91 protein-coding genes, 2 tRNA genes and 1 riboswitch are annotated in these 94838 nt (G+C 73.4%); of the genes, 42 read left to right on the top strand and 51 right to left on the bottom strand.

Annotated elements, in window-relative coordinates:
- Positions 1-32: 32 nt before the first annotated feature.
- The gene (locus QC029_RS08495) at positions 33-242 is read right to left on the bottom strand and encodes a DUF397 domain-containing protein (protein ID WP_279554865.1); all 210 of its coding nucleotides are present in this window, start codon (positions 240-242) and stop codon (positions 33-35) included.
- Positions 239-1237 carry a helix-turn-helix transcriptional regulator gene (locus tag QC029_RS08490; RefSeq protein ID WP_279554864.1) on the bottom strand — a complete coding sequence of 333 codons (999 nt, stop codon included), beginning with the start codon at positions 1235-1237 and terminating at the stop codon, positions 239-241. Before QC029_RS08490 ends, QC029_RS08495 begins: the two co-directional genes overlap by 4 nt.
- Positions 1238-1751: 514 nt before the next feature.
- Between QC029_RS08490 and QC029_RS08485 the strand changes: the two genes are divergently transcribed.
- From QC029_RS08485 to QC029_RS08455, 7 genes are all read left to right on the top strand, one after another.
- The gene (locus QC029_RS08485; protein ID WP_279554863.1) at positions 1752-2204 is read left to right on the top strand and encodes an SH3 domain-containing protein; all 453 of its coding nucleotides are present in this window, start codon (positions 1752-1754) and stop codon (positions 2202-2204) included.
- Positions 2205-2413: 209 nt separating this feature from the next.
- Positions 2414-3343, top strand: coding sequence for a diiron oxygenase (locus tag QC029_RS08480; protein ID WP_279554862.1), 930 nt, complete (start codon positions 2414-2416; stop codon positions 3341-3343).
- Between the two features lie 47 nt (positions 3344-3390).
- Positions 3391-4113, top strand: coding sequence for a TetR/AcrR family transcriptional regulator (locus QC029_RS08475; protein WP_279554861.1), 723 nt, complete (start codon positions 3391-3393; stop codon positions 4111-4113).
- A gap of 10 nt (positions 4114-4123) precedes the next feature.
- Positions 4124-4423, top strand: coding sequence for a hypothetical protein (locus QC029_RS08470; RefSeq protein ID WP_279554860.1), 300 nt, complete (start codon positions 4124-4126; stop codon positions 4421-4423).
- Positions 4424-4516: 93 nt separating this feature from the next.
- Positions 4517-5422: a hypothetical protein gene (locus QC029_RS08465; protein ID WP_279554859.1), complete on the top strand. Its 906-nt coding sequence runs from the start codon at positions 4517-4519 to the stop codon at positions 5420-5422.
- Positions 5423-5685: 263 nt separating this feature from the next.
- Positions 5686-6963, top strand: coding sequence for a beta-1,3-glucanase family protein (locus QC029_RS08460; protein WP_279554858.1), 1278 nt, complete (start codon positions 5686-5688; stop codon positions 6961-6963).
- Positions 6964-7114: 151 nt separating this feature from the next.
- Positions 7115-7813 carry a hypothetical protein gene (locus QC029_RS08455; protein WP_279554857.1) on the top strand — a complete coding sequence of 233 codons (699 nt, stop codon included), beginning with the start codon at positions 7115-7117 and terminating at the stop codon, positions 7811-7813.
- Between the two features lie 52 nt (positions 7814-7865).
- Here the strand turns inward: QC029_RS08455 and QC029_RS08450 are convergent, their stop codons facing one another.
- The 5 genes from QC029_RS08450 to QC029_RS08430 all read right to left on the bottom strand — a co-directional run bounded on the left by QC029_RS08450 (position 7866) and on the right by QC029_RS08430 (position 13713).
- Positions 7866-9119 carry a styrene monooxygenase/indole monooxygenase family protein gene (locus QC029_RS08450; RefSeq protein WP_279554856.1) on the bottom strand — a complete coding sequence of 418 codons (1254 nt, stop codon included), beginning with the start codon at positions 9117-9119 and terminating at the stop codon, positions 7866-7868.
- Positions 9120-9199: 80 nt separating this feature from the next.
- Positions 9200-9817, bottom strand: coding sequence for an ATP/GTP-binding protein (locus QC029_RS08445; protein WP_279554855.1), 618 nt, complete (start codon positions 9815-9817; stop codon positions 9200-9202).
- Positions 9818-9887: 70 nt separating this feature from the next.
- Positions 9888-10277, bottom strand: a complete 390-nt coding sequence (locus QC029_RS08440) for a DUF742 domain-containing protein (RefSeq protein WP_093662003.1) — start codon at positions 10275-10277, stop codon at positions 9888-9890.
- A complete protein-coding gene (locus QC029_RS08435) occupies positions 10274-10828 on the bottom strand; it encodes a roadblock/LC7 domain-containing protein (RefSeq protein WP_279554854.1) in 555 nt (184 codons plus the stop codon). Before QC029_RS08435 ends, QC029_RS08440 begins: the two co-directional genes overlap by 4 nt.
- Complete coding sequence (locus tag QC029_RS08430; protein ID WP_279554853.1) at positions 10825-13713, bottom strand: nitrate- and nitrite sensing domain-containing protein; 2889 nt, start codon at positions 13711-13713, stop codon at positions 10825-10827. Before QC029_RS08430 ends, QC029_RS08435 begins: the two co-directional genes overlap by 4 nt.
- A gap of 408 nt (positions 13714-14121) precedes the next feature.
- Between QC029_RS08430 and QC029_RS08425 the strand changes: the two genes are divergently transcribed.
- Positions 14122-14919 (top strand): hypothetical protein, encoded by a 798-nt coding sequence (locus QC029_RS08425; RefSeq protein ID WP_279554852.1) that lies wholly within the window; start codon positions 14122-14124, stop codon positions 14917-14919.
- Here the strand turns inward: QC029_RS08425 and QC029_RS08420 are convergent.
- Both QC029_RS08420 and lon read right to left on the bottom strand, forming a co-directional pair.
- A complete protein-coding gene (locus QC029_RS08420; protein ID WP_279554851.1) occupies positions 14916-15407 on the bottom strand; it encodes a MarR family winged helix-turn-helix transcriptional regulator in 492 nt (163 codons plus the stop codon). The two genes, QC029_RS08425 and QC029_RS08420, sit on opposite strands and share 4 nt — an antisense overlap.
- Positions 15408-15533: 126 nt before the next feature.
- Positions 15534-18014 (bottom strand): endopeptidase La, encoded by a 2481-nt coding sequence (gene lon, locus QC029_RS08415; RefSeq protein ID WP_279554850.1) that lies wholly within the window; start codon positions 18012-18014, stop codon positions 15534-15536.
- A gap of 157 nt (positions 18015-18171) precedes the next feature.
- Here lon and QC029_RS08410 point away from each other — a divergent pair, with 157 nt between their 5' ends.
- From QC029_RS08410 to QC029_RS08380, 7 genes are all read left to right on the top strand, one after another.
- Positions 18172-18939 carry a spermidine synthase gene (locus QC029_RS08410; protein ID WP_279554849.1) on the top strand — a complete coding sequence of 256 codons (768 nt, stop codon included), beginning with the start codon at positions 18172-18174 and terminating at the stop codon, positions 18937-18939.
- Positions 18940-18998: 59 nt separating this feature from the next.
- Complete coding sequence (locus tag QC029_RS08405; protein WP_279554848.1) at positions 18999-19766, top strand: response regulator transcription factor; 768 nt, start codon at positions 18999-19001, stop codon at positions 19764-19766.
- Positions 19763-20854: an ATP-binding protein gene (locus QC029_RS08400; RefSeq protein WP_279554847.1), complete on the top strand. Its 1092-nt coding sequence runs from the start codon at positions 19763-19765 to the stop codon at positions 20852-20854. The genes QC029_RS08405 and QC029_RS08400 overlap by 4 nt, the downstream gene beginning before the upstream one ends.
- Positions 20855-21087: 233 nt before the next feature.
- Entirely contained in the window at positions 21088-24912 is a 3825-nt protein-coding gene (locus QC029_RS08395; protein WP_279554846.1) for a multifunctional oxoglutarate decarboxylase/oxoglutarate dehydrogenase thiamine pyrophosphate-binding subunit/dihydrolipoyllysine-residue succinyltransferase subunit, read from the top strand.
- Between the two features lie 116 nt (positions 24913-25028).
- Positions 25029-25208 (top strand): DUF6104 family protein, encoded by a 180-nt coding sequence (locus tag QC029_RS08390; protein ID WP_279554845.1) that lies wholly within the window; start codon positions 25029-25031, stop codon positions 25206-25208.
- Between the two features lie 168 nt (positions 25209-25376).
- On the top strand, positions 25377-26282 hold the full coding sequence (locus tag QC029_RS08385) for a DUF4097 domain-containing protein (protein ID WP_279554844.1): 906 nt from the start codon (positions 25377-25379) through the stop codon (positions 26280-26282).
- 1 nt (position 26283) lies between these two features.
- Positions 26284-27423: a PadR family transcriptional regulator gene (locus tag QC029_RS08380; RefSeq protein ID WP_279554843.1), complete on the top strand. Its 1140-nt coding sequence runs from the start codon at positions 26284-26286 to the stop codon at positions 27421-27423.
- Between the two features lie 79 nt (positions 27424-27502).
- Here the strand turns inward: QC029_RS08380 and QC029_RS08375 are convergent, their stop codons facing one another.
- The 4 genes from QC029_RS08375 to QC029_RS08360 form a co-directional block, all read right to left on the bottom strand.
- Positions 27503-28465, bottom strand: a complete 963-nt coding sequence (locus QC029_RS08375) for a zinc-binding dehydrogenase (protein WP_279554842.1) — start codon at positions 28463-28465, stop codon at positions 27503-27505.
- Between the two features lie 156 nt (positions 28466-28621).
- Entirely contained in the window at positions 28622-29395 is a 774-nt protein-coding gene (locus QC029_RS08370) for an amino acid ABC transporter ATP-binding protein (RefSeq protein ID WP_279554841.1), read from the bottom strand.
- Positions 29392-30348 carry an amino acid ABC transporter permease gene (locus QC029_RS08365; RefSeq protein WP_279554879.1) on the bottom strand — a complete coding sequence of 319 codons (957 nt, stop codon included), beginning with the start codon at positions 30346-30348 and terminating at the stop codon, positions 29392-29394. Before QC029_RS08365 ends, QC029_RS08370 begins: the two co-directional genes overlap by 4 nt.
- 81 nt (positions 30349-30429) lie before the next feature.
- Positions 30430-31410, bottom strand: a complete 981-nt coding sequence (locus tag QC029_RS08360) for an ABC transporter substrate-binding protein (RefSeq protein WP_279554840.1) — start codon at positions 31408-31410, stop codon at positions 30430-30432.
- A 556-nt stretch (positions 31411-31966) separates the two neighbouring features.
- On the opposite strand from QC029_RS08360, the gene QC029_RS08355 reads away from it, so the two are divergent.
- The gene (locus QC029_RS08355; RefSeq protein ID WP_279554839.1) at positions 31967-33172 is read left to right on the top strand and encodes an NADP-dependent malic enzyme; all 1206 of its coding nucleotides are present in this window, start codon (positions 31967-31969) and stop codon (positions 33170-33172) included.
- Positions 33173-33252: 80 nt separating this feature from the next.
- On the opposite strand, the gene QC029_RS08350 is transcribed toward QC029_RS08355, so the two are convergent.
- The gene (locus QC029_RS08350; RefSeq protein WP_279554838.1) at positions 33253-34053 is read right to left on the bottom strand and encodes a trans-aconitate 2-methyltransferase; all 801 of its coding nucleotides are present in this window, start codon (positions 34051-34053) and stop codon (positions 33253-33255) included.
- Positions 34054-34151: 98 nt separating this feature from the next.
- On the opposite strand from QC029_RS08350, the gene QC029_RS08345 reads away from it, so the two are divergent.
- A complete protein-coding gene (locus QC029_RS08345) occupies positions 34152-34766 on the top strand; it encodes a CGNR zinc finger domain-containing protein (RefSeq protein WP_279554837.1) in 615 nt (204 codons plus the stop codon).
- On the opposite strand, the gene sodX is transcribed toward QC029_RS08345, so the two are convergent.
- The gene (gene sodX, locus QC029_RS08340) at positions 34685-35101 is read right to left on the bottom strand and encodes a nickel-type superoxide dismutase maturation protease (RefSeq protein ID WP_279554836.1); all 417 of its coding nucleotides are present in this window, start codon (positions 35099-35101) and stop codon (positions 34685-34687) included. The genes QC029_RS08345 and sodX overlap by 82 nt on opposite strands.
- Positions 35102-35267: 166 nt before the next feature.
- On the opposite strand from sodX, the gene sodN reads away from it, so the two are divergent.
- A complete protein-coding gene (sodN, locus tag QC029_RS08335; protein ID WP_279554835.1) occupies positions 35268-35663 on the top strand; it encodes a superoxide dismutase, Ni in 396 nt (131 codons plus the stop codon).
- 156 nt (positions 35664-35819) lie between these two features.
- Here the strand turns inward: sodN and QC029_RS08330 are convergent, their stop codons facing one another.
- The 3 genes from QC029_RS08330 to QC029_RS08320 form a co-directional block, all read right to left on the bottom strand.
- The gene (locus tag QC029_RS08330) at positions 35820-36779 is read right to left on the bottom strand and encodes an ADP-ribosylglycohydrolase family protein (protein WP_279554834.1); all 960 of its coding nucleotides are present in this window, start codon (positions 36777-36779) and stop codon (positions 35820-35822) included.
- A 63-nt stretch (positions 36780-36842) separates the two neighbouring features.
- Positions 36843-37193, bottom strand: a complete 351-nt coding sequence (locus tag QC029_RS08325; protein ID WP_279554833.1) for a hypothetical protein — start codon at positions 37191-37193, stop codon at positions 36843-36845.
- A 147-nt stretch (positions 37194-37340) separates the two neighbouring features.
- Positions 37341-37751, bottom strand: coding sequence for a DUF2267 domain-containing protein (locus QC029_RS08320; protein ID WP_279554832.1), 411 nt, complete (start codon positions 37749-37751; stop codon positions 37341-37343).
- 827 nt (positions 37752-38578) lie between these two features.
- On the opposite strand from QC029_RS08320, the gene QC029_RS08315 reads away from it, so the two are divergent.
- The 4 genes from QC029_RS08315 (at position 38579) to QC029_RS08300 (ending at position 41670) form a co-directional block, all read left to right on the top strand.
- Positions 38579-39466 carry a pyridoxal-phosphate dependent enzyme gene (locus QC029_RS08315; protein WP_279554878.1) on the top strand — a complete coding sequence of 296 codons (888 nt, stop codon included), beginning with the start codon at positions 38579-38581 and terminating at the stop codon, positions 39464-39466.
- 10 nt (positions 39467-39476) lie between these two features.
- Positions 39477-40007 carry a GNAT family N-acetyltransferase gene (locus QC029_RS08310; protein ID WP_279554831.1) on the top strand — a complete coding sequence of 177 codons (531 nt, stop codon included), beginning with the start codon at positions 39477-39479 and terminating at the stop codon, positions 40005-40007.
- Positions 40008-40249: 242 nt separating this feature from the next.
- Positions 40250-40663 carry an anti-sigma regulatory factor gene (locus tag QC029_RS08305; RefSeq protein ID WP_093661399.1) on the top strand — a complete coding sequence of 138 codons (414 nt, stop codon included), beginning with the start codon at positions 40250-40252 and terminating at the stop codon, positions 40661-40663.
- Positions 40552-41670 (top strand): RNA polymerase sigma factor SigF, encoded by a 1119-nt coding sequence (locus tag QC029_RS08300; protein WP_279554876.1) that lies wholly within the window; start codon positions 40552-40554, stop codon positions 41668-41670. The genes QC029_RS08305 and QC029_RS08300 overlap by 112 nt, the downstream gene beginning before the upstream one ends.
- Positions 41671-41686: 16 nt before the next feature.
- Here QC029_RS08300 and QC029_RS08295 read toward each other — a convergent pair whose 3' ends face one another.
- A complete protein-coding gene (locus tag QC029_RS08295) occupies positions 41687-42136 on the bottom strand; it encodes a hypothetical protein (RefSeq protein WP_279554830.1) in 450 nt (149 codons plus the stop codon).
- Between the two features lie 124 nt (positions 42137-42260).
- Between QC029_RS08295 and QC029_RS08290 the strand changes: the two genes are divergently transcribed.
- Both QC029_RS08290 and QC029_RS08285 read left to right on the top strand, forming a co-directional pair.
- Positions 42261-43229: a diacylglycerol kinase family protein gene (locus tag QC029_RS08290; protein ID WP_279554829.1), complete on the top strand. Its 969-nt coding sequence runs from the start codon at positions 42261-42263 to the stop codon at positions 43227-43229.
- 316 nt (positions 43230-43545) lie between these two features.
- Positions 43546-43803 (top strand): WhiB family transcriptional regulator, encoded by a 258-nt coding sequence (locus QC029_RS08285; protein ID WP_028427873.1) that lies wholly within the window; start codon positions 43546-43548, stop codon positions 43801-43803.
- Positions 43804-43939: 136 nt separating this feature from the next.
- On the opposite strand, the gene QC029_RS08280 is transcribed toward QC029_RS08285, so the two are convergent.
- Positions 43940-45424, bottom strand: a complete 1485-nt coding sequence (locus tag QC029_RS08280; RefSeq protein WP_279554826.1) for a PAS domain-containing sensor histidine kinase — start codon at positions 45422-45424, stop codon at positions 43940-43942.
- 305 nt (positions 45425-45729) lie between these two features.
- Positions 45730-46395, bottom strand: coding sequence for a TetR/AcrR family transcriptional regulator (locus tag QC029_RS08275; protein ID WP_279554825.1), 666 nt, complete (start codon positions 46393-46395; stop codon positions 45730-45732).
- A gap of 124 nt (positions 46396-46519) precedes the next feature.
- Between QC029_RS08275 and QC029_RS08270 the strand changes: the two genes are divergently transcribed.
- Entirely contained in the window at positions 46520-47281 is a 762-nt protein-coding gene (locus tag QC029_RS08270; protein WP_279554874.1) for an SDR family oxidoreductase, read from the top strand.
- Positions 47282-47365: 84 nt separating this feature from the next.
- Here the strand turns inward: QC029_RS08270 and QC029_RS08265 are convergent, their stop codons facing one another.
- The 5 genes from QC029_RS08265 to QC029_RS08245 all read right to left on the bottom strand — a co-directional run bounded on the left by QC029_RS08265 (position 47366) and on the right by QC029_RS08245 (position 53387).
- Positions 47366-48457 carry an SIS domain-containing protein gene (locus tag QC029_RS08265; protein WP_279554824.1) on the bottom strand — a complete coding sequence of 364 codons (1092 nt, stop codon included), beginning with the start codon at positions 48455-48457 and terminating at the stop codon, positions 47366-47368.
- Between the two features lie 44 nt (positions 48458-48501).
- The gene (locus QC029_RS08260) at positions 48502-50040 is read right to left on the bottom strand and encodes a glycoside hydrolase family 3 protein (protein ID WP_279554823.1); all 1539 of its coding nucleotides are present in this window, start codon (positions 50038-50040) and stop codon (positions 48502-48504) included.
- Positions 50041-50049: 9 nt separating this feature from the next.
- Positions 50050-50928 carry a carbohydrate ABC transporter permease gene (locus QC029_RS08255; protein WP_279554872.1) on the bottom strand — a complete coding sequence of 293 codons (879 nt, stop codon included), beginning with the start codon at positions 50926-50928 and terminating at the stop codon, positions 50050-50052.
- 29 nt (positions 50929-50957) lie between these two features.
- On the bottom strand, positions 50958-51962 hold the full coding sequence (locus QC029_RS08250) for a carbohydrate ABC transporter permease (protein ID WP_279554822.1): 1005 nt from the start codon (positions 51960-51962) through the stop codon (positions 50958-50960).
- A 126-nt stretch (positions 51963-52088) separates the two neighbouring features.
- Positions 52089-53387 (bottom strand): sugar ABC transporter substrate-binding protein, encoded by a 1299-nt coding sequence (locus QC029_RS08245; protein WP_279554821.1) that lies wholly within the window; start codon positions 53385-53387, stop codon positions 52089-52091.
- 356 nt (positions 53388-53743) lie between these two features.
- On the opposite strand from QC029_RS08245, the gene QC029_RS08240 reads away from it, so the two are divergent.
- The 6 genes from QC029_RS08240 to QC029_RS08215 all read left to right on the top strand — a co-directional run bounded on the left by QC029_RS08240 (position 53744) and on the right by QC029_RS08215 (position 60769).
- The gene (locus QC029_RS08240; protein WP_279554820.1) at positions 53744-54544 is read left to right on the top strand and encodes a GntR family transcriptional regulator; all 801 of its coding nucleotides are present in this window, start codon (positions 53744-53746) and stop codon (positions 54542-54544) included.
- A 147-nt stretch (positions 54545-54691) separates the two neighbouring features.
- Positions 54692-54994 (top strand): DUF3311 domain-containing protein, encoded by a 303-nt coding sequence (locus QC029_RS08235; protein WP_279554819.1) that lies wholly within the window; start codon positions 54692-54694, stop codon positions 54992-54994.
- Positions 54995-55267: 273 nt separating this feature from the next.
- Complete coding sequence (locus QC029_RS08230) at positions 55268-55795, top strand: GNAT family N-acetyltransferase (protein ID WP_279554818.1); 528 nt, start codon at positions 55268-55270, stop codon at positions 55793-55795.
- A gap of 261 nt (positions 55796-56056) precedes the next feature.
- Positions 56057-56842 (top strand): sulfotransferase, encoded by a 786-nt coding sequence (locus QC029_RS08225; RefSeq protein WP_279554817.1) that lies wholly within the window; start codon positions 56057-56059, stop codon positions 56840-56842.
- Positions 56843-57007: 165 nt separating this feature from the next.
- Positions 57008-57171: riboswitch (cobalamin riboswitch) on the top strand.
- Between the two features lie 119 nt (positions 57172-57290).
- Positions 57291-59720 carry a ribonucleoside-diphosphate reductase subunit alpha gene (locus QC029_RS08220; RefSeq protein ID WP_279554816.1) on the top strand — a complete coding sequence of 810 codons (2430 nt, stop codon included), beginning with the start codon at positions 57291-57293 and terminating at the stop codon, positions 59718-59720.
- Positions 59711-60769 (top strand): ribonucleotide-diphosphate reductase subunit beta, encoded by a 1059-nt coding sequence (locus QC029_RS08215; RefSeq protein ID WP_279554815.1) that lies wholly within the window; start codon positions 59711-59713, stop codon positions 60767-60769. Before QC029_RS08220 ends, QC029_RS08215 begins: the two co-directional genes overlap by 10 nt.
- A 92-nt stretch (positions 60770-60861) precedes the next feature.
- On the opposite strand, the gene QC029_RS08210 is transcribed toward QC029_RS08215, so the two are convergent.
- The 8 genes from QC029_RS08210 to QC029_RS08175 all read right to left on the bottom strand — a co-directional run bounded on the left by QC029_RS08210 (position 60862) and on the right by QC029_RS08175 (position 67324).
- A complete protein-coding gene (locus tag QC029_RS08210; RefSeq protein ID WP_279554814.1) occupies positions 60862-61398 on the bottom strand; it encodes a hypothetical protein in 537 nt (178 codons plus the stop codon).
- Between the two features lie 63 nt (positions 61399-61461).
- Positions 61462-62199 (bottom strand): D-Ala-D-Ala carboxypeptidase family metallohydrolase, encoded by a 738-nt coding sequence (locus QC029_RS08205; RefSeq protein ID WP_279554813.1) that lies wholly within the window; start codon positions 62197-62199, stop codon positions 61462-61464.
- A 148-nt stretch (positions 62200-62347) separates the two neighbouring features.
- Positions 62348-62980 carry a peptide deformylase gene (def, locus tag QC029_RS08200; protein WP_279554812.1) on the bottom strand — a complete coding sequence of 211 codons (633 nt, stop codon included), beginning with the start codon at positions 62978-62980 and terminating at the stop codon, positions 62348-62350.
- An 82-nt stretch (positions 62981-63062) separates the two neighbouring features.
- Complete coding sequence (locus QC029_RS08195; protein ID WP_279554811.1) at positions 63063-64073, bottom strand: c-type cytochrome biogenesis protein; 1011 nt, start codon at positions 64071-64073, stop codon at positions 63063-63065.
- 412 nt (positions 64074-64485) lie between these two features.
- A complete protein-coding gene (rsrA, locus tag QC029_RS08190) occupies positions 64486-64839 on the bottom strand; it encodes a mycothiol system anti-sigma-R factor (protein ID WP_279554810.1) in 354 nt (117 codons plus the stop codon).
- Positions 64836-65696, bottom strand: a complete 861-nt coding sequence (locus QC029_RS08185; RefSeq protein ID WP_279554809.1) for a sigma-70 family RNA polymerase sigma factor — start codon at positions 65694-65696, stop codon at positions 64836-64838. The genes rsrA and QC029_RS08185 overlap by 4 nt, the downstream gene beginning before the upstream one ends.
- 79 nt (positions 65697-65775) lie before the next feature.
- A complete protein-coding gene (locus QC029_RS08180) occupies positions 65776-66504 on the bottom strand; it encodes an alpha/beta family hydrolase (protein WP_279554808.1) in 729 nt (242 codons plus the stop codon).
- Between the two features lie 4 nt (positions 66505-66508).
- Positions 66509-67324 (bottom strand): SOS response-associated peptidase, encoded by an 816-nt coding sequence (locus tag QC029_RS08175; RefSeq protein ID WP_279554807.1) that lies wholly within the window; start codon positions 67322-67324, stop codon positions 66509-66511.
- A gap of 191 nt (positions 67325-67515) precedes the next feature.
- Between QC029_RS08175 and QC029_RS08170 the strand changes: the two genes are divergently transcribed.
- From QC029_RS08170 to rsgA, 3 genes are all read left to right on the top strand, one after another.
- Positions 67516-68229, top strand: a complete 714-nt coding sequence (locus tag QC029_RS08170) for a M50 family metallopeptidase (protein ID WP_279554806.1) — start codon at positions 67516-67518, stop codon at positions 68227-68229.
- Between the two features lie 225 nt (positions 68230-68454).
- Complete coding sequence (gene aroA, locus QC029_RS08165) at positions 68455-69813, top strand: 3-phosphoshikimate 1-carboxyvinyltransferase (protein ID WP_279554805.1); 1359 nt, start codon at positions 68455-68457, stop codon at positions 69811-69813.
- 14 nt (positions 69814-69827) lie between these two features.
- The gene (gene rsgA, locus QC029_RS08160) at positions 69828-70871 is read left to right on the top strand and encodes a ribosome small subunit-dependent GTPase A (protein WP_279554804.1); all 1044 of its coding nucleotides are present in this window, start codon (positions 69828-69830) and stop codon (positions 70869-70871) included.
- A gap of 22 nt (positions 70872-70893) precedes the next feature.
- Here rsgA and QC029_RS08155 read toward each other — a convergent pair whose 3' ends face one another.
- Positions 70894-71526, bottom strand: coding sequence for a TetR/AcrR family transcriptional regulator (locus QC029_RS08155; protein WP_279554803.1), 633 nt, complete (start codon positions 71524-71526; stop codon positions 70894-70896).
- Positions 71527-71711: 185 nt separating this feature from the next.
- On the opposite strand from QC029_RS08155, the gene hisN reads away from it, so the two are divergent.
- Together hisN and QC029_RS08145 are read left to right on the top strand one after the other, a co-directional pair.
- The gene (gene hisN / locus QC029_RS08150) at positions 71712-72506 is read left to right on the top strand and encodes a histidinol-phosphatase (RefSeq protein WP_279554802.1); all 795 of its coding nucleotides are present in this window, start codon (positions 71712-71714) and stop codon (positions 72504-72506) included.
- Positions 72507-72702: 196 nt separating this feature from the next.
- Positions 72703-73128 carry a CBS domain-containing protein gene (locus QC029_RS08145; RefSeq protein ID WP_279554800.1) on the top strand — a complete coding sequence of 142 codons (426 nt, stop codon included), beginning with the start codon at positions 72703-72705 and terminating at the stop codon, positions 73126-73128.
- Positions 73129-73216: 88 nt separating this feature from the next.
- On the opposite strand, the gene QC029_RS08140 is transcribed toward QC029_RS08145, so the two are convergent.
- The gene (locus tag QC029_RS08140) at positions 73217-74683 is read right to left on the bottom strand and encodes a catalase (protein ID WP_279554799.1); all 1467 of its coding nucleotides are present in this window, start codon (positions 74681-74683) and stop codon (positions 73217-73219) included.
- Positions 74684-74816: 133 nt separating this feature from the next.
- On the opposite strand from QC029_RS08140, the gene QC029_RS08135 reads away from it, so the two are divergent.
- The gene (locus tag QC029_RS08135; protein ID WP_279554797.1) at positions 74817-75233 is read left to right on the top strand and encodes a Fur family transcriptional regulator; all 417 of its coding nucleotides are present in this window, start codon (positions 74817-74819) and stop codon (positions 75231-75233) included.
- 147 nt (positions 75234-75380) lie between these two features.
- Here QC029_RS08135 and QC029_RS08130 read toward each other — a convergent pair.
- The 4 genes from QC029_RS08130 to QC029_RS08115 all read right to left on the bottom strand — a co-directional run bounded on the left by QC029_RS08130 (position 75381) and on the right by QC029_RS08115 (position 80501).
- Positions 75381-75454 (bottom strand) — tRNA-Met (locus QC029_RS08130).
- 68 nt (positions 75455-75522) lie between these two features.
- Positions 75523-77235, bottom strand: coding sequence for a tetratricopeptide repeat protein (locus QC029_RS08125; RefSeq protein ID WP_279554796.1), 1713 nt, complete (start codon positions 77233-77235; stop codon positions 75523-75525).
- Positions 77236-77420: 185 nt separating this feature from the next.
- A tRNA-Met gene (locus tag QC029_RS08120) sits at positions 77421-77494 on the bottom strand.
- Positions 77495-77546: 52 nt separating this feature from the next.
- Positions 77547-80501 carry a UPF0182 family protein gene (locus QC029_RS08115; protein WP_279554871.1) on the bottom strand — a complete coding sequence of 985 codons (2955 nt, stop codon included), beginning with the start codon at positions 80499-80501 and terminating at the stop codon, positions 77547-77549.
- A gap of 134 nt (positions 80502-80635) precedes the next feature.
- Here QC029_RS08115 and QC029_RS08110 point away from each other — a divergent pair, with 134 nt between their 5' ends.
- Complete coding sequence (locus QC029_RS08110) at positions 80636-81226, top strand: PPA1309 family protein (RefSeq protein WP_279554795.1); 591 nt, start codon at positions 80636-80638, stop codon at positions 81224-81226.
- 68 nt (positions 81227-81294) lie between these two features.
- Here QC029_RS08110 and QC029_RS08105 read toward each other — a convergent pair whose 3' ends face one another.
- The 4 genes from QC029_RS08105 to QC029_RS08090 all read right to left on the bottom strand — a co-directional run bounded on the left by QC029_RS08105 (position 81295) and on the right by QC029_RS08090 (position 84574).
- Positions 81295-82383 (bottom strand): PDZ domain-containing protein, encoded by a 1089-nt coding sequence (locus QC029_RS08105; RefSeq protein WP_279554793.1) that lies wholly within the window; start codon positions 82381-82383, stop codon positions 81295-81297.
- A 25-nt stretch (positions 82384-82408) separates the two neighbouring features.
- Positions 82409-82669: a hypothetical protein gene (locus tag QC029_RS08100; protein ID WP_279554791.1), complete on the bottom strand. Its 261-nt coding sequence runs from the start codon at positions 82667-82669 to the stop codon at positions 82409-82411.
- A gap of 258 nt (positions 82670-82927) precedes the next feature.
- Entirely contained in the window at positions 82928-83386 is a 459-nt protein-coding gene (locus tag QC029_RS08095) for a molybdenum cofactor biosynthesis protein MoaE (protein ID WP_279554790.1), read from the bottom strand.
- Positions 83387-83464: 78 nt separating this feature from the next.
- A complete protein-coding gene (locus QC029_RS08090) occupies positions 83465-84574 on the bottom strand; it encodes an SDR family oxidoreductase (RefSeq protein ID WP_279554789.1) in 1110 nt (369 codons plus the stop codon).
- Positions 84575-84783: 209 nt separating this feature from the next.
- On the opposite strand from QC029_RS08090, the gene QC029_RS08085 reads away from it, so the two are divergent.
- Both QC029_RS08085 and QC029_RS08080 read left to right on the top strand, forming a co-directional pair.
- Positions 84784-86262 carry a zinc-dependent metalloprotease gene (locus tag QC029_RS08085; protein WP_279554788.1) on the top strand — a complete coding sequence of 493 codons (1479 nt, stop codon included), beginning with the start codon at positions 84784-84786 and terminating at the stop codon, positions 86260-86262.
- Positions 86259-86786 carry an NUDIX hydrolase gene (locus QC029_RS08080; protein ID WP_279554787.1) on the top strand — a complete coding sequence of 176 codons (528 nt, stop codon included), beginning with the start codon at positions 86259-86261 and terminating at the stop codon, positions 86784-86786. Before QC029_RS08085 ends, QC029_RS08080 begins: the two co-directional genes overlap by 4 nt.
- Positions 86787-86845: 59 nt before the next feature.
- Here QC029_RS08080 and QC029_RS08075 read toward each other — a convergent pair whose 3' ends face one another.
- The 4 genes from QC029_RS08075 to QC029_RS08060 all read right to left on the bottom strand — a co-directional run bounded on the left by QC029_RS08075 (position 86846) and on the right by QC029_RS08060 (position 90641).
- The gene (locus QC029_RS08075; protein WP_279554786.1) at positions 86846-87604 is read right to left on the bottom strand and encodes an AIM24 family protein; all 759 of its coding nucleotides are present in this window, start codon (positions 87602-87604) and stop codon (positions 86846-86848) included.
- 17 nt (positions 87605-87621) lie between these two features.
- Complete coding sequence (locus QC029_RS08070; RefSeq protein ID WP_279554785.1) at positions 87622-88305, bottom strand: AIM24 family protein; 684 nt, start codon at positions 88303-88305, stop codon at positions 87622-87624.
- 11 nt (positions 88306-88316) lie between these two features.
- Positions 88317-89951 carry a TerD family protein gene (locus tag QC029_RS08065; protein WP_279554784.1) on the bottom strand — a complete coding sequence of 545 codons (1635 nt, stop codon included), beginning with the start codon at positions 89949-89951 and terminating at the stop codon, positions 88317-88319.
- A 69-nt stretch (positions 89952-90020) separates the two neighbouring features.
- Positions 90021-90641 carry a M48 family metallopeptidase gene (locus QC029_RS08060; protein ID WP_279554783.1) on the bottom strand — a complete coding sequence of 207 codons (621 nt, stop codon included), beginning with the start codon at positions 90639-90641 and terminating at the stop codon, positions 90021-90023.
- A 231-nt stretch (positions 90642-90872) separates the two neighbouring features.
- Between QC029_RS08060 and QC029_RS08055 the strand changes: the two genes are divergently transcribed.
- Positions 90873-91988, top strand: a complete 1116-nt coding sequence (locus tag QC029_RS08055; protein WP_279554781.1) for a ThiF family adenylyltransferase — start codon at positions 90873-90875, stop codon at positions 91986-91988.
- Between the two features lie 54 nt (positions 91989-92042).
- Complete coding sequence (locus QC029_RS08050; RefSeq protein WP_279554780.1) at positions 92043-93446, top strand: AarF/ABC1/UbiB kinase family protein; 1404 nt, start codon at positions 92043-92045, stop codon at positions 93444-93446.
- A gap of 210 nt (positions 93447-93656) precedes the next feature.
- Here the strand turns inward: QC029_RS08050 and QC029_RS08045 are convergent, their stop codons facing one another.
- From QC029_RS08045 to QC029_RS08035, 3 genes are all read right to left on the bottom strand, one after another.
- Positions 93657-93980 carry a hypothetical protein gene (locus tag QC029_RS08045; RefSeq protein WP_279554779.1) on the bottom strand — a complete coding sequence of 108 codons (324 nt, stop codon included), beginning with the start codon at positions 93978-93980 and terminating at the stop codon, positions 93657-93659.
- Positions 93977-94339, bottom strand: a complete 363-nt coding sequence (locus QC029_RS08040) for a WhiB family transcriptional regulator (protein WP_279554778.1) — start codon at positions 94337-94339, stop codon at positions 93977-93979. The genes QC029_RS08045 and QC029_RS08040 overlap by 4 nt, the downstream gene beginning before the upstream one ends.
- A gap of 132 nt (positions 94340-94471) precedes the next feature.
- Positions 94472-94780: a hypothetical protein gene (locus QC029_RS08035; protein WP_279554777.1), complete on the bottom strand. Its 309-nt coding sequence runs from the start codon at positions 94778-94780 to the stop codon at positions 94472-94474.
- Positions 94781-94838 lie beyond the last annotated feature (58 nt).

Here is a 94838-nt window from a genome sequence, read left to right as displayed (position 1 = left end):
CGTCGGCGACGCCCCGCGGCGGTCAGCGGCGGTCAGCGGCCGGCCGCGAAGTCCACGAACGCGGCCCACTGCGAGGCGCCGAAGGACAGGTGCGGCCCCCGTACGTTCTTGGAGTCCCGGACGTGGACGGCCGGGGCGGCGACGGCGACCTCGACGCACTCCCCGCCCTCGGCCCCGCTGTAACTGCTCTTGCGCCAGGCGAACCCTACTGCGGCATCCGACGCGGACACCTCTGCGTTCATCGCTCTCCCAGCATCTGCTCGATCAGGGCCATGGACCGGCGCGGTGTGAGCGCCTGACCCCGAATGCCTCCATATCGAGCCACCAGAGTACGCACCCGGCTCTGATCTGTAACCAGGCGACTGACGCCCTGGACCTCCACGTATGCCACCTGTTCCCTGCCCTTGGGCGTCAGCAGAACGAACGGCCCGTCGGCCCCCGCGTACTCGTCGCAGTCGAGCGGAAGCACCTGGAGGGTCGTGCTCCGCAGGCTCCCGAGGTCGAGCAGGTGCCTGAGCTGCTTTCGCTGGACCTCCGCTCCCCCGATCTGGCGGCGCAGCACGGATTCGTCGATGACCGCGGTCACCATGGGTGCGGGCCAGCACCTCAGGATCTCCTGCCGAGCCATCCTCGCCGCTGCCCGCTGCTGAATCACCTCCTCGGCCAGCGGTGGGATGCGCGCTTCGAGCATGCTCCGCGCGTACTCCTCCGTCTGCAGCAGCCCCGGCACGGTCAGGGTGCTGAAGAAGTTGACCTCGACCGCGTCGGCCTCCAGGCGGGCGTAGTCCTGGAACCACGCCGGGTGCCGGACCCTGGCCCGCGCCCTGGCGCGGATCACGTCGTCCCGTACCGCTCTGAGCAGGCCGCCCGCGTTCAGGACGGTGTCGGCCGCCTCCAGCAGCTCCGGCTGCGGCGTGCGGTGGGCGCGCTCGACCGCCGAGATCTGGTGCAGGCCGTAGCCCACCAGGGCCCCGAACTCCCGCTGGGTGAGCCCGGCGCGCTCGCGCAGGAGCTTGATCTGTCTGCCGATCGCGCGGTAGAGGTCCGTCGTCTCGTCCGTGCCGTCCAGCGCCTCGGCGCCCGGGCCGGTGTACGCGTCGGACGCGGTCGGTTCGGCATGTGCGGCGTGTTCGGCATGTGCGGCGTGTTCGGTGCATCCGGTGTGTTCGGTGTGCTCGGCGGCGGCTCCGGCGGTCGCGGAGCCCTCGGTGTCCCGCTGCGGTGACCGGTCGGTCATGGTGGATCACCCCCGCCCCGTCCAACTTGTGCGCCGTGCGTACGGTCACCGCCTCCTCCCGCACAGACGGCCGGACGCGTCCGTACACGGCGGCCGTGTACGGCCCCGCCCGGCGCCCGCGGCGGCTGCCGTCCGTGTCCGGCGGCGGCGCGGGGAGGCCGCCGATTCGGCCGGTCCAGCGTCCTGGGCCTCCGTACGGGGATCCGCGGCCTCCCCGCGGCGCGGCGCGGCGCCCGGGTGACGCGACGGGCCGCTGACCTGGGAGGACACGCGGCACGTTCACCCGTGCGGCACAGCGGGGCGGAAAGCGCTCCCACGAGGGCAAACGCGCTCTGAGCTGGGCTTTGACCGATCCGGTCACACATCGTGATGGATTGCGTGCACATATGTGCCGATTTAACGTGAATTGTGCGTGGTAGTGATCGGCTCACTACGGGCCGTGACGCAGTCCACGTGACCTTTCCCCGGGCCCGGTCCCGCACCGGGCCCTCCCCTCCCAGGAGGTTTCTCCACGATGGTGAAGTCCAAGCTCAGCAAGCTCGCCCTGGTCGCCGCCGGTGGTGCGGTCGCACTCGCCACCGCCGCCGGGCCGGCCCTCGCCGAGCCGCCCGCCCCCTCCGCCGAGATGGGCAAGAGCGCCGAGCAGGCCCCGCGCGCCGAGGCCGAGACCCGCAACCCGGAGATGGCCCCCGAGTCGATGGACGACTCGCGCCACCACACCTACAAGGGTCGCGTCATCGCGCGGAGCGGGCTGAACGTCCGCACCCACCCCAACACCCACAGCCGGGTCCTCGCCACGCTGCCCTACGGCAAGGTCATCCACATCGAGTGCAAGGTCCGCGGCCAGAACGTCGCCGGCAACAACCTCTGGTACAAGCTGGACCGCAAGCACCACCACCACGACGGCTGGGTCTCCGCCCGCTACGTCGTCAACATCGGCCCGGCCCCGCACTACTGCAAGCACTGACGGCACCGGCCGGCCGAACCCCTGACGCCCGCCCCCACCGCCGACCCGGCGGCGGGGGCGGGCGCCGCCGTGCGCGTTCGGCCCGCGCGGGGCCTTCGACCCGTACGGCCGGTCGCGCACGGGGGATTGACGGGCTTGCTGACAAGCGGTCTCATAAAAGGCGAACCAGGTGTGACCGCCAGTAACCCCGACAGTGAGGTGGCCCCGCGATGACGACCGCGACCGACGCCGGAGGGCCCCGGGACGCCCTCGGGCCGCTCAGGGACCGCGAGCAGGTGGCCGAACGGCTGCTCGCATCGTCGGCCAGGCACTCCTTCGACCCCGACCGGGAGCTGGACTGGGACGCGCCCTTCGAGGAGGGCAAGTGGTTCTGGCCGCCGGAGCTGGTCTCCCTCTACGGCACCCCGCTGTGGCGGCGGATGCCGGAGGAGCAGCGGATGGACCTCGCCCGCCACGAGGCCGCCTCGCTGGCCTCGCTCGGCGTCTGGTTCGAGATCATCCTCATCCAGCTGCTGGTGCGGCACGTCTACGACAAGCCCATGACCAGCTCGCACGTGCGCTACGCCCTCACCGAGATCGAGGACGAGTGCCGCCACTCCAAGATGTTCACCCGCTTCATCCAGCGGGCGGGGGTGCGGCCGTACCCGGTCTCGCGGCTCCACCACAACCTGGCGCGGGTGCTCAAGACGGTCTCCACCACGCCCGGTTCGTTCACCGCGACCCTGCTGGGCGAGGAGATCCTGGACTGGATGCAGCGGCTGACGTTCCCCGACGAGCGGATACAGCCGCTGGTGCGCGGGATCACCCGCATCCACGTCGTCGAGGAGGCCCGGCACGTGCGCTACGCGCGCGAGGAGCTGCGCCGCCAGATGGCGAGCTGCCCGCGCTGGGAGGCGGAGCTGACCCGCATCAGCTCGGGCCAGGCGGCCCGGGTGATGTCCGCGTCCTTCGTCAACCCGCGGGTCTACACCGACGTCGGGCTCGACCGCCGCGAGGCCGTCGCCCAGGTGAGGGCCAGCGGCCACCGCCGCGAGGTGATGCAGACGGGGGCGAAGCGGCTGACGGAGTTCCTGGACGAGATCGGGGTGCTGCGGGGAGCCGGCCGCCGGCTGTGGCGGAGCTCCGGGCTGCTGGCGTAGCGGGACGGAACGGGACGGGGCCGGCCGGCGGCGGTTACGCTTCCTGCATGACCGCCCCGGCGTACCGCAGGCTCAGCGTGGAGGAGCGGCGCGGCCAGCTCATCACCACCGCGCTCGTCCTCTTCGCGCACAGCGCTCCCGAGGACGTCTCGCTCGACGACGTCGCCGCCGCCGCGGGCGTCTCGCGCCCCCTGGTCTACCGCTACTTCCCCGGCGGCAAGCAGCAGTTGTACGAGGCGGCCCTCGGCAGCGCGGCCGACGAGCTGCGCCAGTGCTTCGCCGAGCCGCAGACCGGTCCGCTCAGCCGCAGGCTGTCGCGGGCGCTGGACCGCTACCTCGCCTTCGTCGACGGGCACGACGCGGGCTTCTCCGCACTGCTCCAGGGCGGCAGCGTCGCCGACACCTCCCGGACGGACGCGATCGTGGACGGGGTGCGGCGGGCCGCGGCCGAGCAGATCCTGCTGCATCTGACGCCGGCGCGGGGACCGCGGCCGGGCCCGCGGCTGCGGATGATGGTCCGCACCTGGATCGCGGCGGTGGAGGCCGCCTCGCTGATCTGGCTCGACGAGGGCAAGCGGCCGCCGCTGCCGGAGCTGCGCGACTGGTTGGTGGACCACTTCCTGGCCCTGCTCGCCGCCACCGCCGCCGGTGACCCGCGGACGGCCGAACTCACCCGCGCCGCCCTGGAACTGGAGCGGCCGGACGGGCCGGTGGGCCGACTGGCCCGGCGGGTGGCCCCGGTGGTCGGCGACGCGCTCCACCTGCTGTGAGACTGGAGCGGTGAGAAGCGAGGAGACGGCGTTCGCCGGCGGGCCGATGGACGGGCGGGTGCTGCCCGTGCTGGTGGGGCCCACGGGACGGCCGCCGAAGTACTACGAGATCCCCGTCCCCGATCCGTCGGGCGGCAGGCCCGTCGTCCACGTCTACCGGCTGGAGGCGGTGCCCGGCGGCGGGAGGTGGTCGGTGCTGCCGCGCGGCTGGCGGTACGTCCACCAGCCGGAGGGCCGGCCGCGGCGCGGGCCGAGGTGGCCGTGGAGCCGGCGGCCGGGCGGAGGGGCCGGGGAGTCCGGGGGCCGCTGAGCCCGGCCGGGTTTGCGGAGGGATGCGGCAGGTATCGCGTACCGCTCTCCTCATCCCGTCCGCCGTCCGCCCACCCCCTCTAGTCTGCCGCCCGTGAGCACAGGCATGGCCCGCCCCGCCACCGACGCCCCCCGTCGGCTCGGCCCCTACCGGCTGCTCGGGACGCTCGGCCACGGCGCGCTGGGGCCGGTCCACCTGGGCCGCGGCGCCGCGCGGCGGGGCGGCCGCAAGCGGCTCGCCGCCGTACGGGCGCTCCGTCCCGAACTGCTGCGCGACCGGCAGCTGAAGGCCCGGCTCCGGCGCGACCTGGACACCGTCCGGACGCGGGTGACCAGCCCGTACGCGGCGCTGCCGCTGGGCTGCGAGCTGGACGGCGAACGGCCCTGGGCCGCCGTGGAGTTCGTGCCCGGCCCCAGCCTCGCCCGGTTGCTCGTGCGGTACGGGCCGCCGCCCGAGGCCGCCGTACGGGCGCTCGGCGCCGCCCTGGCGCACGCCCTGGCCGACCTGCACGCGGCCGGGGTCGCCCACCGCGCCCTGCGGCCGGCCTCCGTGCTGGTCGCCGCCGACCGGCCCCGGGCCGTGGACTGCGCCCTCGGCGCCCTGGCCGGCGAGCCCCCCGCCGACGGGCACGGGGGGCCCGCCGAGGACGTCTTCGACCTCGGCGTCCTGCTCGCCCTCACCGCGAGCGGCCGCCACCCCTTCCGGGACGGCCCGCCGCCCGCCGGGGCGCCCCGGACATCCGAGACGCCCGGGGCGCCCGGCCGGGGGGAGCCCGCGCCGGCGGGCGTTCCCGCGGGCCTGCGCCCGGTGCTGCTGGCCTGCCTGGACCGCGAGCCCGGGCGCCGTCCGGCGGCGGACGCGCTCGCGGCGTCCCTGGATCCGGCGGGGAGGGCGTGGGGCCCGGCCGGCACGTGGCTGCCGGAGCTCTGGCTCCGCGCGATCGGCGCCCACGCGGCACTCGCCCGTGAGCTGGGCGGACGGCGCCGGTTCGGCCGGTGAGTTCCGGTCCGCACGCCCCGGGCAGGCCGGGTGGATCCCGGCGCACGGGACGCACCGGGCGGCCTCATCTCGCCCTGATCTTTCAGGAGTTGTAAGCGAACCTTAAATGAGAGCGCTCTCTGGCAGAAGTCTTGACCTTTGAACGCGGTCTCACCACAGTGGCCCCATCCGGCCTTCGCCCCACCCGCCTCGGGTGGCGGCCGGACGCACGGCCATGCATGTCGTGCACATGCCATTACCACGTCCGTCAGGAGATCCCCACCGTGGTGTCACGCAGAAGGTTCCTCGGTCTGTCCGCGGCCGCCGTCTCGGCCCCCGTCATCGGCTACGCCGCCACGTCCTCCGGCTTCGCCGCCGACTCCCCCGCGCGTACGGCGGCGGCCGCGCCGACCGTGCGCTTCGTCAACGAGACCGGCCGGTCCACCGCTTTCGCCTACGTGCACGCCGACGTCCCCGGCGGCGGGCAGGGCTTCCTCAACCCCTCCACCGGCCGCCTGGACCCGATCCCCAACCCGGCCGAGCGGATGCACGACCTGAGCGGTTTCCTGGCCTCGCGCCGGATCCCGTTCGACCGGGACATCCCCCTGAACGACCACCTCACCGGCGGGCGGGCGTACGTCTCGCTCGGGGAGAGCGTCTCCTTCTTCGCCAACCCCAACGCGGGCGGCGCCGCGGGCGCCCTCGTCCAGCCGTCGGCCGCCAACCCCGCCGACGCCTCGTACCGCACCGCGTGGGACTACTGCGAGTTCACCTACAACCCCAGCGGGATCTGGGGGAACATCACCTGCGTGGACGGCGTCGCCCTCCCGATCTCCCTCACCCTCACCCCCGGCAGCGGGGCGGTGCAGCACGTCGGCGGCATGCCCGCCGGCGGGACCGCCGCGCTGGCCGAGCGGCTGCGGCAGGCCGGCGGCGACTGGGGCAGGTGCGCGCTGTACGACGGGGACCGGCTGGTGCGGGTCTCCAGCCCCGCCAAGCTCCCGGGCCTGGGCACGGAGGTGTTCGCCGGGCACTACCGGTCCTACGTCGACGAGGTCTGGCACGCCTACCGCGCCGACGGCGGCAGGGACCTGCGGATCGCCCTGGGCGACGTGTGGCCGGGGAAGACCGTGGTCGGCCGGACCCACGGCGACCGGCTGGTCTTCGAGGGCATCACGGACGGCTCCCCGAACTCCTTCGCCAAGCCGGGGACGGCCGGCACGACCGCCGAGGCCGACATCTTCGGCTGCGACGGCACCCTCCACGGGATCAACGCCACCCAGCAGGGGCGCGTCGCCGCCGTGCTGGGCGCCGCGTTCTGCCGCACCACGCTGCTGAGCAACCCCTCGCAGCCCGACGCGACCTCCGCGCAGTTCTACACCCACGGCCCGCGGTACGAGTACGCGCGGCTGGTGCACGAGCTGGCGGCCGACGGACGCGGGTACGCCTTCCCCTACGACGACGTCACGCCCACCGAGGAGGGTGACCTGGCGGGCGCGGTGATGTACACCGAGCGGCCCTCCGACTGGGCGCTGACGGTCACGGTCAAGCGGCCCGTCTGACGGGTCCGGCCGCCCGCCCGGTTCACCCGGCCGGTGCCGCGGTTACGGCGATCGCCGCATCCGCGCACCGGCCCGGAGGCCGGCCGCGGCCCCGCGTGCCACGATCGCCGCAGGAGCCCTGTGGAACGGTGCGGAGCGCGGAGGTGGGCCGGTGTCGAGGGCGCGGGGTCGTCTGCCGTGGGGCCGCCTGCTGCGGGGCCGTCCGGTGCGGGCGGTGGTCGCGGCGGTGACCACCGCGGCGGTCGCCCTCGCACCGGGACCGGCCGCCGCCGCGGACGCGCCGCCGCTCCCGGGCGGGGCGGGGGGCGAGCCGGTCAGCGAACTCCTCACCCGGATGCGGGACCTGTACCGGCGGGCCGAGACGGCCGGCGCGGCGCACCGCGTCACCGAGCGGGAGCTGGCGGAGCGGCGCGGGAAGGTCGACCGGCTCCAGCGCGAACTGGCGGACACCCGCGTACGGCTGGCCCGGGCCCGCGACGAGGCCGGACGGCTCGCCCGGCAGCAGTACCGGGGCTCGTCCGGAGTGCTCCCGGTCTCCGTGCGGCTGCTGCTGGGCCGCGACGAGCGGGAGGTGCGGGAGGTGCTGGAGCACGGGCGGGTGCTGGACCGGATGTCCGCGCGCCGGGCCTCGGCCGCGGCGCGGCTGTCGGCCGAGGAGCGGCGGCTGGACCGGCTCGCGAGCCGTGCGCGCGACGCCCTGGACCGGCAGCACACGCTCGCCGCGGACAGCGGACGGCGGCGGGAGGAGGCCGGGCGGCTGCTGGCGGAGGTCGAGCGGCGGCTCGCCTCCCTGAGCGACGGGGAACTGGCCGCGCTGCGCCGCGCCGAGGCGGCGCAGCACGGCTGGTGAGGCGGGTGCGACGGGCCGGACGGCCGGGGAGGCGGGCCGGACGGCCGGGGTCTCAGGCGGAGGCCAGGCTCGCCAGGTACGCCCGGGCCTTCTCCGGGTCGAAGAACCAGTTCTCCAGGTCGGACGGGTCGCTGAAGGCGTTGGCGAAACGGTCCGCCAGCTCCTGGTGCTCCATGCCCGCGCCGATCAGCTGCAGCACGTGCTCCGGCGGCGGCGCCAGCAGGCCGTTCGACCACTTGGTGACGTGCCGGGCCGTGTCCTCCCAGAAGCGCTCGAACGTGGCCCGCATCCACTCCTCGTCGAACGGCTCGTCGCCGCGCTCCAGGATGGCGGCCAGGTAGGTGGCGGCGCACTTGGAGGCGGTGTTGGAGCCCTGGCCGGTGATCGGGTCGTTGGCCACCACCACGTCCGCCACGCCCAGCACCGCGCCGCCCGAGGGGAGGCGGCCGACCGGCTTGCGGACGGTCGGCGCGTAGCGGCCGGCGAGCGTGCCGCCCGCGTCGGTCAGCTCGACCTTGCGGGCCCGCTCGTACTCCCACGGGGTGAAGCGCCTCATCAGCTCCAGCGTGAGGTCCAGGTGCTCGGCCGGGTCCTTGACGCCCTGGAAGACGTCCAGCGGACCGCCGGGGACGCCCTCCCAGAACATGATGTCGCAGGGGCCGGAGACGGTGTAGCCGGGGATCATGAACAGCTCGCCGACGCCCGGCACCAGGTTGAAGCGCACCGCCAGCATCTCCGGGTGCTCCGGACGCCGCTCCAGGCCGTGCACGTAGGACACCGCCAGGGCGCGCTGCGGCTTGTCGTACGGGGAGCGCGAGGCGTCGCGCTCGAACATCGTCACCAGCTCGCCCTTGCCCGCCGCGACGAGCACCAGGTCGTAGGTGCGGGCGAAGAAGTCCAGGTCGGAGACGGTCGCGCCGTGGATGACGAGCTGGCCGCCGCGCTGGGCGAAGGTCTCCAGCCAGCCGGCCATCTTCACGCGCTGGTCGATCGACTGCGCGTAGCCGTCCAGCCGGCCCACCCAGTCGACGGGGCGCGTGGGGATCCCCCCGGGGCCGTCGGGGCCGACGACCGAGACGCCCAGGCCCTCGGTCCGCGGGCTCTGGTCCTCCCAGAAGTTGATCTCCAGGTCGCGCTCGTGCTGGAGGGCCTGGTCGAACATGCACTGGGTCGACATGACCCGGCCGCCGCGGATCTCGTCCGCCGTGCGGTTCGACATCACGGTGACCTCGTAACCGTGCGACTGGAGGCCGAGCGCGAGCTGGAGGCCGGACTGGCCGGCTCCGACGATGAGTATCTTCCGCATGGCGGTTCTCCCCTGGGGTGCCTGGGTACTGTGGGGTGCCTGGGTGTGGGGGCTGGTGGGACGCGGGACGGGGCCGCCGGTCAGGCGGGGGTGAGGTCCAGCGCGTGGCCGACGAGCGCCGTCAGCGAGTCGACGACCGTGTCCCGTTTGCGCGCGTCCATGACGACGACGGGCACGCGGTCGGGGACGGACAGCGCCTCGCGCACGTCCTCGGCCTCGTAGTACTCCGTCCCCTCGAAGTGGTTGACGGCCACGACGTAGGGCAGGGCGCAGCTCTCGAAGTAGTCGAGCGCCGGGAAGCAGTCCTCCAGCCGCCGGGTGTCGGCCATCACCACCGCGCCGATCGCGCCGCGCACCAGGTCGTCCCACATGAACCAGAAGCGCTGCTGGCCGGGGGTGCCGAACAGGTACAGCACCAGGTCGGAGTCGAGGGTGACGCGGCCGAAGTCCATGGCGACCGTGGTCGTGGTCTTCTCCGGGGTGGCGGTGAGGTCGTCGGTGCCCTCGCTCGCCTGGGTCATCACCGCCTCGGTGGTCAGCGGTTCGATCTCGGAGACCGAGCCCACGAAGGTCGTCTTGCCCACGCCGAAGCCCCCCGCCACCACGATCTTGACGGAGATGGGGGCGCGTCCGCGCTCCTCCTGCCAGGGCTGGAGCTTCTCGTCGCTCTCTGCCGGGTCGTTCACGGCGTCCACCACGGGTCTTTCTCGGTGTCTTCGTCGGTCGGTGTCGAGGCGCCCCGCACGGCACCGGGCGGGGTGCGGGGCGTCAGAGTCTGCGGAGCCCACCCAGCACCCTCTCCAGCAGCGCGCGGTCGGGGCGGTCGTTGTCGTAGCCGGTGCCGTAGACCCGGATGCGGCCCTGGTCGGCGAGGTCGCTGAGCAGCACGCGCACCACGCCCAGCGGCATCCGGAGGCGGGCGGCGATCTCGGCCACCGAGCGCATCCGGCGGCACAGCTCGACGATGGCCCTCATCTCGGGCATCACGCGGTCGCGCAGGCCTCCCGAGGTCAGCTCCAGGCGGGCCTCGGGGGCCTCGATGGCGGCGACGAGGGTCTCCACCAGCAGGACGTGCCCGAAGCGGGTGCGTCCGCCGGTCAGGGAGTAGGGGCGCACACGCGCGGGTTTGCGTACGGGCAGCGGGCTGTGGGAAGTCACTGGTCCAGCTCCATCGACGTGCGCAGTTCGGTGCGGAGTTCGGGGGTGAGGACGTGCCCGGCCCGGCCGACGAAGAGGGCCATGTGGTACGCGACGACGCTCATGTCGCAGTCGGGTGCGGCGTGGACGCCGAGCAGCGAGCCGTCGCTGATCGACATCACGAACAGGCTGCCCTCGTCCATGGCGACCATGGTCTGCTTGACGGCGCCGGCGTCCATCAGCTTCGACGCGCCCTGGGTGAGGGAGCCGAGGCCGGAGACGATGGTGGCCAGATCGGCGCCGGAGCCCCTGGGGCCCCGGTCGGGCCGCCCCCCGGGCTCCCGGCGCGGGGCGCCGGCGTCCCCGCGCTCCCCGCCGCCGTGCTCCTCGCGGTCCCGGCCGTCGGCGGGCTCGGCGGTCCGGCCCGGGTCGGAGGAGAGCAGGAGCAGTCCGTCGGAGGACACCACGGCGACGGACCGTACGCCGGGCACCTCGTCGACCAGGTTGGCCAGCAGCCAGCGCAGGTTGCGCGCCTGCCTGCTGGGCGTGTGTGCGGTGGTGGGCGCGTTCACTTCCGTGCCTCCTCGACAGTGCCACCCGTGTCCGTCGACCCTGCCCGGCCCTCGCTCCGGCCGGTCCCGTTCGGTGTGCCGCCCGGTCCGCCGCCGTTCTCCTCGGCGGCGATCTGGGCCTCCGCGTCGCGCTGGCCGTCCCGGGCGCCCTGCTGGAAGCCGCCGAGCCGCCTGCGCAGCTCCTCGGCCCTCAGCCCGCCCGTGCGGTGGCGGGGGACGTCGACCCCGGTCTCCACCGTCCGGGGCGTCCGCTTGGGGAGTCCCTTGGCGGTGACGGTCCGCGGGGCGGGCTCGCCCTCCGGCGCGGGGGCGGACGTCGGCGCGGGCGTCGGCGCGGGGACGGTTCCGGGCGCCGGTACCGGCGTCTCGTCCCGGGCCCGGCTGTGCTCGCGGGGGTCGTCGGGCTCGATGTAGTACGGCCCCGCGGCCCGGACCAGGGCGTCGCGCGCGGGGTCGGCCGCGGCCTCGGCGACGTCGGCGGCGACATCGGCGGCCGCGGCGCCGGCGGGGCTCCCCGCGCCGGCGGCCGGTGCGGGCCGCGCGGTGCGCTCGGTGATCCGGGGGATCCGCGCGGTCTCGGCGGCGTCCGCGGTGCCGGCGCCCGGCGCGGGCGCGTCCCCGGCCGGCTCCGGCCGCACGCGGTCCGGGCGGGGCGGCAGCGCGTTGCCGTTGGCCTCGGCGACCGTGCCCGGCAGGGCCGGCACCGTGCCCGCGGCGGCGGCCTTGGGGCCCGCGGCGGCGCCGGGCATCGGGCGGTCGGGCAGCAGGGCGCGCGGCAGGACGGCGACCGCGGCGATGCCGCCCTGCTTCTGCTCGCGCAGCTGCACCCGTACGCCGTGCCGCGCGGCGAGCCGGGCCACCACGTACAGGCCCATGCCCAGCACGTCCCCGTCCTCCGGGTCGGCGGACGCGCCCTCGGCCAGCTTGGCGTTCAGCTCGGCGAGCCGCTCGGGCGCCGCTCCGATGCCCTCGTCCTCGACGGAGAGCATGATCTCGCCGTTCTCCAGCATCCAGCCCGACAGCCGTACCTCGGCGTCCGGCGGCGAGAAGGCGGTGGCGTTGTCCACCAGCTCGGCGATCAGGTGGCTGACGTCGTCGGCGGCCGAGCCGGACACCTGGGCGTGCGGGGGCAGCGCGGCGATCTCCACGCGCTCGTAGCGCTCGATCTCGCTGATCGCGGCGCGCAGCACGTCCAGCAGCGGCACCGGCTCCAGATGGCCGGTGGTGTGCTCGGCCCCGGCCAGGAGCAGCAGGTTCTCGCTGTGGCGGCGCATCCGGGTGGCGAGGTGGTCGAGCTTGAAGAGGGTGGCGAGCCGGTCCGGCTCCTTCTCCTCGTGCTCCATGGACTCGATGAGGGTGAGCTGCCGCTCCACCAGGCCCAGGGTGCGCAGCGCGAGGTGGACGTACGTGCCGTGGGGGGCGCCCTGCCGGGACTCCGGCCGCTCCCCTCCGGTGCCCTCGGCGGCGTCGCTCCCGGCGGCTCCGGCCGCGGCCTTCACGGCCTCGTGCTCGCGCAGCAGCCGCTCGTGCTCGGCCGCCAGGGCGGTCAGCCGCTCGCGCACGGCGGCGAGTTCGGCGGCCGTCTCGCGCGCGGGGTCGGCGGCCCGCGGGTCGGCGGCCCGCGGGTCGGCGGAGGCCGGGTGGGCGGGAGCCGCGGCGGAGCCGGCGGCGGCCTCGGCCCGGACGGCCCGCTCGTGGAGCGCGGCGGCGGTCTCCCGCAGGCGGTTGACGGCGCGTACGACGTCGGCGAACTCGTCGTTGCGGCCGGTGTACGCCACCGGCTCCTCGCCGACCGGGTCGGCGGCCACCCGCTCGCCGCCGCGCCGCAGGACGGCCAGCGGACGGGCCATCGAGCGGGCGGTCTGCACGCTGATGCCGACCGTGAGCAGCAGGCAGACGCCCAGCAGGGCGATGCGCAGCTCCAGCGCGGTCAGGTCGTCGTCGCGCAGCCTCTCCAGCCGCTTCACCTCGGCGGCCGCCAGCGAGGACTCCATGCTGCGCATGCGGTCCACCCGGGCGGTCAGCGCGGACTCGACCCGGTCGCGGTCCAGGGACCGGTCCTGGTGGTCCAGCCGCGGCTGGTCGGTGAGGCGGGCCAGATAGCGCTCGGCCAGCGTCACGTCGGTGCCGGTGACGGTCCTGGCGTACGCGTCGCGGTCGGAGGCCAGGGCCGTCTGGTCGAAGTCGGCGAGGGCGGCCTGCTCGCGCAGGTGCGCCTGCTGGGCGGCGGCGGTCAGGCGCGGCTGCTCGCCCTGGGCGGCGAGCGCGGAGAGCAGCAGCCCGCGGGCGGCGGAGGCCTGCTCGACCGCGCGGCCGAGGTCGGGGAGCGCGTCGGCCGTCGCGTTCTCGGCGCGGGCGGGCAGGGCGCGGGTGGTGGCGGCGGTGATGCTGTTGAGGGACTGGATGAGCTGGGTGTACGCCTCGTGGGTCTCGACGGCGCCGCTCTCCCCGGCCACGGCCCGCCGGCGGGTGTCGGGGAAGGCGTCGAGCAGCCGCCGCACGTCGGCGGGCGCGTCGGCGCTCAGCTCCCGGATGCCGCGGTCCACGCGGGCGCGCTCCCGCTCGGTGAGCCCCTCACCGTCGTGGGTGGTGCGGCCCGCGGCGATGTAGCGGACGACGGCGTCGCGCTCGTCGGCGAGGGCGTGGGAGAGCGAGACGGCGCCGCGGCCCAGTCCGGCGCGGTCGACCAGTCGCTGGGAGTCGGTCAGGTCGCGCGAGGCGGTGGCCACGCCGGGCGCGCCCGCGGCGAGTACGGCGGCGGCGCACAGGACGACGGAGGCGAGGAGCCTGTTGCGCACCCGCGCCCTGCGCCCCGTGGGGGGCGGCGTGGGGGCCGTGCCGTCCTGGTGGTCCTGCCGGCTGCTCCGGTGTCGCTTCTTCCCCACCCGTGCTCGCAATCTCGTTCCGCCGTCCCGGACGCGTCCGGAAGGCGACAGTCCAACGTGCGCGGCAAGGGACCGTACCCCGCCCGTCCGCGCCTGCTCGCGGCGACCGACGTTTCCATCGTTGCAGTGGGAGCGGAGGCGGTCTCCGTGCCGGGCCACCCGAAGGAGTGAACATCACCAGGGAGTTACCGAACAACTCCGGTGACGGCGGCGGTTTGGCCACACACCGGCCGGGGGTTGGAAATCCGCGCGCGGTTTTGGAAAGATTCGCGCCCGCCGTTTCACGGACAGCCAGATTCCGGTAGAACTCCGGCGAAGGAGCGCGGATCGCACCGCCGGCGCGGCCCCGTCCGCCGCCCCCCGCCCGGCCCGGCTCCTCCCCCGGTCCGCTCCGGCAGACTGGCGCGCATGCGGATCGAGATGGCCAGCGAGCCGGGCAGCCCCCGGGTCCCCAACGAGGACTACGCGTCGGTAGCCCTACCTGCGGCAGGGCGGGGCGGAGCGCTGGTGGTGCTGGACGGCGTGACGCCCCCTCCCGGGGACACCGGCTGCGAGCACGACGTCCCCTGGTACGTGGCGCGCCTGGGCGGAGCGCTGCTCGAACTGTCCGGTTCGCGGCGGGATATGACGCTGGCCGAGTGCCTCGCCGCCGCCATCGGGCGGACCGCCTCCTCCCACGGACCGGGGTGTGACCTTTCTCACTCCCGCACCCCGCAGGCGACGGTGGTGCTGGCCCGCTGGGACGAATCGGCCGTCGAGCACCTGGTGCTCTCCGACTCGGCGCTGCTGCTGGAGGACGCGGACGGGGCGGTGACGCCCGTGCTCGACACCCGGCTGGACCGGCTGCGGCCCGCCGCGCGGGCGCTGCCCCCGGCCGAGCGCGCCGCGTACCTGGAGGCCCTGCGCAACGCGGAGGGCGGCTTCTTCACGGCGGCGGCCGATCCGGCGGTGGCCGGGCGCGCGGTGACGGGCTCCGCGCCCCGCGAACGGGTGCGCGCGCTGGCGGCGTTGAGCGACGGCGTCACGCGCTGGGCGGAGACCTTCCGCCTGGGCGACTGGACCGCGCTGATGGCGGTGCTCCGCGGGGAGGGGCCGCGGTCGCTCGTCGCGCGGGTGCGCGCCGCCGAGTCGGCCGACCGCGCCGGTACGGCCTTCCCGCGCGGCAAGGCCCATGACGACGCGACGGCCGTGCTGGTGGAGTTCTAGGCGGGTCCCCGGCCGCCGGGGCCGGAGTCGCCCGGTTCGTTCAGCCGGTGGAGCAGGCGCGCCAGTTCGGCGATCTCGCCGCGGTCCCAGGAGGCGAGCCGGCGGACGTAGCGGGCGCGCCTGGCCTCGCGGATCCGGGTGAACCGCTCGCGCCCCTCGGGAGTGAGGCTCACCAGCCAGGCGCGGCCGTCGTCCGGGTCGGGTTCGCGTGCGACCAGGCCGAGGGACTCCAGGGCGCGCAGCTGACGGCTCATCGTGGCCCTGCCGATGCCGAAGTAGGCGGCCAGGTCGGTGGCGCGCTGCTGCCCGGCGTCCGCCAGCCGCAGCAGCAGGCCGTACGCCGCGGGCTCCAGGTCGGGGTGGACCTCGCGGGCCACCTCCACGGAGGAGGCCCGGGCCCTGCGCAGGAAGACGGCCAGCTCGTGTTCCAGCGCCAGGAACTCCGGGCCCGGCCCGCCGGGGCCGTCCGCTGTCCCGCTGTCGTGCACGTCTGCGCTCTTTCCGGGGTCGGCGACGGGGAGGGGGCGGGCCGCGGCGCCCCCTGCGGCGGGGTGTGCCGGGAGCCGCGGCCCGCACCAGTATTTCCCACCCGCGCCGGGGGCGCCCGGCGCCGCTCAGGCGGCGGCCGGGAGGTCCGCCGCGACCGGGGTCAGGGCCAGTTCCAGCACCTGGCGGACGTCCGAGACCGGGTGGACGTCCAGCTTCCGCAGCACCTCCTCGGGCACGTCGTCCAGGTCCGGCTCGTTCCGCCTGGGAATGATCACCGTGGTGATCCCGGCCCGGTGCGCGGCCAGCAGCTTCTGCTTCACCCCGCCGATCGGCAGGACGCGGCCGGTCAGCGAGACCTCGCCGGTCATCGCCACGTCCGGGCGGACCCGGCGGCCCGACAGCAGCGAGGCCAGCGCGGTCGTCATGGTGATGCCCGCGCTCGGCCCGTCCTTGGGCACCGCGCCCGCCGGGATGTGCAGGTGGACGCCGCGGTCCTTCAGGTCGCCGACCGGCAGCTCCAGTTCGGCGCCGCGCGAGCGCAGGTAGGAGAGGGCGATGTGCGCGGACTCCTTCATCACCTCGCCCAGCTGCCCGGTCAGCGTCAGGCCGGAGGCGCCCGTCTCCGGGTCCGCCAGCGACGCCTCGATGTAGAGGACGTCGCCGCCCGCGCCCGTGACGGCCAGCCCGGTGGCCACGCCGGGGACCGCGGTGCGCCGCTCGGCCGGGTCCTGGGCGGACTCGGGGGTGTGGTGCGGGCGGCCGATCAGGGCGCGCAGGTCGTCCGCGCCGACGGTCAGCGGCAGCTCGCGCTCGCCCAGTTCGTGCCGGGCGGCGATCTTGCGCAGCAGCCGGGCGACGGACCGCTCCAGGTCGCGCACCCCCGCCTCGCGGGTGTACTCGCCGGCCAGCTTCCGCAGCGCGTCCTCCCGGAGCGTCACGTCGCCGGAGTCCAGCCCGGCGCGCTCGCGCTGGCGGGGCACCAGGTGGTCGCGGGCGATGACGACCTTCTCGTCCTCGGTGTAGCCGTCCAGCCGCACCAGCTCCATGCGGTCCAGCAGCGGCTGCGGGATGGCCTCCAGGACGTTGGCCGTGGCCAGGAACACCACGTCGGACAGGTCGAGTTCGACCTCCAGGTAGTGGTCGCGGAAGGTGTGGTTCTGCGCGGGGTCGAGGACCTCCAGCAGGGCGGCGGCCGGGTCGCCGCGGAAGTCGCTGCCGACCTTGTCGATCTCGTCGAGCAGCACGACCGGGTTCATCGAGCCGGCCTCCTTGACGGCCCGCACGATCCGGCCCGGCATCGCGCCGACGTAGGTGCGGCGGTGGCCGCGGATCTCGGCCTCGTCGCGGACGCCGCCGAGCGCCACCCGGACGAACTTCCGGCCCATCGCGCGGGCCACGGACTCGCCGAGGGAGGTCTTGCCGACGCCGGGCGGCCCGACCAGGGCCAGCACCGCGCCGCCCCGGCGCCCGCCCACCACGCCCAGGCCCCGCTCGGCGCGGCGCTTGCGGACGGCCAGGTACTCGGTGATGCGCTCCTTGACGTCCTCCAGCCCGGCGTGGTCGGCGTCCAGGACGGCGCGGGCCCCGGCGATGTCGTACGCGTCCTCGGTCCGCTCGTTCCACGGCATCTCCAGGACGGTGTCCAGCCAGGTGCGGATCCAGCCGCTCTCGGGGCTCTGATCGGAGGCGCGCTCCAGGCGGTCGACCTCCTTCAGCGCGGCCTCGCGGACCTTCGGTGGCAGGTCGGCGGCCTCCACCCGGGCGCGGTGGTCGTCGCCCTCGTCCCCCGCCTGCCCGCCCAGCTCGGCCAGCTCCTTGCGGACGGCCTCCAGCTGGCGGCGGAGCAGGAACTCGCGCTGCTGCCTGTCCACGCCCTCCTGGACGTCCTTGGCGATGGCCTCGGCGACGTCCTGCTCGGCGAGGTGCTCGCGCAGCCAGGTGACGGCCAGCCTCAGCCGCTCCACCGGGTCGGTGGTCTCCAGCAGCCTCACGCGCTGCCCGGAGCCGAGGAAGGGGCTGTAGCCGGAGTTGTCGGCGAGCTGCCCGGGGTCGTCGATCTGCTGGATGCGGTCCACGACCTGCCAGGCGCCGCGCTTGCGCAGCCAGCTCGTGGCCAGGGCCTTGTACTCCCTGACCAGCTCGGCGACCGCGCCGGGCGCGGGGGTCTCCCCGCCGGAGGCGGAGGAGGGGTCCGGGGCGCCCTCCCCGATCTCGGTGCCCTCCACCCACAGGGCGGCGCCCGGTCCGGTGGTGCCCGCGCCGATCCGCACCCGGCCGACGCCGCGGATCAGCGCGCCCGGGTCGCCGTCGGCCAGCCGCCCGACCTGCTCCACGAGGCCGAGCACACCGATCGCCGCGTAGGCGCCGTCGATCCGCGGCACGAGCAGCACCCGCGGCTTCTCGCCGTTCCCGCCGTTCCTGTCGTTCCCGTCGTTCCCGCCGTTCGGTCCGCCCGCGCCGCCTCTTCCGGCGGCGGACTGGGCGGCCTCGACCGCGGCCCGCACCTCGGCGTCCGACAGGTCCAGCGACACCACCATCCCGGGCAGCACCACCTCGTTGTCGAGCGGCAGCACGGGCAGGGTGAGCGTTGTGGGCGGCAGAGCCATGATCTCTCCCTCGGCAGTCAAATTGAGCTTGGGCGACTCAATGTCTCTTCAATGCCCGGAAGGAGCACGGTGTTCCCCGGCACGCGTTCGCTCTGAGCGATCACCGTCCGCAGCGACTCCCCGGTGCGCTCCGCGCGGCACCGGCAGGATGGTCGGCATGCACCTCCCGCACGAGACAGCCGAGCAGGGGGCGGCCGGGTACGAGGCCGCCCGGCACGGGGCCGGCGCCTCCGGCGCCGAGCGGCCCCGCGTACTGGACCGGCGCGAGGGGCCCCACGGCGAGGTCGTCCTGCGCCGGCACGGCGGGCTGCTCCAGATCATCGCCAACGGCTGCTTCCTGATGGACACCTCCGACGGCCGCTCCGAGCGGCTGCTGGTGCGGGCCGCGCTGGAGGAGCTGGACGCGCTCGGCGGCCGGCCGGCGCCCGCCGTGCTGATCGGCGGGCTGGGCGTCGGCTTCTCGCTGGCCGAGGCGGCGGCCGAGCCGCGCTGGGGGCGGATCACGGTGGTCGAGCGGGAGGAGGCGATCGTCGACTGGCACCTCGACGGCCCGCTCGGCGAGTCCGCCGCCGAGCTGGGAACCGCCGGGGCGCTGGCCGACCCGCGCGTGCGGATCGTCCGCGCCGACCTCCTGGCGCACCTGGCCGACGGCGGCGAGCCGTACGACGCGCTGTGCCTGGACGTCGACAACGGTCCCGACTGGACGGTCACCGAGGACAACGCCTCCCTCTACTCCCCCGCCGGGCTCGCCGCCTGCGCCCGGCGGCTCACCCCCGGCGGAGTGCTGGCCGTGTGGTCCGCGCGGCCGTCCCCGGCGTTCGGCGAGGCCCTGCGGAATGCCGGGTTCACGCGGGTGCGCACCGAAGAGGTCCCCGTCGTCCGAGGCGTCCCGGACGTGATCCACCTCGCCACCCGACCGGCGTAGCGCACCGCACACGGGCCCCTTACGCTCTTGCAAGAAAACCGAGCGGCAGGGCGAGGCGTATGGACCACAGGAGCACGACGCAGTCCCACGGCGGCACCCCCGCCGCGGCGGCCACCCCCGGCGCCCAGCGCCGGGTCCTGGTCGTGGAGGACGACCCGACCATCACCGAGGCGGTCGCCGCCCGGCTGCGCGCCGAGGGCTTCCAGGTCCGCACCGCCGGGGACGGCCCGGCGGCGGTCGAGACGGCCGAGGCGTGGCAGCCCGACCTGCTCGTGCTGGACGTGATGCTGCCGGGCTTCGACGGCCTGGAGGTCTGCCGCCGGGTGCAGGCCCGGCGGCCGGTGCCGGTGCTGATGCTCACCGCCCGGGACGACGAGACCGACATGCTGGTCGGCCTCGGGGTCGGCGCGGACGACTACATGACCAAGCCCTTCTCCATGCGGGAGCTGGTCGCGCGCGTCCACGTCCTGCTGCGCCGCGTGGAGCGGGCCACGATCGCCGCGGCCTCCCCCCGCTCGGGCACGCTGCGGCTGGGCGAGCTGGAGATCGACCACGCCCAGCGCCGGGTGCGGGTCTCCGGCAGGGACGTCCACCTCACCCCGACCGAGTTCGACCTGCTGGTCTGCCTGGCCAACTCCCCCCGCGCGGTGCTCTCGCGCGAGCAGCTCCTGGCCGAGGTGTGGGACTGGGCGGACGCCTCGGGCACGCGGACGGTCGACAGCCACATCAAGGCGCTGCGCCGGAAGATCGGCGCGGAGCGGATACGCACGGTCCACGGCGTCGGTTACGCGCTGGAGGCGCCCGCCCCGGCCTCCGACTGGACATGAGCGGAGCGGGCGTGAGCCGCTGGCGCTCCCTGTGGGACCGGTTCTGGGAGGGGGTGCGGCCCCTGGACCCGTACCGCTCGGTCAAGGCCGCGCTGGGCGCGCTGGTGATCGTCACGGTGGCCATCACCACCCTGCTGACCATCGTCGCGGTCCACTCGGCGATCGAACTGCGGGTGATCGCCCTGCTCGCGGTGATCGCCTCGCTGGTGGTCACCCAGTTCGTGGCGCACGGACTGGCCGAGCCGCTGGACGAGATGACGGACGCGGCCCGCTCGATGGCCCGCGGCGACTACAGCCGGCGGGTCCGCGTCGACCGCCGCGACGAGCTGGGCGAGCTGGCCGACACCTTCAACCGCATGGCCGCCGACCTGGAGGCCGTCGACCGGCACCGCAAGGAGCTGGTCGCCAACGTCTCCCACGAGCTGCGCACCCCGATCGCGGCGCTGCGCGCGGTGCTGGAGAACGTGGTGGACGGGGTCTCCGAGGCCGATCCGGCGACCATGGACACCGCGCTGAAGCAGACCGAGCGCCTGGGCCGCCTGGTGGCGCACCTGCTGGACCTGTCCCGGCTCGACAACGGCGTGGTGCCGCTGCGCTCCCGGCGCTTCGAGGTGTGGCCGTTCCTGGCCGGCGTGCTCAAGGAGGCCAACATGACCAAGGGCGAGGGGCACGCCCGCACCGACGTCCACCTGCACCTGGAGGTGAACCCCCCGGAGCTGGTCGCGTACGCCGACACCGAGCGGCTGCACCAGGTGGCCGCCAACCTGATCGACAACGCCGTCAAGCACAGCCCGCCCCACGGCCGCGTGACGGTGCGGGCGCGTCCCGGCCGGGCGCCGCTGAGCCTGGAGCTGGAGGTGCTGGACGAGGGACCGGGCATCCCGGAGGCGGACCGCGACCGGGTCTTCGAGCGCTTCGGCCGCTCCGCCTCGGCCAAGGGCGGCGACGGCGGCACGGGGCTGGGCCTGGCCATCGCGCGCTGGGCGGTGGATCTGCACGGCGGACGGATCGGAGTGGCCGAATCCCCGCGCGGCTGCCGGATCCTCGTCAGCCTTCCCGGCGACACCTCCGGCCTGGAGTTGACGTAGGCTCGAGGGAGGCGCGAGGTGAGGGAGCGCGGCAGGGGCCCGTTCCCGGGTCGCCCCTTCCCGGATTCCGCCGAACCATGTTCGTTTCCCGCCAAAGAGAACGCCGAAACGCACCGCCGAATGTGACTTAGACGACGCAAACCCCATGCCGACTGCACCGAACGGCCGGGGGAGCGTAGCCTTTATTTCTGCTGTCCACCCACACAGGTAAGCGGAAGAGGGCGGTTGCCGCCGTGTCGCCACAGGCCCCAAAGACTTCGAGCGTCTCGACCGAGCAGGACGGGCAGGGGAAGAATCCCGCCGCCGGCTTCGGTGCCAACGAGTGGCTCGTCGACGAGATCTACCAGCAGTACCTCCAGGACCCGAACTCGGTAGACCGGGCCTGGTGGGACTTCTTCGCCGACTACAAGCCGGGGCAGGCCGCCGGGGGAGCCGCGGCCCCCACCCCGTCGAAGCCCGCGGCCGAGCCCCAGGCGCCACAGGCCCCCCAGTCCCGGCAGGCCCAGCCCCAGCAGGCTCAGCCTCAGCAGGCCCAGCCCGCGCCCGCCGCCAAGACGGTGCCGGCGCCCGCGGCGAAGCCCGCCCCCGGGAGGAGCGAGCCCGCCGCGAAGCCCGCCGCCGAGGCCGCCCCCAAGAAGAGCGCGCCCGCGGCGAAGCCCGCCGCCGGGGACGGGGACGGGCAGGAGACCGGTACGGAGTACGTGCCGCTGCGCGGCCCGTCCGCCGCGGTCGCCCGGAACATGAACGCCTCGCTGGAGCTGCCCACCGCCACGTCGGTGCGCGCGATCCCGGTGAAGCTGCTGATCGACAACCGCATCGTCATCAACAACCACCTCAAGCGCGCCCGTGGCGGCAAGGTGTCCTTCACGCACCTGATCGGCTACGCCATGGTCAAGGCGCTCAAGGCGATGCCGTCGATGAACTACTCGTACACCGAGAAGGACGGCAAGCCGACGCTGGTCAAGCCCGACCACGTCAACCTCGGTCTGGCCATCGACCTGGTGAAGCCCAACGGCGACCGCCAGCTCGTCGTGGCCGCCATCAAGAAGGCCGAGACGCTGACCTTCTTCGAGTTCTGGCAGGCGTACGAGGACATCGTCCGCCGCGCCCGGAACAACAAGCTGACGATGGAGGACTTCTCCGGCGTCACCGCGTCGCTGACCAACCCCGGCGGCATCGGCACCGTCCACTCGGTGCCGCGTCTGATGCCGGGCCAGGGCCTGATCCTGGGCGTCGGCGCGATGGAGTACCCGGCGGAGTTCCAGGGCACCTCGCAGGACACCCTGAACAAGCTGGGCGTCTCCAAGGTCATGACGCTGACCAGCACCTACGACCACCGCGTGATCCAGGGCGCCGCCTCCGGCGAGTTCCTGCGGATCGTGCACCAGCTGCTGCTCGGCGAGAACGACTTCTACGACGAGATCTTCGAGGCGCTGCGCATCCCCTACGAGCCGGTCCGCTGGCTCCGCGACATCGACGTCTCCCACGACGACGACGTCACCAAGGCCGCCCGCGTCTTCGACCTGATCCACTCCTACCGGGTCCGCGGCCACGTCATGGCCGACACCGACCCGCTGGAGTACAAGCAGCGCAAGCACCCCGACCTCGACATCACCGAGCACGGGCTCACCCTGTGGGACCTGGAGCGGGAGTTCGCGGTCGGCGGCTTCGCCGGCAAGTCGCTGATGAAGCTGCGCGACATCCTGGGCGTGCTGCGCGACTCGTACTGCCGCACCATCGGCATCGAGTACATGCACATCCAGGACCCCAAGCAGCGCAAGTGGATCCAGGACCGCGTCGAGCGCCCGCACTCCTCGCTGGAGCGTGACGAGCAGCTGCGCATCCTGCGCCGCCTGAACGCCGCCGAGGCGTTCGAGGTCTTCCTCCAGACCAAGTACGTCGGCCAGAAGCGCTTCTCCCTGGAGGGCGGCGAGTCCGTCATCCCGATGCTGGACGCCGTGCTGGACGCCGCCGCCGAGGCGCGCCTGGACGAGGTCGTCATCGGCATGGCCCACCGCGGCCGCCTCAACGTGCTGGCCAACATCGTGGGCAAGTCCTACGCCCAGATCTTCCGGGAGTTCGAGGGCAACCTCGACCCGAAGTCGATGCACGGCTCCGGCGACGTGAAGTACCACCTGGGCGCCGAGGGCACCTTCACCGGCCTGGACGGCGAGGAGATCAAGGTCTCCCTCACCGCCAACCCCTCCCACCTGGAGGCCGTGGACCCGGTCGTGGAGGGCGTGGCCCGCGCCAAGCAGGACATCATCGGCAAGGGCGGCACCGACTTCACCGTCCTGCCCGTCCAGCTCCACGGCGACGCGGCCTTCGCGGGCCAGGGCGTGGTGGCCGAGACCCTCAACATGTCGCAGCTGCGCGGCTACCGCACCGGCGGCACCGTGCACGTGGTCATCAACAACCAGGTCGGCTTCACCGCCCCGCCGGAGTCGGCGCGCTCCTCGATGTACGCCACCGACGTGGCGCGGATGATCGAGGCGCCGGTCTTCCACGTCAACGGGGACGACCCGGAGGCCTGCGTCCGCGTGGCGCGGCTGGCCTTCGAGTTCCGCCAGGCGTTCAACAAGGACGTGGTGATCGACCTCATCTGCTACCGCCGCCGCGGTCACAACGAGGCCGACAACCCGCACTTCACCCAGCCGCTGATGTACAACCTGATCGACAAGAAGCGCTCGGTGCGCAAGCTCTACACCGAGTCGCTGATCGGCCGGGGCGACATCACGCTGGAGGAGGCCGAGCAGGCGCTCCAGGACTTCCAGGGGCAGCTGGAGAAGGTCTTCACCGAGGTCCGCGACGCCGCCAACCAGCCGGCTCCGGCGGAGGTCCCGGCCCCGCGGCCGGAGTTCCCGGTCGCGGTGGACACCGGCGTCAGCGCGGAGGTCCTCAAGCGGATCGCCGAGTCCCAGGTCAACATCCCCGAGCGGATCACCGTCCACCCCCGGCTCCTGCCGCAGCTCCAGCGCCGCGCGGCGATGGTGGAGGAGGACAGGATCGACTGGGCGATGGGCGAGACCCTGGCCATCGGCTCGCTGCTGATGGAGGGCACCCCCGTCCGCCTGGCCGGCCAGGACTCCCGCCGCGGCACCTTCGGCCAGCGCCACTCGGTGCTGGTGGACCGGGAGACCGGCGAGGACTACACCCCGCTGCTGTACCTCTCCGAGGACCAGGCCCGCTTCAACGTCTACGACTCGCTGCTGAGCGAGTACGCGGCGATGGGCTTCGAGTACGGCTACTCCCTGGCCCGCCCCGAGGCGCTGGTGATGTGGGAGGCGCAGTTCGGCGACTTCGTCAACGGCGCGCAGACGGTCGTGGACGAGTTCATCTCCTCGGCCGAGCAGAAGTGGGGCCAGACCTCCGGCGTCACGCTGCTGCTCCCGCACGGCTACGAGGGCCAGGGCCCGGACCACTCCTCGGCCCGGATCGAGCGCTTCCTCCAGCTGTGCGCGCAGAACAGCATGACGGTCGCGATGCCGACCCTGCCGTCGAACTACTTCCACCTGCTGCGCTGGCAGGTCCACAACCCGCACCACAAGCCGCTGATCGTCTTCACCCCGAAGTCGATGCTCCGGCTCAAGGCGGCGACCTCGAAGGCCGCGGAGTTCACCTCCGGCGGCTTCCGCCCGGTCATCGGGGACTCCTCGGTCGATCCGGCCCAGGTCCGCAAGGTGGTCTTCTGCTCCGGCAAGGTCTACTACGACCTCGCCGCCGAGCGGAGCAAGCGGGGCGTGACCGACACCGCGATCATCCGGCTGGAGCGGCTGTACCCGCTGCCCAGCAAGGAGATCCAGGCGGAGATGGCCCGCTACGGCAACGCCTCGACGGTCGTCTGGGCCCAGGAGGAGCCGGCGAACCAGGGCGCGTGGCCGTTCATCGCGCTCAACCTGGTGGACCACCTCGACCTGTTCATCGGCTCGGGGAAGGCCCCGAACGCGGACCGGCTGCGCCGGGTCTCGCGTCCGTCGTCCTCCTCCCCGGCGGTCGGCTCCGCCAAGCGCCACCAGGCCGAGCAGCAGCAGATCGTCGACGAGGTCTTCGACCTCTGAGGTCCGGGGACGGCCGGCCGCCGTCCGCAGGTCCCCGTGGGGCCCGTGCCGTCGTGACGACGGTGCGGGCCCCACGCCCGTACCACCGACGCACCACCACCCGACCGGGAGCATCCATGTACTTCACCGACCGCGGCATCGAGGAGCTGGCGCAGCGGCGCGGCGAGGAGGAGGTCACCTTCGAGTGGCTCTCCGAGCAGCTGCGGACCTTCGTCGACCTCAATCCGGACTTCGAGGTGCCCGTCGAGCGGCTGGCGACCTGGCTGGCGCGCCTGGACGACGAGGACGACGACTGAGGAGGACGACCGAGGAGGCCGGCTGAGGACGGCTGAGAACGACCGAGGACGGCCGGCGGCCCGCCCGCCGCGGGGCCGCCGGGAGACCTTGACTTCCCCACACCGCGATATATCGTGTCTCCCCAGGGACGCGATATGTCGTCGTACGCCGAACCAGGGGAGGCCGTCGTGCCAGGCCGGTCCGAGTGGTCCGTGGACGAGCCGTGCGGGCTCGTCTTCGAGGAGGACGTCCACACGCTGCGGGTCCGCGTCGTGGGCGGCGCGGTGAACGTCGTCGGCACCGGCGCCCCGCCCGCACGGCTGGAGGTCGGGGCCGTCACCGGCCCCCCGCTGACCGTCCGCCTGGAGGACGGCACCCTCACGGTCGCCTACGACGACCTGCCCTGGAAGGGCTTCCTCACCCTCCTCGACCGCGAGGGCGGGCGGCACAGCGCCGACGTGTCGCTCGCCGTGCCCGCCGGTGTCCGGGTCGAGGTCGGCGTGATCGGGGCCGACGCGGTGCTCACCGGCATCGGAGGACGCGCCGAGGTGCGCGGCATCACCGGCGGCGTCACGCTGGTGGGCCTGAGCGGCGACGTACGGGCCGACACGGTGTCCGGCGGCGTGGAGGCGCAGGGCGTGACGGGGGACCTGCGCTTCAGCTCCGTCTCCGGCGATCTGACGGTCATCGACGGCGGCGGCTCGTCGGTGCGGGCCGACTCGGTCAGCGGCGACATGGTGGTCGACCTGGCCCCGGCCCGGGAGCGGCGGCGCACCGACGTCCGGCTGAACTCCGTGTCGGGCGGCATAGCCCTGCGGCTGCCGGACCCGGCCGACGCCGTCGTGGACGCGGGCACCGCCGGCGGCGCCGTCTCCTGCGCCTTCGAGGACCTGCGGGTCTCCGGGCAGTGGGGCGCCAGACGGATCACCGGCACCCTCGGCCGGGGCGGCGGACTGCTGCGCGCCACCACCGTCTCCGGCTCGATCGCCCTGCTGCGCCGCCCGGAGCCGGACGCCGGCGAGGAGGCCGGCGATCCCCACGGACCCGGCGGCACGCCTCCGCCGGCCGAGCCCTCCCCCCGTAAGGACGTGTGACATGCCCCCCGTCTTCGCCCACGGCCGACTCCGTCTCTACCTGCTGAAACTGCTCGACGAGGCGCCACGCCACGGCTACGAGGTGATCCGGCTGCTGGAGGAGCGCTTCCAGGGGCTGTACGCGCCCTCGGCCGGCACGGTCTACCCGCGGCTGGCCAAGCTGGAGGCCGAGGGCCTGGTCAGCCACACCACCGAGGGCGGCCGCAAGGTCTACTCCCTCACCGACGCGGGCCGCGCCGAGCTGGCCGAGCGGCAGGGCGAGCTGGCCGAGCTGGAGCTGGAGATCCACCAGTCGCTGGCGGCGCTGGCCGCCGACATCCGCGAGGACGTGAGCGGCGCGGCCGGCGATCTGCGCCGCGAGATGCGCGAGGCGGCGGAGCGGACCCGCAGTGCGACCGGGGACGCCGGGGGCACCGGGGATGCCGCCGACATGGGGGACATCGGAAACATCTGGGACATCGGGGGAGGCGGGAACGCCGGGGACGCCCCGGCGGGCGGGTCCGCGTCCGGCTGGGAGAAGGCCTGGGAGGGCGGCTGGGGCGACCAGGAGGCGCTGCGGGCCGCGCGCGAGGAGATGCGCCGGGCGGGCGAGCAGTGGAAGGAGCAGGCCCGCCGCGCCCGCCAGGAGGCCCAGCAGGCCAGGCACCAGGCGCGCAGGGCGCGCCAGGCGCGGGACGCCGCGCTGGAGGACGCCCAGCGGATCATCCGCCAGGTCCAGGAGCAGGTGCAGTCGCACACCCAGCAGGGCGCGGTGCGCGCGGCCGTGTCGGAGCTGAGCAGGCACCTGGGCGGCCTGAGCGGCCTGATCACCGGCCACACCACGCCCCGCCCGCCGCACGCCGGGCCGGACCCCCGGGCGGAGGCGGCGGACGCACCGGCGGAGGGCGCACCGCCGGAGGACGCACCACCGGAGGACGCGCCGGCGCCGGAGTGGGCCGAGGAGCCCGCCGCGCCCTCCGGCGACCCGCGGCGCGATCTGGAGCGGCTGCTGGACCGGTTCCGCGACGACGTGCGGGACGCGGCCCGCGACCACGGGGTGAGCGAGGAGCAGTTGCGCGAGGCCCGCCGCCATCTGTCCACGGCGGCGGCGCGCATCGCCGCTCTGCTGCGGTCGCGCGACGCGGACGGGCCGGAGGCGTAGGAAACGCGGTGGTCCTCCCCCGCGCCGGGGGAGGACCACCGGGCCCGTCGGACCGTCAGACCGTCAGACCGTCAGACCGTCAGACCGTCAGGACGATCTTGCCGAAGAGGTCGCCCGTCGCCATCTTCTCGAAGCCCTCGCGGGCCCGGTCCAGCGGCAGGACGGAGTCGATCACCGGGCGGACGCCCTTGGCCGCGCAGAAGTTCAGCAGCCCGGCCAGCTCCTCCTTGGAGCCCATCGTGGAGCCGACGACCTTCAGCTCCAGGAAGAAGATCCGGTTCAGCTCGGTGGCGGGCGGGTTCGGGCCGCTGGTGGCGCCCGAGATGACCAGCCTGCCGCCGGGCTTGAGGGACTTCACCGAGTGGGACCAGGTGGCGGCGCCGACCGTCTCGATCACCGCGTCCATCCGGTGCGGCAGCCGCGCGCCGCTCTCGAACGCGCCCTCGGCGCCCAGCTCCTCGGCCCGCCTGCGCTTGGCCTCGTCGCGGCTGGTGGCGAAGACCCGCAGGCCCGCCGCGGCGCCCAGCGCGATGGCCGCCGTGGCGACGCCGCCGCCCGCGCCCTGCACCAAGACGGAGTCCCCGGGGCGCACCTCGGCGTTGGTGAAGAGCATCCGGTACGCGGTCAGCCACGCCGTCGGCAGGCAGGCGGCCTCCTCGAAGGAGAGCTCCTTCGGCTTGGGCAGCACGTTCCACTGCGGTACGGCGACCCGCTCGGCGAAGGTGCCCTGGTACTTCTCGGTCAGGATCGAGGGCCTCTCGCGCGGCCCGACCCCGTGGCCGGTCGCGCCGACGACGGAGTACAGCACGACCTCGTTGCCGTCGGCGTCCACCCCGGCCGCGTCGCAGCCGAGGATCATCGGCAGCGACTCCTCGCCCAGGCCGACGCCGCGCAGGGACCACAGGTCGTGGTGGTTGAGGGACGCCGCCTTGACGTCGACGGTCGTCCAGCCGAGCGGGACGTCCGGTTCCGGACGCTCGCCCAGCTCGAGTCCGTTCAGCGGCTGGTCACGGTCGATGCGCGCGGCATAGGCAGCAAACATGATCCGAACCCTAGGCCGAGCGGGGCCGTCGCGAAACCGGGCGGCGGTGTGACACGCGCCGCTGACCAGCGAGGCGGCCCGCGGGCACCGGGGAAACGGAAGGCGGTACGGGCCCCGGGCCGGGATCCGTACCGCCTCCGCCTCGGCGTCCGCGTCTCAGAGGACCTTCGACAGGAACGCCTTCGTCCGCTCGTGCTGCGGGTCGGTCAGCACCTCGCGCGGGTGGCCCGACTCCACGACCACGCCGTCGTCCATGAAGACCAGCGAGTCGCCGACCTCCCGGGCGAAGCCCATCTCGTGGGTGACGACGATCATCGTCATGCCGTCCTCGGCGAGGTCGCGCATGACGTCGAGCACCTCGCCGACCAGCTCGGGGTCGAGCGCCGAGGTGGGCTCGTCGAAGAGCATCAGCTTGGGCTCCATCGCCAGCGCGCGGGCGATGGCCACGCGCTGCTGCTGGCCGCCGGAGAGCTGGGAGGGGTAGTTGCCGACGCGGTTGCCGAGCCCGACGCGGTCCAGCAGCCTCAGGGCCCGCTCCCGGGCGGCCGCCCGGGACTCGCCCTTGACCTGGACGGGCGCCTCCATGACGTTCTCCACCGCGGTCATGTGCGGGAAGAGGTTGAAGCGCTGGAAGACCATGCCGATGTCGCGGCGCTGGGCGGCGACCTCGCGCTCCTTGAGCTCGTAGAGCCTGTCGCCCTTCTGCCGGTAGCCGACGAGGCGGCCGTCGACCGACAGCCGCCCGGCGCTGATCTTCTCCAGGTGGTTGATGCAGCGCAGGAAGGTGGACTTGCCGGAGCCGGACGGGCCGACCAGGCAGAACACCTCCCCCGGGGCGACCTCCAGGTCGATGCCCTTGAGGATGTGGGCGTGGCCGAAGGACTTGTGGACGCCCTCCGCCTTCACCATCGGGACAGTGGAGGTGGTCATACCGTCTTCCCTCCCACCTGGCTCGGCGTGCGGAACGAGGTGAGGCTCTTCCTCACCCGCTGCCACGGGGTGGGCGGCAGGCTGCGGGACGACCCGCGCTGGAAGTGGCGCTCCAGGTAGTACTGGCCGATGCTGAAGATGGTGGTGAGCACCAGGTACCAGACGGTCGCCACCAGCAGCAGCTCCATCACCGAGAGGTTGCGCGAGGAGATCTTGGTGGCCGACAGCAGCAGTTCGCCGTACTGGATGGCGTAGGCCAGCGACGAGGTCTTGAGCATGTTGATGAACTCGTTGCCCGTCGGCGGGATGATGACCCGCATGGCCTGCGGCAGCACGATGCGGCGCATGGTGCGGGAGCCGGTCATGCCGAGCGCGTGGGCCGCCTCGGTCTGGCCCTCGTCCACCGACTGGATGCCCGCCCGGCTGATCTCGGCCATGTAGGCGGCCTCGTTCAGGCCCAGGCCCAGCAGCGCGGCGAGGAACGGCGTCATCACGTCGTTCATCTCGTCGCGGTAGAAGCCCAGGTCCAGGATCGGGAAGATCAGCGCCAGGTTGTACCAGATCAGCAGCTGCACCAGGACGGGAGTGCCGCGGAAGACCCAGATGTAGCCCCAGGCGACGGACGACATCACCGGGTTCTTCGAGAGCCTCATCACCGCGAGGACCGTGCCGAGCACCACGCCCATGAGCATGGCGAGCAGGGTGATCCACAGGGTGTTGACCGCGCCCGTGAGGATCGTCTCGTGGTTGAGGTAGCGGCCCACCGTCGGCCAGGTGATGTCGGCGTTGACGAAGGCCGCCACCACCAGGCCGAGCAGGACGAGCACGATCACGGCGCTTATCCAGCGGCCGTAGTGGCGTACCGGGATGGCCTTGATGGCCTCGGGCGGGACCGGGGAGCTCTTGGCCGCCGGCCCCGCGCCGCCCGGCCCGGCGCCGTCGTCCTTGGCGATGGACACCGGGACCGGGGTCTTGTCTTCAGGTTCGGACACGGAGAGTTACCTTTGCTGTGGAGCTGCGGGATCCGGTACGGCTCACTTGCCGCCGTTGACGGTGGCCTCCTCGACCGCGGCGTTGGTGACCTCCCACTTCTCCAGGACCTTCTGGTACTCGCCGTTCTCGATGATGGCGTCGAGGGCGGCCTTGATGGCGTCGCGCAGCTGGGTGTCCTCCTTGCTGACGGCGATGCCGTAGGGGGCGGCGTCGATCTGGTCGCCGACGACCTCGAAGTCGTTGCCGCCGCCGGAGGTCTTGGCGTTGTACGCGGCGACGGGGTAGTCGTTGATGTCGGCGACCGCGCGGCCCTGCTTGACCTGGAGCAGCGCCTCGGTGTCCTTGTCGAAGGCGAGGATCTTGATCGGCTTGTCGCACTTCTCGTTCTGCGCCTCGGCGAGCTCCTCGTTCGCCGTGCCGCGCTGGAGCGCGACGGTCCGGCCGCAGAGGTCGTCCAGGCTCTTGATGCCCTCGGGGTTGCCCTTCTTGACCAGGATCGTGGAGCCGGCCCGGAAGTAGTCGACGAAGTCGACGCCCTCGCCGACCTTCTTGCCCTTGTCGTCGAGGCCTTCCTGGCGCTGCTTGGTGTCGGTCATCGCCGACATGATCACGTCGTGGCGGCCGGAGTTCAGACCGGTGATCAGCCCGTCGAAGGTCCCGTTGCTGAACTCGAACTCGACGCCGAGCTGCTTGCCCAGGGCCGCGCCCAGGTCCGGGTCGATGCCGGCGATCTGGTCGTTCTCGTCGTAGAACTCGACCGGCGCGTACGCGATGTCCGAGCCGACCTTGATGACGCCCGCGGACTGGATGTTCTGGGGGAGCTTGTCGAACAGCGGCGCCTGGGAGCCCTGGGACTTCGTGTCGCCGCCGCCCTCGCCGCCCTTGTCCGTCTGGTCGCCGCACGCGGTCAGCAGCAGGGAGCCGGCGGCCGCGACGGCCGCGACCGCGGTGAGACGGCGGCGCGCGGACGGCCGGCGGGAGCCATCCACCGGGGGCAGGGGGCGGGTGGTGCGTGCGGTCATGGGTGGTCCTCCTGCGGGGTGATGTGGAGTGTCCGGTGGTCGGCCGGCCACGCCCTGGGCGCGCCGCGACACTGCGGGATGAAGGGAATCTTGCCATCCGGACACCTGAGGCCAGGATGCCAACCATGTCAAAATCGGATAACGGGTGGCCGGGAACGATCGTCGGCCGACACCGCGCGGGCCCTCGCGCCCACCCGCCCGGACCGCTCGTATGAGCACTGGCGCGCGCGAAGAGAGCTTCGTCACTCCCCTCCTGGGGTGTTAAGCGGTCTTCCAGCCTTCCTACAGGCTCTTTGCCCAGCATGCCCCCATGCCCGGCGCACTTCGCGGGCAGCCACTGAGACGAAAGACATTCGTGCGCGGTGGCGCTCATCCGGTAGAAAGAGCAGTTACACCCCTCACCCGGGGACCAGGGCATGTGTGCGACGTGCCCGGCGTCCGTTTCTCCCCCGACGGCGGCCCCATCCGCCGGACGGGCCGCGGGCGCGGTGCCCGCCCGCTCCTCGACCAGGCAGCGGCCGCCCTCGACAAGGAATTCAACAAAGGGGTCAGAACAGTGGCAGCGGAGATCGTCAATTCCCAGGGCGAGCTGGACGACGGCGTCGAGCCGGCCATCGATCCGGCGTTCGCCCTGCACCGCGGCGGCAAGATGGCGGTCCGGGCGACCGTGCCGGTGCGGGACGCGGACGACCTTTCCCTGGCCTACACACCGGGTGTGGCCAAGGTGTGCAGCGCCATCGCCGAGCAGCCGGACCTGGTCCACGACTACACCTGGAAGTCCCAGGTCGTCGCGGTCGTCACGGACGGCACCGCGGTGCTGGGCCTGGGCGACATCGGCCCGCAGGCGTCCCTGCCGGTGATGGAGGGGAAGGCGATCCTCTTCAAGCAGTTCGGCGGCGTCGACGCGGTGCCGATCGCGCTGGACTGCACCGGCGTGGACGAGATCGTGGAGACCGTCGTCCGGCTCGCGCCCTCCTTCGGCGGCATCAACCTGGAGGACGTCTCCGCCCCCCGCTGCTTCGAGATCGAGCGCAGGCTCCAGGAGCGCCTGGACATCCCGGTCTTCCACGACGACCAGCACGGCACGGCGGTCGTCACCCTCGCCGCGCTGCGCAACGCCGCCCGGCTGCGCGGGGTCGCGCTCGGCGAGCTGCGGGCCGTCATCTCCGGCGCGGGCGCGGCCGGCGTGGCCATCGCCAGGATCCTGGTGGAGGCGGGCATCGGCGACGTGGCGGTCTGCGACCGCAAGGGCATCGTCTCGGCCGACCGCACCGACCTCACCGACGTCAAGCGGGAGCTGGCGGGCTTCACCAACAAGGCGGGCCTGAGCGGGTCGCTGGAGTCGGCGCTGGACGGCGCGGACGTCTTCATCGGCGTCAGCGGGGGCACGGTCCCCGAGGAGGCCGTCTCGAGGATGGCGGAGGACGCCTTCGTCTTCGCCATGGCCAACCCCACCCCGGAGATCCACCCGGACGTCGCCCGCAGGTACGCCTCGGTCGTCGCCACCGGCCGCAGCGACTACCCGAACCAGATCAACAACGTCCTCGCCTTCCCCGGCATCTTCGCGGGCGCCCTCCAGGTGCGGGCCTCGCGGATCACCGAGGGCATGAAGCTGGCCGCCGCCGAGGCGCTGGCCGCGGTGGTCGCCGACGAGCTGAGCGCCGACCGCGTGATCCCCTCGCCCTTCGACGAGCGGGTCGCCCCGGCCGTGACCGCCGCCGTCGCCGCCGCCGCCCGCGCGGAGGGCGTGGCGCGGCGCTGAGCCGAGCCGAGTGAGCGGCCTCCGACGAGGCCGCGGACCGCGCCGCGGCTGCACCCGGTCGCTTACGGGTCGTTCCCCGGTCACCTCAGCCCGAGCACCATCGCGTCGGCCGGCGACGCCCACACCGTGCGCGCCTCGGCGAAGCCCGCCGCGCGCAGCGCGTCCACGTGCCAGGCGGCGGACTGCGCCTCGCCGTCGGAGTGGTCCCCCGCGACCGGGTCGCCGAAGATGCGGAAGCGCTCGGCGGCCGGCTCCGCCAGCGCCGGGTCGGCGGCGGCCGACGCCCACCAGTCCGCCCAGTCCTGCGTGCCCGCGGCCTTCTCGCGTTCGCGCCGCGCCCGGTGGAAGGCGTCCACGGCCTCGTTGATCCGGGGCGTGGCGGGATCGGGCATGTGGTCGGCGTTGAGGAGGACCCCGCCCTCCCGCAGGACGCCCGCGAGCTGTCCGTACAGCGTCCGCAGCTCGTCGGTGCGCAGCCAGTGCAGCGCGGTGGAGGTGAGCACGGCGTCGTAGGCGCGGTGCGGCAGGGCGTCGGTCCACCGCGGGTCCCGCAGGTCGGCGGTGACGAAGGCGACGCGGGAGTCGGCGGCGAAGTACCCGCGCGCGATGGTCAGCAGGGCCGGGTCGAGATCGACCCCGGTGCTGGTGGCCCCGGCGAACCGGCGCAGCAGCCGGTCGGAGATGCTTCCCGTGCCGCAGGCCAGGTCCAGCACCTTCGGCGCGGTGCCCACCAGCGCCTCGACCGTGTCGAGCATCGTCCGGAACCGCTCCTCGCGGTCGGGCAGGTACCACTCCTGCTGCCGGTCCCAGCTCTCCTGCCAGCGGCGCCAGTCCGTGCGCACGGCCGCGCCCGCCCTCGTCCCCGCTTCCGCCTCTGCCACGGCAACCCCCTGCGTCCCTGATGCGTAATAGTCTGGTTCTGCGGACAACCCTTACTTGTCCCGGCCCCGACCATAGAGCGCATCCGTAAGGACCACAAGTGGAACTGAACTATTACTCGGACTACGCCGTGCGGCTGGTCAACACCGAGCAGCCGCAGCGCGGCGAGGACGCGCTCACCTCGGTCGAGGCCGTACGCGCCCTCTTCGGCCCCGGCCAGGCCGCCGCACGGCGCGCCACGGAGGCCGACGTGACCCGGCTGCGGGGCGTGCGCACACGGCTGCGCGCGGTCTTCACGGCCGCCTCGGAGGGGGACGAGACCAGGGCCGTGGACCTGCTCAACGCCCTGCTGATGGAGTTCCCGGCCAGTCCCCAGATCTCCGGCCACGACTACCTGGACGACGACGGCCGCCCCCGCTGGCACCTGCACCTGGCCGACCACCCCGCCAACGCCACGGCCGGGTACGCGGCCGTGGCCTGCATGGGGCTGGCCTTCCACCTCACCGACCTGGGCGTGGACCGGCTGGGCATCTGCCAGGCCGACCCTTGCCGCAACGCCTACCTGGACACCTCGACCAACCGCTCCCGGCGCTACTGCTCGGACCGCTGCGCGACCCGCGCCAACGTCGCCGCCTACCGGGCCCGCAAACGCCTGGAGAGCAGCGGCCGCACCGCCGAGAAGAGCCAGCCGAGCAGCGCGCCGGGGGTGCGCTGAACCCGCCGCAGGGGCCGCAGCCGCACCCACGCCCGCGCCACCACGAGCTCGTCGGGCACCACCCCGAACTCGCGGCTGTCGTTGCGCACCGCCGGGTTGTCGCCCCGCACCCACCAGCCGCCCGCGCGCCGTCCCACGGCACGCTTGACGATCAGCAGGTCGTGCTGGAAGGGGTGCCGCACCACGACCACGTGCCCGGGCCGCACCACTCCCCCGTAGCGCACCACCAGCAGGTCGCCGGGGCGCAGCGTCGGTTCCATCGACGGGTTGTAGACCTCGGCCAGCCCGATCCGCAGCAGCCCGCGGCCCTCCTGCTCGTCCACCCGCTCCGGCATACGCCGCACCTCCGGTCCTCGTCCTCGCGCCTCCGCCTCCCCGCTTCCCGGGTCGTCCCCGTACCCCTCGGACTTTTGTCCTAGACGGGTGGGGGCGCACGCGAAAAGGCGTTCCTCACGGAGTAATCTCACATGTGAGAAGACGATCACGAGGAAGGACAGCTCTATGCTCTCCCGCCTGTTCGCCCCCAAGGTGAAGGTCAGCGCCCACTGTGACCTTCCCTGCGGCGTCTACGACCCGGCCCAGGCCCGCATCGAGGCCGAGTCGGTCAAGGCCATCCAGGAGAAGTACCAGGCGAACGACGACCCGCACTACCGGGCGCGTGCGACGTACATCAAGGAGAACCGGGCCGAGCTCGCCAAGCACCACATCTCGGTGCTGTGGAGCGACTACTTCAAGGCCCCGCACTTCGAGAAGTACCCGCAGCTCCACCAGCTGGTGAACGACGCCCTCAAGGCCGCCTCGGCCGCCAAGGCCTCCACCGACCCGGCGACGGGCCAGAAGCTGCTGGACCTCATCGCCGAGATCGACAAGATCTTCTGGGAGACCAAGAAGGCCTGACCCGGACCGGGCCCCGGCCCGCGTCCCTCCGGACCCACCGGTCCTTCCTTCCGCACCCGGCCCGCCGGGTTCCGCACCCGGGACCCGCGGCGGTCCGGGTGCGGCCCTTTCCCCGGGGCTCCCCCGCCCGGGCCCCCGATCCGGCCCGGCCCTTCCTCAGCGTGCCCCGCCGTCCGGCGCGTCCACCGGGTCCGGAAGGGGCTCGCACAGCTCCCGCCAGGCCGCGGGGACGGCCCGCAGGCCCGTACGGGCGGCCACGACGCCGCCGGTGATGGCGCAGGTGGTGTCCACGTCCCCCAGCCCCTCGGCCGTGCTCCACAGTGCCGGGACCAGGTCGTCCAAATGGTGGGCGGCGCTCCACAGCGCGAACGGCACGGTGTCCGAGGCGCGGACGCGCGCCCCGTTGCCCAGGACGTCGGAGGCGCGGTGGGCCGGGGTGCCGGCGGGCAGGGCGGCGGCGGCCAGCAGCCCGTCGCGCACGGGCCCCCCGGGCGTGGCCCCGGCCGTCTCGCCGAGCAGGTCCTCCGGGGCCGCCGGCGCCCCGCCGCGTCCGCCCGCGGCCAGTGAGGCGGCCACCGCGACCGCCACGGCCCCGGCGACGCCCTCGGGGTGGGCGTGGGTGACGGCCGCCGAGGCGGCGGCCTCGGCGGCGGCGCGCTGCGGGTCCCCGGCGAACCAGGCGCCCAGCGGGGCGACCCGCATGGCCGCGCCGTTGCCGAGACTGCCCCGGCCGCCGAAGAGCGCCCGCGCCCGGGCCTCCCAGCCGCCCGGGTCGGACGCGAGCCGCGGCAGCAGCTCGTGCATGCCGCGGCCGTAGCCCCGCCCCGGATCGGCCGCGTACGCCGCGGCGAACTCGCGTGCCAGCGCCTCCGGATCGACCGCCCGCGCCCGCAGCAGCACCCGTACCACGCACAGCGCCATGGCGGTGTCGTCGGTCCAGTGCCACGGCGCCTCGTCCGGGATCCTGCGGGCCCGGATCATCCCGGCCGCCTCGCGCGGCTCGCGGAAGGACCACCGCTGCCCGAATCCGTCGCCCAGCGCCAGGCCGCGCAGGCTGTCCAGCGCCGCGGCGGGCACGCCGTCCCGTCCGGCCTCCGTTCCCCCTGCGTCCGTCATGCCGGCCATGCTCGCGGGTGGGCCCGTCCGGCGCCACTCCCCACCGGCCCCGCGGGATACCCCTCACCCGGCCCGGGCGGCGACGGCCGTCCCCTGCGCGACGGCGCACGGCGCCGGTTCCCCGCTTCCGGCCCCGCCGTCGAGCACAGGGATCCCTCCCGCAGCGGCGCACGGCCTGCCGCCGTCCGGAGCGGACGGCGCGGGCGGTGGCGCGGAGCGTCCCGCCGCGCGCCGGGCCGAGGTGGGCGGTGTGAGGCCGCCGGTCAGCACCCGGGAGTCGAGCGCGGCGCCGCCCGCGGGGGTGGCGGCGTCCGCCGCGTGGGAGGGCGCTCCGCCGTGGACGAAGCCGTGGACGAAGCCGTGGACGAAGCCGTGCTGCTGCCGCAGCCCGTCGCGGACGCCGGGTTCCGGCACGACCCCGTCGGGCCCGAAGGAGGCCGGCCGGTCCCCTCCACTCGATCCGGCCCGGTCCGGCCCCGGGTCCCGGACGCCGTCAGGCCGGCGGCCCGCAGCGCGGGGAATCGCTGCGGGCCGCCGGCCCGGCCGACTGTCCGTCCGTGCTCAGACGAGCTGGGAGGCCCGGCGGGCGAGCTGCGCACGCCCGAACAGCAGGGCGTAGCCGGGCGGAAGCCGGTCGATGATCCGGTCGAGCAGGTCGTCGTCGGCGAGTTCGGCGACGACGCTCAGCACGGAGCTGACGTCCCACCGCGCGGTCGCCGGGGTGGCGCCCTCGATGCGCGCCGCGACGCTGTCGACGAACTGCGCGCCGCTGAGCGGCTTGGTGACCTTGAGCTGGTCGGTCAGTACGCGCATGCCCTCCTGGGGGAGGCGGACGGCCAGTTCCGTTCGCTCCGCGCCGGTGAGGTGACCGCCGAGGGCCGAGAGCACGATCCGGGAGACGCTCTCGGCCTCCTTGGCCGTCGGGTACTGCCCCCGCTCACGAACCCTCGCCACGAACTCGCTCCACCGCATGGTCCATCTCCCCTTCCGTACTGACTGGTACCGGTGAGGTGGTCGGCACGGGCCGTCGCCCACCGCCCCGCCAGGAGCGCGGAGCAGCCGGCGGTGCGGCACTGAGTGCAATGCCCTCCGCCCATCTGTATAGCTCAGGTCAAGAAAACTTGACAACAGTCGGCTCAGAGCAACGCAGCCACCTCGTATCAGCCCTGATCTCGGGGAGGCGCGACAGCGGGCTTCCATCGACCGGGGCGTACACCCATGTGCCCGGGAAAAGCGCTTTCATACGGAAGGGATGCCGGTGTTCGCGAAGGCGTACGGGCGCCCTCCGGCGGCGCCGCGCGGCAGCGGCCCTGCGCCGCGGCTCGGCACACCGGTGCGCCACGGCGCTGACCTCGGCTTCCTCCCCCTCCGTGCGCCCGGTTCGGCGGCGTGCGGGAAGTGGGGGAGGAAAAGTCCGATGCGTCGTATGACGGATCTCACACGGGGCCGCGGCGGGCGAAGCGGAGCCGCGGTCCTGCGCGTCGGCGGCGGAGCGCGCCGCTTCGGCGGGGCACGGGACGACCGCCGCGCCGCTCCGGTGAGGGCCGCGCCGCCGGCGCACGGACAGCCGCCGTCACAACCGCAATCCCGGGACCGCCGGAGGGGCGGGGCGGCCGACGGCCCCGGAGGCGCCCGCACGGCACCCACCGCGCTCCCGGGGGTGACACGGGGTGCCACACCGACGCGACAATGGCGGAGTGAGCAGCGCGACCCCTCTCTCCGGCTTCCCCGGCTCCCCCGGCCCCTCCGGCTCCCCCGGCTCCTCCGGCTCCTCCGGCTCCTCCGGCTCCTCAGACCCCCTGGCGGCCCTGGACGCACTCGCCCCCCGCCTCCCCTCCCCCCTGACGGAGGTCGCCGACGAGCGCTTCGCGCGCCGCGGCGTGCGCCTGCTGCTCAAGCGCGACGACCTGATCCACCCGGACCTCGTCGGCAACAAGTGGCGCAAGCTCGTGCCCAACCTGCGCGCCGCCGCGCTGGCCGGCGACCGCACGTTGCTGACCTTCGGCGGGGCGTACTCCAACCACCTGCGCGCCACGGCCGCCGCCGGGCGCCTGCTGGGACTGTCCACGATCGGGGTCGTACGGGGCGAGGAACTCGCCGGCCGGCCCCTGAACGCCTCCCTGGCGCGCTGCGCCGCGGACGGCATGCGGTTGCACTTCGTGACGCGGGCGGCGTACCGCCGCAGGAACGATCCGGAGTGGACGGACACGCTGCGCGACCGCTTCGGGCCCTTCCGCCTCGTACCGGAGGGCGGCAGCGACGCCGAGGCCGTGCGGGGCGCCGCGGAGCTGGGACGGGAACTGCGCGGGGCCGCCGACGTGGTGGCCGTCGCGTGCGGCACCGGCGGCACCCTCGCCGGACTGGCCGCCGGCCTGGCGGACGGGCAGCGCGCGATCGGCTTCTCCGTCCTGCGGGGCGGCTTCCTCGCCGGGGACGTGGAGCGTCTCCAGTACGCCGCCTTCGGCGGGCGCCGCGGCGACTGGACGGTGGAGGACCGCTTCCACTGCGGCGGCTTCGCCCGCACCACCGACGCGCTGGAGTCCTTCGCCGCGGACTTCGCCGCCCGGCACGGGCTGCCCGGCCTGGACCGCGTGTACGTCGCCAAGGTCCTGTACGGCCTGACGGCCCTGGCCGGGGAGGGCGCCTTCCCCGCCGGAGCGACGGTGGCCGCCGTGGTCACCGGCTAGCCTTCACGGCATGATCCGACCAGCGGCCCCCGCCGACGTCCCGGCGATCCACGCCATGATCCGCGAACTGGCGGAGTACGAGCGCTCACTGGAGGAGGCCAGGGCCACCGAGGAGCAGTTGCGCGACGCCCTCTTCCGCGAGAACCCGGCCGTCTTCGCCCTGGTCGCCGAGGACGACCGGAGCGGCGAGCCGGTCGGCTTCGCCCTGTGGTTCCTCAACTTCTCGACCTGGACCGGCACGCACGGGGTGTACCTGGAGGACCTGTACGTCCGCCCCGCCGCGCGCGGCGCGGGCCACGGCAGGGCGCTGCTGGCCGAACTCGCGCGCCTCTGCGTCGAACGGGGTTACGAACGGTTCCAGTGGTGGGTACTGAACTGGAACGAGCCCGCCATCGGCTTCTACAAGTCGCTGGGCGCCGAGCCGATGGACGAGTGGACGGTCTTCCGCCTCTCCGGCGAGCCGCTGCGGGCCCTCGCCGCCGGAAGGGCGCCGGGGGATCCCGGGGACGGGGAACAACCGGGGCGTCCCGGAGCGCTGTGAACACAGCGTGACCGGTACGGAATTCGGCACCGCAGACCCCTAGCCACGGACAGTACCCATGTGTTTACTATGGGTTACGTTCGCAGGAAGGGTGCCCTTCCGGACCCGGGCGACAGCATGCCTCGGATCACGATAGCGTCGCAGTCGAACGATCTGCCGCGCCGGTCCGTTGACCCACTGCAACAGGGTTGCCGGACCTGCGTTCACGGCAGCCACCAGCTCGTGTCACCTTGGAGGTGAGGGTGTCCCAGATCGCAGGCGAGCCCGGGACGCAGGACTTCGTCGAGGTCCGGCTGCCCGCCGCGGGCGCCTACCTTTCGGTGCTGCGTACCGCCACCGCCGGTCTCGCGGCCCGCTTGGACTTCACCCTCGACGAGATCGAGGATCTGCGCATCGCCGTCGACGAGGCGTGCGCCATCCTGCTCCAGCAAGCGGTCCCCGGCAGCGTACTGAGCTGCGTGTTCAAGCTCGTCGGGGACTCCCTGTGGGTGACGGTGTCGGCGCCCACCACCGACGGCCGCGCCCCCGAGCGCGACACCTTCGCCTGGACGGTGCTCTCCGCACTGGCGGGCGAGGTCGACTCGGCCGTGGCCGAGGATCGAACGGTCAGCATCAGCCTGCACAAGAAGCGCGGCGCCGGCCCAGGGGCGCCGTGACCGGCGCACACGGGCCGGTACGGGACAAGGGGGTCGGTGTGAACGACCTGGAGAGCGAAACGCGGACGGGCCGCCACGAGAAGGCGGCGGGCCCGGTCATCCCCGAGCAGCACGCACGGCCTCATCCAGCCGAACCTGATCAGCGGGCAGAGCGGGCGGGGGCCATGGAGAACCAGCAGCACGGCACAGACGGGGACGGCGGCAGCGGCGGGGACGGCGGAGGCGCCGTCTACGTGCACCGCCAGCCGGATCCGCAGGACCGCAGCGGCGCACGGGACCTGTTCGTCAGACTGCGCGGTCTCCCGGCCGGCTCGCCCGAGCGGGCCGAACTGCGCAACATCCTGGTGCGGATGCACCTGCCGCTGGTGGAGCACCTGGCGCGGCGCTTCCGCAACCGCGGCGAGCCGCTGGACGACCTGACGCAGGTCGCCACGATCGGCCTGATCAAGTCGGTGGACCGCTTCGACCCGGAGCGCGGCGTGGAGTTCTCCACCTACGCCACCCCGACGGTCGTCGGCGAGATCAAGCGGCACTTCCGCGACAAGGGCTGGGCGGTGCGGGTGCCGCGCCGGCTCCAGGAGCTGCGGCTGTCCCTGACGACGGCCACCGCCGAGCTGTCCCAGCAGCACGGGCGCGCCCCGACCGTCCACGAGCTGGCCGAGCGGCTGTCGATCTCCGAGGAGGAGGTCCTGGAGGGCCTGGAGTCGGCGAACGCCTACAGCACGCTCTCCCTCGACGTCCCGGACACCGACGACGAGTCCCCGGCCGTCGCGGACACCCTGGGCGCGGAGGACGACGCCCTGGAGGGCGTGGAGTACCGGGAGTCGCTCAAGCCGCTGCTGGAGGAGCTGCCGCCGCGCGAGAAGAAGATCCTGCTGCTGCGCTTCTTCGGCAACATGACCCAGTCCCAGATCGCCCAGGAGGTCGGCATCTCGCAGATGCACGTCTCGCGCCTGCTGGCCCGCACCCTGGCGCAGCTGCGCGACCGGCTGCTGGTGGAGGAGTAGCCCGCCGGCCCGCCGGTCAGGCGTCCCGGGGCTCGCGCGGGCCGATGCCCAGGGCCTCGGTGGCCGTCGGGTTCACCAGGCAGACGAGCACGGCCAGCGCGGTGAGCGCGATGACCGCTCCGGCGGCGAGCCACACGCCGCCGTTCTGCGCCATCTGCCAGCCCACCGGGAGCGCCATCAGCTGGACGATCACCGCCGGTCCGCGGCTCCACCGGCGCCGCAGCCACAACCCCCGCGCGGCGGCCAGCGGCAGCACCGCCAGTGCCAGCACGGTCGCGGCCCCGGCGAGGGCCTGCGTCGTGTCGTCGGCCCGGCTGCCGGTCAGCAACATCACCAGCATGCCCGCCCCCAGGCCCGCGACCACAGCGCCCTGCACCGCCACCAGGACGGCCGCGGCGGTGATCCGCGCCGGCCGGGGGGATCCGGGGGTGCGGGGGGCTTCGGCGGAGGATGCGTCCGTGGTCACCCAGCCAGGGTAGCGGGGCGGACTCCCCCGACCCTCCGACCGGCCGCGGCCCGGCCGCAGCCCACCCGCCGGCCGCTCCGAGCCCGTCCGTCTCGAGCGCGCGGGGGTGGGTACGCTGCACACCATGCGCGCGCTCCTCGTGGTCAACCCGGCAGCCACCACCACCAGTGCCCGCACCCGCGACGTCCTCATCCACGCCCTGGCCAGCGACCTGAAGCTGGAGGTCGCCACCACCGAGTACCGGGGCCACGCGCGCGATCTGGGGCGGCAGGCGGTGCAGCGCGGGGAGATCGAGCTGGTCATCGTGCTCGGCGGGGACGGCACGGTCAACGAGGTCGTCAACGGGCTGCTGCACGCCGGCCCCGCCCCCGACGTCCTCCCCCGCCTCGCGGTCGTGCCCGGGGGTTCGACCAACGTCTTCGCCCGCGCCCTCGGCCTGCCCAACGACGCGGTGGAGGCCACGGGCGCCCTGCTGGGCGCGCTGAACGCGGGCAGCGAGCGCACGGTGGGCCTGGGCCTCGCGGCCGGCACGCCGGGGACGGACGACGCGGAGGTGCCGCCCCGCTGGTTCACCTTCTGCGCGGGGCTCGGCTTCGACGCGGGCGTGGTGGGCCGGGTCGAGCAGATGCGCGAGCGCGGCAGGCGTTCGACGCACGCCCTCTACGTGCGTCAGGTGGTGCGGCAGTTCCTGGGGGACCCGTACCGCCGCCACGGGACGATCACCCTCCGGCGGCCGGACGAGGAGCCGGTCGAGGACCTGGCGCTGTCCATAGTCTGCAACACCGCGCCCTGGAGCTACCTGGGCAACCGCCCGCTGTACGCGGCCCCCCGGGCGTCCTTCGACACCGCCCTCGACGTGCTCGGCCTGACCCGGCTCACCCCGTCCGCGGTGACCCGCTACGGGGCCCAGCTGCTGGCCTCCTCGCCCGAGCGGGGCCCGCACGGCAAGCACGCGGTCTCCCTTCACGACCTCACCGACTTCACCTTGGATTCGCAGGTGCCGCTGCCGTTTCAGATGGACGGTGACCACCTGGGACTGCGTACGAGCGTGACGTTCACAGGCGTACGCCGTGCACTGCGTGTGATTGTGTAAGTGGATGTGGTGAAAGTCCTTTCACTCGAACGTTTAGGCCAGCTTCCACCCCCTGGAAGTACGGCTGTGACCTAGTTGACACCAAGGAATCAAAAAAAACTTTCCGGAAGGGGTTGTATCCGCCGCCGAGGTTTGCGAGTCTCTTCATGGCGATCGGGACGGTCGACGCCGACCCCCTTGAGAGCCCCGAATCCACCTCCTCATCCCTCGGGACACTCCCGGCGAAGCCGGGCGCTGCCCCTTCCCTTGCGGAGGGATTCGTGAAAGCGTTCACATTCACAAGCAACTACCGCAACGCGTAGGAGATGGAGCAGCCATGGACTGGCGTCACAACGCCGTTTGCCGCGAGGAAGACCCCGAGCTCTTCTTCCCCATCGGCAACACCGGTCCTGCGCTGCTGCAGATCGAGGAAGCCAAGGCCGTCTGCCGCCGCTGCCCCGTGATGGAGCAGTGCCTGCAGTGGGCCCTGGAGTCCGGCCAGGACTCCGGTGTCTGGGGTGGCCTCAGCGAGGACGAGCGCCGCGCTATGAAGCGCCGCGCCGCCCGCAACCGGGCGCGCAAGGCCACTGCCTGACGCCCACCCCGCCACCTGCTGCCCCCGAGCCGCAGCGCGCAGTGCCCACAGTGCGCACCGCAACGACGACGTCGAGCCCCGGACCGTACACATCACGGTCCGGGGCTCGGTGCTGTGCGGGGCGCCCGCGCGGGGGCTAGCGCCTCTCCGGTTCCACGGGGATGTCCAGGACCACCCGGGTGCCGCCCCCGGGGGCCGGGAGCATGTCGAAGCCCCCCTCCAACTCCCCCTCGACCAGCGTCCGCACGATCTGCAGCCCCAGGTTGCCCGCGGTGCGCACGTCGAAGCCCTCCGGCAGGCCGCGCCCGTCGTCCTGCACGGTGACCAGCAGCCGTCCCCCCTCGCGGCCGGCTCCCGCGCCGCGGACGGCGGCGACCTCCACGGTGCCCCGCTCCCCCGGCCGGAAGCCGTGCTCCAGGGCGTTCTGCAGCACCTCCGTGAGCACCATGGACAGCGGGGTGGCGACCTCCGCCGCCAGTACGCCGAAGCGGCCCGTGCGGCGTCCCGTGACCATGCCCGGGGAGATCTCGGCGACCATCGCCAGCACCCGGTCGGCTATCTCGTCGAACTCGACGCGCTCGTCCAGCGTCTGGGACAGCGTCTCGTGGACGATCGCGATCGAGCCGACCCTGCGGACGGCCTCCTCCAGCGCCTCCCGCGCGGTGCCGCCGGTGCCCGCGCCGATCCGCCGGGCCTGGAGCCGCAGCAGGGCGGCGACGGTCTGGAGGTTGTTCTTCACCCGGTGGTGGATCTCCCGGATGGTGGCGTCCTTGGTGATCAACTCCCTCTCCCGGCGGCGCAGTTCGGTGACGTCGCGCAGCAGGATGAGCGAACCGATCCGGACGCCCTTCGGCTTGAGCGGGATGGCCCGCAGCTGGACGACGCAGCCGTTGCCCTCGATCTCGGTCTCGCGCGGGGCCCAGCCGCTGGCGAGCTTGACCAGCGACTCGTCCACCGGGCCCCGGGAGGGCGCCAGTTCGGCGGTGGCCTGGCCCAGGTGCAGCCCGACCAGGTCGGCGGCGAGGCCGAGCCGGTGGTAGGCGGAGAGCGCGTTGGGGCTGGCGTACTGGACGACGCCGTCGGCGCCGAGCCGGATCAGTCCGTCGCCGACCCGCGGGGAGGCGTCCATGTCGACCTGCTGGTCGGGGAAGGGGAACGATCCCGCGGCGATCATCTGCGCGAGGTCCGAGGCGCTCTGCAGGTAGGTCAGCTCCAGCCGGCTGGGCGTGCGCACGGTCAGCAGGTTGGTGTTGCGGGCGATGACGCCCAGGACGCGGCCCTCGCGGCGCACGGGGATCGACTCGACCCGCACCGGCACCTCCTCGCGCCACTCCGGGTCGCCCTCGCGGACGATCCGGCCCTCGTCGAGGGCGGCGTCCAGCAGCGGCCGGCGCCCGCGGGGGACGAGGTGGCCGACCATGTCGTCCTGGTAGGAGGTGGGGCCGGTGTTGGGGCGCATCTGCGCGACGGAGACGTAACGCGTCCCGTCCCGGGTGGGGACCCACAGCACCAGGTCGGCGAAGGAGAGGTCGGACAGCAGCTGCCACTCGGAGACCAGCAGGTGCAGCCACTCCAGGTCGGAGTCGCTGAGGGCGGTGTGCTGGCGTACGAGGTCGTTCATGGAGGGCACGGTGTGAGCCTAACCGGCGACCGATCCGGTCGTACGTCTGTGCATACGCGCTCTTGTGCGCAAGAATTGACGGCAGCCGCTTCCGCGAACCGCTGATGCGTTCAAGGCGTGGACACGTGCCTGTGGCCCGGTCCACAATGGCGAAGGCTTCCGCCCTCCCCGCACAGGAGGGTGGAACGAGACCGGGCGCTCTCTGCCCTGACTGCGCCGGGTCTCCGATCGCTCCGGGCTGCGGTGCCGGACGGGTTGAGGGTCCCGTCCCGGCGCCGCGGCCCGCGGGTGCCTCCGGGCCGGCCTCAGGATCGCCGGGCCGCCGCCCCGGACTCCTCCGCCGCCCCGGACTCCTCCCCCGCCGCTCCGGGCGCCTCCGGCCAGGCCCGCATCGCCGTGTCGGCGACCGCCTCCAGTTCCTCCCGTCCGGCGCCGTCGCGCGACTGCTGCGACATCCCCTGCAGCACCGACGCGACGAACCGGGCGAGCGCGGAGGCGTCGGTGTCCGCCGGCAGTTCCCCGGCCGCCACGCCGGCGCGTATACGGGAGGCGAACGCACGGGCGTTCTCCTCGCGCATCACGCGCAGCGCCTCGGCCACCTCCGCCGAGGCGGGCGCGGCGTTGACGGCCGCGTTGATCACCAGGCAGCCGGACGGGCGGCCCGGCGCGGTGTACTCCGCGGCGGCCTCGCGCAGCACGCGTTCGATCGCGCCCCGCGCCGTGGGCTCCTCGGCCAGGGCGCGGCCGACGAACCCGCCGTACCGGCGGACGTACGTCTCCACGACCTCCTCGAACAGCGTCCTCTTGTCGCCGAAGGCGGAGTACAGGCTGGGCGCCGCGATGCCCATGGCGCGGGTGAGGTCCGCGATCGAGGTCGTCTCGTAGCCCTGCTCCCAGAAGGCGCGCAGGGCCTTCTCCAGGGCCGTGTCCCGGTCGAAGGAGCGGGGCCTGCCGCGCTGCTTGGTCGCCATGGGTGAATTCTATAGCGTTCGCTCCGTAAAGCGTGCTACGATCTTTCTGTAGCGATCACTAAACAAGAGGGGGATCACCGTGGCCGTACCGGGGGAGAGGCTCGCGCGGGAGCGTGCGGGAGTCGTGGGGAGCGGGAGGCTGGCGGGCAGGACGGCGCTGGTCACCGGGGGCAGCCGGGGGATCGGGCGGGCCGTGGCCGAGCGGCTGGGGAGGGAGGGCGCCCGGGTCGGGGTGCACTACGGCCGCGACGAGGCGGCCGCGAAGGAGACGGTGGCGGCGATCGGGGCCTCGGGCGGCTCCGCCTTCGCGATCCGGGCGGAGCTGGGGGTGCCGGGCGACGCGGAGGCGCTGTGGGAGGCCTTCGACCGGGAGGCGGACGGGCTGGACGTCCTGGTCAACAACGCCGGGATCGACGGAGCGCGCGAGCCGATCGCCAGGGCGACCCCGGAGGACTTCGACCGGGTCTTCGCCGTCAACACCAAGGCGCCCTTCTTCATCACCCGGCTCGCTCTGGAGCGGATGCGGGACGGCGGGCGGATCGTCAACGTCTCCACGGGGCTGACGCGCGGCGCCGCCATGCCGGAGCTGATCTCGTACGCGATGTCCAAGGGCGCCGTGGACGTCTTCACCATGACCCTCGCCAAGGACCTGGCACCGCGCGGCATCACGGTCAACGCCGTGGCGCCGGGCGTGGTGGACACCGACATGAACGCGGGATGGCTGCGGGGGGACGAGACGGCCTGGCGGCGGTCCGCGGAGGTGGCGGCCCTGGGGCGGGTCGGCGAGCCGGCGGACATAGCCGACGTGGTGGCCTTCCTCGCCTCCGACGACAGCCGCTGGGTGACCGGTCAGTGGGTGGACGCGACGGGCGGCGCACTGCTGTAGGCCGCACGGACGAGGCCGCACGGACGGCGGCCGGGCCCCGCTCGACGAAGGGAGGCGCGGGGCCCGGCGCGTTGACGGGCGCGGTCAGCGGGTCTCGGTGACCTTGGCCAGGGCGCGGGGAGCGTCCGGGTCCTGGCCCCGGGCGATGGTCACCTCGTACGCCAGCATCTGCAGCGGGAGGATCTCCAGGATGGGCTGGAGCTCCTCGGGCACGTCCTCGGTCGGCAGGACGAAGCCCGCCGAGGCGTCGTCCACCTGCCGGCCGGGGCCGATGACGACGAGGTCGGCGCCGCGGTCCTTGAGCCGGTCGAGGACGGGCTGCAGTGCCCGGCCGCCCCTGCCGTCGGTGACGATGGCGATCACCGGCGAGACGTTGTCGACCATCGCCAGCGGGCCGTGCAGCAGGTCCGCGCCGGAGTAGGACAGGGCCGGGATGTAACTGGTCTCCATCAGCTTCAGCGCCGCCTCCTTGGCCGTCGGATAGCCGTAGCCGCGGGAGGTGATGACCATGCGTTCGGCGAAGCGGTAGCGGGCGGCCAGCCGCCTGACCTCGTCCTGGCGGGCCAGGATCGACTCGGCCAGGTCGGGCAGCGCCTTGGCCGCGTTGCCGAAGGCGCCGTCGCCGCCGCGCAGGCCTTCGACGAGGAGGTACAGCGACAGCAGTTCGGCGGTGTAGGTCTTGGTCGCCGGGAGCGCCTTCTCCGGGCCGGCCAGGATGTCGATGTGGAACTCGCTGACCTCGGCCAGCGGCGAGTCGGGGTTGTTGGTCACCGCCAGGGTGACGGCACCGGCCTCGCGCGCCGCCCGGGTGGAGGCGACCAGGTCGGGAGAGCCCCCGGACTGGCTGACGGCGATGACCAGGCAGTCGGTGAGGTCCTGCCGGGCCTCGTAGGCGGTGGTGGTGGACATGGAGGTGAGGCCGCAGGGTTTGCCCAGCTGGATCTCCAGCAGGTACTTGGCGTAGAGGGCGGCGTTGTCGGAGGTGCCGCGGGCGGTGAGCAGCACGAAGCGGGGGTTGCGCGCCGCGATGCGCTCGGCGACCTCGCGGATCCTCGGCGCGCCCTCGGTGAGGATGCGGCGCAGCACGGCCGGCTGCTCGGCCATCTCACCGGACATGATCCGGCCCGGCCGGTCGCCGTGCGGCGCCGGGTTCGCGGCCGGAGTCGTGGCGGACATGCTGGGGGCCTCCCGTTGTCTGTGGTGCGTACGGTCCACGGAGCTCAGCCGTCGGTTCCCCGGCCGGCGATGACCTCCGCGGCGGCCCGTCCGCAGACGCGGGCGGCGCCGTGAGTCGCGATGTGGAGTGCTCCGGACGGCGGCGCCTGGGGCAGTCCCATCTCGACCACGACCGTGTCCGGCCGGGCGGTGAGCAGGGCGTCCAGGGCGTTCGCCATCCAGGGGTGCCGGTGGACGTCGCGTACCACTGCGACGATCCTACGGTCCGCCGCCTCGCCCAGCACCTGTGCGACCAGCACGTCCCGTCCCGCCGCTTCGGCCTGTTCACGGCCCCAGGAACCGGTCGCGGTGCCCGGGAGCAGCTCCGCCAGTTCGGTGGCGAGCCCCCAGGGGGTCTCGTCGCCGACGGCGATGTTGGCGACGGGGGTGAAGGCGGCGACGTACGCCGGCCCGGTCACGGGGGTGTGGCCCTCCCGGGTGGTGACCTTCAGGGCGCGGCGGGCGGCCTCCAGGCCGATCCCGGGGGCCGGGGCGGCGGCCGTCCCGTGGGCGGAGGCCCGGGCGGCCCAGCGGGCCAGGTCGCGGACGCGGTCCGCGGCGTCGGCGAGCCGCTCCTCGGAGAGCTCGCCGTCGATCACGGCCCGCACCAGCGCGTCACGCAGGCGCAGCACGGTCTCCTCGTCGGCCAGTCCCCCGCCGACGCAGATGGCGTCCGCGCCCGCGGCGACGGCCAGCACACTGCCGCGCTCGATGCCGTGGGTGGCCGCGATGGCCCGCATCTCCATGCCGTCGGTGACGATCAGTCCCTCGAAGCCGAGCCCGCCCTCGCTCCGGGGCGCGCGCAGCAGGCCGGTCAGGGCGGCCGGGCTGAGCGTGCCGGGGAGCGCCGGGTCCAGGGCGGGCAGCAGGATGTGCGCGCTCATCACGCTCTTGCTTCCCGCGGCGATCGCCGCGCGGAACGGGACGAGTTCGCGCTCCGCGAGCGTGGCCAGGTCGGCGTCGATGCGCGGCAGGGCGTGGTGGGAGTCGACGTTGGTGTCGCCGTGCCCGGGGAAGTGCTTGGTGCAGGCGGCGACCCCGGCGGACTGCAGTCCCTCGACCCAGGCGGCGGTGTGCCGGGCCACCAGGTCCGGTGCGGAGCCGAAGGAGCGGACGCCGATGACCGGGTTGTCGGGGTTGGAGTTGACGTCGGCCGAGGGCGCCCAGTTGAGGTTGACCCCGCACTCGGCGAGCCTGCGCCCCAGCTCGCGGGCGACGGCGCGGGTCAGGCCGGTGTCGTCGACCGCGCCGAGGGCGAGGTTGCCGGGGAAGGACGACCCCGCGCGGGCCTCCAGCCGGGTGACGTCGCCGCCCTCCTCGTCGATGGCCACCAGCACTTCGGGCCGGACACCGCGCAGCTGGGCGGTGAGCGCGGCCAGCTGCGCGGGAGATGTGATGTTGCGGCCGAACAGGCCCACGGCCGCGAGTCCCTCGTCCAGTCTGCGCAGCAGCCAGTCGGGCGCGGTGGTGCCGGTGAAGCCGGGCTGGAGGACGGCCAGGGCGTTGCGGACCAGGGTGCCGGTGGTGCCGGTGAGAGTGGTCATGGGCTTCGGCTATCCCTTCACTGCGCCGGAGGTGAGGCCCGCGGCCATCTTCTTCTGGACGATCATGAAGAAGACCACCACGGGAATGGCGATGAGGACGGAGCCGGCCATCAGGGCGCCGTAGTCCGTACCGCGGTCGGTGGTGAAGTTCATCAGCCACACGTTGAGCGTGTACTTGTCGTTGTCCTGCAGCAGGATGTACGCGAACAGGTACTCGTTCCAGGCGGTGACCAGGGCGAAGATGGACGCCGCCGCGAGTCCGGGGGCCACCAGCGGGAAGATGACCCGCCAGAAGGCGCCCATCCGGGTGCAGCCGTCGACCATCGCCGCCTCCTCCAGCTCCCTGGGCACGTTGACCACGAAGCCCCGGATCATCCAGGTGGCGAAGGGCAGCACGGAGACCATGTAGACGATGATCACGCCCCAGTACTCGTTGAGCGCGCCCATGTTGTTGAGCTGCACGTAGATGGGGATGAGCATCGCCGTCGGAGGCAGCAGCTGGACGAGGATGAGGACCGTCATGAACGGCTTGCGCCCGTAGAACTCGAAGCGGCCGATGGCGAACGCCGCGATGGTGCCGATGAAGATGGCGCCGGCGACCGAGGTGACGCAGATGATCAGGCTGCTCTGGATCGCCGTCCAGAAGTTCGGCGCCTCGGTGGCGCGGACGAAGTTGTCGAAGGTGAAGGAGGTGGGCCACAGCGACTGGTCGTAGCTGCGGATCTCGCGGTTGGGCCGGAAGGCGCTGAGGACCAGCCAGTACACCGGGAAGACCATCACCACGAAGGCGCCCAGCCCCAGCACGTTGTACAGCAGGCGGCTCTTGCCGCGGTCCGGGCGCAGTTCGTACACGGAGGTGGTGTCGGCGGCCGCCTCGGGAGCTGCCACGGGGGTGGTGGCGGGCGGTGTGGAGGTGCTCACTCGACCTCTCCTGTCTTCATCAGCTGACGCAGGTAGTACACGGCCACGCCGGAGAGCAGCAGCACGGTGATGAGCGCGATGGCGGTTCCCTGGCTGAACGAGGCGCTCTCGAACGCCTTGCTGAACGAGTACAGGCCCAGCAGCTCGTACTCGGGCTCCGGCTTGTTGGCGCGCATCAGGAAGATCTGGCCGAAGACGTTGAAGTCCCAGATCACCGAGAGGGTGGCGACCATCTGGAAGACCGGCTTGATCACCGGGAAGACCACGTTGCGGAAGACGCCGAAGGCGTTCGCGCCGTCGAGCTGGGCGGCCTCCTCCAGTTCCTGGGGCACCTGGGTGAGCGCGGCGTAGAGGGTGATCACCACGAACGGGATCGCGCCCCAGACGACCACCGCCCCGATGATGGTGAATCCCTGCCAGGGGTCGAGGAACCAGTTGTGGCCCTGGAAGTCCACCCCGGGGAGCCTGCTCAGCAGGTTGTTGATCACGCCGTAGTCGGAGTCCGACAGCCAGCGGAAGATCGAGGTCGCCACCAGCAGCGGCATCGACCAGGCGGCCACCAGCGCGCCGGTCAGCAGCAGCCGCACCCAGGTCGACAGCCTCTGCATCAGCAGGGCCAGCAGCAGTCCCAGCCCCATGGTCGCCGTCACGCAGACCACCATGAAGAGCACGGTGCGGAAGGTGACCGCCCAGAAATGGGGGTCGCCGAGGATGTTGGTGAACTGCTCGAAGCCCACCCACGGCGGGGTGGTGCCACCCCACAGGTGCGCGCGGCGCATGTCCTGGAAGGACATGATCACGGTCTTCACCAGTGGATAGGCGAAGACGGCGCCGACCGCGACGATCGCCGGGGCGATCAGCAGGTACGGCAGCCTCGCGCTCTTGCCCCGGCCGGCGCGCGACCGGCCCGCGGACGGACGGGACGGCCGGGACGGCTTCGGCCCTGGGCGGTGCGGTACGGCCGCCGGCGGGTCGGCGGCTTTGGTGTCGGCGGCGGTCACGGTGCTGGCCTTCCGTTCGTTCTCTTCACCGAAGGGGCGCGGGGGGCGGGAGCGTGGGGACACGCGCCCGCCCGCCGCGGAGTGCGCCGGCGGGCCCCCGGGGTCAGGAGGCCCGCCGACACGTTCTCAGGCCTCGCTGTTGATCAGCTCGTCGATCTTCTCGTCGGCCTTCTTGGTGGCGTCGGCCACCGAGGTGCCCTTGAGGACCTCCAGCAGCATGTTCTCCAGCACGTTCTGGCTCTCGATCGCGGTCCAGCCGGGGGCGATCGGGGTGAACCAGGCGTCCGGCACGGCGTTGGCGATCGGGGCGGTCTCGGGCTTCTGCTTCAGCGGCTCGAGCTGCTTGGTGTTGTTCGGCAGGATGTTCTTGGAGGCCAGGACCTCCATCGACTTCTCGCTGGTGAACATCGAGACCCAGTCCTTGGCCAGGTCCTGGACCTCGGACTTCTGGATCACCGCGAGGTCGGAACCGCCGATGAAGGACGGCAGCGCCTTGCCGCCGGGACCGGGCATGCCGGCGGTGGCGATCTTGCCCTTCAGCTTCGGGTTGCCGTTCTCGCCCTCGACGACGCCGCCGGCCTCCCACCCGTTGCCGTAGATCAGCGCGGCCTTCTCGTTGGCCATCACATTGGCGTGGTCCTGCTCGTCCTTGGTGCGGTCGCCGTTGTTGTACTCCTTGACCAGACCGATGAAGTGCTCGATGCCCTTCTGCGCCTCGGGGGTGCTCAGGGTGGCCTTCCACTCGCCCTTGCCCTCGTCGTACTCGGCGATCTGCCCGCCGTACGCGGCGACGTAGGACATGGCGGCGTACCAGTAGCGGCCGGGCAGGTAGAGGGAGGAGAACGCCTTGTCGTCGCCGTACTCCTTCGCGACCGCGTCGAGCGCCTTCTTCAGCTCGTCCTCGGTCTGCGGGAGCTCCTTGGTCCCCGCCCCCTTGTCGAACATCTCCTGGTTGTAGACGGCGACGCGCGCACCCGCGTAGTAGGGCACGCAGTAGAGCTTGCCCTCGAAGGAGCAGGTGTCCTTCAGGCCCTGGATCCAGGTGTCGGAGTTGTCGTAGTCCTTCGGGTCGATCTCGGCGAGGGCCCCGTTGAGGATGTAGGTCATGGTCTCGGTGTTGCCGAGCTCGACCACGTCCGGGAACTTGCTGCCGCCCAGCGCCGCGTCCAGCTTCTTGGCCTTGTCCCCCCACTGCTGGTACTGGACCTTGACCGTGACCTTCGGGTACTTCTTCTTGAACTGCGCGTTGACGTCCTCGACCAGCTCGGGCCAGGTGCTCTGGGCGTCGTTCATCAGCCAGACGGTGAGCGTCTCGTCGCGCTCCTTGGGATCCTTGGAGGAGTTGTTCCCACCGTCCGATCCGCAGGCCACGAGACCGGTCATCATCGCCGCGGCGCCGATCGCCGCTACGAGCTTGCGCTTCACGTCCTTCTCCTTCGGGATGCCAGAAATCCCCCGCCCACCGCCCGAGATCTCCGCTCCCGCCGGATGGTCACGCCGGCGTACCGCGCGTCGCGGACGTCGGGATGCGATGGCATTCGACGAGTACTGCCCGTGGGGCTGGGCTGGTCTCTAGTGGTTTAGACCAGTGCCCGCAGCTTGGCCTAGACCTATAGGGCTGTCAACGGTGTATAAAGCTCGCGGTCTCATCCGTTACCGGACCGACATCTGAGCCGGGACGCCACCGGGGGCGGGGACCGTGCCACGATGTGATCCGCTACGTACGGAGGAAGCCGGTGACGGCACTGGACGAGTCACGACACGAGTCGGGAAGGCGCGCGATGGGGACCGAGGGGAGCACGAACGCCGTCGGCACGGGCGCCCGCTCCGCGGCGGACGGCGCGGGCGGCACGGCCGGACGCACCGCGCGCGTGCCCAAGTACTACCGGCTCAAGCGCCACCTGCTGGAGATGACCGAAACGATGCCCCCGGGCACTCCGGTCCCCCCGGAGCGCACGCTCGCCAGCGAGTTCGACACCTCCCGCACCACCGTGCGCCAGGCGCTCCAGGAACTGGTCGTCGAGGGGCGGCTGGAGCGCATCCAGGGCAAGGGCACCTTCGTGGCCAAGCCCAAGGTCTCCCAGGCGCTCCAGCTCACCTCGTACACCGAGGACATGCGCGCCCAGGGCCTGGAACCCACCTCCCAGCTGCTGGACATCGGCTACGTCACCGCCGACGAACGGCTCGCCGAGCTGCTGGGCATCCCCTCCGGGGGCCGTGTCCTGCGCATCGAGCGGCTGCGGCTGGCCAGCGGCGAGCCGATGGCCATCGAGACCACGCACCTGTCGCAGAAGCGCTTCCCCGCGCTGCGCCGCAGCCTGGTGAAGTACACCTCCCTCTACACCGCCCTGGCCGAGGTGTACGACGTCCACCTCGCCGAGGCCGAGGAGACCATCGAGACCTCCCTGGCCACCCCGCGCGAGGCGGCCCTGCTGGGCACCGACGTGGGCCTGCCGATGCTGATGCTCTCCCGGCACTCGCGGGACACCGAGGGGGAGCCGGTGGAGTGGGTGCGCTCGGTCTACCGCGGCGACCGCTACAAGTTCGTCGCCCGCCTCCAGCGTCCGGGCCGCGCACGGTGAGCCGGCCGCGCCGGGAGTGCGGGCCGCGTCCCCGCCCGGCCGGCGCCCGGCGCACCGGCGACGCGGCCGGGGCGGCCCGCCCGGTCTCCCCGACACGCCGACGGTGATCCCGAGGACCCCGAGGACCCCGAGGACGGAGCCGCAGCCATGCCCGCACCGCCGGAGAGCCCCAGGTCCCTCCCGGCCGTCACGCCGGCACGCGTGGTGACCGGACTCTGCCTGTCCGCGCCCTTCGTCGCGATGCTGTGGGTCGGCTCGTACGCCAGGACCGAGCCCACCTTCGCCGGAGTGCCCTTCTTCTACTGGTACCAGATGCTCTGGGTGCCGCTCTCCGCCGCGCTGACGGCCGTCGCGTACGTGCTGGTGCGGCGTGAGCGGGCGGCACGGCGCGCCGGGCGCGCCGCGGGGCGCGGGGACACGGGGAAACGCGCCGGGGACGGGGAGCGGTGAGGGGGCGTCACCGCACCGGCCGCCTCCGTCCCCGTGCTCCGCGCCGGGGGCGGTGACGTGCTCCACGGCGGCCCGCGGACGGCCCGTCCGGCCCGGTGGTGCCACACCGGGCGCTGTTCACCGCTCGCCGGGCGGGCGGGCGGTCGGCACGGCCTGCGGCACCGTCCCGCCGGGAGCAACGGCCCTCCCCCGCCGCCTCCACATCCACGCCCGCGCCCGCGCCCGCGATGAGCCGTTGCGCCGCCGACGGCGCGGTGCCCCATGATGGCCGCCATGGACATCACCATCAGGGCGGCCCGCCCGCGGGAGTTCGAGGCGGTCGGAGAGCTGACGGCCGGGGCCTACCTGGGCGACGGCCTGCTGGACTTCGGCGCGGACGACCCGTACCTCGCCGTACTGCGCGACGCGCGGCGCCGCGCCGAGCACGCCGACCTGCTGGTGGCCGTGCGGCCCCGCGGAGCAGGCGGCGGTGACGGCGGTGACAGCGCGGTGCTGGGCACGGTCACCCTCGCGGTGCACGGAGGGGCGTACGCGGACATCGCGCGCCCCGGCGAGGGCGAGTTCCGGACCCTGGCGGTGCGCCCCGAGGCGCGCGGCCGCGGCGTGGGCGAGGCGCTGGTGCGCGCGTGCGTGGAGCGGACCCGCGCGCTGGGCCTGGAGCGACTGGTCCTTTCCAGCCAGCACCGGATGTACGCCGCCCACCGCCTCTACGGGCGGCTGGGCTTCGTCCGCACCCCCGACCGCGACTGGTGCCCGATCGCGGACGTCCCCCTGCTGACCTTCGCCCTGGCAATGCGGTGATCACCGCTTTCCGCCCGTGATCGCCGGGGAGAATCCCAGGAGATTCTCATCCGGGAAGGTGGCGCCGAACTCCGTCGCCGCCTAGCGTCGACCCGTATGAAGTTCCTACGAGCCGTGAACGGAATCCTTGCCTCCGCCACCGGGTACGAAGTGCGCCGCGCCCGGTCCGCACGGAAAACCGCCTCCCACGGTGCCTTTTCGGCCAAGGCTCCCACCGGAGCCGGTTCGCCGGGCACCACGGCCGCCCCGGCCGCCACACCCGTGACGGCCTACCGTCCTCCCGCCTCCCCCGAGACCGACCGGCTGCTCCGCGAGCCCGTCTTCGTCATCTCCCCCATCCGCTCCGGATCGACCCTGCTGCGGCTGCTCCTGGACGGGCACTCCCGGCTGCGCGCCCCCCACGAACTCCACCTGCGCCGCCTGGAGGTCCACCCGACCACCAAACTCAGCTCGGAGGCGATGAAGGACCTGGGGCTGGACAGGGCGGACCTGGAGCACCTGCTGTGGGACCGGATCCTCCACCGCGAACTGGTCAGATCCGGCAAGTCCGTGATCGTGGAGAAGACCCCGGCCAACGCCTTCGCCTGGCGGCGCATCGCGGCGTGCTGGCCCGACGCGCGCTTCGTCTTCCTGCTGCGCCATCCCGCCTCCGTCGCCGTCTCCTGGCACGAGTCGGACCCCTCGCGGCGGAGCATGGAGGACGCCGCCGCCGAGGCCCTGCGCTACGCGGAGGCGGTGGAGGAGGCCCGGAGCAACCTCCCGGGAGTGACCGTCCGCTACGAGGACCTGACCGCCGATCCGGAACGCGAACTGCGCCGCGTCTGCGACTTCCTGGGCCTGGAGTGGGAGCCGGGGATGCTGGAGTACGGCGACCGCGCCGCGGGCGGACTGCGCAGGGGCCTGGGCGACTGGCGGGAGAAGATCCGCACCGGCAGCGTCCAGGAGGCGCGCCCCCTGCCGGACGCCTCCGAGGTGCCCGAGTCGCTGCGGGCCGCGTGCGAGGCGTGGGGGTACCTGCCCAGCCGGGCGGACGCCGCGGCCGGCTGACGCCGCGCCCGCTGCCCGCGGCGCCGCGCCCCGCGCGGGACACGGCGCCGCGGGCAGCCGCAGCCGTCCACAGCTGTCCGCGACCGACCCCGGCCGCCCCTCCCCGGCCACCGTCCAGGCGGCCCCCGACACCACCCTCAACACAACATCTAGGGGTGCTCGACCAAAGCGGCACTAGATGTATGCTCATCTCGCTGTCGCCGCAGGGGAATCCGGTGCGAGTCCGGAGCTGTCCCGCAACGGTGTGCGACGGGCTGCCCCCGTGTCGTCCGCACGGGCCGAGCGGCCCGCCGCGAGTCCGAGGACCTGCCGACGGTGTTCCAGTACGTCCGGGCCTCGTGGGTTGGGCCGGCGGACGCGCGCGGTGCGCCCCCTTCCGGCCGGGTGCGCCCGTACGCGCCTGCCCCGCCTCCCTCCGGGGCCGCCGGCCCACGAGGGAGAGCACCGAGTGACCATCTCATCAGCGGAGCCCGCCACGGTCCCCGCACCGGAGGACGACCGTCCCGGCACCGCGCTGCTGCGCACCCTGACCGAGCTCGCCGCCGGCCTGCCCGCCACCGACCCCGGCCGGGTAGCCGCCTCCGCGCTGCGCGGCCGCCACCCCGGCGCGGACGAGGACCAGTTGCGGTCCCTGGCGACCGAGGCCGCGGCCGGTCTCATCGCCGAGGAGCCCGAGTACTCGCGGCTCGCGGCGCGGCTGCTGATCCTGGCGATCCGCCGGGAGGCGGCCGGGCAGGGCGCGGTGTCGTTCTCGGCGTCGGTCGCGGTCGGCCACCGGGAGGGACTGGTCGCCGACCGCACGGCCGCGTTCGTCGCCGAGCACGCCGGGCGGCTCGACGCGCTGGTCGAGTCCGCCGTCGCGGACGGCGCCGACGACCGCTTCGGCTACTTCGGACTGCGCACGGTCCACTCCCGCTACCTGCTGCGCCACCCGGTGACCCGCGATGTGATCGAGACGCCGCAGCACTTCCTGCTGCGCGTGGCCTGCGGACTGGCCGAGGACTCCTCCGAGCGGGCGCTGGAGGAGGTGGCCGAGCTGTACCGGCTCACCAGCACGCTCTCCTACCTCCCCTCCTCCCCCACCCTGTTCAACTCCGGCACCCGGCATCCCCAGATGTCCTCCTGCTACCTGCTGGACTCCCCCCGGGACGAGCTGGACTCGCTCTACGAGCGCTACCACCAGGTCGCGCGCCTGTCCAAGCACGCCGGCGGCATCGGGCTGTCGTTCTCGCGGATCCGCGCGCGGGGGTCGCTGATCCGCGGCACCAACGGGCACTCCGGCGGCATCGTGCCGTTCCTGCGGACCCTGGACGCCTCGGTCGCGGCCGTCAACCAGGGCGGCCGGCGCAAGGGGGCGGCCTGCGTCTACCTGGAGACCTGGCACGCGGACGTCGAGGAGTTCCTCGAACTGCGCGACAACACCGGCGAGGAGGCCCGCCGCACCCACAACCTCAACATCGCCCACTGGATCCCGGACGAGTTCATGCGCCGGGTCGAGGCGGACGCCGACTGGTCGCTGTTCTCCCCGGTGGACGTCCCCGAGCTGGTGGACCTGTGGGGCGAGGAGTTCGACGCCGCCTACCGCCGCGCGGAGGCCGCCGGGCTGGCGGTGAGGACGGTTGCGGCGCGCACCCTCTACGCCCGGATGATGCGCACCCTCGCCCAGACCGGCAACGGCTGGATGACGTTCAAGGACACCGCCAACCGCACGGCGAACCAGACCGCCGAGCCGGGCAACGTCGTCCACTCCTCCAACCTCTGCACCGAGATCCTGGAGGTCACCGATGACGGCGAGACGGCCGTGTGCAACCTGGGCTCGGTCAACCTCGCCGCCCACCTGCGCACCCCCGCCGACGGGGACCCGCGCCCCGGCGAGGAGCTGGACTGGGAGCGGCTGGACGCCACCGTCCGCACCGCCGTGGCCTTCCTCGACCGCGTGGTGGACGTCAACTTCTACCCCACCGGGCAGGCCGCCGCCTCCAACTCCCGCTGGCGTCCGGTGGGTCTGGGCCTGATGGGCCTGCAGGACGTCTTCTTCCGGCTGCGCCTGCCCTTCGACTCCCCCGGCGCCCGGCGGCTGTCCACCCGGATCTCCGAGCGGATCATGCTCGCCGCCTACGAGGCGTCCGCGGACCTCGCCGAGCGCCACGGCCCGCACCCGGCCTGGCCTGCGACCCGCGCCGCCCGCGGCGTGCTCCACGTCGACCACTACCCGGACGCGGAGATCACCTGGCCGGAGCGCTGGGCCGCGCTGCGGGAGCGGATCGCCGCCACGGGCCTGCGCAACTCCCTGCTGCTGGCCGTCGCCCCGACCGCGACCATCGCCTCGATCGCGGGCGTCTACGAGTGCGTCGAGCCGCAGGTCTCCAACCTCTTCAAGCGCGAGACGCTCAGCGGCGAGTTCCTCCAGGTGAACTCCTACCTGGTGGCGGACCTCAAGCGGCTGGGCCTGTGGGACGAGCGGACCCGCGAGGCGCTGCGCGAGTCGAACGGCTCGGTGGCGGAGCTGCCCTGGATCCCGGAGGAGGTCCGCGCGCTGTACCGCACGGCCTGGGAGATCCCGCAGCGCGCCCTGATCGACATGGCGGCGGACCGCACCCCGTTCCTGGACCAGAGCCAGTCGCTCAACCTGTTCATGGCGTCGCCGACCATCGGACGGCTCAGCTCGATGTACGCCTACGCCTGGAAGCGCGGCCTGAAGACCACGTACTACCTGCGCTCGCGCCCCGCGACCCGTATCGCGCGAGCGGCGGGCGGCGCGTCCGCGGCCGTTCCCGCCCCCGCGTCCGCGTCCGCACCCGCACCCCAGGCGGCGCGGGCCGCCGGGGCCGCCGCCTGTTCCCTGGAGAACCCCGAGTCCTGCGAGGCATGCCAGTGACCGCCACCACCCCCGAGACCCCGGCCGCCGGGTCCTCCGCCGGCCGCACCCGGAACCTGCTGGACCCGGGCTTCGAGCTCACCCTGCGCCCGATGCGCTACCCGGCCTTCTACGAGCGCTACCGCGACGCGATCAAGAACACCTGGACCGTGGAGGAGGTGGACCTCCACTCCGACGTGGCCGACCTCGCCAGGCTCTCCCCCGGCGAGCAGCACCTGATCGGGCGGCTGGTCGCCTTCTTCGCCACCGGCGACTCGATCGTGGCCAACAACCTGGTGCTGACGCTGTACAGGCACATCAACTCGCCCGAGGCGCGGCTGTACCTGTCGCGGCAGCTGTTCGAGGAGGCCGTGCACGTCCAGTTCTACCTGACCCTGCTGGACACCTACCTGCCCGATCCGGACGAGCGCGCCGCCGCCTTCGCCGCGGTGGAGAACATCGAGTCCATCCGGGAGAAGGCGCGCTTCTGCTTCCGCTGGATGGACTCGGTGGAGTCGATCGACCGCCTGGAGAGCAGGTCCGACCGCCGCCGCTTCCTGCTGAACCTGATCTGCTTCGCGGCGTGCATCGAGGGCCTGTTCTTCTACGGCGCCTTCGCCTACGTCTACTGGTTCCGCTCCCGCGGCCTGCTGCACGGCCTGGCCACCGGCACCAACTGGGTCTTCCGCGACGAGTCGATGCACATGTCGTTCGCCTTCGACGTGGTGGACACCGTGCGGGAGGAGGAGCCGGAGCTGTTCGACGACGAGCTGCGGCGGCAGGTCGAGGAGATGCTGGAGGAGGCGGTCGAGGCCGAGCTGCAGTTCGCCCGGGACCTGTGCGGCGAGGGCCTGCCGGGGATGAACACCGAGTCGATGCGCGAGTACCTGCGGTGCGTGGCGGACCAGCGGCTGGTCCGGCTGGGCTTCCCCGCCCGCTACGGCGCCGGGAACCCGTTCTCCTTCATGGAGCTGCAGAACGTCCAGGAGCTGACCAACTTCTTCGAGCGCCGCGCCTCGGCCTACCAGGTCGCGGTCGAGGGCTCGGTCTCCTTCGACGACGACTTCTGAGCCCCTCCCCCGGACGCCTTCCCCGGAACGCACGTGTCCCCGGGTCCCGCGCGGGGCCCGGGGACACGTGCCCGGAAGGGACGGCAGCCGCCTCAGCAGCCGCCGCAGTTGTAGTACGTCACGTCCCAGTGGTTGCTCTCGCGGTAGTAGACGTTCCCCGAGCCCGACTGGTACTTGCTGCCGCCGATGTAGGTGAAGCGGCTGGTGACGTAGTTGTTCAGGCAGGTGGAGAGGCTGAAGTCGAGCTTGTAGCCGTTCCAGTGGCTGTACGTGCCGCTCGCGTGGCCGGTCTCCGTGCCGCCCGTGACGTTGAGGGCGCAGCCGCTGGCGCTCTTGAGCGTCTCCGCCCCCTGCACCGTGGCCAGGTTGATCTGCTCGAACGAGGTGCAGGTGGAGTTGTAGCGGTCGGAGCAGCCTCCGCTGGAGGACCAGGTGATGCCCGCCGCGCGGAAGCGGCTGGTCGCCTGGGAGTGCGTCAGCTTGGTGACCAGGGCCGCCGCGGGGGCCTGGGCGGAGACCCCGCTCCGGGCCGTCGGGGCCGTGGCGGCCTGGGCGGCGCCCGGCAGGGCGAGGAGCGCCAGCGACATCACCGGGACGCCGATCGCCGCACGCCGCAGGGACTTGTTCATGGGTGGCCTTTCCGTGGAGGGAAGGGTGGGGGGCCGGACCGTGCCCCGCGCGGGGCGGGCGGCTCAGATGCCGCAGCTGGGCGCCGACCAGTAGCGGCTGGAGCGGTGGTCGACGTGGGTGTGGTCGTTGTGGCCGGGGTAGCCCGGGCCGAGGATGCCGTTGAAGCCGTGGTTGCGGGCCTGCTGCGCCATCCTGCACAGGGTGTGCGAGCCGGCGCCGAGGTCGACGCCGTCACCGTACAGATGGCGGCTGTTGGAGGCGCCGCCCACCGCGCTGTTGCAGGAGTAGGAGCGGAAGCCGCTGGTGACCCGGATCGGCGCGTCGCCCAGGGCGTGCCGCATGGCCTCCAGCTTCCACATGGAGATCAGCGCGTTGCGCTTGGCCGTCGCCGCGCTCACCGCTCCGCCGCTCCAGGTGGAGTTGCACTGGTTCAGCTCGGCGTAGGAGAAGTGGGCCGGGGTGCAGTCGGCGTCCTGGAGGGCGTAGATCTTGCTGAAGGTCTGCGGGCCGGCGACGCCGTCGGCCGACAGCCCGTACGCGGCCTGGAACCGCTTGACGGCGGCGGCGGTGGCCGGGCCGTAGGAGCCGTCGATGGCGAGCACGCTGCCGTAACCGGGGTAGCCGGAGACGCGGACCTGGAGTTCGGCGACGTCCGAGCCGGACATGCCCTGGGAGAGGGTGCGGTTCCAGGTGTAGCACTCGTCGGCGTGGGCGGTGCCCGCGGTGGTGACCGTGCCGACCAGCGCGGCTGCCGCGATCATGACAACACTGAGGATGAGACGGACGGTGCCTCTGAGCATGGTGCCTCCGTGTCGGAACAGTGGGGGTTCCGAGGGTGGCGGAGAAGATCTACCCGCGTCAACACGCTTCCGGAAATGCCAATGGGCGGGCCACTGAAGGCCCGCCCACCGTCGCGCGCCGTTCACCTCGGCCCGCGGCGCGCACCGCTCAGTCGTTGGGCACCGTCTCGTAGCGCGGGGTGTTCTCGGCCATCTGCCGCAGGACGTCCCTGCGTTCGCGCTTGGAGAGGCGGTCGATGTAGAGGCGGCCGTAGAGGTGGTCCGTCTCGTGCTGGAGGCAGCGCGCGAAGTACCCGGTGCCGCGCACGGTGATCGCCCTGCCCTCGGCGTCCTGCCCGCGCACGACGGCGTAGTCGGGGCGTGCGAGCGAGGCGTACGCGCCCGGCACCGACAGGCAGCCCTCGTTGGAGTCGTCCAGCACCCGGCGCTCGGCGGGCAGTTCCTCCAGTACGGGGTTGCAGACGACGCCGACGTGCCGCACGCCCTCGTCGTCCGGGCAGTCGTAGACGAAGACCTTCAGGTCGACGCCGATCTGGTTGGCCGCCAGGCCGACGCCCTCGGCGGCGCGCTGGCTGGCGAACATGTCGTCGATCAGCTTCGCCAGCTCGCCGTCGAACTCGGTGACGTCCTTGCACTCCCTGTGCAGCACCGGGTTGCCGACGACGGTGATCGGACGGGCGGTGCCGCGCTCGCGGTGGGTCCGCTCGCGCTCCTCGCAGTCCTCCGTGTCGACGACGAACCCCTCGTCGTCGACACGCTGCCCGGTCTCGTGCTCCGCCATCTTCGCCGTACGCCTTCCTCGCTGCTCCACCACGACCCGTACAGAGTACGGGCAGGCGCCCCCTCGCCGCGCCCGGCCGGTCTCAGCAGACCTCTTCCAGGTCCCGCCACTCGCGGGTGTCCGGGCTGTCGGCGACCCAGCCGTCCAGCAGCCCGCGCACCAGCGCGGCCGGGGCCGCCAGACCGCACTCGCGCTCGGGGACCCACAGCTCGCCCGACGTCATGTGCCCCAGCGGCCCCGGGCGCCCGGGCACGCTGTGGTCGTGGGGGTCGTGCCGGAGGGCGCCCTCGCCCTCGTCGCTGGGCATCCGGCTCTCCGAGCAGGAGCGGCACAGCAGCCGTACCGACGAGGACCAGTCCTCGGCCGCGAAGCCCGCGTCCGCCGCCAGCCGCTCCAGCGCGTCCCGGTCCGCCTCGGTCGCCGCCTCCAGCAGCACCACCCAGGTGGGCACCGGCGAGGGCGCCCAGAGTTCTATCTCGTCGAAGACGGGATAGGCGTGGCCCGCGGCCGTGGTCCGCTCGCCGTGCGGCACGCCGTCGTGCAGCACCACCTCGCCCCAGCGGCGCCCGGAGGACGGCAGGGGGATGTTCTGCACCTCGATGCGGGCCGGGTCCAGCCGCCGGCCCCACACCACCTCGGCCTCGCCCTCCGGCGACAGGCGCACCGCGGCGCTGCCCAGTTCCATGCCGGTCGGCGGGCCGGCGCGGCCGTCGTCGCCGGCGGCGCGGTCGGCGGGCGCGGTCTCCGGCACCCGCAGGCCGTACGCCTGCCAGGCGCGCCGGGCCAGGGCCCAGTCCTGCAGCGCGGTGGCCGCGATGCCCACGTTCCACCAGTCGGGTGCCCCCGCCGACCGGTCCAGGAGCGCGACGGCGCGCAGCCCGGCGGCGCGCGCCTGCTCCCAGTCGTGCCGGAACTTGTGCAGCAGCGCGAGGTTGAACCAGGACTCCGACAGCCACGGCTCCAGATCGGCGGCACGGGTCAGCAGCGTGCCGGCGTCCTCGTAGCGTCCGTCACCGATGAGCGTGAACGCGCGGTCGGTGACCACCCGCCAGTCGGCGGAGGGCCGGTGCCTTGCCTTGCCGAAGATCCTCACGATGTTCCCGCCTGACTCCCGCCTGCTGCTCCCGGCCGTCCTCGCGGCCGTCTGGTCGCGGTCCCCGCCGCGGTGTCCGTGCCGCGATCTTCTCCCTGCCGCGGTTCCCGGTTCGCATCCAACCATGCCCACCGGGGTGTGCGCTCATTACCCATCGGTCGTGGGGCTTTGGAACGGCACGGAGCGGAGGACGCGCATCCGGCACGGCGGCGGGAGGGTCCCGGCGGAAGCCCGGCGGGCCGGCACGTTCGGGTGAGGCGGGAAGAGGTGCGGAGCGGGCGGGGCGGGGCAGGGCGGGGCACGGACACACGGAAGCGCCCGTGCCGGATCCTCCGTTCCGGGCACCGGGCGCCGTACCGGCCGCGCCGCGGCCGGTCGTGTGAGACGGGGTGGGGCGGGTCAGGCCGTGCCGTCAGACGGCGTTCCCGCCGGTGTCGCCCTGGCCCCCGAGGGAGGCGGGGCTGGGCCGGTCCCCGGCGGGGTCCACCACGGGCTGCTCCGGCACGGCCTGGCCGGCGCGGATCATCTCGATGCGGCCCATCACCTTGGAGCGGAGGCCGGTGGGGACGTCGTCGTGGCCGCAGCACCGCTTGACCAGCTTCTTCACGGCCTGCTCCAGGCCGTACTTCTCCAGGCACGGCGAGCACTCGTCGAAGTGCTCCCTGAACTTCGTCAGATCACCGTCGGGCATCTCGCGGTCCAGGTACTCGTACAGGTGGTCCAGGACCTCAGCGCAGTCCGTCTCGTGCGGCTCTCCGCAACTCATGAGCCCGAGCCTTTCCGGTCGTGCGACTCGTCCGGCGCGGCGGCGCCGTTCGCGCCCGCCGGGACCAGTCCGCGCTCGCGGGCGTAGTCCTCCAGCATGCCGCGCAGCTGACGGCGACCGCGGTGCAGACGGGACATCACCGTGCCGATGGGTGTCCCCATGATGTCCGCGATCTCCTTGTACGCAAACCCCTCGACGTCCGCGAGGTAGACCGCTATGCGGAACTCCTCCGGGATGGCCTGGAGGGCCTCCTTCACGTCCGAGTCGGGCAGCCGGTCCAGCGCCTGCGACTCGGCCGAGCGCAGCCCGGTCGACATGTGCGACTCGGCGCGCGCGAGCTGCCAGTCCTCGATCTCCTCGGCCGCGCTGCGCTGCGGTTCGCGCTGCTTCTTGCGGTACGAGTTGATGAAGGTGTTGGTGAGGATGCGGTACAGCCACGCCTTGAGGTTGGTGCCCTCGCGGAACTGGTGGAAGGACGCGTACGCCTTGGCGTACGTCTCCTGCACCAGGTCCTCGGCGTCCGCGGGGTTGCGCGTCATGCGCAGCGCGGCCGAGTACATCTGGTCCAGGAAGGCGAGGGCGTCCCGTTCGAAGCGCGCGTTCCGTTCCGTTTCCGTCTCCACGGGTTCCTGGGGCGCAGCGTCGTCGGTCGCGGCGACCGGACCCACCTCCTCCGATGCGGCTTCGAGTCCGATGCCGGACCCGCTCGGATCGGAGGATAGACGACGGTCCGTCCCCTCCGCCGCCCGGAAGGGAACGTCCCCGACGAGTCCGGCGAGCCTCAGCGTCGCCCAGTCCACCTGGGCGGCTGTCGCTCGAGTACCCAGAGGGCGGGACGGGCATGCGATCGAACCCATATCGGGTGGACTCCCTCTCCTCGCGCGTGCGTGTAGTCCGTACGTGTCCTGCACAGGCACAACACACGCGCCCGGGGAGTCATTCCCGCGCCAGCCACGCGCGCACCGAGCCGGTGATCACACCGAGCGCCTCCTCCTGCCCGACCGCCGCCCTCCTCGGCACGGCGAAGCCGTGGTCGCCCTCCGGCACCTCGACGACCTCCGTGCCCGCCGGGAACTCCCCGGGGCGCCCGAACGGGTCGCGTCCGCCCTGGACGACCAGGGTCGGCACCCCGGCGCCCAGCAGCTCGCCGGCCCGGGACCGTTCCGGTTTCCCCGGGGGGTGCAGGGGGAAGGCCAGCGCGAGCACGGCGTGCGCCCCGAGTTCGGCGGCGGTCCGGCAGGCCACGCGCGCCCCGGCGCTGCGCCCGCCGGAGACGACCGGCAGCCCCTCCCCCTCCAGGAGGGGCCACACTGCCCGCCACGCCTCGTCCAGCTTCGCGGGCGCGGGCGCCAGCCTCCTGCCCGCCACCCGCCAGGGCTGCTCGACCAGCGCGACGGAGACGCCGTGCGCGGGCAGCTCCCCGGCCAGGGCACGCAGGTCGCGGGCCTCGATGCCGCCACCGGCGCCGTGCCCGAGCGCGAGGAGGAGGCGCGGCCGTCCGGCGCGCCGCCAGGTGACACGGGCCGGCCCGGCCGGTGTGGCGACGACCGTCTCGGCGGTCCCGCCGTCCTCCGGGCCGGCCGCGTGGTCGGCGCGGTCCGTGGGGTCTGCGCGGTCCGTGGGGTCTGCGTCGTCGGTGTCGTTGCTGTCGTTGCTGTCGGTCACCGGCTCAGAACAGCGTCCCGGCCTCGGGGGCGTCAAGCTCCTCCAGCAGCTCGGGCCCGTTGTTGCGCACGTTGCTGACCTCGCTGCTCACCGGGTAGGCCCGCATGGCCTCCGCGGGCGGCGGCACCAGCAGTCCGCGCACGTCGTCCGCGTCGGTGCGGGCCGGGTCCAGCCAGGCGTCCCAGCGGTCGGGGGTGAGCACGAGCGGCATCCGGGGGTGGATGTCGGCGAGGGCGCGCGGTCCGCTCCCGCCGGCGCCCGCGAACGGCTCGCTCTGCGCCTCGGTGGTGATCACCGCGCAGGTCGCCCACCACGCCTGGGGGTGGTCGTCGGGCAGCGTCCTGTCCCGCCAGAACTCGTAGAGCCCGGCCATCGCCATCACCGATCCGTCGGCCGGCGTCACGAAGTACGGCTGCTTGCGCGGCCGCTTGCGCCTGCCCTTCTCCTCCTCCTGCCGCTCGGCCGTCCCGGTGACCCACTCGTAGTAGCCGTCTGCGGGCAGCAGGCAGCGCCGGGCGGCGAAGGGGCGGCGGTAGGAGGGCTTCTCGTGCACCGTCTCGGCCCGCGCGTTGATCATCTTCACGCCTACGTCCGGGGACTTCGCCCAGGAGGGCACCAGCCCCCAGCGCAGCACCCTGAGCTGGCGCACGGGGCGCTCGTCGCCGCTGTCCTTCAGCGGCCGGTCGAGCACCGCGTACACCCGCTTGGTCGGGGCCACGTTCCAGTCGGGCGCCAGCGCCTCGGCCGGGTCCCACTTCTCCACGCCGAACAGTCCCGCCAGTTCCTCGGGCCCACGGCTCACCGCATACCGTCCGCACATGTCTGCCACCCTGCCACGCCCGGCCGGCGGTTGGCACGGTGATCGGCCGGGCCGGGGCCCCGCGGGACGGCCGTGACACACTGCGGGACACCGCACCGCGCCCGCACCGCACCCGCACCGGGGCCGGGGCCGGCGGGAGCGCGCGGAGCGGCGGGAGCGGACAGGCGACCAGGGGAAGGGGCCGGCCGGGCATGGACACGGACAGCATCGCCGAGGTGTGGGACCGCGTCGTCGGGACCCAGCCCGACCCGTCGTTCCCGGTCGTGGTGGCCACCGGGCTCGTGGCCCTGGCCGTCGTCGCGGCGCGGGGGCCGTGGCGGGTGGCGCGCAACGCGGTGACCATCGCCCACGAGGGCGGGCACGGGCTCGTGGCGCTGCTGACCGGGCGGCGGCTGGAGGGCATACGCCTGCACTCGGACACCTCCGGACTGACCGTCTCCCGGGGGAGGCCGACCGGGATCGGCATGGTGCTGACGGCGGCCTCCGGGTACACCGCGCCGTCGCTGCTCGGCCTGGCCGGGGCGTGGCTGCTGGCCGCCGGACACGTCACCGCGCTGCTGTGGGGGGCCACGGCGCTGCTGCTGGCGATGCTGGTGATGGTGCGCAACGCCTACGGGGTGCTCACCGTCGTCGTCACCGGCGGGGTGTTCCTCCTGGTGTCGTGGTTCGCCGGGACCGAGGTGCAGGCGGCGTTCGCGTACGGGGTGGTGTGGTTCCTGCTGCTGGGCGGCGTGCGGCCCGTCTTCGAGCTCCAGGGCAAGCGGCGCCGGGGCGAGGCGCCGGACTCCGACGCCGACCAGCTCGCGCGGCTGACGAACGCGCCCGCGCCGCTGTGGCTGCTCCTCTTCCACGCCGTCGCGCTGTGCTCGCTGACCGGCGGCGGGCGGTGGCTGCTGGGCCTGTGACGCCCCTTCCCCACGCCTCCCGGCACCGCTCCCGGCGCCCCCGGAACCCCTCACCCCTCCTCGGCGCCGCCCGGCATCCCCGTGTCCCGGCAGTGTCTTGACAGTGCCCCAGCGGTGCCCCGGCAGTGTCTTGGCAGTGCCCCAGCGGTGCCCCAGCGGTGTCCCGGCGCGTTCCCCGGTGTTCGATCGGATTCCCGCCGCGTCCGAACCACTAAAGTTGGGTCCATGACCGCCAACACCACTCTCTGGCCTGCTCCGCTCGCGTCCGGCGCCGTCGACGCGACCGTCACCGTGCCCGGATCGAAGTCGGTCACCAACCGCGGTCTGGTGCTCGCCGCCCTCGCCTCCGAGCCGGGCTGGCTGCGCCGCCCGCTGCGGTCGCGCGACACCCTGCTGATGGCCGAGGGGCTGCGCGCCATGGGGGTGGGCATCGAGGAGACGGTGTCCTCCAGCTCCGTCTCCGTCGCGGGCGGTTCCGCGGACCCCGGCGTCACCGGTGAGGCGTGGCGCGTCATCCCGGCCGGGCTGCACGGCCCCGCCACCGTGGACGTCGGCAACGCCGGCACCGTGATGCGCTTCCTGCCGCCCGTCGCCGCCCTGGCCGACGGGCCGGTCCACTTCGACGGCGACAAGCGCTCCCACGAACGTCCCCTCCACGGCGTGATCGACGCGCTGCGCGCCCTCGGCGCACGCGTCGACGACGGCGGGCGCGGCGCGCTTCCGATGACCGTGCACGGCGGCGGCTCCCTGACCGGCGGCCCGGTGGAGATCGACGCCTCCTCGTCCTCCCAGTTCGTCAGCGCCCTGCTGCTCTCCGGCGCCCGCTTCAACCAGGGCGTCGAGGTCCGCCACACCGGCGGCCCCCTGCCGTCCATGCCGCACATCCGGATGACGGTCGACATGCTGCGCGCCGCGGGCGCCCAGGTGGACACCCCCGAGTCCGGGGGCGAGCCGAACGTCTGGCGGGTCACGGCCGGCGCGCTGCTCGGCCGGGACCTGGTCGTCGAACCCGACCTGTCCAACGCCCAGCCCTTCCTCGCCGCCGCGCTCGTCACCGGCGGCCGGGTGACGGTCCCCGACTGGCCCGCGCACACCACCCAGCCCGGTGACGCGCTGCGCGAGATCTTCACCGAGATGGGCGGCCGCTGCGAGCTGGACGAGCACGGACTGACCCTCACCGGCACCGGCCGGATCCACGGCATCGACGTGGACCTGAGCGAGGTGGGCGAGCTGACCCCCGGCATCGCGGCGGTCGCGGCGCTGGCCGACTCCGAGTCGCGGCTGCGCGGCGTGGCGCACCTGCGGCTGCACGAGACCGACCGGCTGGCCGCGCTCACCAAGGAGATCAACGGCCTCGGCGGCGACGTCACCGAGACCGAGGACGGCCTGGTCATCCGCCCGCGCCCGCTGCACGGCGGGGTCTTCCACACCTACGAGGACCACCGGCTGGCCACGGCGGGCGCGGTGCTCGGCCTGGTGGTCGAGGGCGTCGAGGTGGAGAACGTCGCGACCACCGCCAAGACCCTGCCCGACTTCCCCGACCTGTGGAGCGCCATGCTCGAAGGCGACAGGGGCAGAGGATAAGAGGCGGATCCGCCATGCGCCGCTACGGCAAGCACACCGACGAGGACGACATCCGGGTCCGCCCCAACCGCCGGGGCAGCCGCCCGCGCACCAGCATCCGGCCCAAGCACGAGGACGCCTCCGAGGGCTTCGTCCTGACCGTGGACCGGGGCCGGATCACCTGCCTGGTGGACGGCCGCGCCATCACCGCCATGAAGGCCCGCGAGCTGGGCCGCAAGGGCGTCGTGGTCGGCGACCGGGTGGCGGTCGTCGGGGACCTGTCGGGGGACAAGGACACCCTGGCGCGGATCGTGCGGGTCGAGGAGCGCACCTCGGTGCTGCGGCGCACGGCCGACGACAACGACCCCTACGAGCGGGTCGTCGTCGCCAACGCCGACCAGCTCGCCATCGTCACCGCCCTGGCCGATCCCGAGCCCCGCCCCCGGCTGATCGACCGCTGTCTGGTGGCCGCCTACGACGCGGGACTGGAGCCGCTGCTGGTCCTCACCAAGTCGGACCTGGCCCCGCCCGGCCCGCTGCTGGAGACGTACGCCCCGCTGGGGGTGCGCCATGTGGTGACCGACCGCGAGGGGCTGGTCGACGGCGGTGCGGCCGACCGGGTGCGCGAGCTGCTGTGGGGGCGGACCACCGCCTTCGTCGGCCACTCCGGGGTGGGCAAGACCACCCTGGTCAACGCGCTCGTCCCGCCCGACCGCCGGAGGGCGACGGGCCACGTCAACGCCGTCACCGGACGCGGTCGCCACACCACCACCTCGGCGCTCGCGCTGCCGCTGCCCGGGGCCCCCGAGGACATGGGGTTCCCCCCGACGCGGCGGGGCGGCTGGGTGATCGACACCCCGGGCGTGCGGTCCTTCGGGCTGAACCACGTCGACCCGTCCCGGGTGATCAACGCCTTCCCCGATCTGGTGCCGGGCACCGCGGACTGCCCGCGCGCCTGCAGCCACGACGAGCAGGACTGCGCGCTGGACGCCTGGGTCGCCGAGGGCCACGCGGAGCCGGCCCGGCTGTACTCCCTGCGCCGTCTGCTGGCCACCCGGGAGCGCGGCGAGGACGACTGACCCCCGGCGGGCCGGGCCGGGGTCAGCCGAGCAGTGCCCGCAGGACCTGGACGACATGGGCCCCCGCGGCCTCCTCGGTCGCCTCGGGCGGGCCGTCGCAGGGCGCGACGACGTAGGACAGCGCCAGCCGCAGGCCCACCTCGCAGGCGTGGCGCAGCGCGGTGGCTCCGGGCGCGCCGGGGCCGGCCGTACGGGCGGACGCCAGCGCGGCGGCGGTACGGTCGCGCAGCCGCGCGGCCAGCCGGTCCGGCTCCGGACCGGGCGGGGGCAGCCGGGCCTCCCAGCAGCCGGTGAGGGCGGCGCGCACCAGCGGATCGCGGTGGGCGGCGCGCACCACCCCGACGGCCGCCGCGGCGCAGCCCGCGACGGGATCGGCGGTGTCGCGGGCCGCCCGGCCCGCGGCGCGGGCGGCGCGGTCGAGGAAGGCCTCCAGCTCGCGGGCGACCAGGGCCGTGCCGAGCCCCTCCTTGGAGCCGAACTCGTTGTAGAGGGTCTGGCGGGAGAACCCGGCCTCGGCGGCGACCTCGACCATGCGGACGCGGGGCCAGGGCTTCTCGGAGAGGGCGGCGCGGGCGGCGCGCAGCAGGGCCCGGCGCGCCGCGGGCGGCGCCGCGGGGCCCGCGGCGGGCACCGCGGAGGTCCTTTCCGAGGTCATCTCCGAGGTCATCTCCGAAGTCGTCGACGCCTCCCCGGACGCGGCAGGTCGCCGCACAGCATCGGCGCGGTCACGGAGGGTGTCAAGGCGCCGCGCACCGGCTCACCGCCTCGGGCGCGCGGCCGCCCACCCGGTTGGACACTCCCGTGTGGCTGGCCCGCCGCGTCGCTGGATACTGTTCGTCCATGCCCGACTACCACGATGACCTGCGTCTCGCCCACGTACTGGCCGACACCGCCGACGCCACGACGATGGAGCGGTTCAAGGCCCTCGACCTCAAGGTCGAGACCAAACCCGACATGACGCCGGTGAGCGAGGCCGACAAGGCGGCCGAGGAGCTGATCCGCACCTCCCTGCAGCGGGCGCGGCCGCGCGACGCGGTCCTGGGCGAGGAGTTCGGCAGCGAGGGGCGCGGTCCGCGCCGCTGGGTCATCGATCCGATCGACGGCACCAAGAACTACGTGCGCGGCGTCCCGGTGTGGGCCACGCTGATCGCGCTGATGGAGCGGGGCGAGGAGGGCGACCGCCCGGTGGTCGGCGTGGTGTCGGCCCCGGCCCTGAACCGGCGCTGGTGGGCGGCGCTGGGCGCCGGCGCGTACACCGGCCGCAGCCTGACCTCCGCGAACCGGCTGTCGGTCTCGCGGGTCGCCCGCGTCCAGGACGCCTCGTTCGCCTTCTCCTCGCTCGGCGGCTGGGAGGAGCGCGGCAAGCTCGGCGGCTTCCTCGACCTGACCCGGGACTGCTGGCGCACCCGCGGCTACGGCGACTTCTGGCCGTACATGATGGTCGCCGAGGGATCGGTGGACATGTGCGCGGAGCCGGAACTGTCGCTGTGGGACATGGCGGCGAACGCGGTCATCGTGCGGGAGGCGGGCGGCGCCTTCACCGGTCTGGACGGGCGCGAGGGCCCGCACAGCGGGAACGCGGCGGCCTCCAACGGGCTGCTCCACGAGGATCTGCTCGCCTACCTCGGCGACTAGGGGGGCGCTCCGCCGGGCGGATCCGCGCGGGCCCCCTCCGGCGGAGCGCGCGAACCGGCCGACGCACGGTCAACTCGTGGCGACGCGCCCCTTGTTGCGGCTCCGGCGGCATGTGAACATGAGAATCCCCCCGCTTGTGAGCTTGTGAATCCCTTCTCCAGCCCGGGATTCCGCCAAGGAGGTGGCACCAACCGCCATGACCACCCTCGTCCGCGACGCCATGAGCACCGTGGTTCTCACCATCGGCCCCGCCCACACCCTCCGCCAGGCCGCCCGGCTGATGTCCGCCCGCCGGGTCGGCGCGGCCGTCGTCCTCGACCCCGACGCCGGCGGCGTCGGCATCCTCACCGAACGCGACATCCTCAACGCCGTGGGGGCCGGGCAGGATCCCGACCGCGAGCCCGCGCACCTGCACACCACCACCGACGTGGTCTTCGCCGCCCCCGGCTGGACCCTGGACGACGCCGCGCGGGCCATGACGCACGGCGGCTTCCGCCATCTGATCGTGCTCGACGACCGGGAGCCGGTGGGGGTGGTGTCGGTGCGCGACATCGTCCGCTGCTGGTCGTCGGCGCGCGAGGGCGCTCCGGTGGCGGCGCCCGCCGGCGCGGTGGCCGTCTGAGGGCGGCCGTCCGCACCGGAACGCGCCGGAGGGACCGGAGCCCACTGGCGTCCGGTCCCCCCGGGTTCGTACGGCGAGGAGCCGTGGGTCAGCCGCGCAGGGCCTTGACCGCGGCCTCCAGCCTCCTGCCGTAGTCCTCGTCGGCCTGGCGGAAGTTCTCGACGGCCCGCTTGACGATGTCGTCGCGCGAGACCTTCGCGATGAAGCCCGCCAGGTTGTCGATCAGGCGCCCCTTCTCCTCCTCCGTCATCAGGCGGTAGAGGTTGCCCGCCTGGACGAAGTCGTTGTCCTCGGCGTGCGAGGGAGCGGGGATGTCACCGGTGGTCCCGGCGACCGGAACCGGCTGCCACAGCGCGCGGCCGGTCTCGGCCGGGCCGCCGAAGCTGTTGGGCTCGTAGTTCCTCGCCCGGCCGTGGCGGCCGTCGTACATGAAGCCGTCGCGGCCGTGGCTGCGGGCCTCGGTGGCGTGCGGGCGGTTCACCGGCAGCTGGTCGGCGTTGATGCCCACCCGGTAGCGGTGCGCGTCGCCGTAGGCGAACAGCCGGCCCTGGAGCATCTTGTCCGGGGAGGGACCGATGCCCGGCACGAAGTGGTGCGGGGAGAAGATCGACTGCTCGACCTCGGCGAAGATGTTCTCCGGGTTGCGGTTGAGCTCCATCTTGCCGATCTCGATCAGCGGGTAGTCGCCGTGCGGCCAGACCTTGGTCAGGTCGAACGGGTTGAAGCGGTAGTTCGGGGCCTCGTCCGCCGGCATGATCTGGACGTAGACCGTCCAGCTCGGGTACTCGCCGCGCTCGATGGACTCGCGCAGGTCGCGCTGGTGGCTGTCGGGGTCCTTGCCCGCCAGGAGGTCGGCCTCGTCCTGGGTGAGGCACTTGATGCCCTGGTCGGTCTTGAAGTGGTACTTGACCCAGAAGACCTCGCCGGCCTCGTTGTTCCACTGGAAGGTGTGCGAGCCGAAGCCGTCCATGTGGCGGTAGGAGGCCGGGATGCCGCGGTCGCCGAAGAGCCAGGTCACCTGGTGGGTGGACTCCGGGCTCAGGCTCCAGAAGTCCCAGACGTTGTCCGCCTCCTGGGAGCCGGTGTACGGGTCGCGCTTCTGGGTGTGGATGAAGTCGGGGAACTTGATGGCGTCCTTGATGAAGAACACCGGGGTGTTGTTGCCGACGAGGTCGTAGTTGCCCTCCTCGGTGTAGAACTTCACCGCGAAGCCGCGCGGGTCGCGCACCGCGTCGGCCGCGCCCAGGTTGCCGGCGACGGTCGAGAAGCGCAGGAAGACCTCGGTCTCCTTGCCGACCTCGGCGAGGAACTTCGCCCGGGTGTACTTCGTCACGTCCGCGGTGACGGTGAAGGTGCCGTAGGCGCCCGCGCCGCGGGCGTGGACGACCCGCTCGGGGATGCGCTCGCGGTTGAAGTGGGCGAGCTTCTCCAGCAGGAGCTGGTCCTGGACCAGGACCGGGCCGCCCGAGCCTGCGGTCTCGCTGTTCTGGTTGTCCGCGACGGGAGCACCGGCCTCCGTGGTCAGCGGCCCGGCGTTCTCGATCTGGGCAGTCACATGCGCCTCCTGAATCTGTCCTGTCCCCTTGGCTGAAGCCGAACGCGATCCTACATTGGACAATGTCTAAGTCAAGAAGACGATGAAGACCATACAGAATCCGGCTGTGGACGCGCACTGCTAAGGTGGAAACATGAGTGACCTGCTTCAACGTCTCCGGGATCGCGGCTGGCGGCTGACCGCCCAGCGGCGAGTCGTCGCCGAGGTCCTCGATGGTGAGCATGTTCACTACACCGCCGACGAGGTGCACGCGCGCGCGGCCGAGAGACTGCCGGAGATCTCCCGCGCCACCGTCTACAACACCCTCGGCGAGCTGGTGTCGATCGGCGAGGTGCTCGAGGTCAGCACGGACGGCCGCGCCAAGCGGTACGACCCGAACGCCCACCACTCCCACCAGCACCTGGTGTGCTCGCGGTGCGGCGTGATCCGCGACGTCCGCCCCTCCGGCGACCCGCTCGCCCTGCTCCCCGAGGGGGAGCGCTACGGGTTCGCCCTCTCCGAGGCGACGGTCACCTACCGGGGCCTGTGCCCCTCCTGCGCCTCCGCCTGACGCACGGCTGGCTCCCCGGGTCCGGGCGCCCGCCCGGCCCGTACCCCGTACGCGTTCCGCACACGCAGCACGCCACGGGGCACGCAGAAAGCGCGAAAACGCCCGGGGCCCGGATCCGTCATCTGGATCCGGGCCCCGGGCCTTCAGTAGCGGGGACAGGATTTGAACCTGCGACCTCTGGGTTATGAGCCCAGCGAGCTACCGAGCTGCTCCACCCCGCGTCGTTGTGGTTCAACAGTACCCCTGCTCCGCCGACCAGCGCAAATCGAGAAAACGCCCCGCTCCGGCCTCAGGCCGTCAGCTCCTCGTGGAGGGCCTCGCACAGCCGCGCCGCGCGCTCGGCGACCTCCGGCGGGCCCAGCTCGACGGCACGGGCGCACCAGTGGCGGCCGGCCGCCAGATCGCCGCACCGGGCGTTCAGCAGGGCCAGGCGCAGGGCGGCCCGGCCGTGGCCCGCCTCGGCCGCGCGCGTCCACCACAGGGCGGCCTCCGGCTCGCTGCCCTCACGGGCCAGCAGCAGGCCGAGGTTGAAGGCGCCGTTGCTGCTGCCCGCCTCCGCCGCGACGCGGTACCAGTGCGCGGCCCGCACCACGTCGCCGCGTGCCGCCGCGCACATGCCCAGCCGGACCTGTGCACGCCGGTGCCCCTGCTCGGCCGCCCGCTCGTACCACTCCTCGTACTCGGCGGGCGGACCGTGCGCGTCGAGGGCGCTCGCCGTCGGCGCCTGGCGCTCCAGCAGCGCCGCCAGCCGGAAGGCGCCCTCCACACTGCCCCCGCCCGCCGCGCGGCGCAGGTGCCGCTCGGCGGTGTGCGTGTCGCCCTCGCGCAGCAGCGCGATGCCCACCTGGAGCGCGGCCTCGGTGTGGCCGGCCGCGGCGGCCTGCTCGTACCACTGCCGGGCCCGCTCCTCCTCGCCCCGGCCCGCGTGCAGGATGCCGAGGTTGAACGCGGCGTCCACGCTGCCGGCTTCGGCGGCCTTGGAGAACCACGGCTCGGCGCCCGCCGCGTCGCCGCGCTGGAGCAGCAGGACGGCGAGCGCGTTGGCGGCCTCGCGGTGCCCGGCGTAGGCGGCGCGGCGGTACCACTGCTCGGCCTGGGCGGTACGGCCCTCGGCGGCGCACAGCAGCGCGAGGTTGAAGGCGCCGTTGATGTCGCCCGCCTCCAGCGCGACGCGGTACCAGCGCTCCGCGGTCTGCCGCTCGCCGCGCTCGGCGTGCAGCGCGCCCAGCGCGTTGGCCGCGTTGCCGTCGCCGTCCTGTGCGGCGCGGCGCCACCACTCGGCGGCGCTGTCGGTGTCGCCCGCGTCGCGCAGCAGGAAGCCCAGCGCGCAGGCGGCGCGCGCCTCGCCGTCCTTGGCCGCCGTCAGGTACCAGCGGGCCGCCTCCTGCGACTCGCCGCGCTCCTCCAGGAGCGTGCCCAGACGCAGCGCGGCGCGGCGGTGGCCGCGCGCCGCGGCCTGGCGGTACCACTGCTCGGCCTCGGCGGCGCCGCCCTCCGGACGGCGCGTCAGGATCCTCGCGATGCGGTAGGCCGCCTCGCGGTGGCCGCGCTCGGCGGCGGCCCGGAACCACTCCTCGGCCCCGTCCTCGCCCCGGTGCTCCAGCAGGTCGGCGAGGGCGTACGCGCCGAGGGCGTGGCCGGACTCGGCGGACTGCCGCAGCCAGTACTCGGCGGCCGTCTCGTCGCCGCGCTCGCGGTGGTGGCGGCCCAGGGAGTGAGCCGCGGCGGCCGAACCGGCGACGGCGGCGACGCGCCACCAGCCCGCGGCCTCCTCGGCCTGGCCGAGCTGGTGGAGCAGGACCCCCAGGTTGTTCGCGGCGGCACGGTCGCCGGCGGCGGCGGCGGCACGCAGGTACGGCTCGGCCCCGTCCAGGTCGCCCCGGCGCAGCAGCCGGGCGCCGAGCGCGCTGATGGCATCCGTGTCGCGGTGTTCGCGGAGGTGCGTGCGGCTCACACCGCCCCCCGCGCCCTCAGTTCTCGCCTTGTCCCCCATGAGGCCCATCGTCGCACCACCCGCAACCCGCGTACACCTGGTATACCGCCGCCAAGGAAGTCACTTCAGCGTTTTGTCGACTTCCCGATACAGCTACCATCCAAACGCAAAGCGCTATCACGCGCCTCTCATCTCGCATGCCCACCACGCGAAAAAGGACCCGGAGTCATTGACTCCGGGTCCTTCTCCGTTAGTAGCGGGGACAGGATTTGAACCTGCGACCTCTGGGTTATGAGCCCAGCGAGCTACCGAGCTGCTCCACCCCGCGCCGTTGTGTTCACAACCTTACCACGGCGCGGGGGGAGCCACTCACCACCGGTTCACTCTTCCTGGCGTCCCTGGTCGTTGTTCCTGTTGTCGGATCCGCCGCCGTTCGCGCCGTCGCCGCCCGCGGACTGCTCGGCCTCGGCGGCCCGCCGGAGCGCGTCCTCCAGGTCCTGCTGGGCCTGGCCGTAGGCGTCCCAGTCCTGCTCGCCCAGCGCCTCCTGGCCCGCGTCGAACGCCTCCCGGGCGTCGTTCAGGGCATCCTGCACCGTCGCGTCACCGGAGGGCGGCGGTGTGGTCGTGTCCTCCTCGCCCGGAGGCGGCTCCTCGCCCTCCGGCCGCTCCTCGCCCTCCGGGGGTCCCGCGTCCCCCTCGACCCCGAAGACGGAGTCCAGGGCCTCGCCGAGGGTGTTCTCGAACGCGGTCTCCTCCCCGTAGGTCACCAGCACCTTCCGCAGCAGCGGGTAGTTGGTGCCCGCGCCGCGGACGTAGACCGGCTCGACGTAGAGCAGACCGCCCTCCAGCGGCACGGTGAGCAGGTTGCCGTACTCGACCTCCGAGTCACCGCGCCGGAGGATGTTGATCTCGTTGGCGATCTCGGTGTCGGAGTTGAACCGGCTCTGCACCTGCTGGGGGCCGGACACCGTGGTGTTGGACGGCAGCTTCAGGATCCTGATCGTGCCGTAGTCGTCGCTGCGGGCGTCGGCGTTGACGGCCATGAAGGCGCCGAGCGTCTCGCGCCCGCTGGGGTTGAAGGTCGTCGTCAGGGAGAAGGTCTGCTCCTCCTGGTCCGGCATCTTCATGCTCAGGTAGTACGGCGGGACGGCGTTGCCCTCCTGCTGGGTCGGGTCGTCCGGCACCTGCCAGCGCTCACTGCCGCTGTAGAACTGGCTGGCGCTGGTGACGTGGTAGCGCGTCAGCAGCTCCCGCTGCACCTTGAACAGGTCCTGCGGGTAGCGGAAGTGGTTCAGCAGCGACTCGTCGATCTCGCTGCGCGGCTCCACCGTGCCGGGGAAGGCCTTCATCCAGGTCTTCAGCACCGGGTCCCGGGTGTCCCACTCGTACAGCTTCACCTCGCCCGAGTAGGCGTCCACGGTGGCCTTGACCGAGTTGCGGATGTAGTTGACCCGGTTCTGCTGGGCGATGACCGCGCGCTGGCCGTCGGTCAGCGCGTCGGCCGTGGTCTCGCCCAGGGTGGTGCGGGAGGAGTACGGGTACTGGTTGGTCGTGGTGTAGGCGTCGACGATCCACTGGATGCGGTCGCCCACCACCGCCGGGTACGGGTCGCCGTCGATGGTGAGCCAGGGGGCCACCGCCTCGACGCGCTCCTTGGGCGTGCGGTTGTAGAGGATCCGCGAACCCTCGCCGATCGCGCCCGAGTAGAGGATCTGCGGCTCGTTGAAGGTCACCGCGTAGGCCGCGCGGTTGGCCACGTTGCTCAGGTCGACCCCGCTGTCGCCCTGGTAGCTGTAGGTCTTCTCCTCGCTGCCGGCGATGTAGTCCAGTTCCTTCTGCGGACCGCCGACGATCGAGTACTGCGTGGTCTTCTCGCCGTAGTAGACCCGCGGCTCGTACTCGCCGAGCTGCCCGGTGGGGGGCAGGTTCTTCTCGATGAAGTCCGGCGCGCCGGTCGAGGCCACCTCGGTGCCCTTGCCGGCCACCATGCCGAAGCCGTGGGTGTACTTGAAGTGGTCGTTGATCCAGTTGCGCTCGGTGATGCCGTTGATGTTGATCTCGCGCAGGCCGACGACGGTGTCCTGCTCCCTGCCGTCCTCGGTGGAGTACCGGTCCACGTCCAGGGTGGCCGGGAACTGGTAGTAGCTGCGGACCTGCTGGAGCTGCTGGAAGCTGGGCGAGACGACGTTCGGGTCGAGCAGCCGGATGCTGGCGGTGGTGTCCGCCGCGTCGCGCAGCTCCTCGTTGCTCGCCTCGCTCTCGCCCGAGTAGTCCGAGACCTTGGCGTCGTCGATGTCGTAGGCGTCGCGGGTGGCGTCGATGTTCTTCTTGATGTACGGCGCCTCCTTGGCCTGCTCGTTCGGCTGGACCTGGAACTTCTGCACGATCGCCGGGTAGAGGCCGCCGATCAGGATGGCCGAGAGGACCATCAGGCCGAAGCCGATCACCGGCAGCTGCCAGGTGCGCCGCCACAGGGTGGCGAAGAAGAGCACCGCGCAGATGGCGGCGATGAAGAACAGGATCGTCTTCGCCGGGAGGTAGGCGTTGGCGTCGACGTACCGCAGGCCCGTCCAGTTGTTCGTCGCCTTGAAGTCACCGGACTTCACCGCCAGGCCGTAGCGGTCGAGCCAGTACGCCACCGCCTTGAGCGCCACGAAGATGCCGAGCAGCACCGAGAGGTGGCCGGTGGCCTGGGACGTCGCCCGGGCGCCCGGGGTGGTCAGCCGCAGCCCGCCGTAGAGGTAGTGCACCAGCGCGGCGGCCAGCAGGGAGAGCACCGCCGCCGCGAAGCCGAAGCTCAGCAGGAAGCGGTACCAGGGGAGGTCGAACGCGTAGAACGCCACGTCCTTGCCGAACTGGGGGTCCGTGGTGCCGAACGGCACGCCGTTCACCCACATCAGCCAGGTGCGCCACTGGCCGGCCGCGGAGGCGCCGGCGATCAGCCCCACCAGCGCGGTGACGCCGAGCAGCACCCACTTCTTGTACGGGGCGATGCCCATCCGGTAGCGGTCCAGGCTCTGCTGCTCCAGCGACATCGCGCTCAGCGGAGGCCTCAGCCGGTGGGCCAGCCAGATGTTGAGGCCGACGGCGCCGGCCATCAGCAGACCGAAGACGGCGAACATGCCGACCTTGGTCCACAGGGTGGTGGTGAAGACGGTGGTGTAGCGGACCGAGCGATACCACAGCCAGTCGGTCCAGAACCCCGCGAACATGACGAAGAGCATGGCCAGGACGGCGAGCACACCCACTGTCATGAGCAGGGTCTTGGCGCGCCTGGAGGGCCTGCCGACACTGATCCGTGGTCCTGAGGGCCCGCCCGGGCCCCGGTCCGGCATCTGGAAAGCCAAGGTGCGCACCTCGAAGATAGCGACGGATGGGACTGGCCCCGAATGCTAGGGCCCCACCCATGCAACTTACTCAAGCTTTACCCGGTTCCCGTTCCCGGGGGGTTCGGCGGCACGATATGAGGATGAACAACCTTCCCATCGACGGCACACCCCTGGCCGCCAGCCCGCTGACCCGTGCCGTGCTCGAGATCGACGAGTACGTCGCGGGCCTGGGCTGGGACCAGCCCGCCCGACTGTTCGCCCTGGTCGACACCGAACGGCTGCGCGCCGAGGAGCCCGCCCTGGCCGAGCAGCTCGGACTCGACGACGACGGGGGCCGGCCCGGCGAAGCCCCCGTGCCCGCCCCCCTCACCCCCGTGGAGCAGGACGAGCTGCCCACCGGGGTCCCCCTGGACGAGTTCCTCGCCACCATCGCCTGGCCCGACGCGGTCGCCGGGTGCGCGATGACGGTGGAGCGGCTGATGCTGCCGCCGTCGGCGGAGGCGTCCGTCCCCGAGAACCTCCAGGAGGAGGGCGCCGAGGAGCGGCTGGCGCGGTGGGTGGCCGAGCACCCCGAGCGCCAGGAGGTCCGGATGACCGTGGCGGTGCTGCGGGACGGCGCCCGCGAGTCGGCGCTGCGGCTGCGCGAGAAGGACTCGCCGACCGAGGTGCTCACCGGGCCCGACCTGGTGCCCGGGCTCACCGAGGCGCTGGCCGCCACCTTCGGCGACTGACGGCGAGGCCGTTCCCCGGCCGGGGCGGGCGCCCGCCCCGGCCGGGGAACGGGGCGTACGGGAGCGGGTCAGCCTGCCGCGCACCGCGGCAGGCCGGCCGTCTCCCCCTCGCGTATGTCCTCCAGGGCCCCCAGGGCGTCGCCGATCGTGCCGACCTTCACCAGGGTCAGGCCCTCGGGCGCGTCGCGGGCGGCGGTCGCGCAGTTGTCCTCGGGGGTGAGGAAGTACTCGGCGCCCTTGTCCCGGGCCGCGATGGTCTTCATCTCTATGCCGCCGATCGGGCCGACCCGCCCCTCGCCGTCGATGGTGCCCGTGCCGGCCACGAACTCGCCGCCGGTGAGGTCGGAGGGGGTCAGCTTGTCCACGATGCCGAGGGCGAACATCAGCCCGGCGCTGGGACCGCCGACATCGGCCAGCTTGATGTCGATCTCGAACGGGAAGGTGTGGTCGAGCCCGGCCTGGATGCCGACGACGGCCCGTCCGTCGTCGGCGGCCGCCTCGGTGGTGACGGTGACCTTCCGGGCGCCGCCGGGCTCCTCGCCCGCCTTCTCGGCCGCCGCCGCCCGCTTGGCCGGGACGACGGTGAAGACCACGTCCTCGCCGGGCTCGTGCCCGGTCACCAGCTCGGCGACGTCGCCCGGCTGCTCCACGGGCTCGCCGTCCACGGCCCTGATCACGTCCCCGGCGTGCAGCCTGTCCTCGGCCGGCCCGCCCCTGACCACGGAGGCGACGACCACCCGCTCGCCGACCGGGATGTCCAGCTCGCGCAGGGCCGCGACCTTGGCGCTCTCCAGGGACTGGGTGAACTCCTCGGCGTTCTCCTCGCGCACCTCCTCGGCCGACTTGTCGTCGGGGTAGAGGGTGTTGTGCGGGACGACGGCGCTGTCCTCGGCCAGCCAGCCGTAGACGGCCTCCACGAGGTTCATCCGGTAGTCGGCGCCGGTGACCCGGACGGTGGTCATGTTCAGGTGCCCGGAGGGCTCGTACGTCTTCCTGCCGTCGATGCTCAGCACCGGTTCGCCGTCGTGCTCGCCGAGCGTGTTGACCGTGGGACCCGGGGACATCTCGGCGTACGGCACCCTGATCAGGACACCGGCGCAGAGCACGGCTATGAGCAGCAGGGTGGAGGTGAGCATCGTCGCGGTCCGGCGTGGCATGCAACGACAGTACGGGAACCGGGCGTCAGTCGGCTGCGGGGGCCCGTCCGTCCGGGGCCGTGCGGACCATGGCGGCCGGGCCGCTCTCCCCGCTCCGCTCGTCCTCCCCGTCCGCCGGCCGCGCCGCGCGGCCGTGGGGGCGTTCCATGGCGGCGCGGAAGGCCTCGTACCCGGCGACTCCCTCGGCGTCCCCGAAGCCGCTGGGCTTGCGCGAGGCCCACACGGACCACACGGCGGCCCCGACGGCGGCGACGAACGGAATCAGCAACCAGGCGAGTGCCGCCACAGTGACCTCCCGATTCCTCTGATGCGCCGGAGAACGGCCTATGAGCAGACTAGATCCCGGAAGAACCAACGGTTCCGGCAGGGGTGCCTTTCCGCAACCCGAAAGGCCGTCCGTTCCCCGGCACCGGTCCTGCGGGCGCCCCTTCCGGCACTCCTCCCGGCAGCGTTCCCAGCAGCGTTCCCGGGCATTCCCCGCGGGGCCATGGCACATGCGCCCGACGGCCACCCGGAGGGATCACCGCCCTCCCGGCGGGGGCCCTCACGCGCCCACCCATTCCTCCGTGCCGTCCGTGAAGGTCTGGTGCTTCCAGATCGGCACCCGGTGCTTCAGGTCGTCGATCAGCCGGCGGCACGCCTCGAACGCCTCGGCGCGGTGCGCGCAGGAGACGGCGACGACCACGGCCAGGTCGCCGACCGACAGGTCCCCCACCCGGTGGACCGCGGCGAGCGCCCGTACGGGGAAGTCGGCGGCCACCTCCTCCGCGACGCGGCGCAGCTCGGCCCCGGCCGTGGGGTGCGAGGAGTAGCCGAGCCGGGCCACGCCGGCGCCGCCGTCGTGGTCGCGCACGGTGCCCGCGAACAGCGCGGTGCCGCCCGCCGACGCGTCGCCGACGGCCGAGAGGACCTCGTCCACGGAGAGCGGGGTGTCGCGGATCGCCAGGAGCCGGATCGGATCGGGCGCCGCCCGCTCGCCGGGGTGGTCGTACGTCTGTGCCATGGGGTCATGGTGCCGTACGGGCGCCCGGGACACGCGGCGGCGGGCCGACCGACACACCGGGGCGCGGCGTGCCGGGGGTCACACCCTGCGGCGGGCCTTGCGGGCGCGCCGGACCAGGGCGGCGGTGCCCACCAGGGCGACGGTCGCGCCCGCGGCGCCGAGCGTGGTGGCGTCCTTGCGGCCCAGGCGGCGGCCCGCGACCGTGTGGCGCCCGGCGACCTCGTCCAGCAGCGTGGCCAGGACCTCCTCGTTGGTCCACTTCGGCCGCCAGCCCGCCTCGTGCAGCCGGGAGCCGCTGACCACCCAGGGGTGCATGGTGTACGCCAGGTCGCCGGCCGGGGAGGGCGTCAGTCCCAGGCGGTGCAGCCGGGAGGCGGCGCCGAGCGCGACGGCGGAGGGCAGTTCCATGCGGCGGATGCCGGAGAGCTCCTCGACCTCCTCCTGCTCCAGCCAGCCGTCGCAGCCGACCGCCAGCTCGCCCTCCACCTTCCCCAGCGCCGCGTACTCCAGGGCCCCGGCCAGGTCCTCGACGTGGCAGAACTGCCAGCAGGGCCGGGAACCGGCCACGACCAGCAGGCGCGGGGACTCGAAGTAGCGGGTCAGGGCGGTGTCGGTGCCGCCGACCAGGACGGCGGGGCGCACCACCGTGACGTTCAGGCCGGGGTGCGCGCGGGGGGCGCGCCGGGCGAGCCGTTCGATCTCCAGCAGGTCGCCCACCCCGGTGGCCTCGGCGGTCGCCCGCAGCTCGGCGTCCTCGGCCAGCGGCACGTCGTTGTCGGGCAGGGCCCCGTAGACCATCGCCGAGGTGCACAGCACGACCCGGCGCACGCCCGCGGCGGCGGCCGCCGTCAGCACGGTCTGGGCGCCGCGCACGTTGTAGGCGGTACGGGCGGCGGCGTCGGTCTCCAGGTCGAGGTCGAGGGCGAGGTGCACCACGGTGTCCACCGGTTCGCCGTCGCCGCGCAGCCGGTCGGCGATGGCCGGGTCCCGCACGTCCAGGACGTGCCACTGCGCGCCGTCCACCGCCCCGCGGCGCTCGTCGATGGCGACGACCCGCCCCACTTCGGGGGAGGCGGCCAGCCGCTCGGTGAGCAGCGCGCCGACCCCCGAGGCGGCGCCGGTGACCGCGACGACGGGCCGTGCGGCGCCGTTACGCGGACCGCGAACGTCTGGCTCCTGGGAACTCACCCGGTGTCTCCCGCGGTTGTCTCTGGTACGAGGTGCGCAGGCTCCATCCTGCACGAGAGGTGTCTAGGCTGGACGTAAGGCCCACCAGATCGCACGCCGTCGCACCGTCGTCCCCACCCGTCCCATCCACTCCGTCCGCATCCATCCTGATCCACCCCAATCCATCCCGAGCATCCCATCCATCCCATCCACCAGAGCCGAGGAACCCCGTGAGTGACACCCCATTCGGATTCGGCCTTCCGCCCGAGGAGCCGGAGGAGGGCGACGACGGCCGGAAGAAGGGCGGTCAGGGACCCGCGAACCCGTTCGGGTTCGGGGGACAGGGCGGCGCCGACAACCCGTTCGCGGCGATGTTCGGATCGCTGGGCGGCGGCCCCGGCGGCGTCGACCCGAACGACCTGGGCGCCGCGTTCCAGCGGCTCGGCCAGATGCTCAGCTACGAGGGCGGGCCGGTCAACTGGGACATGGCCAAGGACATCGCCCGGCAGACCGTCGCCGCCGGCACCCCGGACGGCACCAAGGACGCCAGCGTCAGCCCGCAGGAGCGGAAGGCGGTGGAGGAGGCCGTACGCCTGGCCGACCTGTGGCTGGACGGCGTGACCTCGCTGCCCTCCGGCTCCGGTTCGGCGGTCGCCTGGAGCCGCGCCGAGTGGGTGGAGTCCACTCTTCCGGTGTGGAAGGACCTGGTGGACCCGGTCGCCGAGCGGGTCGGGGCGGCCATGGGCGACGTGCTCCCCGAGGAGATGCAGGCCATGGCGGGCCCGCTGCTGGGGATGATGCGCTCCATGGGCGGTGCGATGTTCGGCACCCAGATCGGGCACGCCCTGGGCGTGCTGGCCGGCGAGGTCGTCGGCTCCACCGACATCGGGCTGCCGCTGGGGCCGAAGGGCAGGGCGGCGCTGCTGCCGATCAACATCGCGGCCTTCGGCAAGGACCTGGGCGTCCCGCAGGAGGAGGTCCGGCTGTACCTGGCGCTGCGCGAGGCGGCGCACCAGCGGCTGTTCGCCCACGTCCCGTGGCTGCGCTCGCACCTGTTCGGCGCGGTCGAGGGGTACGCGCGGGGGATCAAGGTCGACACGGCCAAGCTGGAGGACGTCGTCGGGCAGCTCGACCCGACGCGCCCGGAGGAGCTGCAGGAGGCGCTGCAGCAGGGCATGTTCCAGCCCGAGGACACCCCCGAGCAGAAGGCCGCCCTGGCCCGGCTGGAGACGGCGCTGGCGCTGGTCGAGGGCTGGGTGGACGCGGTGGTGCACGCCGCGGCCGAGCCCCATCTGCCGTCCGCGTCCGCGCTGCGCGAGACGCTGCGCCGCCGCCGCGCCAGCGGCGGTCCGGCCGAGCAGACGTTCGCCACGCTGATCGGCCTGGAGCTGCGGCCCCGGCGGCTGCGCGACGCCTCCCGGCTGTGGGCCTCGCTCACCGACGCCCGCGGGCTGGACGGCCGCGACGGGCTGTGGGCGCACCCGGACATGCTGCCGACCGCCGAGGACCTCGACGACCCGGACGGCTTCGTCCACCGCGAGCAGCTGGACTTCTCCGAACTGGAGGGGCTGCTGGGCGGCGGCGAGGGCGGCACGGGCGGCGCCGCGGGGAACCGGGCCGAGGAGGAACACGGCGAGGACCGCGGCGAGGACCGCGAGGGGGACGACGGCGCGGACGGGCGCGGGGACGAGCGCGGCGGCGGCCGGTGAGCCTGCGCGAGGACGCGGCGCGGACGCTCGAGGAGTGGACCGCGCCCGACGGCGAGCAGGACGCGCTGCGCCTGTCGTACCGCGACCACCTGGCCGCCCACCCGGACGGGGTGTGGCGGTCCTGCGCGGACGGGCACATCACGGCGAGCGCCCTCGTGGTGGACCCGGGACGCGGACGCGTCCTGCTGACGCACCACCGCAAGCTGCGGATGTGGCTCCAGACGGGCGGGCACTGCGAGCCCGGTGACACCACGCTCGCCGGGGCCGCCCTGCGGGAGGCCGTCGAGGAGTCGGGCATCGCCGGGCTCACCCTGCTGCCGGGCGGCCCCGCCCGCCTCGACCGTCACGCGACGCCGTGCGCCTGGCACCTGGACGTGCAGTACGCCGCCCTGGCGCCCGAGGGCGCGGTGGAGGCGGTCGGCGAGGAGTCGCTGGAGCTGCGCTGGTTCGGCTGGGACGAGGTGGCGGCGGTGGCCGACGAGTCCGTCGTACGGCTGGCGGACCGCACCCGCGCACTGCTGTGAGGCAGGGCGCGCGGGCTGTACCCGCGCGCCCTGCCTGCCCCGAGCCTCTCCGGCCGGGCCTAGTTGGACCAGATGTTGCCCTGGTTCTGGCCGCGTGCGCCGTGCTGGCCCGCGCCGTACTGCGCGCGCAGGCCCTGGCCGGTCACCGCGTTCTGCGGCGGCAGCAGCTCGCTGGGCTGGACGAGGGCGAAACCCTGCCCCATGAAGCTCAGCTCCCAGCCCTCCCCCGTGTTGCCGCGCCGGCGGAAGACGCTCTGGGAGCTGGTCTGGGCCTGCATCTGCACCCGCAGCGAGCTGGACCAGGCGACCACCGCGTCGGCGTCGGCGCTGACGTACCGGTCCGGGGTGATCTGGAGCGCCAGCGGCCGGCCGGAGGTCATCAGCGCGACCTTGCCGTGCCCGCTGATGTTGAGGTTGTACGCGCCGGAGCCGGAGATGCCGAACTGGCTGTCCACCGCGATCACCTCCCAGTGCAGGGAGGAGTCGAGGGCCAGCACGTAGGAGCTGTCGACCGTCAGGCCGTCGGAGTCCACGTCCACGACGTGGACGTACTGGGCGAGGTTGGCCAGGTAGACCGTGCCCTGCCCGGAACAGCGCATCAGGTCCAGGCCCTCACCGGTCCGCGCCTGCCTGCGGCGCTGCTGGCCGGTCCTGTACTCGCCGTCGAACTCCATCAGTCCCTGGTAGGCGACCATCGCGCCCTTGCGGGCGAGCACGTCGTCCTGGCCGCCGAGCAGAACCCGCAGCAGCTGCGGGTTCTGCAGGGCGTAGCGGTCCTGGCTCTGCACCTCGGTGTGGCCGAAGAGCGGACTCTGCATGGTTCTTCCTTCCCCCCTCAGCCCCGGACGCGCAGGCGGTCGGTGCTGTCCTCACTGGGCTGTACGACGACGAACCCCTGGCCGGAGAAGGCGATCTGGTACGCCTCGCCGCTGCCGCGGCCGATCAGCGCGCTCGCCTTCATGCTCCGCTTGCCCTTCATCTTCAGACCGGCCGACCAGGCCACCAGGGCGTCGGGGTCGACGTACGTCTCGTCCTCGCCCCGTCCGCAGTCCACCACGACGGGTGTGCCGCGGGAGGTGAGGGCGACCCAGCCGGTACCGGAGATCCCCACGTTGAACAGGCCCTGCCCGGCGAACTTCGCCAGGCCCTTGACGCGCTCGACGCCCCACTGGAGGTGGGCGTCGAAGGCGAGGAGGTTGGTGCCGTTGACGGAGAGGGACTCGTTGTTCAGGTTGAGGCAGACGACGTCGGCGCCGTAGTCGGCCAGGTAGAGCAGCCCGTCGCCGCTGCACTTCATCAGCGGCGCGCCCTCTCCGGTGAGCCACTGGGAGGCGGCCTGGCGGACGGCCGGCGGGTTGGCCTCGTACTGGACGAAGCCCTCGTAGGCGACCATCGAGCCGGAGCGGGCGAAGACGTCCTGGCCCCCGGCCATGGCGATCCTCACCATGTGCGGGCCGTGGTTCTCCATGCGGGCGGCGGGCGGGGTCGGGGCGTAGCCCGAAATCACTGTCTGGTTCACGACGGGCTCCCTCAGACCTCGTAGGGCTGGACGACGATGAAGTTGCCGGGCGCGCCGCGGAACTGGAGGTTCACGGTCTCCCCGCTGTGGCCCGGATAGGCGTTGCGGCGCAGCCGCACCTGGCTGGAGATGATCACCTGGGAGCCCGCGGACCAGGCGACGACGGCCTGGCAGTCGGCGAAGGTGGTCGGGGTGACGGGCAGGACGACCGGGGTGCCCTGCGTCTTGACCACGACGGTGCCGGTGCCCTGGAACTGCAGGGTGAACAGCGCGCCGCCGGGGATGCCGTGGCCCTCGATCCGGCGGACCTCGTACCGGAGGGTCTCGTCGAAGGCGAGCACGTTCTCGGCGGAGACGCAGATGGCGTCGCCCTGGAGTTCGATGGGGTGGACGTGCGCGGCGTTCTCGGCGAAGAACACCTGGCCGCGGCCGGTGCAGCGCATGAGCTGCATCTCCTGGCCGGTGGCGTTGCCGACGATCCGGCCGGCGAACCCGGCGCTCTTGTAGGAGAAGTCGACCTTGCCCTGGTAGAGCACCATGCTGCCCTGGCGGGCGAGGACGCCCTGGCCGTCGTGGCCGAGGTCGGCGCGGATCAGCGCCGGGTTCTGGAGGGTCCAGCGCTGGCCGGTGGGCGCCTCGCGGTACTTCTCCAGCGCGGCGCCGATGCCGGCCGCCGGGCCCTGGGGGACCTGGGGGACGCCGGGATGGCCGGGGGGCTGCCCGAAGGGCTGGTGCGGGGCCTGCGGCTGCCCGAAGGGGTTGGGCACGGCCTGGCCCGGGACGGTGGGGGCCGCGGGCATCGGGGCGGGCGGGCCGGGGGGAGCGACGGGCGCGGGCGGGCCGGGGGGAGCGACGGGCGCGGGCGGCCCGGGCGGGACGGCCTGCCCGGGGAAGCCCGGCTGGGCGGGCTGGTCCCCGTAGGAGAGCGGGGCGGGCTGCGCCGGCTGTCCGAGGGGCTGGGCGGGCGCCGGAGCCGGGGCGGGGGCCTGCTGCGGGGCCGGGACCTGCTGCGGGGGCGCGGGAGCGGCCGGAGGCGCGAAACCGGGCGCCGGGCCGGCGGGCGGCGCGAAACCGGGCGCCGCCTGGGGAGCGGGCGCGGGTTCCGGCGCCGGCTCCTCCTCCGCCACCTCGCCGCCGAAGTGCTTCAGCAGCGCTTCCAGTCCCCCGTCGAAGCCCTGGCCGACCGCCGCGAAGCGCCAGACGTCCTTGAGGTAGAAGTCGCCCAGCATCACCGCCCGCTCGGTGGTGAACTCCGAGCCGTCGAACGAGTAGCGCGCGACCTCCTCGCCGCCCGCGACGATCCGCAGATAGCCGGGTTCGGTCTGGGACATCTGCCCGGCGCCGTCGATCGTGGCGGTGAAGGAGAGCTTCCGGATGTTCGCGGGGATGCGGTCCAGCGTCACCCTGAAGGACTCGGTGTCGCCCGCCTGGGCGCCCAGGAGCTGGATCGACTCCTCCGGCGACTTGGGCTGGTTGAAGAAGACGAAGTAGCGGTCGTCCGAGAGCCGCTCATCGGCGTCGAGGCCGAAGCAGCTGATGTCGAAGCCCAGTCCCGGTCCCGAGATCCGCACGCCCACGTACAGATCCGTCCCGGCTGTCAGATCGCTGATCTTGGCCTTGTGGCCGCGTTGGAATTCCCTGGCCATGCGTAACGACCGTCCCCCATCCGAAGCGGTGAATTGCGTTGCGCCAGGCTAACCGGTGCTCCCCCCGGCTCACTCGCCCCTGTCGCGGGGAACGTTCGGCAGCCGGTCGGCGGCGATCACGCCCTCCAGGAACCCCCGGGCCCGCTCGGTGCGCGGATAGGCCTCCAGCAGCCGCCAGAAGTCCGGGCCGTGGCCGGGCACCAGCAGGTGCGCCAGTTCGTGCAGGAGGACGTAGTCCAGGACGTACTCCGGCATGCCCTGCAGACGGTGGGAGAGGCGGATGCTGCCCTCGGCGGGGGTGCACGAGCCCCAGCGGGTGTTCTGGTTGGTGACCCAGCGCACGGTGACCGGGCGGGCGCGCCCCCGGAGGTACTGCTCGGACAGCCGCGCCGCGCGTTCGGCCAGACCGCCGTCGTCGAGCGCCCTCCTGCTCTCCTGGGCGGCCAGCTTGTCGAGCATGACGTTCACCCAGCGCCGCTCCTCGTCCTTCGACATCCGGGCCGGGATGAGGACGATGGTGCGGCCGCCCTCGCGGTAGGCGGAGACCGTGCGGCGGCGGCGTGTGCTGCGGCGGACCTCGACCGCGCCCGGTCCGCCCGGTCCCGCCGGCGGCGCGCCGTCCGCCGTCGCACCTCCCGGCCCGGGGCCGTGGTGCGGCGTCTCGGCGCTGTTCAGCGGGTCGGCGTGCACGCCACGACGTTACCCGCTGGGGTCGGTGGAAGTCCCGCCTCCGGACGCCCGAGGGGGAAACGCCCCTCCGTGCGAGCCGGTGGCGCGCCTCCCGGGCGCCCCCGCACGACCGGTATGACGAATGCCGCGGCCTGTGGACAACTCTCCGCGGCGACCGCGGGGGGAGTCGCATGCTGGGCCCGTCCGGTGTTCCCGGCGCCCGGTGCGTCGGCAGTGGTTGAGGGGGTTGGTGTGCATCCGATGATCAAGCCGGCGCTGCGGCGCGCCTGGCGGGACCGGAACACCGTGCGGTACGGGGTGGCGCCCGCGCACGCGGTGCTGCTGGGCCCGGTGGACACCGCGACCGGCAGCTTCCTGGAGCTGTTCGACGGCACCCGCAGCCTGCCGCAGCTCAGGCGGGCCGGGGAGGCGATGGGGCTCGGGGCGGACGCGGCCGACCGGCTGGCGGCACGGCTGGCGGCGGCGGGGCTGCTGGACGACGCCACCGCGCACCGGCCGGCCGCGGCCCGGGTGGAGGACCGGCTCCGCCCGGACCTGGGCTCGCTCTCGGTGCTCCGGCCGGAGCCGGGCGGCGGGGTGCGCCGGCTGGCCGCCCGGGCGGCCGGCCGGGTGCAGGTGCGCGGTGCGGGACGGGTCGGGGCGACGGTGGCGGCGCTGCTGTCGGCGGCCGGGGTGGGGCAGGTCGACGTGGTGGACGGGGGCTGCGTGGCGCCGTGGGACACCGCGCCGGGAGGCATCGCGCCCGACCAGGTCGGGGAGCGGCGGGTCTCGGCCGCGGGCAGGGCGGTGCGGCGGGCGGCCTCCGGGTCCCGGCCGCCCCGCCCCGCCCGGGGGGAGGCGGAGCCCGGGCTCGGCCTGGTGGTGATCGCGCCGCGCGACGGACTGGCCGCCTACGCCCCGGACCCCGCCGCGGCCGGGGAACTGGTCCGCGGCGGGCAGCCGCACCTGTACGCCGGCGTCGTCGAGGCCACCGGCTTCGTGGGTCCGCTGGTGCTGCCGGGAGCGACGGCGTGCGCGGAGTGCCTGATGCTCGGCCGTTCGGAGCGGGAGCCCACCTGGCCGCTGGTGGTGGCACAGTGGAGGTCGGCACGGCGATCGGCCGTGCCCGCCTGTGACGTGGCGCTGGCGACGGTGGTCGCGGGGGCCGCCGCCTCGTACGCGCTGAGTTTCCTGGACGGGGACGAGAGCTGTGTCACAGACGCGCGGCAGCAGTGGGTGCTGCCGCGGCTGCGCGCCGAGTCGGAGCCGGTGCCGCCGCACGCGGAGTGTCCGTGCGGTGCCGCTCCCGTGCACGGTGACCGCCCACTCTCGGCGGACGGGGCCCAGCGGTCCACAATGGCCACATGACCGCTGTCCTCGGCGCTGCCACCTGGTCGTGCTGTCGGGAAGTTGGAGGGGCACATGTCGGATCTTCCGCGCAAGGCCGTCACCCGTACCGCCAAGCTGGCCGCGCTGCCGCTGGGTATAGCGGGGCGCGCGACCTGGGGGCTGGGCAAGCGGATCGGCGGTTACTCCGCGGACCTGGTCGGGCAGGAGCTGCAGCAGCGCACCGCCGAGCAGCTGTTCAAAGTCCTCGGGGAGCTGAAGGGCGGCGCCATGAAGTTCGGCCAGGCGCTGTCGGTCTTCGAGTCGGCGCTCCCCGAGGAGGTGGCGGGGCCGTACCGCGCGGCGCTGACCCGGCTCCAGGAGGCGGCGCCCCCGATGCCGGTGGCCACGGTGCACGCCGCACTGGCCGAGCGCATGGGCGAGGACTGGCGGGAGCTGTTCGAGGAGTTCGAGGACAAGCCCTCGGCGGCGGCCTCGATCGGGCAGGTCCACCGCGGTGTCTGGCACGACGGCCGCCCGGTGGCGGTGAAGGTGCAGTACCCGGGCGCCGGTGAGGCGCTGCTGTCGGACCTGAACCAGCTGGGGCGCTTCGTCCGGCTGCTGGGCCCGCTCATCCCGGGCGTGGACTTCAAGCCGCTGGTCTCGGAGATGCGGGACCGCCTCAGCGAGGAGCTGGACTACGAACTGGAGGCCCAGGCGCAGGGGGCGTACGCGGCGGAGTTCGCCGACGACCCGGACGTGCGGGTGCCGGATGTGGTGTACCAGTGCGATCAGGTGCTGGTCACCGAGTGGATGGAAGGCGTGCCGCTGGCCGAGGTGATCAGGAACGGCAGCCGGGAGGAGCGGGACCGGGCCGGACAGCTGCTGGCGCGCTTCCTCTTCTCGGGCACGGCCCGCACCGGCCTGCTGCACGCCGACCCGCACCCGGGGAACTTCCGTCTGCTGACCGGTGACGCCCCCGACGGGCCGCCCGAGAGCTGGCGGCTGGGGGTGATGGACTTCGGCACGGTGGACCGGCTGCCGGAAGGGCTGCCGCCGACGATCGGCATCGCGCTGCGGATGGCGCTCGACGGCGACTCGGAGGCGGTGTACGGGCTGCTGTGCGACGAGGGCTTCGTCAAGCCGACGATAGAGCTGGACCCGGAGGCGGTGCTCGACTACCTCATGCCGATCATCGAGCCCGCCCAGGTGGAGGAGTTCACCTTCTCCCGGGACTGGATGCGGGAGCAGGCCACACGGATCGCCGATCCGCGCTCCCCCGCCTACCATCTGGGCAAGCAGCTCAATCTGCCGCCCTCCTACCTGCTGATCCACCGGGTGACGCTCAGCACGATCGGTGTGCTGTGCCAGCTCGGCGCGCGGGTGCGCATGCACGAGGAGATGGAGGCGTGGGTGCCGGGTTTTCTGCCTGAGGAGGGCGACGAGGCGGACCTCGACCTCCCGGAGGGCGAGGCGGAGATGACGGAGACCTCCGCCTGAGGGCCCCGGAGGCCGGGGACGTCCCGCGGGCTCCGCGGAGCCCGCGGAGCCCGCGGAGCCCGCGGAGCCCGCGGAAATGCGGGAACCGGGGCGGTACCGCCCCGGTTCCCGTGCCGTTCTCGGTCGTCGCCCGGCCCGCCGGTCCTGGTCGTCAGGGCCGGCGGCCGGGAGCGGCTGTCGGCTCCCGCCGGCGGCGGAGCCGGTCCGCGGTCACTGCATGACGGCCAGGGCCAGCGCGCGGCGGGCCCGCAGGGAGGCCCGCTCGGCACGGCGCTGCATGCGGCGGGCGATGATCAGCCGATGGCCGAGTTGCTCGGCCTCGGCTTCCCGCATGCGTTCGTGCATATGGGCGCGGGCCATGGCTTCTGGGATGAGTTGCATGTCGCGGTTCCTGTTCTGGCGCGAGGCGGTGGCGTCGGGCTGGGTGCTTGCGTGGTTGTCAGTGCTGAGGGTCATCGCGGGTTCCGACTTCGGGAAGGGACGCAGCGCGGGATCGTGCGTCGCGGGGCGATCGATGGTGCCGGCGGTGTTCATGCCGTGACCGGGTTCTTGCGCGGGCGACCACGCGGCCGCTTGCGGGGAACGACGACCCCCTGGACGAACAGCTCGCCGCCCCAGACGCCCCAGGGCTCGCGCCGGTCCTTCGCCCCGGCGAGGCACGCCTCGCGCAGCGGGCAGGTCTGGCAGAGGGACTTGGCGTACTCCACGTCGGCAGGCGACTCGGCGAAGAAGACCTCCGGGTCGTAGCTGCGGCAGGGCACGGCCACACCGAGACGCTCGATGGCGTCGTCGAGCTCGGTGAGCGTGGTGAGCGGGGTCAAGGAGTCCTCCGTGGAATCGGGCGGTCGGATCGGGTCGGGCTGTACGGACGGGGCGTGCGTCTGGATGTGCACGGCGGTGAGTTCCTCGTCTGTGCGTCGTCTCTTCGACCCGGCTGGTGGCCGGGCCACTTGGGGAAAACAAAAGGGCCGCGGATCCCGGTGTGGGTTCCGCGGCCCTGGAAGGTGCCGACCTGATCGCGCCGATCAGGCTGGATCTCTCCAGGGTTCGAGCCCACGGAAGGCCCACATCGTGTGGTGCTGCGACTGCTTCTGTCCGTTGTCGGCACCGTTGGCCGCGCCGGCAAAGGCATAGGCATCAGCCTGTGCCGCCGCCACTACCGCGGGTGCCTGGGTCGGTCGCTCGCTGATCCGCTCGCGGATCGGCAGAACCGCGAGGGAGGCCGGGCGTGCGGCCGCGACACCGGAGACACCGGTGCCGGACAGGCGGGAACCGAGCAGGCAGGAGGCGACGACCTCGCGGCCGACCAGTTCCGTCGTGATCGTGGTGGTCATCGAAGTTCGCCTCCTCTCGGCGCTTGTGGGGGATCGATCGGTGTGTCGATCCGGACGT

Source organism: Streptomyces sp. DH37 (genome assembly GCF_029813835.1).
Lineage (GTDB): Bacteria > Actinomycetota > Actinomycetes > Streptomycetales > Streptomycetaceae > Streptomyces.
The sequence above is the reverse complement of the archived record's forward strand: the minus strand, read 5'-3'. Positions and strand labels throughout refer to the sequence as shown.

Bases quoted from the DNA above. Each gene is read 5' to 3' on its own strand.
- QC029_RS08135 (WP_279554797.1), top strand. From the start codon at position 74,817: ATGAGTGACCTGCTTCAACGTCTCCGGGATCGCGGCTGGCGGCTGACC.
- QC029_RS08105 (WP_279554793.1), bottom strand. From the start codon at position 82,383: ATGCCACGCCGGACCGCGACGATGCTCACCTCCACCCTGCTGCTCATA.
- QC029_RS08375 (WP_279554842.1), bottom strand. From the start codon at position 28,465: ATGTTTGCTGCCTATGCCGCGCGCATCGACCGTGACCAGCCGCTGAAC.
- QC029_RS08450 (WP_279554856.1), bottom strand. From the start codon at position 9,119: ATGCGGAAGATACTCATCGTCGGAGCCGGCCAGTCCGGCCTCCAGCTC.
- sodN (WP_279554835.1), top strand. From the start codon at position 35,268: ATGCTCTCCCGCCTGTTCGCCCCCAAGGTGAAGGTCAGCGCCCACTGT.
- QC029_RS08490 (WP_279554864.1), bottom strand. From the start codon at position 1,237: ATGACCGACCGGTCACCGCAGCGGGACACCGAGGGCTCCGCGACCGCC.
- QC029_RS08175 (WP_279554807.1), bottom strand. From the start codon at position 67,324: ATGTGCGGACGGTATGCGGTGAGCCGTGGGCCCGAGGAACTGGCGGGA.
- QC029_RS08485 (WP_279554863.1), top strand. From the start codon at position 1,752: ATGGTGAAGTCCAAGCTCAGCAAGCTCGCCCTGGTCGCCGCCGGTGGT.
- def (WP_279554812.1), bottom strand. From the start codon at position 62,980: ATGGCGGAGCACGAGACCGGGCAGCGTGTCGACGACGAGGGGTTCGTC.
- QC029_RS08155 (WP_279554803.1), bottom strand. From the start codon at position 71,526: ATGACCTCGGAAAGGACCTCCGCGGTGCCCGCCGCGGGCCCCGCGGCG.
- QC029_RS08145 (WP_279554800.1), top strand. From the start codon at position 72,703: ATGACCACCCTCGTCCGCGACGCCATGAGCACCGTGGTTCTCACCATC.
- QC029_RS08480 (WP_279554862.1), top strand. From the start codon at position 2,414: ATGACGACCGCGACCGACGCCGGAGGGCCCCGGGACGCCCTCGGGCCG.
- QC029_RS08240 (WP_279554820.1), top strand. From the start codon at position 53,744: ATGGGGACCGAGGGGAGCACGAACGCCGTCGGCACGGGCGCCCGCTCC.
- QC029_RS08320 (WP_279554832.1), bottom strand. From the start codon at position 37,751: ATGCGGTGGAGCGAGTTCGTGGCGAGGGTTCGTGAGCGGGGGCAGTAC.
- QC029_RS08065 (WP_279554784.1), bottom strand. From the start codon at position 89,951: ATGGCCAGGGAATTCCAACGCGGCCACAAGGCCAAGATCAGCGATCTG.
- QC029_RS08210 (WP_279554814.1), bottom strand. From the start codon at position 61,398: ATGAACAAGTCCCTGCGGCGTGCGGCGATCGGCGTCCCGGTGATGTCG.
- QC029_RS08205 (WP_279554813.1), bottom strand. From the start codon at position 62,199: ATGCTCAGAGGCACCGTCCGTCTCATCCTCAGTGTTGTCATGATCGCG.
- QC029_RS08260 (WP_279554823.1), bottom strand. From the start codon at position 50,040: ATGACCACTCTCACCGGCACCACCGGCACCCTGGTCCGCAACGCCCTG.
- QC029_RS08400 (WP_279554847.1), top strand. From the start codon at position 19,763: ATGAGCGGAGCGGGCGTGAGCCGCTGGCGCTCCCTGTGGGACCGGTTC.
- rsrA (WP_279554810.1), bottom strand. From the start codon at position 64,839: ATGAGTTGCGGAGAGCCGCACGAGACGGACTGCGCTGAGGTCCTGGAC.
- sodX (WP_279554836.1), bottom strand. From the start codon at position 35,101: ATGCCGGAGCGGGTGGACGAGCAGGAGGGCCGCGGGCTGCTGCGGATC.
- QC029_RS08215 (WP_279554815.1), top strand. From the start codon at position 59,711: ATGCCAGTGACCGCCACCACCCCCGAGACCCCGGCCGCCGGGTCCTCC.
- QC029_RS08425 (WP_279554852.1), top strand. From the start codon at position 14,122: ATGCGGATCGAGATGGCCAGCGAGCCGGGCAGCCCCCGGGTCCCCAAC.
- QC029_RS08050 (WP_279554780.1), top strand. From the start codon at position 92,043: ATGTCGGATCTTCCGCGCAAGGCCGTCACCCGTACCGCCAAGCTGGCC.
- QC029_RS08330 (WP_279554834.1), bottom strand. From the start codon at position 36,779: ATGACGGACGCAGGGGGAACGGAGGCCGGACGGGACGGCGTGCCCGCC.
- QC029_RS08235 (WP_279554819.1), top strand. From the start codon at position 54,692: ATGCCCGCACCGCCGGAGAGCCCCAGGTCCCTCCCGGCCGTCACGCCG.
- QC029_RS08075 (WP_279554786.1), bottom strand. From the start codon at position 87,604: ATGCAGAGTCCGCTCTTCGGCCACACCGAGGTGCAGAGCCAGGACCGC.
- QC029_RS08095 (WP_279554790.1), bottom strand. From the start codon at position 83,386: ATGGCACAGACGTACGACCACCCCGGCGAGCGGGCGGCGCCCGATCCG.
- QC029_RS08280 (WP_279554826.1), bottom strand. From the start codon at position 45,424: ATGAACGACCTCGTACGCCAGCACACCGCCCTCAGCGACTCCGACCTG.
- QC029_RS08475 (WP_279554861.1), top strand. From the start codon at position 3,391: ATGACCGCCCCGGCGTACCGCAGGCTCAGCGTGGAGGAGCGGCGCGGC.
- QC029_RS08185 (WP_279554809.1), bottom strand. From the start codon at position 65,696: ATGGGTTCGATCGCATGCCCGTCCCGCCCTCTGGGTACTCGAGCGACA.
- QC029_RS08035 (WP_279554777.1), bottom strand. From the start codon at position 94,780: ATGACCACCACGATCACGACGGAACTGGTCGGCCGCGAGGTCGTCGCC.
- QC029_RS08390 (WP_279554845.1), top strand. From the start codon at position 25,029: ATGTACTTCACCGACCGCGGCATCGAGGAGCTGGCGCAGCGGCGCGGC.
- QC029_RS08230 (WP_279554818.1), top strand. From the start codon at position 55,268: ATGGACATCACCATCAGGGCGGCCCGCCCGCGGGAGTTCGAGGCGGTC.
- QC029_RS08380 (WP_279554843.1), top strand. From the start codon at position 26,284: ATGCCCCCCGTCTTCGCCCACGGCCGACTCCGTCTCTACCTGCTGAAA.
- QC029_RS08410 (WP_279554849.1), top strand. From the start codon at position 18,172: ATGCACCTCCCGCACGAGACAGCCGAGCAGGGGGCGGCCGGGTACGAG.
- aroA (WP_279554805.1), top strand. From the start codon at position 68,455: ATGACCGCCAACACCACTCTCTGGCCTGCTCCGCTCGCGTCCGGCGCC.
- QC029_RS08045 (WP_279554779.1), bottom strand. From the start codon at position 93,980: ATGAACACCGCCGGCACCATCGATCGCCCCGCGACGCACGATCCCGCG.
- QC029_RS08275 (WP_279554825.1), bottom strand. From the start codon at position 46,395: ATGGCGACCAAGCAGCGCGGCAGGCCCCGCTCCTTCGACCGGGACACG.
- QC029_RS08370 (WP_279554841.1), bottom strand. From the start codon at position 29,395: ATGACCACCTCCACTGTCCCGATGGTGAAGGCGGAGGGCGTCCACAAG.
- QC029_RS08115 (WP_279554871.1), bottom strand. From the start codon at position 80,501: ATGCCGGACCGGGGCCCGGGCGGGCCCTCAGGACCACGGATCAGTGTC.
- QC029_RS08170 (WP_279554806.1), top strand. From the start codon at position 67,516: ATGGACACGGACAGCATCGCCGAGGTGTGGGACCGCGTCGTCGGGACC.
- lon (WP_279554850.1), bottom strand. From the start codon at position 18,014: ATGGCTCTGCCGCCCACAACGCTCACCCTGCCCGTGCTGCCGCTCGAC.
- QC029_RS08405 (WP_279554848.1), top strand. From the start codon at position 18,999: ATGGACCACAGGAGCACGACGCAGTCCCACGGCGGCACCCCCGCCGCG.
- QC029_RS08265 (WP_279554824.1), bottom strand. From the start codon at position 48,457: ATGTCCGCCACGACTCCGGCCGCGAACCCGGCGCCGCACGGCGACCGG.
- QC029_RS08110 (WP_279554795.1), top strand. From the start codon at position 80,636: ATGAACAACCTTCCCATCGACGGCACACCCCTGGCCGCCAGCCCGCTG.
- QC029_RS08285 (WP_028427873.1), top strand. From the start codon at position 43,546: ATGGACTGGCGTCACAACGCCGTTTGCCGCGAGGAAGACCCCGAGCTC.
- hisN (WP_279554802.1), top strand. From the start codon at position 71,712: ATGCCCGACTACCACGATGACCTGCGTCTCGCCCACGTACTGGCCGAC.
- QC029_RS08125 (WP_279554796.1), bottom strand. From the start codon at position 77,235: ATGGGCCTCATGGGGGACAAGGCGAGAACTGAGGGCGCGGGGGGCGGT.
- QC029_RS08495 (WP_279554865.1), bottom strand. From the start codon at position 242: ATGAACGCAGAGGTGTCCGCGTCGGATGCCGCAGTAGGGTTCGCCTGG.
- QC029_RS08310 (WP_279554831.1), top strand. From the start codon at position 39,477: ATGATCCGACCAGCGGCCCCCGCCGACGTCCCGGCGATCCACGCCATG.
- QC029_RS08360 (WP_279554840.1), bottom strand. From the start codon at position 31,410: ATGACCGCACGCACCACCCGCCCCCTGCCCCCGGTGGATGGCTCCCGC.
- rsgA (WP_279554804.1), top strand. From the start codon at position 69,828: ATGCGCCGCTACGGCAAGCACACCGACGAGGACGACATCCGGGTCCGC.
- QC029_RS08290 (WP_279554829.1), top strand. From the start codon at position 42,261: ATGCGCGCGCTCCTCGTGGTCAACCCGGCAGCCACCACCACCAGTGCC.